This window comes from Sphingomonas arenae, from assembly GCF_016924655.1.
GTDB lineage: Bacteria > Pseudomonadota > Alphaproteobacteria > Sphingomonadales > Sphingomonadaceae > Sphingomicrobium > Sphingomicrobium arenae.
This window is the reverse complement of the sequence record NZ_JAFFJU010000001.1, coordinates 723,452-834,576: the sequence shown is the minus strand read 5'-3', so window position 1 is coordinate 834,576 and position 111,125 is coordinate 723,452. Positions and strand designations below refer to the sequence as shown.

Below are 111,125 nucleotides of genomic sequence, written 5' to 3'. Positions count from 1 at the left end.
GGCGGTGACCGGAATTGGGAGAAGCCCAACCGAACACCCCGGGGGATCGCCACCGTCCCGGTGCGGTTCGAAGCCCTGCCGATCCCTGAAGCTTCCGCCAGATCGCTCCCGCTCGCGGGTTTATGGGAGGTGCGCGCATCCGACCCTCGGCTCGGTGGCCTCTCGGGATTGGCATTAGACGGACATCGCCTGCTCGCCGTAACCGACGATGGTGCGGTCATCGGCCTGCCCAAGCCCGGTGGCGGACGGCTCGCCACTTTCCAGGACCTCCCCGCTGGCCCGGGTCCGCCCTTCTGGAAGAAGTACCGCGATTCCGAATCTCTGACCCGCGATCCCTCAGGCCGCGGCTGGTGGGTCGGGTTTGAGTTCCAGCATTCGCTCTATCTCTTCAGCCACGACTTCACGCGTGCCCTCCACCGAGTTCGCTTCCCGCAAGAGCGCTGGCCTCCGAACGAGAGCCTGGAAGCGGTGATCGGTGTGGGCAGGTGGCTCCTGCTGGTCCCGGAGACGGGACAAGAGGTTTGGTTCCGGGAAGCCGACGGAGCCGTGTCCGTTTACCCGCTCTCTGGCGCAGACGGGCAGCACCCTGCCGACGCGGTCCGGCTGCCCGACGGACGCATGCTGGTCCTGCTTCGAAGTGTGCGACCATGGGGCATCGCCAATCGGCTCGCCTGGCTGAAGGCCGGACGCGGAGCGTTCAGGCTCGAACCCTTCGCCGAGCTTCCGCTCGGAGCATTCGACAATGTCGAAGGGGTCGCGGCGGAGCGGGGTCAGGCTGGCGGAACGCGCCTGTGGCTGGTGACAGACAATGATTTCAGCGACCGGCGGCGGACGCTGCTGATCGCCCTCGACCTCCCCGAAGCTACCCCGGCTTCTTCGCGACGACCTTGATCTCGGTGATTCCCCGATCGGGTATGAGCCGGCTGACCTCCACCGCCGTCCAGGCGATCGCCGGAGGTTTCACGAACCGATTTTTGACCCGGATCATCACCGGCATTTGGGTCTGAAGATCGGTATGGTAGCTGGTCATCTCGACCGCATCGTCCCAGCTTGCGCCGGCCCGCTTCAGGATCTCGCCGATCCGCTCGAACGCGCGGATGAATGCGACCTCGGGATCACCACCCTCACGCACTCCGACGACCACGCCGGAGAGATAGATTGTGTCACCCGAGACGACCGCGTCGGCATAGCCCCACTCCTCTTGGTAGCGGAGCGTGCCCGGGTCCTGGGACATGAGAACGTTGGCCCGCTGCCGTTCACCGGCAAGGGCAGGGCCGGATAGCATGGCCACGACCAACGCCGCGGCGCATGCCTCAAGCGGCGGTCGTCTGCGCCTTCTTGGCAAGCTCACGCTTCAGCTTGCGGGCCGTCGGACCCAGCTTGTCCTCGCTGGTCTTCGCCAGCCAGTTGTCGAGGCCGCCGTTATGCTCGACCGAGCGCAGCCCGTGGGTCGAAACCCGCAGCTTCACGCTCTTGCCGAGCGAATCGCTGATCAGGGTCACGTTCTGCAGGTTCGGCAGAAACGTGCGCTTGGTCTTGTTGTTGGCGTGGGAAACGTTGTTGCCCACCTGCCGGCCCTTGCCGGTCAGTTCGCAAACGCGCGACATGATGTTAGGTCCTGATTACAAAGCGAGCGCCCGCGAAGGCGCCCGGAAAGCGCCGCCCGATACCTTCTGACCCTCCTCGCGTCAAGCAACCTCCGCCCAGTCCGGAGCGTTGAGGCCCCGTATCGATCTTCAGGGAGTGTCGAGAATGCGGGCGATCCTACGGTTGCTAATCCTGCTGGTGGTGGGAGTGATCGCCGCCGTAGCCACCGGGTTCCTCGACATCAACCAGACCCAGTCGGCGAAGGCGCCCGATATCGACGCGACTCGCAACGGCATCGCCGCCAGCGGAGGCCAGCCGCCGAAGTTCGACGTGGACACCGGCGCGGTGGCGATCGGCAAGGGGGAGGCTACCATTCCGGTTCCGCGGCTCGAAGTTCGGCCCGCGGACGGCGGCGCGGCTCAGCCAACCAATGGGGCCGCTCCGCAGCCGCAGCAGCAGCCGGGCGTCGCGACGACCGACTCGACCCAGAACTGACAAGCGCCGCGGCATCGGCTAGCCGCTGGCCGATGAGCTTTCCGCTGCCGCTGCCGATGCGCCGTGCGCTCGACCTTGCCGCCGAAGCAGCTGCAGCGGGGGAGGTGCCGGTTGGCGCGGTGGTGACCCGCGACGGCGCGATCATCGCCCAGGCGCGTAACGCGATGCGCGGTAGCCTCGATCCAACCGCCCACGCCGAGATCGTCGCGATCCGGCGCGCAGCCGAGGCGCTCGGTCAGCCGCGGCTGGACGGCTGCACGTTGTGGGTGACGCTCGAACCCTGCGCCATGTGCGCCGGGGCCATCGCGCTGGCCCGGCTCGAGGCGCTCCGCTTCGCCGCGGAGGATCCCAAGGGCGGCGGCGTCATCCACGGGGCGCGGGTCTTCAGCCAACCCACCTGCCACCATCGCCCGGACGTTCTCGGCGGCATCGGAGAGGAAGAGGCCGCCCGGCAGCTGCGCGCCTTCTTCGCGCACCGGCGGACATGAAAAAGGGCGCCGCTCGACGAAGCGGCGCCCTCCTCGTTCCGGGAAAGCCGGACGTCAGCCCTGGAAGGGCACGACCTTGATCTCGACCCGGCGGTTCTGAGAACGGCCGTACTCCGTAGCATTGTCCGCGATCGGCTGGGTTTCGCCGAAACCGCGCGTCGCCATGCGGGCGGGTGCCACGCCGCGTGATGACAGGTAGCTCGCCACCGACTGGGCCCGGCGCTCGGACAGCGACTGGTTGTAGGCGTCGCTGCCAGTCGAATCGGTATGGCCATAAATGTCGATGTACGTCTGCTGATACTGGGCCAGCGTGTTCGCCACCTCGTTCAGCGTCGACTGGAATTGCGGCTTCACGTCGTAGCGGTCGACGTCGAAGGTGATGCCGGACGGCATGCGCAGGATGATGTCGTCGCCCTGGCGAATGACGTCTACGCCCGTGCCCGCAGTCTCGCGGCGCAGCTCGGCTTCCTGCTGGTCCATGTAGCGCCCGACGGCGCCACCCGCGATCGCGCCGATGCCCGCGCCGACGATCTGCTCGGTGCGGCTGTTGCGGCCGCCGACGATGTCGCCCAGCAGATAGCCTGCGCCCGCGCCGATGATCGCGCCGAGGCCCGTGTTGCTCAGGCGCCGGTTGCCGGTTTCCGGATTGGTGGTGCACGCGGACGTGGTGACAAGCGCGGTGGAAAGCGCCACGGCAGTCATGGTGCGGCTGAACTTCATCCCCATATTCTCCATTCGTTGTTGATCGTTCTCCCGCGAAACCGGCTCTACAACGAGATGGTTCCGCTTACGAATCGATCTGTCCCTTGCTGCACACGCACACTGAAGGCTAATAGCTGACCCTCCGATGAGCGGCCCCTTGCTCCCGTTTCCCTGGTTCGACCTGGTCCTGATCCTCGCGCTGATCGCCGTGAACGGCGTGTTTGCGATGAGCGAGCTGGCGATCGTCTCCTCGCGTGAGGCGCGCCTCAAATCCATGGTCAAGGCCGGCAGCGGCGGAGCGCGCACCGCCCTCGCGCTCGCCGCCGATCCGAGCCGCTTCCTGTCCACGGTGCAGATCGGCATCACGCTCGTCGGCATCCTGGCCGGTGCTTATTCCGGAGCGAGCTTGGGAGAGCCCGTGGCGCAACGCCTGGCCCTGCTTGGCCTCGCCGCGGACACCGCCCGTTCACTCGGCTTCGCCCTGGTGATCGGCGGCGTGACCTATGCCAGCCTGGTCGTCGGCGAACTCGTGCCCAAGCAGTTCGCGCTGCGCTCACCGGAACCGATTGCCGCTGCCGTTGCGCGCCCGATGCTGTGGCTGTCCAAGGCCGCGGGACCCTTCGTGTGGTTGCTGGACCGGACCAGCGCGCTCGTCTTCCATGTGCTCGGCCTCAATCGCGAGAGCCAGACCCAGGTCACCGCCGAGGAACTGCACCTCGTCGTGGCCGAGGCGAAGACGGCCGGCGTTCTCGAGGAGAATGAGCGCGCCATCATCTCGGGCGTCGTCCGCCTGGCCGACCGTCCCGTCCGCGAGGTCATGACCCCCCGGACGGAGATCGACTGGATCGATATCGACGCCACTGGCGAGGACCTGCGGGCGGCGCTTGCCGAAACCCCGCACAGCCGCATCCCCGTCGCTGAGGGCAATGTCGAGAACATCGTCGGCGTGGTGCAGACGGGTGACCTGCTCACCGCTGCGCTCGACGGCAAGCCGCTCGACCTCCGCTCGCTGGCAAAGGACGCGCCTGTCATCCCAGACGTCATGGACGCCATGGATGCGCTCGCCGTTCTGCGGCATGCGGAAGTCCCGCTCGCCCTCGTGCACGATGAATACGGACACCTCGACGGGATCGTGACGCCGGGCTCAATCCTGGCCGCCCTCGCCGGGGCCTTCGCGCATGATGTGGAGGACGACGATCCCCCGCTGGTGGAGCGCGAGGACGGGAGCTGGCTGGTCAGCGGTGCGGCCAGCGCCGATCTCCTCGAGGACCGGCTCGGCATCGCCCTGCCGGACGACAGGGACTATTCCACTGTCGCCGGCTTCGCTTTGTCCGTCCTCAAGCACCTACCCGAAACGGGCGAAACCTTCGGCCACAACGGCTGGAAGTTCGAGGTCGTCGACATGGACGGGCGCAAGATCGACAAGCTCCTCGCGATCCGCACCCGCAAGAAGAAACGCGAAGAGGAAGCGGCCGCGCTCTGACGCGCGGCCGGCCTTGCTACAGCTTGCCGAACACCCGCTCGTAACCGACCTCGTCTCCGCGGGCGAGATAGGACGCCTGCTCCACGATCCGGTCGCGCTGCAGCCGTCCCCGGAAAGCGCCGAGCTGCGCGTCGATCCGCTCCACGTCGTCGCCACTGAGCGCCGCGATCTGCTCGAAGCGAGTGTAGCCGAGCCCCGCCAGCATGGCCGCGAGCTTCGGCCCGACGCCCTTCATCCGCTGCAGATTGTCCGGCACGCCGTGCGAGCCGGGCAAGTTCGAATGCACGTCCGTCCCGATGATCTCGCCGACCACGTCGCTTGCGGCCGCGGCCATCTCGTCGCCGACATCTTCCCCTTCGCCACCGCCATCATTGTCATCGGGGGCGGGCGCCTTGCGGAGCGGAACGGGATCGTGGGTCGGGGAGGCCGCGACCGGCGGAGCGGCGGCCGGCGCCTGCATGTGCGGCCGAACTGGCGTGTCGTCGCGGCTCAGCGTCACGCGCTGCTTGGGACGGAAGATGAAGAAGCCGACGACGATGCCGATCGCAACCGCGACCAGAATCATCGGCCAGTAGCTGTTCCACAATTCAATCATTCCAACCCCTCGACTGGCGCCGGCGATGCAGCTCGGCGATGTAAGCGATCAGCAGTCCGAAGCCGAACCCCGCAAGGCCCAGCAGCGCTGCTTCGATGAACAACGGGATCATCGCGGAAAATGCTCCACCGGGAGGCTGTTCGGGTCCCATTCGACGCGCGCGACCCCGGGCACCTGACCCAAAACGCGCACGAGCTCACTGCGCTGGAAATCGTCGGCGGGGCCTGACAGGATGACGGTTCGGCTGAGCGGCTTCTCCCGCAGTTCCGCTTTGATCTGGCCCATCTCGTTGCGCTCGAGTTCGGCCCGGACCGCGCGTTCGACGCGCTGCTCCAGCCGGTCCGATGCGCCCAGCGGTCCGTGGTAGATCTCCGCCACGCCCAGCGTCGCAACCACGCCGAGCAGCAGCAGGTGCGACGACTTCATTTGGCAAGCTCTCCTGCGGACCGCTCCAGCTCTCGCCAGCCGATGTCGCGGCGGTGGAAGCCGTCGGCAAAACGGATGGCGTCCACGGCTCGGTACGCCCGAGCCCGAGCGCGGGCAAGATTGGGGGCCTTGGCAGTCACGGCGAGCACGCGTCCGCCGACGGACAGCAGGGCACCCGACGCATGGCGCGCGGTCCCGGCATGGAACACTGTTACGCCTTCCACCTGTTCCGCTGGTTCGATCTCGTCGATGAGGCCACCCTTCTTGGGAGTGCCCGGATAACCTTCTGCGGCGATGATCACCGTCATGGTGGTTTCGTCCGACAGCACCGGTGGCTCGGTGGCGCCAAGCCGGCCGCTCGCCACGGCCATCAGCAGCTCGGCAAAGTCCCCTTCGATGCGTGGCATGATTGCCTCGCACTCGGGATCGCCGAAGCGGACATTATATTCGATGAGCTTCGGCCCTTCCGCCGTCAGCATCAGACCAGCATAGAGCACTCCGCTGAACGGCGTTCCACGCGAGGCCATCGCCCGGGCCGTCGGCAGCACGATCTCCTCCATCGCGCGCCGCTCCAGCTCCGGCGTCAGCACAGGGGCAGGGCTGTAGGCGCCCATGCCGCCGGTGTTGGGACCGGTGTCGCCTTCGCCAACCCTCTTGTGGTCCTGGGCGGAGGCGAGCGGCACCGCCACCTCGCCGTCGACCAGCGCGAACAGGCTGGCCTCCTCGCCTTCGAGGAACTCCTCGATCACCATGGGTCCGTCGCCGGCCGCCTGGATCGCCCGCTCCGCCTCGTCCCGGGTCAGGGCGACGGTGACGCCCTTGCCGGCCGCCAGACCGTCCGCCTTGATCACGACCGGGATGGTGAAGCGGTGCAGCGCGGCCAGCGCGTCCGAAGCCGTTTCCACGCGAACGTAATCGGCGGTCGGAATGCCATGCTCGGCGCACAGATCCTTGGTGAAGCCCTTGGAGCCCTCCAGCTGTGCCGGCGCCGCATTCGGGCCGAACACCGCAATCCTCGCTGCCCGGCAGGCGTCGGCGACACCGGCGACCAGCGGCGCCTCTGGCCCGACCACCACCAGGTCGACCCCACGCTCCTGCGCCAGCGCAACCACCGCCTCCGGGCTCGTCGGATCGATCGCCACGCACTCGGCCCAACGCGCGATCCCGGGGTTGCCCGGCGCGGCCAGCAGGCTATCGCAGCTCGGCGATTGCCTGAGCCGCCATGCCAGCGCATCCTCGCGCCCGCCCGACCCCAACAGCAGGATGTTCATGGACCTCCCCGAAAGCAGTGCAGGCCTCCTAGCCGAGCCGCGCGCGGGCGACAATTCGCCGCCGCAGACGGTGAGCGAACTCGCGGGCGCGCTCAAGCGCACGGTAGAGACCGCGTTCGGCCGCGTCCGGGTGCGCGGCGAGATCAGCGGCTGGAAGCGCCACTCGTCCGGCCACTGCTACTTCAGCCTCAAGGACGAGAACGCCTGCCTTGACGCGGTGATCTGGCGCACCGGCGCGTCGACGCTGGCCTTCCGCCCGGAGGACGGGGCCGAAGTCATCGCCACCGGCAAGCTCACCACCTATCCCGGCCGCTCCAAGTACCAGATCGTCATCGACCGGATGGAGCTGGCCGGCGAGGGCGCGCTCATGGCGCTGCTCGACAAGCGCCGCCGCGCGCTCGCGGCCGAGGGCCTGTTCGACGCGGGTCGCAAGCGCCGGCTCCCGTTCCTCCCCCGCATCATCGGAGTCGTCACTTCCCCGACCGGAGCCGTCATCCGCGACATCCTCCACCGACTCGAGGACCGCTGCCCGACCCATGTCATCGTGTGGCCGGTGCCGGTCCAAGGGGAGGGCGCGTCGGCCCGCATCGCCGCCGCCATTCGCGGCTTCGCGAACTTCGAGCCGCGCCCGGACCTGCTGATCGTCGCCCGCGGCGGCGGCTCGATCGAGGACCTGTGGGCCTTCAACGAGGAAGAGGTGGTCCGCGCTGCCGCCGAGTCGCCCATCCCGCTGATCAGCGCCGTCGGGCACGAGACCGACACGACCCTCATCGATCATGCTTCCGACCTGCGCGCGCCGACGCCCACCGCCGCCGCCGAACTGGCGGTGCCGGTCCGGGCGGAGCTGATGGCGCAACTGGACGAGCTCATGGCCCGCAAGCGCCGTTGCCTCACCCGCCGCGCGGAATTGGCGCGCGAGCGGCTGGCGCTGACGACCTGTCGCTGGCCTAGCAGCGAAACCCTGCTCGCCACTCGCGGCCAGCGACTCGACGAGGTCGGCGAGCGGCTACCGCGCGCACTCGCCGCCCGCACCGGCCACGCCCGCGCCGACATGAACCTGGTGGCATCGCGGCTCCGGCCCGAACTCATCCAGCACAAAGTCCACCGCCTGTCCGACAAGCTCGCCGCTGCCTGGAAGATGGCCGAGCTGGTGCACCCCGAACGCCCGCTGTCCCGCGGCTTCGTCCGCGTCACCGACCGCTCCGGCCGCACCCTCACTCACGCCGCCGACGCCCGCGCCGCCCGCGATCTCTCGCTGCACTTCGGCGACGGTCTCGTGGAAGCGACCGCCGGCGCCAGCCCGCAGCCACCACCGAAGGTTGAGCGCAAGCCCTCGCGACCCTATGTCGCTCCCCAACCCGGCCTGTTCGACAGCGAGGACTAGACGCATGCTCATGCACGGAAGCGGCCGCGAGGCGCGCGTGCACTATATGGCAGGAACCTTCCGCCTGCTGTCGGACGGCGACCACGTCCGCTGCGCAGTCACGGGCGCTAAGATCCCGCTCGACGTACTGCGCTACTGGAGCGTAGCGCGTCAGGAGGCCTATATCGACGCCGACGCGAGTCTCCAGGCGGAGGAGCGGGCCCGGCGCTAGCGATTGCCAGGTTCGAACGCGCCTTAATTGACGCGCTGGACCCGGACCCCCGGTTGCTTGCCGACGCTCAGCATGAAGCTGCCCAGCGCGGCGCGCTTCACCACCACCTTGTCCCCGCGCTCCGGCTCCAGCGCGATCGGCCGGCTGTCGGTCTGCGACCAGCGGCTGCCGTCCTGGAGCAGGAAAACGTAACCGCCGTCCCGGTTGCGTCCGACGCCGTCGATCACGCCATCGATCTGGCTGACCTCTTCGCCATCTCCGCCAAGCAGCGGGAATTTGGGAAGGGACAGTCCGAACAGCGTCCGCTTGGTCCGCCGGACCTCGTCCCGGTCCACCACCACCAGGTCCTGGCGCTGGACGGCCTCCGCGGTGGTCCCGATCTCGCGGTCGAAACAGGCGAGGCGCTCGGTGGGTTGGTCGATGTCACGGCACGCAAGCAAGCGCTGCATCTGCGCCGGGACAGCCTGCCCTGCCGTTGCTGCAGGCGGCGCGGAGCTCGCGGCGTGCACCGGAGCGGCGGCGCCTGCCATGGTGAACGCGGCGGCAAGGAAAAGCACCCGATCACGCATCTTGAAACCCCCTATGCTCATGACCTTTCTAGCTTTCCGCGGAACCGGCGGGCAAGTTCACACTGTTGCAAATCTGAAACAGAGTGACTGCTATCGTCAGCAGGTCGTTGCGCATGCGTTGCCAGTGTCTCTCCCTCTAAATTAGACGTGGGCTGGTTCGGCAATGTGACATTGCTGTGCGAAGCTGCCGTGCGTCTTCAGGGGACACGCGGCTACTTTAGGGGAAGAACGCATGACTGATTTCCGCCAGCGGCTGCTCGCCACGACCCTTTTGGTCAGTGCCGGCATGCTCGCTACGCCCGCCCTTGCGCAGGATGCGCAGACGGACACCGCCGCCGACACGACTCAGCCTACGGGTCCGGTCGAGGCGCAGCCGGTTTCGAACACTTCGTCCACGGGCGAGGCGGTCCAGGAAACCCAGGACATCGTTGTTACCGGCACCCGCATTCCGCAGCCGAACCTTGAGTCGGCCGCTCCGGTGACCGTCGTGTCCAGCCAGGACATCAAGCTCCAGGGCGTGACCCGCGTAGAGGACCTCCTGAACTCGCTGCCGTCCGTCGGCGCTTCGCAGAGCTCGGGCCTGGCGAACGGCGCCACCGGCACGGCCGAAGTCGACCTTCGCTATCTCGGTTCCAAGCGCAGCCTCGCGCTGGTGAACGGCCGCCGGCTCGTCCCGGGTGACCCGAACAGCACCACCCAGGCCGCCGACTTGAACTTCATCCCGTCCTCGCTGGTGAAGCGCGTCGAGGTGCTGACCGGCGGTGCATCGTCGGTGTACGGTGCCGACGCGGTCGCCGGCGTCGTCAACTTCATCATGGACACCAACTTCACCGGTGTCCGGTTCGACGGCCAGTACAGCTTCTACAACCACAAGAACGGCAACCCGTTTGTCGCCGACTGCGTTGGCGTGTCGGCAAGCCAGCTCAGCTGCGCCGGGCAGACGCCGGGTGATCCCCAGTACGTCAAGGACATCCTGGCGGGCCGCGGCTACTCGGCTCCGGGCGGAATGGTCACTGATGGCGGCACCTTCGACGGCACCATCACGATCGGCACCAAGTTCGACGACAACCGTGGTCACGCGGTTGCGTACTTCGGTTACCGCAAGGTCAACCCGATCCTGCAGTCGCGCCGTGACTTCAGCGCTTGCGTCATCCAGAACACCGGCAGCGGCAGCCCCCGTTGCGGCGGCTCGGCCACCGCGAACCCGGGCAACGCCTTCATCTTCACGACCTTCGGTGCTCCGTCGTCCACGACGGCGGCGCTCGGGCCGGGAACGATCACGGTCGGCAATGGCGCGAACCTCTATAACTTCGCTCCGCTGAACTACTTCCAGCGTCCGGACGAGCGCTACATCGGTGGCGTCTTCGCGGACTATGAGGTCAACAGCGCGATCAAGCCGTACCTCGAGTTCATGTTCATGGATGACCGCACGCTGGCGCAGATCGCGCCGTCGGGCGACTTCTTCAACACGAACACGATCAACTGCGACAACCCTCTGCTCAGCCAGCAGCAGCTGGATGTCATCTGTAACCCGGCCAACCTCATCAACGGCTTCATCGGCAACTTCCCGTTGGCCGCGGGTGCGCCGTACAATACCGGCAACGATGGCACGCCGGGACCGGGCGGTGCTCCGATCAACTTCATCGATCCGACCACCGGCCTCAGCTACCAGCGCGCGTTGTTCCAGCTGGGCCGCCGCAACACCGAGGGTGGTGCGCGCATCAGCGACCTGAAGCACACCAGCTTCCGTGGTGTGCTGGGAACCCGTGGGGACCTCAGCAACGCCTGGTCGTATGATGCGTATTATCAGTACGGCAAGACGAACTATACGCAGGTCTACAAGAACGAGTTCTCGGCCTCGCGTCTGGTCCGCGCTCTCGACGTGGTCGCCGACCCGGTCACCGGCAACCCGGTTTGCCGCTCGGCGCTGGCCGGAACCGACCCGAACTGCGTCCCCTACGACGTCTTCGGTCCTGACGGTCCTTCGGCGGCGTCGATCAACTACCTCAATGTCTTCGGTGTCATCACCGGCGAGACGTCCGAGCAGGTGGCTAACATCAACTTCACTGGCCAGCTCGGCGAGTCCGGCTTCCGCACTCCATGGGCGGAGGACGGCCTTGGCGTGAACGTCGGTTACGAGTTCCGCAAGGAGCGGCTGGAGCTGAATCCGGACCAGCTGTTCCAGACGGGCGACCTGACGGGCCAGGGAGCCCCGACGCTGCCGGTCAACGGCTCGTTCTCGGTGAACGAGGTCTTCGCCGAAGCGCAGTTGCCGATCGTGCAGAATGGCTTCGTCCAGGATCTGAGCCTGGGCGCCGGCTATCGTAAGTCGTGGTACAAGCTCAGCAGCGGCCGCAAGTACGACACCGATACGTACAAGCTCTCGCTCGAGTTTGCCCCGATCCGCGACGTGCGGTTCCGCGGTTCGTACAACCGGGCTGTTCGTGCTCCGAACATCCAGGAACTGTTCGCTCCGCAGTTCGTCGGTCTGGACGGAACCAAGGATCCGTGCGCCGATCGCATCATCACCGCGACGGATTACGGGTGCATCTACTCCGGTCTGGCCGTGGGTAGCGGTACGCCCTCCAACCCTGCTGGCCAGTACAACGGCCTGCTCGGCGGCGATCCCGACCTGAACCCAGAGAAGGCGACCACGAAGACGGTGGGTGTGGTGCTGCAGCCCAGCTTCCTGCCGCGCTTCGCCTTCACGGTCGACTACTGGAACATCAACCTGAAGAACGCGATCCAGGGCTACGGTTCGGACTCGATCATCACGGCGTGCGTCAATCAGTCCACCGCGACGTTTGAATCGCCGGCTTGCGCGCTGATCAACCGCAATGCGGCTGGCTCGCTCTGGCTCAGCTCGGACGGGTTCATCAACAACCTGCCGAACAACAATGGTGAGATCACCACCGACGGCTTCGACATCAACACGTCGTACAGCCATCGCCTGGGTGGCCTCGGCAACCTGTCAGCCAGCTTCATCGGAACCTACCTGAAGCGCTACAAGGTCGATAACGGGCTGACGGAAGAATATGATTGCGCCGGCCTGTACGGCCCGACCTGCAGCGGTGCCACCGTTGCAAGCTCGGCCCCGATGCCGAGGTGGCGTCATAAGCTCCGGACCTCGCTGCAGATGGCCAACGGTATTGGCGTGTCGCTGCAGTGGCGCATGGTCGGCAAGGTCAAGGCTGAAACGCTGGAAGACAACGAGACGCTGGGTGGCGCGACGGTCTTTGATCCGGGTCTACGGATCAAGGCGCAGCACTACTTCGATCTCGCCGGAACGGTCGCGATCGGCGACAACTACAACTTCCGGATTGGTGTGAACAACATCCTCGACAACGATCCGCCGCTGGTTACCTCCGGCAACGGTGGGCTCGAGGGCTCCAACCTTTGCCCGGCCGGTCCGTGCAACGGCAACACCTACCCGGGCACCTGGGACTCGCTGGGCCGCTACGTCTACGCAGGCGTGACGCTCGAGTTCTAAGTCTCGACGAATGCGCTGAAGAGGGGGTGGCGGATCATGTCCGCCGCCCCTTTTTCTTGGCCTTCGCGCCGGGACGCGAAGCCCACTGGCAAGCGGACGGCAACGCGCTACACACCAGAACAGATGAACCAGCCTGCTCAACTCGATCCGGACACGGTCGCAGCAATCCGCCAGGCGATGAGCGCCGCCGGGCGCGGGCAGCTGGCCGAGGCCTGCGCTATCGGCGAACGCGCCCTTGCGGCCGGCAACGACGGCGCCGCCCTTCATGCCATGCTCGGAATGCTCTGGTCCCGCTCGGGCGACCTTGCCGCCGGGATCGGTCACCTGCGCCATGCGCTCGACGAGCGACCTGACGACCTGCTCATCCGCACCAATCTCGCGACCGCGCTGACCGAGAACAAGGACTATGCGGCCGCCCTCGACGTCGCCACACAAGCCGCGGCCGCTGCTGATCCTTCGCTCCGTCTGCTACGGCTCCGAGCATTCTGTGCCCAACTTGCCGAGCGGTTCGACATCGCCGTTCAGGCCTACGACACCATCCTGGCGGCCGAGCCGGACGACTGGGAAGCGTGGAACAACCTCGGCAATGCGCGCCGCTGCGCCGGCGACTTCCCCGGCAGCGTCGCCGCACTTCGCCAGGCCGCGCAGATTGCGCCCGGCTCCGCCGCCGTTCGCCTGAATCTCGCTCAAGCTCTCGCCGAAACGGGTGAGGGAGCCGAGGCCGAACAGCTGCTCCAAGCGCTTGCAGACGAGTTTCCGGACGACACCACCGCGCTTCTGCAACTGCACGCGCTCCGCCGCGACCAGGGCCGCGACGAGGATGCGCTGGGGCCCATTCGTGAGGCGGTTGCGCGCGACCGCTCCAACATCGATCTTCTCGTGGGGCTCGCCAGCCATCACGTCCGCCTGCTCGATTATCCCGCGGCTGAGCGGGAGTATCGCCGCGCCATCGCGCTCGATCCGGCTCACCCGGTCGGCAATCTCGGCCTCGCATCCGTGTTCGAGCTCACCAACCGGACCGAGGAACTGGCCGCCCTCGCCCGGGAAGCGGAAGCCAAGGCCGTCCGAGCCGACGCGCTGAACTTCATCCGGGCCATGGACCACCGCCGGGCCAAGCGGTTCGATCAGGGCCTCGTCGCGCTGGAACAGGTTCCGGACGAGCTCGAGACCCCGCGTCGGACCCACCTGCTCGGCCAGCTGCTCGACGGGGCCGGGCGTTACGACGAGGCGTTCGGCGCCTTTGGCCGAATGAACGCGCTCGCCATCGCCGACCCTTCCGATCCGGTCAGCCGGGGCGCCTCCTACCGCGCGCAGGTTCGGGCACAGACCGCCAGCCTCACCCCCGCGTGGCAGGCTCGGTGGAGGCCGTTCCAGCCGACCGACGTCCGCTCCTCGCCCGCTTTCCTGCTCGGCTTCCCGCGCTCGGGCACGACCCTGCTCGACACCATGCTGATGGGCCATCCGGGGCTCGAGGTGCTGGAAGAGGAACCGGCCCTCCGCGACGCGCAGCAGCTCCTGCCGGACGTGACCGCCCTCCCGGACCTCGCCGATGCGCAGATCCAGGCCGCCCGCGACGCCTACTTCGCGCGCGCCGCCACGCTGGCGCCGCTCGCGCCGGGCAGCCTGCTGATCGACAAGAACCCGCTCGCGTCCAACATGCTGCCGTGGATCGCTCGCCTGTTCCCGGACGCGCGCATCATCCTGGCACTGCGGCACCCGTGCGACGTGGTGCTGAGCTGCGTCATCACCAACTTCCGGCTGAACGACGGCATGGCGAGCTTCCTCGACGTGGCGACCGCGGCCGAGCTCTACGATCTCACCTTCCGCAACCTCGAGCGCGCGCAGGAACTGCTCGGGCTCCCGCTCCACCAGGTTCGCTACGAGGCGGTAGTCACCGATCCCGAGCAGGAGCTCCGCGCCCTGTCCGCCTTCCTCGGTCTCGACTGGAGCGATCGCGTCCTCGACCACCAGGCGACCGCCAGGGATCGCGGCCGGATCAAGACCGCCAGCTACGCCCAGGTGACGGAGCCGCTCTACAAGCGCGCATCCGGCCGCTGGGAAAAGTACCGCACCCATCTCGAGCCGGTGCTCCCGGTGCTCCAGCCCTGGATCGACAAGTTCGGCTATTCGGTCTGATGCAGCCCGCCGAACGCTCCCTCATCGACCAGGCAGACCGGGCCGCAGGCGCAGGGGATCTGGCCGGCGCCCGTGAACTGCTCAAGCGGGCCGGGGAGGGAGGCGGCTCCGAGGCGGTGTGGCTGCGGCTCGCTGCTGTGGAACGCGCCGCCGGCCGGCCCCGGGCAGCCCTGGTCGCGGTCGACCGCGCCCTGGCCTTCACCCCGCGCGACTTCGCCGCATTGCTCCTGCGTGCAAGTCTTCTCCAGCGCCTCGACGACCCGCAGGCGGGCGAAGCCTGGGGGCACGCCTTGGCCCAGCAGCCGGCCGGAGAGCTTCCGCCGCAGTTCGCGCCCGTGCTGGCCGAGGCGCGGGAGCGTCATGCCGCGTGGCTGTCGGAACGTGAAATGCGGCTTGCAGCCTCCATGACAGCGGTCGAGCAGAGCGCCACGCCGGACGAGCGCGACCGCATCGCTCGCTTCCGCAGCAACGTCCTGCGCAAGACGCGGCCCTACCATAGCGAGCCGACTCACTATCACTTCCCTGCGCTGCCGGAGCGCGAGTTCCACCCCCGATCCCTCTTCCCCTGGCTCGACCGGCTCGAAGCCGCGACCGACGTGATCGCGGAGGAACTCAAGGCGGTCATGATGTCGGAGCGCGCCGAGCTGGTGCCCTACATTCAGTATGACGACCACCTGCCGATGGATCAGTGGAAGCCGCTCAACCGCAATCGCAATTGGACGGCCATCCACCTGCTCGACCGCGGCCGCCCGGTCAGCGCCAATGTCGAACATTGCCCCCGCTCGATGGCGCTGTTGTCCGGCCTGCCGCAGCCGCAGGTGCCCGGCGCCTCGCCAAACGCGATGTTCTCGCTCCTTGCGCCGAACACCGCCATCCCCCCGCACGTCGGGGTCAGCAACACGCGCCTCGTGTGCCACCTGCCACTGATCGTCCCCGAAGGCTGCTGGTTCCGGGTAGGAGCCGAGACGCGCTACTGGCAGCGCGGGCAAGCCTTCGTGTTCGACGACACGATCGAACATGAAGCGCTGAACCCGACCGACCAGCTGCGCGTGGTCTTCATCTTCGATGTGTGGGCGCCCGAGCTGACGGCCGCGGAGCGCGAGGCTGTGACGGCCCTGATGGCGGCGGATGGTCAGGGCCCGGGTGGGCTGTGAGCTTTCGCGCCGCCCTCGCCGCGGCAAGGACCGGCACCAACACGCCTGACGCGCTGGAGGACCTCGCCCGAGCCGCGCTGGCCGAGGCCGAGGAGGAGGCCGCGCTGGCTCTCGTCCAGCCCGCCGCGGAACGGCTGCGAAGCGCGCGTCTGTGGCAGTGGACCGGCCTCCTCCACCGCTCCCTCGGTCAACTCACCGAGGCCATGGCCGCCTTCGCCACGGCCGCGGACCTTGCCCCGGCCGACCCCCTGATCGCGCATGGTCGCGCCCGGGCCGCTCTGGAAGCGGGCGTGGATGCACGCGGGCTGTTCGAAGCGGCGCTGCGTCTCTCTCCTTCCGGTGAGGTCTGGCTCGGCTGGTGCGCCGCGCACTATGCGATGGGGGAGGGGGCGCTTGCCCTCGACCGGCTGTCCGGCCTCCTCGCGGGCAGCCCTCAATGGGCGGCGGGACACGTCCACTACGCGCAGCTCGCGGCGATGTGCGGGCGAGCGGCGGACGCGATGGCGACGATCCAGCCCGCGCTTGCCCGGGCTCCCACCGACCCGAGCCTGTGGGATGCCGCGCTCCAGATCCTAAACCGGGCCGAGCGCTTCGACGAGGCATGGCAGCTCGCCGACCAGGCGATCGCCGCGACCCGCGACGAATCCCGCTTCGCCCTTGCTCGCGCGGCTGCCCTCTCGGACAGCCGCCGCGACGATCAGGCGGGCCCTGCCTTCGCCCGGCTTGGTGAGCCACGCCACGTCCACCATGCGGTGCTCCTCGCCCGACATCTGGTCCGCGTCGGCAACCTGGGGGCGCTCGGCCAGCTTGCGGACAGGTGGCTGCACGGCGACGACGCCCACCTGTTCTGGTCCTATGCCGCTATCGCGTGGCGCCAGTCGGGCGACCCGCGCTGGGAGTGGCTCGAGGGGCAGGACGGCATGGTCCAGGTGCTCGAACTCAGCGGCACCGTGGACTTCGGCGCAGTGGCTGCCGACCTGCGCCGCATTCATGCGCGCTCAGGGCGCTTCCTCGATCAGTCCGTGCGCGGAGGCACGCAGACCGACGGACCCCTTTTCTCCCGCATCGAGCCTTCGATCCGCCAGCTGCGCGCGGCGATCGTCACCGCCGTGGAGGAGTACCGCGCGAAGCTGCCGCCGCCCGATCCCACCCACCCCATGCTTCTGCACGCTCGCGACCGCCCGATCCGCTTTGCGGGAAGCTGGTCGGTGTGCCTGACCGGGCAGGGCTTCCACAGCCAGCACGTCCATCCGCAGGGGTGGATCAGCTCCGCCCTTTACGTCGACCTCCCCGCGCGGCTCGACGGTTCGGAGGGCTGGCTGACCCTCGGTCAACCACAGGACTCGCTCGGCAGCGGACTCGAGCCATTCCGGACGGTCGAGCCGAAGGTTGGCCGGCTGGTCCTGTTCCCCTCCATGATGTGGCACGGCACCATCCCCTTCGCAGCGGGGGAGCGCCTGACAACGGCGTTCGATATCGCTCCGCCCCGCTGACGGGTGTCGTTCGTCGAATCCGGCTTGCTCGCAAACGGGCGGCGCGGATTCACTCGGGCACTCAGGTTGGCGTGATGGCCGATCGCAGTTTGAGGGCGTCGCAATGAACAGCAAGCTTGCAGCAGCAACCATCGCCGCCGCCATGACCCTGACCGGGATCTTGCCCGCTTCCGCTCAGTCGGCCGAGGCGCCCGCGGCGAAAGCTCCCAAGGCGCGCAACATGGATGAGGTCGTCTGCGAGAAGACGGAAGTGATCGGCAGCCGGCTCGCGACCAAGAAGGTCTGCATGACCCGCGCGCAGTGGGCTGAGCGGCGCCGCGCTGACCAGCAGGAGATTGAGCGCGCGCAGACGATGCGCGGGACCAAGGGTGAATGATCGCCGCGCCTGAGCGCTTCCGCCTGGACTAGCCCATTGACCTCCCGACCCCGTCCTGCACAGTCCGGGGCCGGCGCGCAGATGTCCTGCCACGCCGAGCGAAGGAAGACGCCCGAATGTACCGCATCCTGCCGCTGCTCACCGAGGCGGAAGTCGCGGAGTGCCGGCGCATCGCCGCCGCGAGCCACTTCGTCGACGGCCGGATCTCGAACCCGCACAACAAGGCCAAGAACAATCAGCAGTTGCACGAGCCGAACGCGGGGCAGGCTTCGGCGCAGCTGATCCTTCAGGCGTTCGGCCGCAGCGAGGAATTCCGCGAGTTCGCCTTTCCCCAGAAGATCACGCCGCCGCTGCTCACCAAGTACCAGCCGGGCATGTACTACGGCGCCCATGCCGATGCGGCCTTCCTGAACCTCGGCAACGCGGTCGTGCGCAGCGACTTGAGCTGCACCGTCTTCCTCAACGATCCGGGCAGCTACGAAGGCGGCGCGCTGCACATCCGCTTGGGCGATGCCAGCATCCGCTTCAAGCTTCAGCCTGGGGAGGCGATCATCTACCCGTCCGATACCTTCCACGAGGTCGAGCGGGTCACCAGCGGCGAGCGGCTGGTCGCGATCGCCTTCATCCAGAGCCGCATCCCCGATCCCTTCCGCCGCAACTTGCTGTTCGACCTGAACGAAGTCGCGGCGCTGGAGGGCCTCACCATGCAGCCGGAGAACTTCTCCCGCCTGCAGCTCGTCCAGTCCAACCTGCTCCGCTACTGGTCCGACAAGCCCTGACGTTCGCCCGTCGGTCGAAAACCGTTTCGGCGACGCCTCATCTTGAGCGATAACGCCTCGGCGAACCCAGGGCCCAGCCGAAAGGGATTCCCGATGAAGCAGCTCCTCATGCTCCTGTCCGCCGCCAGCTTCGCCCTCTCCGGCACTGCCCCGGCAACTCCGGCGCAAAAGGCCCCGAAGGCCAAGGACCCCAACGAAAAGGTGTGCGAGGACATCGTCCATACCGGCAGCCGGCTTGCGGTGAAACGGGTCTGCGGAACCCGCGCCGAGTGGGAGCAGCGCCGCCGCCTCGACAAGGAGGCGATCGACCGCGCGCAGATGAGTCCGAACGGCCCCTGCGCGACGATCAACACCCACACCGGCGCCCCCGCCTGCTGAATTCAGGACGACCTCAGGCGGGCTGGATCACCAGCCCACCGTCGCCTTCGTCCACCCGGACGGTCTGACCGTCCCGGACCTCGCCTGAGAGGATGCGATCCGCCAGTGGGTCCTGCAGATACTTCTGCACCGCCCGCTTGAGCGGCCGCGCGCCATAGACCGGATCGTAGCCGACCCGCCCCAGCCACGCCCGCGCCGCGTCGGTCAGATCGAGCCTGATCTTCCGGTCTTCCAGCAGCTTGCCGAGACGCTTCACCTGGATGTCCACGATCGGCCCCATGTGGCTCGCGCTCAGCCGGTGGAAGAGGATGATCTCGTCCAGGCGGTTGAGGAATTCCGGCCGGAAGTGCCCTCGAACCACCTCCATCACCTGGCTCTCGACCTTCTCGGCGGGTTCGTTCTCGCCGAGTGATGCAAGATACTGCGACCCCAGGTTGGACGTGAGGATGATCAGGGTGTTGGTGAAGTCCACCGTGCGCCCCTGGCCGTCCGTCAGCCGCCCGTCGTCGAGCACCTGCAGGAGCACATTGAACACGTCCGCGTGCGCTTTCTCGACCTCGTCGAACAGCACGACCTGATAAGGGCGGCGCCGCACCGCCTCGGTCAGCACGCCGCCTTCCTCATAGCCGACATAGCCCGGAGGAGCGCCGATCAGCCTCGCGACCGCATGCTTCTCCATGAACTCCGACATGTCGATCCGGACCATGGCCGTGGGGTCGTCGAACAGGAACTCAGCCAGCGCCTTCGTCAGCTCGGTCTTACCGACGCCCGTCGGCCCGAGGAACAGGAAGGAGCCCAGCGGCCGGTTCGGATCCTGCAGCCCCGCACGTGCCCGGCGCACCGCGGCGGACACGGCCTTCACCGCATCCTCCTGCCCGATGACCCGTGCGCCGATCGCCTGCTCCATGCCGAGCAGCTTGGCTCGCTCGCCCTCCAGCATCCGCTCGACCGGAACGCCGGTCCAGCGGCTGACCACGCCCGCGATATCCTGGTCGGTAACCTCCTCGCGAAGCATGGCATGCTGGGTCGCGGCGCGCGCCTCCTCCAGCTGCTTCTCAAGCTGCGGCAGGCGCCCGTACTGGAGCTCGCCCGCCTTGGCGAGGTCGCCCGAGCGCTGCGCCTGTTCCAGCTCCAGTCGAGCCTGGTCGATCTGCTCCTGCAGCTTGGTCGTAGTGGCGATCTGCTCCTTTTCCGCCTGCCAGCGCGTCGTCAGCTCGCTCGCCTGCTGTTCCAGGTTGGCAAGCTCCGCTTCCAGCTTGGTCAGCCGCTCCTTGGATGCCGCATCCGTCTCCTTCTTCAGCGCCTCGCGCTCGATCTTGAGCTGGATGATCCGGCGGTCGAGGTTCTCGATCTCCTCGGGCTTGGACTCGACCTCCATGCGGATTCGCGACGCCGCCTCGTCCATCAGGTCGATCGCCTTGTCCGGCAGGAAGCGGTCGGAAATGTAACGGTTGGACAGCGTCGCCGCCGCGACGATCGCCGCGTCCGTGATCCGCACGCCGTGGTGGAGCTCGTACTTCTCCTTCAGCCCGCGGAGGATCGAGATGGTGTCCTCCACCGTTGGCTCGCCCACGAACACCGGCTGGAAACGCCGCTCCAGCGCCGCATCCTTTTCAACATGCTTGCGATATTCGTCGAGCGTGGTCGCGCCGATGCAGTGCAGCTCGCCACGGGCCAGCGCGGGCTTCAGGAGGTTGGACGCGTCCATCGCGCCCTCGCTCTTCCCTGCACCGACGAGGGTGTGCATCTCGTCGATGAACAGGATGATGTCGCCCTCGGCCTGCTTGACCTCGTCGAGCACGCCCTTCAGCCGCTCCTCGAACTCCCCGCGGTACTTCGCGCCGGCGATCAGCGAGCCCATGTCGAGGCTCAGCAGCTTCTTGTCCTTGATCCCGTCCGGCACGTCACCGTTGGCGATGCGCAGGGCAAGCCCTTCCGCGATCGCCGTCTTGCCGACGCCCGGCTCCCCGATCAGCACCGGGTTGTTCTTGGTCCGGCGGGCCAGCACCTGAACGGTGCGGCGGATCTCCTCGTCGCGGCCAATGACCGGGTCCAGCTTGCCCGCGCGGGCCGCTTCCGTAAGGTCGCGCGCGAATTTCTTCAGCGCGTCGTAGCGATCCTCGGCGCCCTGCGTATCCGCCGTCCGTCCGCCGCGCAGCTTGTCGATCGCAGCGTTGAGGTTCTGCGGCGTTAGGCCGGCACGCTGCAGCGCGTTGCCCACGTCCGTGCCCTTGGCCAGCGCCATTGCCAGCAGGATGCGTTCGACGGTGACGTAGCTGTCACCGCTCTTCTTCGCGACCTGCTCGGCCTGGTCGAGGATGCGGATCGTGTCACCGTCCAGCGCCGGCGCACTGGCCGCACCCGAACCCGTCACCGCCGGAATCTTTGCCACCAGCGCGTCCGTCTCACGTTGGGCCGCCTTGCCGTCCCCGCCCGCCGCGTTGATCAGGCCCGCGGCCATGCCCTGCTCGTCGTCGAGCAGCGCCTTGAGCAGATGGGCCGGCGCGATCCGCTGATGATGCTCGCGCACGGCAATGGTCTGCGCCGCCTGCAGAAAGCCCTTGGCGCGATCGGTCAGTTTCTCGAAATCCATGAAGTCCTGTTCCCCTCTCGTGCCCTCAAGCTAGTGTTGCAATCGAGCAACACAAGGGGGTGCAGCCATTATTTGAGCGGGGCGAGGGGGTCCTGCGCGGCAGCCGCTGAAGCGGAGACGGACACGGACACCGGGGCTGCTGCCGTGCCCGTCGCGACGGACGGCGCCGCATTCCCCTGATGGGCCAGTTCGTAGGACCGCGCGCAGGCCAGCGAGCCTTCGTCCTTCCGCCCCCACGTACGGAACTTGGAACTGTCCACATGGAAGCGCAGCTTGGCGTAGAAGCCGAGGCCCACCGAATAGCGGCGCCCTTCCGCCGCGTGGATCGGGCACAGCCGGTCCATCAGCGCATCGCGGTTGGTCGGGGTCAGCGGCACCATGTCGATGGCCGACAGGTGCTGGTGGACGCTGTTCGCCGCGCCGCCCGCGCACCGGTTCAGCAGCGGGTTGCGATAGGCGGACACCGGTTCCACCGGCCCCACCGCCGGGACCACATAGTCGCGCACGTAGCGCAGCGTCTGGACCACGTTTGCCCACTCGCTGGCTGGAGGAACGTCGAACGGCTCCGCGCCGCAGCGCTGCCAGTCGCTGGCCGTCCGCAGCAGCTGCCAGGTGGGCACGACATAAGCCACGCCCGCGCTGTCCAGATAGCGGTGGAAAGCGGACACGCTGCCCGCGCGCCACGGCTGCCGCGCGATCCAGGCCCGGTAGCCAGGCTCGTCCTGGCCGGCCGTCACATACTCCGCCGCAGGGTTCCACCATGCGGCCGGCTGCAGCGGCTGCGTCCTCGCCATCACTGGCGAAGAGGACGCATCCGCGGCGACCAGCAGGAGGGCGGCCAGCATGCTCATGACGGCAGTATAACGTCCGAATGCTTGAAAAGACACCAACCAGGGCGCACCTCGGCGTTATGCAAGCGCAACCCATCCAGGTCGACCTCCCGCACAATCTTGGCCGCGAGGAGGCCCAGCGGCGCATCGCGGCCAACATCCACAAGCTCCAGGGCTTCATTCCGGGCGGCGCCCAGGTCACCTCCAACTGGCAGGGCAGCCAGCTCAACCTCGGCGTCGGCGCCATGGGCCAGAGCGTCGACGCCCGCATCGAAGTGGAAGAGCGGCACGTGCGCTGCCACATTCTCCTCCCGGGCCTTCTCGGCATGTTCGCCAGGCCGATCGAAGCCATGCTCCGCAGCAAGGGCGGGGAGCTGCTGCTGGAAGACCATACAAGGAGCTGAGCGCTTGGGCTGCGCTCACCCTGAGCCTGTCGAAGGGTCGAGAACGACGCTTCGACAAGCTCAGCGTGAGCGCCTCCCGAGTGTGCCCGCCCTGTCTGTCCTGAGCTCGAGAGAGCTTGTCGATCAAGCTGCGCTCACTCTGAGCCTGTCGAAGGGTGGAGAACAACGCTTCGCTTGACGTAAGCTCGCCGGGATTGCGCCTCGCCGAGAACCCACTACCCTCCTTGTCGAACATCGGGGGGCAGCATGCACCATTTCGCGGTGATCGGCTCGGGTCCGGCCGGCTTCTATACGGCCGAAGCCCTGTCGAAGACCTATGGCGAACGCGCATCCATCGACATTCTCGACCGCCTGCCCGTCCCGTACGGCCTGATCCGCTTCGGTGTCGCGCCCGACCACCAGTCGATCAAGGCTGTTGCCAAGCGCTACGAGAAAGTGGCGCTCAGCCCCGGAGTCCGCTTTCTCGGCAACGTCCACCTCGGCGGCGACGTGTCGATCGAGGAGCTGCTCCACTATTACGACGCCGTGATCCTCGCGACGGGCGCCCCGCACGACCGGCGGCTGGAGATCGAGGGCGACGACCTGCCGGGCGTGATCGGCTCCGCGGCCTTTGTCGGTTGGTACAACGGCCACCCGGACTTCGCCGACTTGAACCCGCCGCTGGATGTCGAGCATGCCGCGGTGATCGGCAACGGCAACGTCGCGCTCGACGTCGCCCGCATCCTGTCGAAGACCCCGGCGGAGTTCACGGGCTCGGACATCGTCGCCCATGCGCTCGAAGCGCTGGCGAACAGCGCCATCCGCACCATCACCGTGATCGGCCGCCGCGGGCCGCACCAGATCGCCATGACCCCCAAGGAACTCGGCGAGCTGGGCCACCTCGAAGCCGCCACCCCCGAGGTCGATGCCGCCGACCTCCCGCCGCCCGACACCGACTCGTCCCTCGACCCGGGCCAGCGCAAGTCCGTGCAGCACCTGCGCGACTTCGCCGCCGCGGGTCCCGACGGGTCCAAGCCGAAGCGCATCGTGTTCGATTTCTTTGCCAAGCCGCTCGCCATCGAAGGCAACGGCCGGGCGGAGCGGGTGGTGGTGGAACGCACCCGGCTTCGCCCCGATGGCAGCGCCCATGGCACGGGCGAGACCTACACCATCCCTGCCGGCCTCGTGGTCAGCTGCATCGGCTACATCACGCCGCCCATCCCGGGCGTTCCCTATGACCCCAACCTGGGCCGCTTTTCCAACCAGGGCGGGCGCATCGGCGAACGCCTCTACGGGGTCGGCTGGGCCCGCCGGGGTCCGACCGGCACAATCGGCACCAACCGGCCCGACGGCTATGAAGTCGCCGAGCAGGTCGCCGCGCTGTTTCCGCCCGACGGCGAGGCGAGCGAGCGCGCCGGACCTGCCGGCCTCGACCGCCTCCTCGCCAGCCGCGGCTGCGAGCCCATCCAGTTCCAGGACTGGCAGAAGATCGAGGCGGCCGAGGTCGCCGCGGCCCGGGCCGGCAACCCGCGCGAGAAAATGGTGAGGGTCGACGACCTCATCCGCGCCTCGCGCGACTAGGGTCTGGACCCTAAGCCGCCGGCTCGGTCTCCTCCACCAGCGCTTCCAGCAGGGCTTCGGCGGCCGGCTCGCTCGATGCCGGGTTCTGACCGGTGATCAGCAGCCCGTCTCGGACTACGTGCGGCGTGAACGCGTCCGCCCGCGAGAAATCCGCGCCCTGCTCGCGCAGCATGTCTTCCAGCAGGAACGGCACCACCTCCGTGAGCCCCACCGTTTCCTCTTCGGCATTGGTGAATCCGGTCACCCGCTTGCCGCTCACCAGCGACCGCCCATCGGACCCGAGCGTCCGCCGAAAGACCGCCGGCCCATGGCAGACCGCCGCCACCGGCTTGCCCGCGGAGGCCAGCGCCTCGATGATCCGCTTGACGTCCCGGTCCTCGGCCAGATCCCACATCGGTCCGTGCCCGCCGGGGAAGAACACCGCGTCGATCCGCGAGGGATCCACGTCTGCCAGCCGCTCCGTGTCGCCCAGTGCGGCAACGGCTTCCTCGTCCGCCTGGAACCGCCGCGTTGCGTCCGTCTGCGCGTCGGGCTCGTCGCTCTTGGGATCGAGCGGCGGCTGGCCGCCCGCGGGCGAGGCCAGCGTGATCCGGTGCCCCGCCTCCTTCAGCACGTAATAAGGCGCGGCGAACTCCTCCAGCCAGAAGCCGGTCTTCTTGCCGGTATCGCCAAGCTGCTCGTGGCTGGTCAGCACCATCAGAATATTCATGCGCATGTCGCCTTGCTGCGGGTCGGCTCCGGCATATGGGCGGGCTGCGGCGACATTCCAGCCCATTCACCGACAAGAGGTTGCGCTCCGCCGCCCGCCCGCCTAAAGGACGCCCCGCCTTGGCTCCCGCTGGTTCAGCGGGTTCCGGTCGGGGAGTAGCTCAGCCTGGTAGAGCACTGTCTTCGGGAGGCAGGGGCCGGAGGTTCGAATCCTCTCTCCCCGACCATTTTATCGCGAAAGCGACGGATTTCCGCCTTTTAGCATGTGTCCCCTGACGGTGCCGGTCACACGACCGGTACACATCAAGGTGACACATGCGGGAAGGTTCAGAACCCGTGTGCCGCATCCCCCATGTCCACCGTCGCAACGGCCGGTATGTCTTTCGCCGCCGCGTCCATTTCCGAAATATTATCTCCAAGCCGATAGCGCTGGCGCTGCAGACGGCCGATCCAAGCGTGGCGCGCGAGCGCGCGGCTCTTCTCTCGGCTCGATTTGCGGTTGTGAAGTCGAGCGTAAACAAGATGATCGAAGCTGGTGGCCCCCTCACTAGGGCCGAGATTGAAGCCCTGTTCAGGGACGAGCTGGAGTGCGAACTCCGCGGACATGTCCAGCGAGCCTTTGAAGACGGGGATTGGTCCTCCTCGGCCCTCGAGGTCGCTGCCCTTGATCGAGAAGTCTTTCGCCTGCTGAGGCTGCCAGACCGGCATGCCGAAGAGTTGCTCAGCTTCGCCCGCGATATGATCCCTGATAAGTCAGTGGAGCAGAGGCTCGTCGCTATCGGCGCTCCCGTCCATCCCGGAAGTGTCGCTGCGGCTAGGACGAACCTGATCCGTGCACGCGCAGTGGCCTGCAATCTAGTTCAGCGGCTGTTTGACGATGAGATCATGGACGCACCTGATCCGGTCCGCGCACTTATGGGGGATCTGGCCGAGCCCTCGGACGAGGCTGCAAAGCTTCTCCATGGAACGTCGCCCCCTTCGATCATGCCGGTCCCTCCTGCGCAGGTAACGAGCGGTCAGTTCCTCATCTATGACGCCCGCCGCTTCGGCGACGTGATCGAGGACGTGATCGCCGAGCTGAAGTCCGAGGGCACGTGGAAAGGTGAGCTCAAGCAGCAGCGCCGAATCATGCAGGCATTCGCCTGGATCACGGGCAACCGCGAACTCGGCTCGTACGACCATCGCGACGTCGCTGCTTTCAAGAATGGGCTGAAGCGCCTACCCACGACGTTCCGCTACGGCACGCCCGCGACGGGAGCGATGTCGCGGCCCTTCAGTGACGTCCTGGCCGAGCTCCCGCCGCTCGCCAGAGACCAGCAGCGCAACAACAAGACGATCAACCGTGACCTCAGCACCATGAGCACGGTCGCCAAGCACCTCGCCCAGACTGCGTGGAAGCCGCGCCTGCCCGGCGCGAAGGTCATCGACTTTGCCGAGGCTACGATCGCGATCAAGGAGAGCGACAGCACGGTTCTGCGACCGCCTTGGACGACCGCGCACCTCAAGTGCCTGTTCGAGTCTCCAATCTATACCGGTGGCGGCGGGGCGAAGCGCCGGCTCAAGGAGGGGGAGCCCCTACCGACAGTCTGGCACGACGCCGCGTACTACGCCCCGCTGCTCTGGTACTACCACCATACCTGCCGCGAGGAGATGTGCGGCCTCGAGGTCGCTGACATCGTGATCGACCATCCGGTTCCTCACTTCGAGGTCCGCGATAACCTTCACGCGCGGTCGCGACGGCGAGATGGCTGGCGAGAAGCGCGCCGCCCGCCGTCGGACACTGCCGATCCATCCGGAGATGATCCGGCTTGGCTTCCTCGAGTACGCGAAGGCGATCAAGGCGGAGGGCCATCGGGCCCTCTTCCCCGAGCTCTACCTCTTCGAAGAAAAGCGCGGAGGCGCCTGGTTCTACGATCGCGGCTGGCGGTTCATGGTTGAATGGATTGCGGACCGCATGCCGCTGCCCACCAATAATGGCGGCAAGATCCCCGACATCCACTCTATCCGCTCGCTGGGCTCTTCTTTCTACGAGGTCGACGGTGTCAACGAAATCATGCGCGCGGATGTGATGGGGCATGCGCGGCAGGGCACCAACGCCAAGCATTATTCGAAGCGCGAGAAGACGGAGGGGATGGACGTGGTCTTGCCCGAGCGACTCCAGTTCTTGCTGCGTTACGTGCCGATCATCACCGACCACCTCAAGCCAGCGCCCATCAGACTGCTTGCGATCGACCAGCGCTCTCGCGTCGGTTCGGGCCGACACCGCCGCATCCGAAGCGACGCGGGATCCCGCAAGTCAACCAGATCCCAAGCGCTCTGGCAATCACGCTAACTCGCACGATGCCGCACGTCGCAGCCCACCGACTCGAGAAGTCCTGCCACTCACCAAAGAGCAGCTTCTGACCGGAGTCGCAGAAGACTTCCTCGTCGTAAGCCCCGAACCCGCTTGCCGAGTGAGTTCGGGCGAGCGCCACGAGATGAACGTGCGGCAGCGACCGCGACACGGCCTCGCCGGGTACGTGAAGCACCACCATCGTCGACAGCCGGCGTGCGCGAGCGAGACGCTCAAGGGCGAATGCGTAGCCCATGTCGAACATGTCGTGGCGTGCATGGTCGAGCGAAAACCGCAGGGTCAGCACCAGCAGTGCTCCCGTTTGACCCGGCAGGAGCTCGTTCTCGTAGCGCGTAAACAGCAACGCCGGATCACTCCACACGTCGGCGACGCCCGGCGCGAGGGCGACCGCCGCGTCGGCCGCCGTCGACGGCCACAAGCCGCGTGTCGCGGGCTCGTTTTCGTTGGGCTGGCGCGGGTTGAGCTTCGCGAAGGCGAACCCGGCAACACTGTTCCGGAGGCCGCGCATGCTCGTCCGCAAGAGGCCAAACGAGAAACCGTCCATCGACCCGAGCGGGTCGGTGAACATCATGTTCATGGTTTGGGACGGACTGATCCAGTCGGGACGAAGGCTCACCGCAGGGCCTCCATCTGACGAGTGAGGAGCTTGGCCGCGAGGTCTAGGCCCAGCGTCGCCTCGGCAGTAGTCTTCCAGGGCTCAGCATTGAGCGCGAGACGCGTGCTGCCAAGGAGCGCTGCGATCCCCGCAGACCCAAGCTCGGCAGCGCCGACCAGCCACAACTCACCGAGCGGGGAGGCCCAGAAACGGCAGGGACCATGCCAGTCGACGGCGCCTGATTGCACGAGTGCGAGGTGACCCATGATGGGGGAACAAGGGTCATCGGCAGCGACAACCACAAGGGCGTCGCAGCGGACCTTCTGCAGCGTCCGGTTGATGGTCTGCACGGGGACCACTGTCGCGGGGATGATCAGGGCATCGATGCAGCTTTCCAGTCCGAGGCAGGGCAGCGACGGGGGCACGACATCGCATCGCGGCCAACAGGTCCAACCTGCCAGCCTCTCTACTGCGCGGGCGGCAAGGACTGCCCGCTCTGCGGGTCCAGGGACGTCAACTCGTCTTCTCATCAGCTTCACTCCGACCGGCACGGTCGCTGAAGCCGCGTGCGGCCCTTTCATCCAAATGCTTCAGCCGAACGGCTGCCCCTGACATCTTCATGCAGGACGACATCTCGGCGCCTTCCGGCGACACACACGCGTGTCGGTCGGGTTTCGCTGCCTAGACGTGGTTAATTCTGCACGGTTCGAGCAGTCAGTTGACGGGGCAGTAACTTCATTGGAGCAACGGGACAGCCCATGAGTGATGCCCCTGTCCCCGTCCAGGCTCATGAACCCAGCCCCAAGGAGCCTTCAGGGCGGCGGAACGCGATCGCGCGCGAAAATCAGCTTCTACCGGGTCACTGGACACAGCTCGGCGAGATCGACCTGGCACGCATTAGGACCGCCATCGCCCAAAGCCGGGCGAAGCAGGCGAGCAAGGCGACCCTTGAAGCGTGCCTCATGCTGCTCTCCGTGCTGTCCACCGGGCGCAGGATGGGCGAGCTCATTAGCCTAACGTTCCGGTTTCTGGCGCCGGAATATGCCATTAGCGCGGCCGAACCCGGTCTCATCTTTCACGACAAGCGATGGAGTTGGTGGCTGTCGTCTGGCGGACCGGCCCGCCAGATCGGTCCTCAAATGGCCGAAATGATGGTGCCGACCAGCAAGAACGTCTGGCTTTCCGTGTCCGACGAAACAGAACTTGTTTTGCGGGACTGCCTCAAAGCGCGGAAAATTTACGCTCATGCCGGAGCGCAGCGCCTCTTCGAAACCGATGCGGGGACGTTGCAGGCCCGCGTGCTGGCCTTGCTCAACCGCCGTATGCCGGGCGAACCCCGCGTGCGCCGGTCTGCCAGAACGATTGAGAGTGCCGAACGCTGGTTGATGCGAGTCATCGCACAGGACGCTGGGGGAGATATCGCCGCTGCGTCGCTGATCACGGCAAGGCATCACCCGCTGGCCAGACCGATGACCTACTATGGCGCTCTGCCCATGCCCCGAGCCTCCAACATCCATCGACAGGCGCTTCGCCGTCTGGGGCAGCCCAGCGCAGCCGAATTTCCGTCCGAGCTTGCCGGCTTGTGGGTCGGCGAGTCCTTCACGCCAAAGGATGAGGCAGTCCGCACCCTCGCTCGTCGGCTGGGACGAAACCTCAGATTTGGGGGCAACAGATTTTGGGAGGCCCATGCGGGCATGAGCGCCTACACAGTCGCTCTTGTCGCGTTTGGACTAGGTTTGCGAGGCAGGGGTGGGGTTCTGCCGTCGTTTGAAGCCATCGATCGACGAACAGGTTTTCTCCAGGTCCACGACAAGTACCGCGACGATCCGGCGGCAGCTCGTCTGGTCTGGGTCTGCGAATGCGCGCGAACTCAGCTGTCGCTCTATCACGACCACCTCTTGGCTATGGACCGCCATCTGCCTTCTGAAGCGAGAGCCTGGCTGCGCACTTCGCTCAACTCGCCGGCTGCACCATTATTCCAGGTGACCTCCAGTGGTGAGATGCAGGCTCGCTCGCTCAAGCAGGTTCTGCATTCCTTGCGCAGCAAGGGCTGGCCCGGACACGAAAACGCTGGTCGCCATTGGCTCAGGTCCAAACTGGTCGGCAAAGTCAGCGGCGAAACGCTTGGCGCGTTCTTCGGTCATTGGCATCATGGCGTGCAGCCGTGGGGGCTGACTTCAGCGCTCGACCCGATGTCCTATCAAGCCGACCTTAAGCCGGTGCTCGATCCCGCTCTTGCCTGGGTCGGCTGGACACCGATTGCCAGTCCTCTCGCGCAGTGACTGAATTGAGCGACGGACCTTGGGCGCCTTTGGCGCACGCCGGCTTCGCTAACTAGAACGAGGCTCGGCAGCCGCTTGATCTTCTGCAGACGGCGATTGCGCCAGCGAAGACCCTATCGCCTGAAGCGCGTGTCGGTCAGCTCCTTGCCTCGGCGATCTTCCATGGCGCCCTGCTCGACCGACGCATGTGGGACCGCTGGATCGAGGCAGCGCTTGGCAATGCTTATCTGCTCGAAGACCTGCTGTGGCTGGAGCTGGCGCCAGTTGAGCCGGAAGGGGGTGGGACCGCTCTCCCAAGGCCGCCGCTGGTTCGCGGACCCGATCACGCGTTTGCTAATCGCTCATTGGCGCCGAGACGAACTGACGCCAGTCTCTCTGCCTGCAGAGCATTATCTGCGCGCGTTCCTGAAGTGCGATGACGCCGGCGACCGCCTGCTGCAGCATGCCCGCATGCACTGGCAGCTTCGCATCCCGTCCGTGCTCGTCGCGCATGCGCTCGGGTTGCACAACAGCGTGCCGGTGCCCGAGCAGGAGTGGCGTCGGATCATGGGACTGGCATTGGGCCAGACCGTGTCATCCGCCCCGCCCGCCGGCAACAATGCCGTGACCTGGAAACGCCGAGGCGAAAGTGCCTTTGCCGATGTGAAGCACGCTCTGCTAAAGCCGTGGGAAGATCAAAAGAAGCATCTCTGTGCCAAGTTTCAGGCGAAACAGCGAGCAGCAGCCAACATCGAGATCCTGCTCGACAAGGAAAGTAGACAGTCCGGCCGTCAGGTGCTGCTTCGTTGGTGCCTGCACATGCTCAACGTCGATCTGGGACGGAAGGGCAGAGGTTATGCCCCCAGCACCATCGAACAGAACCTGCGACGCTTAATCGAGCACCTGTTCGACGCCGGAGACATGCCGACCAGCTGGGAGGGAGGCGCTCTGGTTGCCCGTTACGAGGAGAGGCTGGACCGCCTTCCGCCGGGAGGGCAGCGAAACGGGCTGGTCAGCGCCATTCGGCACTTCCATCGCTTCGCTTGCGGTATCGCTCCGGCGCTGCCGCCTCTTCCGAAGAACATTGGCGAGTACGCCACTCCGACGCGGGCGAGCGCCAACCTCGTAATCCCGGAAGAATGTCGGCGAGCCATCACGCTGTGCGGCAGGGGGCGAGACAGCGATGACCTTAAACTATGCCTTCTCCTCGCGTTTCGAGCTGGTCTGAGGCTGCCCGAGATACTTGGACTAACCGTCGACGACTATTTTGAGGATTCGGGCCGGACTGAGCTGGTCGTAGTCCGCAATCGCCATCGCGATCTCAAGACTCTAACGAGCCGGCGTATCCTGCCGCTGGACATGCTGCTGACGACCAACGAGCTGAAGCTGCTGCGAAAGCGGGTGGAGGAACGCCGCGCTGCGGTCGGTCATGCGAGCAGATTGCTGTTTGGGCCGCTTGGGCTGTCCCGACCGCTTGGCGAGCGGATGGTCAGTCGGAAGCTCGAAGCAATCCTGCTCAGTGCGACCGGTACGCGGACGACTGTTCATCACCTCCGCCATAGCTTCGCCAGCTATCTGCTAACAACATTGCTGCTGCCGCGCGAGGAGCACGGACACGTCCCCAGAACCCTGCGGGCTGTCATTTCTCCGGAGCGGCGAGACCGTCTAGCCGATCGGATCCTCGGCTCGCAGAAGCTGGGTCAGCATGCGGTGCACGTCGTCAGTCACCTGATGGGCCACATCATAAGCGGCACAACCTTGCGCTGGTACTCGCATCTTCTGGATCTCAGTCTCTGCCAGCATGTGTCGCGTGGAGCTGTCGCAGCGGGCTTGCCAAAGCATCAGATCAGGGCGCTTACCGGCCAGGCTCGACTCCGGGCGCCGCTCTCGATCCCAGACCGGACGGCCAAATCCGACATCAAGTCCTACCAGCGTCCGGTCCTGCGGCCGGACTGCCTCGACCAGGTCACTGCTGACAGACAACTGTGGCAGGTTCCCGCAAGTCGTGGCCGAGCGGCTGCCAGCCTCGAGCGAACGATCCGGTACAGCAGCGAGCTGCAGATTGCTCCCAAGCGGCGCCCGCTTCGAGCGAGAAGGAAGGGTTCAGGCGAGATCGACTGGCGACTTCTTCTGGACGTTGCTCACTGGCCCGATAGCGAGGTGGACAAGCGCGCCCGCGAGTTCAGGGTGCAGACGGCGGATGCGCTCCGCTGGCGAGGTGCGCACCAGAACATCCTCGCGCTCAAGACCAAGGCGGGCGTTCAGCGGCACAGGATCCTCGGCTCCGACGTAACAACCCGTTCCGCCAAATGGTTCGAGTTGGTGGATCGGCACTGGTGCAAACCTCGCTCTCTCCGTTCCGTGGAGAGGCGCGCGCTTACTTACGCGCTGAGCCGCTGGGACGAGGCCCGCTGCGGCGTCCGGTTCCGAAGCCGCAAGCTGGCACTTGCCTGGCGCGACCTGCTGCGAGCGCACGGGTTTGCCGAGGAGCAAATCAGTCTGTCCATCTCGGGAAGGTTTAGCAACCGCTCGAGCGAGGAGTTGCATGCAGAACTGGCCGGCGACCCAAACCTTCCAGGGACAGCGGTAACTCGTGGACGGCGGGGCACCATCTTCATCGGATTTTGCGGCGGCAGCGATCGAGGCGAAGCCCGCCACGTCCGATCGGCAGCCCAGTTTGTGTGTGCCATGATCGGAATCCGGGAAGGAATAAGCGCGTAGCGGGACGAAGGCCGACGCAGGACGGCATTTCGTCTCCTTTCCGCTGCACTCACGCGTATCGGGCGGAACCTGCCCAGCAAACGTGGTTAATTCTGCAACATCTGATCTCCGGCGGTGAGGGGGGCGGCCCCCTTCATCGGCGATGTCCTACATCTGCGACCAGAGGTATCTTTCCAGCCGTCCTAGAATCGCGGGGTCGTCGCGGGTCGCGGTCAAAGGCGAGCGGGCGCCGATGAGGCTGTCTTCTCTCCATCGGCGCGACCACCACTCGGCATAGTTTGGTGCGTCGTAGCTGATGATCCGCAGGGCGTCGTGAAACCGGGCGAGGCGGCGCACGCAAGCGAGATCGTCGACCGTTGGGGCGCGGTAGTGGTTGCGCCATTGCCAAAGCCACCGCTCAGGCAACCCCGCCACAGCTTCAAAAGTCTGGTCGTCCATGCCCCACGCGGCTTGCAGCAGGTCAAACAAGCGTTCGTCATCAACAATCTTGCCTCGTCGAACCGCGTTCGCCGCTCTCTGCACGATCTGACTCTGCTGCTCCCGATCCATGGGCAGACCGGAGAGAAGATAGCGAGTGTTGAGGGTCGAGATGACCTCTCCTTCCTGGCCTACTCCATCTATCACGGAGGAGGTTCTGATCATGTGACCGTCGGGCCAGCGTCCTTTGCTGTCCGAGAAAACACGTCCAACGGCAACCATCGCGGCGCCTACCCTGACCAACGCCCAATTCCTCAGCTCAGCGTCAAACCTTTCGGCCACGCGACATCCTCTTCAGAACATTTTATCTCTCAAGCTGGAGACGCTTGTTCTCCCTACTCCCTCATGCGCTAGATCATGAGCAGTGCCTGTAAGCATTAAGGGGGTCCCAGCGCTGAACTGGAACCCCCTTGTTGGTTCAGATTATGCCTCCGACGGTTCAAACCAATCCGTGCTTGCGCAGCAACTCATCCTTGTAGGCGGCAGCCACGAGGTCGCATGCAAGGTTGTATGCGCCCCCAGACTTCCCGACCTTCGCGGGATCAAAGCCCACACCAGCGATCATCGCGTAGAAGGACTTCATGATCGTCGGCATGTTCTGCTTGATGAATTCGTCGGGATTCGTGATCCATTCCAGACCCTCATCCGTCACCTTCATCAGCGAAGTCAGCCCGTAAACCAACGGATACATGTACCCATCCCCGTACGTATATCCGACTGGCTCGCGGTAGTAGTGCGAACGGAGCACCTTGCCATTGGGCGCCATACGAACACCGTCGATCTTGCCGAACTTGCCCCCAGCCTTGTTGTAGCCGTCGGGCATCAGCTTGTAGATCAGGTCAAAGAGGCGCGGCATATCCTTCATCATGGCCAGAGCGCTCTTCACCTTCGGGTCTACGATCTCGACGATGTTCCCCTTGGTCTCGCTTGCGACGCCCTCCTCGGACATCAGATCGTCGTAAAGCGCAACGCACTGCCCCTTGGATGAGAAGATCACGGTCGGCGACCGCTTCACCTGTTCGGTTTCCTTGTAGGGCAACCGCGACAAAGGGATGAGGGCGAGCGCGACAAGGTCACGAACCTTGATGCGGCCCCCGTCATTCGTCTTCCACTCGACCTGGTCAACAAGGGTCTCGTCGAGGGCTGCCTTGATCTCATCGTAGTAGCCAAGCTTGTTAGCCCGCGCCTCGGCAGTGAGCTCGGCGTTGTTGTTGCGAGCGGCGTTGATCGCGAGGACCTTCTCCTGGAAGTAGGCGAAGCCGTCTGCTTCTTCGGAGGGATAAATCACCTCGATCGGCATGCGGATCTCAGGAATGGCAGCCTTCTCTTCCTTCACGAGCTCCAAGTTCTCGGTCCAGACCTGCTTGAACTTCTCCCAAGTCTTGAGAGGCTTCAGCATGGCCTCCGACTTTTCCTCCCCATGGCGGGCGGCAAAGACGGTCCGCAAGATGAAGCGGCCAGCAGCGAGTGAGTTGTGACCGCCGTCGAGAATGCCCTCGAGGTCGGGATCATCGAATTCAAGGCGGAAGCGGCTGCGCTCCAGCTCCTCGACGCTGCTCGCCGCCACAAGGATGCCCTTACTCATGAAGTGGAAGATGTCCGGTTCCTTGGCCAGGCTCTCCTCGATGTCGTCCGTGACCCGGCTGACCTTGGAAAGGCGCGGGTTCGCCTCGAGATGAGAACTCGAGAGCAGGTCGATCATGCTGGTGAGAGAAACCGTGCCCAGCAGCTTGTTCAGCTTGCTGGTCTGACGCGCCGCGTCCTGGATCTTGAGAACAACTTGCATAAAAAAATCTCCGTGCTTTGCAGCAGGAGATCGGGCGCGTTCAGTTATCTGGCCTGACCGACTTCCCAATCCGGGTGCCTGCCTGGCTTTATTCTGTCTGCTCCCGACCGTCCGGCCTGGTTACCGCCGTCCCGTCCGGGATGGCTGAACGACCAAATGGGAGATCACCTTAGAATCGTCAAGCGAAAAATTTTGCTAGGCCGTTTTTAAGCAGGGCGTCATGCGGCAAACCGTCGGAGTTCGCCAACAGCTTCGATCAGACCGTCAGCAAACCTGAGCAAGTCACTCTTTGCCGTTGATCGCCCCGGCGAGATGCGGAACGCTCCCCGCGCGCGCTGAGTATCCCCGAACATTGCGAGTAGCACGTGACTCGTTCGAACCTTATCGGTCGCGCAGGCGCTCGACGCGGAAAAGCTGGCCACTCCATTGAGACGGTGCATCAGTGCTAGCGGCTCTACACCGGCAATGGAGAGCGAAACGTTGCCTGGGATCCGGTACTCGGGATGACCATTGTAGAAGACGCCCTCAAGTGCTCCGGTAACTCGTTCGACAAAGGCGTCGCAGAGGTCTCGGAGCCTCTGTCCTTCCCGATCTCCTTCGCGGCTCGCGATCTCCAGGGCTTCACCAAGGCCTACGATCAAGGGGACGGCCAGTGTTCCCGAGCGCAGTCCGCGCTCCTGCCCGCCTCCCCAGACAGTCTGTTCGATCCTGGCGCGGGGCATCCGTGAACGAGCATAAAGTGCGCCAATGCCCTTGGGCCCGTATGCCTTGTGTCCGGAGATGCTGGCCAGGTGAATATGCTCAGAAACAACGTCGACCTTGCGATGGGCGAGGAGCTGAGCCACGTCCGTATGGAATAGCGCGCCCCGGCGCTCAGCGATCTCCCCCAACTTCGCGATATCCTGAGTCGTGCCGACCTCATTGTTGGCGGCCATCACAGACACCAGACCAGTGTCGTCCCTCATCGCGCGCTCTAGTGTTGCCGGATTGACCCGGCCCGTATCATCGACAGGGAGGATGGTGAGTTCGTATCCTTCGCGCTCTAGCTGGCGAAATGGCTCGAGCACTGCCGGGTGCTCGATCGCCGTGGTGATCAGATGTCGTCGTTCGGGTCGTGCCCGGCTCGCGCCCAGGATCGCAATGTTGCTCGCCTCAGTGCAGCTGCCCGTGAAGATGATTTCGTTTTCCCGCGCTCCAAGGTGCTTCGCAACCTGGGCGCGCGCCGTGGCGACCGCCGCTTGGGCACGATGCCCATGGACATGCTCAACGCTCGACGGGTTCCCGAACACCTCCGTAAAGTAGGGCAGCATCGCAGCAAGCACGCGCGGGTCCGTCGGCGTTGTCGCGTTGTGATCGAGGTAGATTGGGTCCGCGCTGTAGGCCGTCATGCGGCAAGCGCCAGTCGAGCTACGTCCACGGGCCCTTTCGCGCGTACTGCGAGCGTTGCCACTCCCCGATGAATATGGGCCCTCAGGCGTACAACCTGCTCTTCCTCCGACAGCTTCGCGCGAGTGTCTCCTTCCTCCACCATCCTGAGCAAGACGCTGAACATGGAATGATAGTCGCCGGTCAGGGTGTATGCATTAAACTCCTGCCCGTTCTCGTCAGTGACCGTGCCTGCACCGACCGGTCCCTCTTCGAGGGACAGCATTATTGCCATCCGGCACAGAAGGTTCGGCGTCAGTCCGGTGCGCTGGCGGAGCGAGCGCAGGCGGCTCGTCGCGTCCGCCGAAATCTTAAGCTTGTTGAACCGCATGGGTCGGCTCCCCGTCTTCAAAGTAGCCCGGTGTTACCGTCGTAGCCCGGCGCTCCGGATCGTAGTCTAACCGGTACGTGTGGCTGATCGCCGGCTTCAGGCGATCGAGCAGTGCATCGTCGACCTCCGTGTCGGTCGATAGCACCACCACCTGATGGCTCGCTTCTGGAAAGTAGCGCTCTACCAACGCCGCACGGTGCTCCGAATCGAGTCGCGCCAACGGTGTGTCGATGATCATTGGCAACGCTCGGCCACTCGTGCGCGCCAGTGCCCAGAGCATTGCAATTGCGTAGACCTGCTTCTCGCCCGCCGAGAGCGAGGACTTCGGAATTTCACGCCCATCGCGGCCGACCAAGGTCGTCTCGAATGTGGAGCTGTCAATCCGAACATCAGCCACGAAGCCGTCCTTGCGCGCCAGATGGTTGAAGCGACGTACGAATTCGGACTGTAGGCGAGACAATTTCGTCTGAAGTAGGCGCTCCTCATATTGCTGGAGTGCGATGCCGATGCGGCCCGCCAGTGCGGCGCGACCTTCTGCCGCTTCCGCGTCCGCCTGCAACTTGAGCAGCCGCTCCCGCTCTCGCCGAACATTGGCCCGACGATATTCAAGGCTCTTCAATTCCTCGCTGCGGGCCCGCAGCTCAGCCTCGATCGCACCAACCTGCTGCTCTGCCAGCGTCAGCTCGTCCAGGATTACGCCAGCAGCCTCTCCCGACGCCCGGATCAGATTCGCTTCGACCTCTCGCAGTCTGCCGCCGAGCCGGTCCAGTTCCGATGCGATCAGGGCTGCCCTTGCTGTCGTGGTTTCTCGAACTTCCCTCAGCTGGGCGAGCAAGCCGGTGCGCTGCCCCGGCTCGATGTCGCTAAGCAGGTCAGGGGTTCGGTCGAGAGGGGAAACGGCATCAGCCGTGAGAAACGCGTCGAGATCGCGCCAATGTGCGTCCTTCCAAGACGCAGTTCGCGGAGGGTGCCCCGTTTCACGCCAAGCGAGCAGGCGCTCCCGTAATGCTGAAGCTACAGGCCCTGTTTCGCCACGCGAGCGCGACAGCTCCTCGACTGCACGTGCCGCAAGCGCCGGCGCCATGGCAAACGGCAGCAGGCCCCCAGCGAGTTCCCGCAGCTCTCCCTCTCGGCGCGAAAGCTGATGCCGAAGTTCACTCTGAGTGGCCTCGAGCGTAGCCCGCTGGTTGGCTGCGTCTCCGCCCTCAGCCGTGAATCGCTGGCGAATATTGGCGGCGAGCCGCGCAAGGCCCGATCGCCTTGACGTTAACTCGGCAACGAGTTCCTGCGCATCAGCTATCCGTTCGCTGAGCTCGTCTTCCTCCCGCACAAGCGTCTCGAGCCTTGAGCCCGTTTCGGCGTTCTCGCGCTGGCTTCGGCGAGCCATGAAGAGGCCCAGGTCGGTTCGCAGCCGTCCGACCAGCTCGATCCCGAGAAGGCCGCGCATCGCGTCCGCGAGCCCTTCGTCCACCGCATCGCTCGCGATCTCGGCGATCTTTTCGCCGTCGAAGAAGAACAGCTGTGAGACGCCGGGGGGAATAAGCTCCTGCAGGAAATGGTGCCATTCGTCTCTTGGGACGCTATCGACGGGCTTACCATCCTTCTCGAGGATCAGTGTCTCGGTTGCTTTCGCTCCCTTGGCGGTCCAGCGGCGGACCACGCGATAGCGCTGCACAACGCCACCTTCGGCGTAGTCGAATTCCAAGCCGACAGACGCCGAGCCCGTCACCTCGCCTCCGGTCGATGCGTGCATACGCGATCGAAGGTGGTTCTCGTACTCACTCTGGCCCACCCGGTGGCCGAGCGCTCGCCGGCCGTAGAGCGCGAGGCAAACAGCCTCGAGCAGAGTAGTTTTTCCGGCACCGTTTTGGCCGCCAAAGAGAATCACGGGCGTTTCGCGGTCTGGCTGCTTGCGCGGCACCAGGTCCAAGACTTGGCGGCCGGCGTAAAGCCCGAAGTTCTCGATTTCGATTGTACGGAGGATCATCGAGCGTCCTCCTCGTCGCCTTCGAACGGTAACTCCGCGTCCTCATTCCGTGGTTCGGCAGTATCTCCGGCGTTCAGCACGTCGAGGCTGGCCCGGCGCTCAGCAACCAGCACGTCGAGTTCGCGCCACTCGAGCTTGAAGGCGTCTTCGATACGCGTGTGAACTGCATGGCGACGCTTGAGTCCATGGGATGCCCGCTCGATGTCGAGAAGGCGCATAACTAGCTCCGTGGGAACGTCGTTGTCTTTGCAGACTGCGTTTAGCAGTTCTCCATCATCTGCGGTGAATGCAACTGAGTCTTCTGAAACCCAGTTTGGCTCAACGAAGTCAGGATCCTTACCTAACGTCTCCCTTACAATGCGGGGAACGGAATCAGCCCAGTCACCATCTTCCGTGCGCCACAGTCGCCGAATCTCGTGCAACTCCTTCGGATGGATCAAGATCGGCGCCTCGCCCTCCGGCGCCTCGTCGGCAACCTGGCGCTGAGTTTCAAGCAAGCCACGAAGGAGTTCGCGGCGGAATTCCATCGTGTACGGACCGGGCATCACACGGTCGGTCTCACCGATGAAAGAAACCTTGCCAGTCCGCCGCCGGTAGTCACGATATTGCAGCTTCTTCGCGGGATCCTGGGTCGCTGCCAACTTGTCGCGGTACTCGAGGAGGGGGGTCAACCACTCCTCGCCCGAGTCGATCATAGCCTCCATGGCCTTATCTCGCTCGACCACGGTGCAGACCCAACAACCGAACCGTGAATTGCCGCAGGAAGGCGTCGACGTATCGACGACCAGCGGGCATTCACCCGAAGCTGCGTTGCGATACATTGCGACCAAGTCCCGGTTATCGTTGCCCCACGGCGAGGGGTTCTGAAGCAGGTACGCCCAGACATCATCCGTCGAGAACTCAGAGATCGGCGCGTAGACGAAGGCGTTGAGCAGAGATGAATGTCGCGACAAACGCGAGCCTTCGATCTTGTGTAGCGACATGACCTGCGCGCGGGTCGCCGATTCCTGCCGGCGGACACCGAGGACCATGACCACCTCGCCGAACTCAGCGACGCGACTGCGAATAAAGTCGTTGGCCGGTTCAATCTTTAGCCGCTCGGTGCACCAGCGGAACCTACGTGACGGTGCTGGGTACCCTCGACCGATCAGGTTGACCCAAAAGCTCTTGTCGACGTCGGGAACAACCTTGTGGGTCTCGATCGGCATGTTTTGCTCAGCCGCCGCTTTCGCGATCCGCTCTAGCGACACGTCTATGTAGTGCGACACCACGGGCGTCTCCACGAGAGTGTCCGAGCTGATCACGTAGATTTTCTTGGTGCGCTGTTCCTCTGGTAGAGCTAAGATCGCAGCCCAGATCAGCTGAAGGGCCGTCGTGGAATCCTTCCCTCCGGAATAGCCAACCACCCACGGCCGGTTATCACCCAGGTAGATCTCACGAACGTCCTCATGGATGCGCTTTAAGCGCGCAACGCCCTCATCCTGTACGGCTTTTCCCATAATCCCCACCCGACTGAGTTGAAACCCTAGCGCGTCGCGGTAGCCACGTCACCGACTTCCGGCAGAACAAAACGAGAAATGAGCTCGGCCGTGAGTAGCACGCTCGCGCGTGACCGGTTGACCTTGCCTTTCAAGAGAGCTCGACCTTCCCACAGCCCTGTGTTGGCGCGCGACCAGTCGATGCACTGCAGTGCCTTGAGCGACTCGCGCCATCGTGACGGGCGTTCGTTCATCAGGCGCCCGCCTGCTAGGGCAATCGCCTCCAAGGCGATCCCATGTGCGTGAATGGTGTCTCGGCGTAGCTCAGCCGTCGAGATTTCCTGCCGCCCAGCCGCGCTCCAGTCAGGCATGTTTTCGATCACCGTGTTCCAAAACTCTATTACGCTCGTCGGTGCCTCCGCCGAAGCGGGAAGCCCGGCACTGCTGACAAGGGTTCCAACGGCAGTGTGGAGATTACTGAAGGCGAAGAGTTTCTTCGATCCAGGGCCCAAATTCGAACGGGTGAAATCGGTCATGTCCCGGAACAATGGAATTGCATCGATCACAGTTCGGCTCAGGCGTGTGGCTGCGTCCCGTCCATCGTAGAAGAGACGGAGAGATCGCGCCGGCTTGATTCCATGCTGATTCAGGTCGACGAACATCTGCTGGGAACGGGAGAGGCCCTCGTCGGGGAACAGCGTTACTGCGATAGCCTCCGCACCGAGACTTGGCCGCTGGCGAAGCGCCTCGATGATGCCCGCACGCCGATGTTGACCGTCGTTGATCAAGATCGTTGCGCCCATGTCGACACTTAGGGTGCCGACCGATCGGTGTCCTTCAACTGGTTCGAAGGCGAAAGCGCCGTCGATGGTCGCGGATAACGCCGACAGCACGTATTCTGTGGGATTCTCCGTGATGTAGCGAGCAATTCCGGGCACACGGCTCTTGTTCAGGTCTCGTTGCGCCCGCAGCTCCACTGCCAGTTCTTCATCGTCGTAGCGGAATAGTCGCTCTACGGTCTTGAGAGGTATCATCGCCACATAAAAGGCGCGGCCGGCTTGGATGCCCCGGATCGCTGCGAAGCTGTAGCTATTCTCCACCTGTTTCCTCTCTCTGACTGTGTCCCCCTTTCGAACCCAATCTGAGCAACGAGAAGCGCGAAGCGTCCACCTGTCAGTCGAGTACGATCCTGTCCTCTACAGTACTGGTTGACAGCCCAGTACTATCGATACTACACGGGTCCGGTGCGAGGAGGTCTCGCTCGTGGTTAAGAGAGGCACCGATCATGGCTGTTAAGGACTATGTGATCCTGCAAGGGAAGCAGGTATCGTACGAGATCGCTCGTATTCCGGTGGACGCGGTTACGCTCGACCCCAAGAACCCCCGCATCGAATATCTGCTCGGGCAGAAGTTCGGTTCAGGCGCCACCCAGGAGGAAATTGTTGATGAGCTCTGGGCGAAGGACCAGGTGAAAGCTCTTGGGCAATCAATCCTCTCAAATGGCGGCGTCCGCGAGCACATTATCGTTCAGCGAAAGAAGGATGGCGGGTACCTGGTACGTGAGGGCAACTGCCGTAGCGCCAGCTCGAAGAAGCTGAAGGAGAGCAACCCCGGAGACAATCGCTTCGACACCATTCCCGCTCACGTCTTCGACGAACAACTCTCGGAGGAAGACGTTGCCGTGCTTATCGCTGAGGTGCACGTCGCCAAGAAGATCAGCTGGGATGCATACACCCAAGCCAAGCAGATCCACGAGCTGCATCGCATTCACGGTAAGCCGTACGATTGGCTGACCAACAATCTTCGGATGGGCAAGTCGAAGATCAGCGAGTATCTGGCCGCCTACGACGCAATGACCAGCTTCCTCGCTGTCCACAGCGATCCGAAGAACATCAGCCGTTTTTCGCTTTTCCATGAAATGGTCCGGAAAAAGGGACTGAAGGCGCTCTGGGACAATGACACCGACGGCTTTCGGGCTCGGTTTTTTCAATGGGTCATCGATGGGAAGATCCACGATCCCCGACATGTTCGTGATTTGGAGCAGATCCTCAAGGACCCGGACGCGAGCGCGGCCATGGACAAGAGCGGTCATGACGCCGCCGCCCAAGTGTTGATCGGAAAGGATCCGACGCTTGGCAGCGACACCTTCTATTCGATCAAGAAGGCTACGGAAGCGGTGAAGAACACGCCTATGAGCGACGTTCAGGATCTCAAAGCCGGCGACGTTCAGAAGATCCTGCTTCTCAAGAATCTGCACCGGGCAATTGACGATCTTGCCACGATGGCAGGGGTCAAGCTTTGAGCCGGCGGCTGCATGTCACCCGTCGAACGGTTCGGTTGAGGAGCGGTGGCCAGGTGCCGGCCGCACCTCTTCGAGATGCGGTTGGTGGTCGCCAGACGTTCGGGCGGATCAGTGCCGCTACTCGCCGGATCGTCTGGGATCGGGACGGAGGGAAGTGCACACGCTGCGCCGCCACGGAGGATCTTCAGTATGACCACATCATTCCAGTAGCGCTTGGCGGCTCAGGGTCGCCGGCAAACATCGAACTGCTTTGCAGACCGTGCAACCTCAAGAAGAGCAAGAAGATCGCGACTTAAAGAGAACAGGCTTGCAGCGTATACGTGCCTCAACAGGTCTGCGTCGAACTATCAACCAAAGTTTGTCGGATCGTCAAAGAATTCTTCGCAGCGCTCCTTTGTCATGCGCGCAGATTTCTTCCCGAAGACGTAGTACTTCACAGCGGAGACCACAAACTTTCCCCCGGTCTTGTCGTAAGTCGCTATTTTTCTAGGCATCGAGAGATCGAAAAATGCCGAGTCTCGTGTGCCGCTAGATCCAACATGGGCGCCTTGGTCCGCGTCAATCACTTCCACGTTCGCGAGCTTGTTGAGAACACGGTCAATGTAATAGCGAACCTTCTTGGAGGACGCGCCATCCGCCGGGATCTTGATTCGTTTGCCCTTGCGCCCAACCTCGGTCAGCTCGGCGGCAATCGAACGGCCCTTGAAGATGTCTTCTTCGAGAGCCCAGTAGATGTAGTCAGGGTCGCCGAATGCCACCTGCGGTAGCGTCTTACCGGCGTGTTTCCCAAAGGGGATCTTAGTCCAGGTCACGGGTGCCTCGATTAAAGATTATCGAAAACAGAGCCCATTCGAGGGCTAAAGAGTCGCTCGTAAGTCCGGAGCAAAAATGTGTCCGTCATACCAGCGACGTGATCGCAGATCACCCTGACGTTCTCCCCGCTAGATCTGTACAGGGCGTAAGTGGTAGTTGGCAGGAAGGCCTCTGGTTCGGAGCGTAGCGCCTCGAATACTGCCACGACCATCTGCTGGCCCTTGAACTCAAGATGTTGCACAGACGGGCTACGGATGACGACCTTATAGACGAGAGACTTCAGCGCATCGATTAGGGCTCGTGCGTCCTTGCGAATAGTAACACGGTATCGGAGCAGCGGTTCCTCAAAATCCGGGAGGGTTTCTATCTCACAGTTCTCGACCATGTAACCAACAAGCCTACTGACGGCGTGCTTGCGGGCTGTTGCCGGTCCGAACAACATTGTTACGAAATCGCCATAAACGTCGTTGTGCAGCCCAGGCTTTCGACGGCTCATCCAATCAAAGTAACCATCAAAGGTACTTGGCTCCACGCGACTTTCAAAGTCCTCCCGACTAATCAGTGTCAGCGCAAGTGCGTCCTCCAGATCATGAACACCAAACGCGATGTCATCTGAAACGTCCATTATGCTGCAATCAAGAGACTTGTGTAACGCGGCACCATGCTTGCCGGTTGTTTGTTTCACGGCCCTGAATTTGTCCCGGTCCAGCGAAGATACGTCTTCCAGGATCCAATCCACAACTGCTTGCTCGGAGTCCATGTAGCATTTCGGGGGCTTGGAGCGCGTCCTGTCAATGAGGTTCAATACTGAAAGACCTGCGGCCAGTCGGGGCTTCATGCTGTCGTTGTGCGCTTCGCTGAACGAGACCGGGTACTTCAGGGTACCGAGCAGTGTTCGCCTCGTCAGGTCAGCACCGTGTTGGTCTGAGTACTTCTCGAGGCTTGCTAGAATGCGAAGCGTTTGGCCGTTGCCTTCGAACCCGCCAGCACCGGACATGCAGTAGTTCAGTGCAACCTCTCCGCCATGCCCGAAGGGTGGATGGCCAAGGTCGTGTGTCGATCCAATCGCCTGAATCAGTGCGAGGTCAGGCAGGTGAGGAATTGCGCTGTGGCCCTCGTAATCCTTGCGTAGCTGCCGAGTTATGCTGCCGGCAATCTGCGCCACCTCTAGCGAATGGGTGAGCCGGGTGCGGTAGAAGTCGGAGTCACCTAAGTTGAGGATCTGGGTTTTGCCTTGCAGCCTCCTGAACGACGCGGAATGAACAATGCGGCCATAGTCAATGTCGGCGTTGCTTCGTGCGTCTGAGACATGTTTTTCCCAACCGCTTCGCCTTGCTTCCCAAGTCACCGAATCGACCCCCGCCCCGCCTACGATTGAATGCAACTAGCGTCGCGGCAGGCTGGCCTCAACGCTCTTCGCTGATCTCACACTGATCAGCTGAGTCCTTGTGCCGCGTCGGCGGAAGAAATCCTAATGTTGGCTGATCCGCCCTTGGTTTGATCCCTAGGATGGCGACGTTCAGGAAGCTCCTAGCGACGTGGCATTTAGAGAGAGTTGCGATGTGGCGCCTGTAGCCGCACTTAGAGGCGCGCAGCGCTTGCTGCCTGCGCACCGCTGCGGAACGGAACTCCTAAGATTGGGCGGTGGCGGCGCATTGATCCGAGGGTAGCCCCACACGCAAAAGTCAACGACTTCAGCGCAGACGTCTGGCGCCCACGTGACTGACAGCCCATCTCGAAGGAAACACAGAGAGTAGTTGAACACCCGATGTCCCACGAGATCGTCCCAGCGAACGAAAGCACGATGGCTGAGATCGAAGCATGGCTCGACTTGGAGGAACTCGCCTACCAAGCGGCCAAGGCCGATTGGGAAGAAGCTGGTCATGACGGCGACCAGCCTCAGCGCGGGTTCCGCTGCAATTGGAACTCCGTCAAGCGGTCGTGGCAGGAAGGTTATGCGCGCGTCGACGTGTTGATTGTAGGTGGCCAAGCTGTCGGTTTCCTCGAAGGCACGAATATCGTCGAGGTTAGGCCCGACCTACGGGGGCGCGGGTACGGCCGGCTTCTCGCCCAGTTCATGATCGACCGGGCGAGGAATGAGGGGCTTTCCGTGCTCGAGATAGAGATCGCACCCGCCAGTGCGGAGCCCTTCTGGAAGCACATGGGCTTCATCGTCGTGCCGGACCGCCGAGGACCGGGCGGCGGCATATACGCCTACCAGGTGGTCTACCGAAGTTTCGATCTCGCCGGCTTTGAACGGGTGCCATTCACAGTCAGCTTCTACACCGCCGGGGAGCGGTATGGCGATGATCCAACTCCGCGCGGCAGCGCCCGCGGGAGGCCTTGCGGTGTCCGCTTTAGGAGTGGCGATTACCCAGCTCGGAGTGATGGAGGTGCCGCTCGGCTCCAACAGCGGACCGATGGTCGACCAGTATCTCGCTTCGACCGGCGTTCCTCCGGGCAATTTCTGGTGCATGGCCTTCGTCTACTGGTGCTTCCGCGAAGCGGCGGCGGCGACCGGTGCCGCCAATCCTTTCCCGAAGACGGCCGGGTGCCTCGATGCTTGGAGCCGGGTCCGGAGATCCAAGCCGGGGAAGCTGATCAGCCGCGCGGCGGCCCTTGCCGATCCGACTCTGGTGCGGCCCGGCCATGTTTTTATCTTGAGCCATGGCGGCGGGCTCGGCCATGCCGGGTTCGTCCGCCAGTCGTTCGGCGGGCCGTTCCGGACGGTCGAGGGCAACACCAATCCGACCGGGAGCAGCAACGGGCTCGGCGTGTACGAGCTCAACCGGCGCAAGATCGCGGACCCGTCGCTAAAGGGCTTCATAGACTTCAACTGACCCGCGTTTTGCCAGATCCAGCCGGAGGTGAGGATTTCCGAGCTCCTAGGTGTCAACAGCCGTTCGTGATGCCTCAGCACGGAGTTTCGACAGGAGCGCGGGGAGGTGAGTGCTCAAACTTTCTACCCGTAAATACAATTAGCGGCTGACACCCCTTGGGTCTGGACAGGGAAACACCGAGTAAACACGCAAAAGCGCAGACCGATAGCCTTGCCCGATGGCGCTTGCGGAGGACCACTGGACAGGTACACACAAGTGTCGCACAAGGTTGCCGCAATCCTGCAATAACTGCGGAAATCCGCCAACTCTGGTGAGAGCTATTCTGGTCTGGAGTCCTCTCTCCCCGACCATCATCGCCACTCGCCGCGTGAGCGCGTACGAGTGGCTGCTGACGCAAGTGCAAGCCGCAGCTTGCGCGCAGCCTATTCCAGGAAGCGCCTGACAAAGCCGTTCGTCGATGCTCGCAGTTGCTCCGGCGTGCCGACCTCCTCGATCACGCCACTGCCCAAGACGGTGACCCGCTCGGCCAGCCCGAAAGCCTCCTCGTGGTCGTGGGTCACGAACACCGACGTCAGCCCCACTTCCTCGTGGATCTTCCGCAGCGCGGTCCGCAGCTCTCGCCTGACCTTCGCGTCCAGCGCTCCGAACGGCTCGTCCAGCAGCAGGATCGAAGGCTTCCGCGCCAGCGCTCGCGCTAGGGCGATGCGCTGGCGCTGGCCACCGGAAAGCTGGCTGGGAAAGCGCTTCTCATATCCGTCCAGCTGCACCAGGGCGAGAAGCTCCGCCACCCGCTCCGCGATCCGGGGTCGGGAGGGCCGGTCGGACCGCTTCATCACCGTCAGCCCGAAGGCGATATTCTCGGCCACCGTCATATGGCCGAACAGGGCATAATGCTGGAAGACAAAGCCGACCCCGCGCTGTGCAACGGGAACGCGGGTCACGTCGCGCTTGCCGAACAGCACTTGCCCGGCATCGGGCACCTCGAGGCCCGCAATGACCCGGAGCAAGGTCGTCTTGCCCGACCCGGACGGCCCGAGCAGCGCCATGAACTCGCCAGGAGCGATCTCGAGCGACACATCGTTCAGCGCCGGGAAGCTGGAAAAGCGCTTGGATACGCTTTTCACGGTCACGGATGCGCTAGTGGCGGGCGGCTGCAAGTTCATCGCCGTGTCGCCACTCGAGGAAGCTCTTGAGAACAAGGGTGACGAGGGCGAGTCCGGCGAGGAGGGAGGCGACGGCGAAAGCAGCGACAAAGTTGTACTCATTGTAGAGCACCTCCACGTGCAGCGGCATGGTGTTGGTCTCGCCGCGAATGTGACCGGAAACGACGCTCACCGCCCCGAACTCGCCCATGGCCCGGGCGTTGCACAATAGCACCCCGTAGAGCAGTCCGAAGCGGATATTCGGGAGAGTGACCCGCCAGAAGGTCTGCCAGCCCGAGGCACCGAGCGACAGGGCGGCTTCCTCTTCCTCCCGGCCCTGCAGCGTCATCAAGGGGATGAGCTGACGGGCGACAAAGGGGAAAGTGACGAAGACGGTCGCGAGGACGAGTCCCGGCACCGCGAAGATGATCTCGATATTCCGTGCGGCGAGCCATTCCCCGAACCAGCCCTGGGCGCCGAACAGCAGGACGAACACCAGGCCCGACACGACCGGCGAGACGGAGAACGGCAGCTCGATGAGCGTCACGAGCAGGGTTTTTCCGCGAAAGTCATACTTGGAGATCGCCCAGGCCGCGGCCACCCCGAAGATCATGTTCAGCGGTACAGATATGCCCGCGACGAGCAGGGTCAGGCGGATGGCGGCCAGTGCGTCCGGCTCCCGCACGGCATCGAGCCAGGCGGTCCAGCCGTCCTGCAGCGCCTGCACCAGCACGGCGCCGAGCGGCAGGAACAGCATCAGCCCCATGTAGGCGAGCGCCACGAGGATCAGCAGCAGCTGCAACGGCCGCGGCTCGGACAGATGCCGTGGACGCGCCATCAGCCCAGCCTCCGCCGCTGCCAATGCTGCAGCAGGTTCAACACCAGCAGCATGGCGAGGGACACCAGCAGCATGACGACCGCAATCGAGGCTGCGCCAGCAAAGTCATATTCCTCCAGCTGCGTGACAATCAGCAGCGGCGCGATCTCGGACCGGAAGGGCATGTTGCCGGCAATGAAGATCACCGACCCATATTCCCCCGCGCCCCGGGCGAAGGCGAGCGCAAAGCCCGTCGCGAGGGCCGGCACCAGGGTCGGGAAGATCACGCGCGCCATGGTCTGGAGCCGCGTTGCACCGAGAGTCATCGCGGCCTCCTCCGCTTCCTGCGACACCTCGGCGAGAACCGGCTCGAGTGTCCGAACGACGAATGGCAGGCCGATGAACGTCAGTGCCATGACGACCCCCGCCGGCTGGTAAGCGACCGGCAGCCCCCAGGCGGCGAGCGGTGCGCCCAGCAGCCCGGTATCGGCATAGAGGGCGGTCAGGGCGATCCCCGCGACTGCAGTGGGCAACGCGAACGGCAGGTCCACCGCCGCCCCGAACAGTCGCTTGCCGGGAAAGTCGTAGCGCACGAGCACCCAGGCGACGATCAGCCCGAAGACGCAGTTGATGGCCGCGGCCAGCAGCGCTGCGCCGAAGCTCAGCCGGTATGCAGCCAGCGCCCGGTCCGACAGCGCGGCTGCGACGAATTCGTCCCATCCCCCGGTAACGCTCTTCGCGAACACGGCCGAAAGCGGCACCAGCACAATGGCGCTAAGCCAGAACAAGGTGATGCCAAAGGATAGGCCGAAGCCGGGAAGAACCGAGCGGCTGTTTCGCGCCATCAGCATGTCAGGCCCTCGCTTCCATTAGAAATCCAGGTGCAGGCGCGTGGCCAAGACGTCGCCTGCAGTCTCGTTCCCGATCGGGTCCAGCGGCGTATTGTCTCCGCGGAACCGGACCCAGTTGAACATCAGCTTGGAATAAGGATTGAAGTACCAGTTGAGGCCAAGGGTCCAGCTGCTCGCCTCATTGCCTGCCCGCGCAAGGACCGGCGTGTCCGACAGGTCCAGCTTGTCGTAGCGCAGCGCGACTTCGAATGCGCCCAGCCCATCCTTGCCCAGCTCCTTGAAGGGCCGAACCCGGTCGAAGTTGCCTGCCCGGAACGGCCGGCTTTCCCCGGTCAGGAAGTAGGATGCATAACCGTAGAAGCCATTGAAGTTGACGTTCGGCAGCCCCGGGCGGTCCAGCCACAGCCGGCCAGCTTCACCGGCCAGGGTCAGAGGCCCGAACACGGCAGCCGCCTCCGCACCACCGTAGCGCAGCGAGCGGACGCCCGTGATCACGCCCGAGTCCGCGATGTTGCCGTTGTCGACCCGGATATTGGGCCGGTCGCTCAGGCGGACCGCGTCCTCCACATCGCCTGACTTCAGCGACGTGCGATAATAGCCGGCGAGGCCCAGGTGCACGATCCGGTTGGGCTGAAGCAGCGGCTCCCACGCGACGCGGCCATTCACGCCCCAGCTTTCATCGGGCGTGTCCGTGACGGGCGATCCGCTCGAGCGCGAGATGCTTTCGTTGTCGCCGAACAGGCCAACCGCCAGGTTCAGGTTCTCGCGCGGGGCATAGGTTGCCGAGAAGCCGATGCGCCGCTCGGCCCCGGCATTGCCGAAGGCGTTGGTGAACATGCCACGCTCGAGGAAGGTGTTGTAATTGTCGCTGTTGTTGCTCTCCAGCCCGAACGGCGCCTTGTGCTGGCCCAGCGTCAGCACCGTCTTCGGGATTTTGGTATACTGAAGATACGCGTCCGTGATGTTCACGGCATTGCCGGCGAAATCCACCTCCAGCCTGTAATTGAACCACTTGAACGCGGTCCCTTCCACGCCCAGCCGCGCCCGGCGGAAGGCCGTCCCGTTGTTGTAATCGTAGCCGCCCTTTCGCTCGATGAAGGCGGCGACGTCCGCTTCCACCACGCCGCGCGGCTTGAAGGTGAACGCGCCGGTCGGATCGGACGTCGACGGCACCCAGCCGAACTGCGCGTTCTTCGCCGCCCGCGTTTCCACCGTCTCCAGCCGCTGCTGGTTCAGTTCGGCCTGCTGCTCCAGCTCCGCGTTGCGGGCTTCCAGCTGACGAACGCGAGTCTCCAGGGCATTCAGGCGATCCAGCACCGGGTCGCCGGTGGGCGCCGGCGCTGCGGCACTGGTCGGCTCCTCACCGGCGACGATACTGTCGATCGGACTGGAACTCGGGTCGACTTCCGTCGGCGTCTCGGCCTCCTCCGGAACAGTCTGCGGCACCTGTGTCGAAATGGCAGCCGTGCCGGCCAGCAGGAATGCGATCATCTCCCTGTCCCCCTGTTGATGCGGTCAGCGCTTGGCGGCTTCGAAGATCTGGTCGAACAGCCCGCCATCATTGAAGTGTGCCGACTGGGCGCGAGCCCAGCCACCGAAATGCCGATCGATGCTCAGCAACTGCATGCGCGGGAAGCGGGACGCATAGCGTGCCGCGACCTGCGGGTTGCGCGGCCGATAATAATGCTTGGCGATGATGTCCTGCGCCTCCGCCGTGTAGAGGTAGCGCAGGTACGCTTCCGCCACGCGGCGCGTGCCGCGGCGGTCGACGACCTTGTCGACCACCGCGACCGGCGGCTCCGCCAGGATGGAGAGGGACGGAGCAACGATCTCGAACTTGCCGCGGCCAAGCTCATTGGTGGCAAGGAACGCTTCGTTTTCCCAGGCGATCAGCACGTCGCCCTGCCCCCGCTGGGCAAAGGTGGTGGTCGAACCGCGCGCACCGGAGTCGAGCACCGGCACATTGCGGAACAGCCGAGTCATGAACTCGCGTGCCTTTGCCGGCGATCCGTACTTGCGCTGGGCGTAGCCCCACGCGGCCAGGTAGTTCCACCTCGCCCCGCCGCTCGTCTTTGGATTGGGCGTGATGACCTTCACGTCGGGCCGGATCAGGTCGTCCCAGTCACGGATCTTCTTCGGATTGCCCTTTCGGACCAGGAATACGATGGTCGAATAATATGGAGCGCTATTGTTGGGCAGCCGGCTCTGCCAGTTCGGCGGGAGCAGCTTCGCCCGGGTCCCAATCTCGTCGATGTCGTAGGCGAGGGCCAGCGTGACCACGTCAGCCGGCAGTCCGTCGATCACGGAGCGGGCCTGCTTGCCCGATCCGCCATGGCTCATCCGGACGGTGACCCGCTGCTTTGCCGCCGCCTGCCAGCGCTGCGCGAACCGTTGGTTGATCTCCTGGTACAGCTCCCGCGTCGGATCGTACGACACGTTCAGCATCTGGACCGCAGCTTGTGCCTGCGCCTGGGAGGGCAAGGCAGCGGATGTCAGAACCGCGGCGGCGAGTAAAAGGATCGAACGTCGGCGAACCATGTCCAGCTCCCGATTGAGGGAGGCTGGATGATGAACCCTAGTCCAGGACTAGACAATTAACCTTTTCTTCATCTCGGCGCTGATTCCCAACCTTCCGACGCGGCCAGCCGGCCCTCCCAGTCGGCCCCCGTGGCTAGGGAGATACCGTCCAGGATCCGAGTCGTTTCGTCTCGGACAATGGCGAACGCCCGCCGAATCGCGCAGCTCGCTTCATCGTGGCAGTCGCCGCACGGCGCATAGAAATTCTCGCTGGCACAGCTGATCAGCGCGATCGGGCCTTCCAAAGCCCGGACGATCATGCCGAACGAGATGTCTTCCGGCGGCCGCGTCAGGACGTACCCGCCGCGTGGCCCCCGCGTGCTGCGGATGACCCCCGCCTTCTTGAGGTCGAGCATGATGAGCTCGAGATACTTGGGCGGGATCTTCTGGGTCTCCGCGATCCGGGCGAGCTGGACCGGCGCTCCGTCACCTTCCTCGACAAGATACAGGAGCGAGCGGAGGGCATAACGCGATTTCTGTGTCAGCACCGGGGAAGGATGGCACAGTCGTGGCGCCAACGGCAAACGCGCCGGTCAACGCGCCCTGGAGGATCAGCGATCGCCGGGCCCGCTGAGCGCGGCGAGGCTTCGCGCGAGGTCGGCACTGCGGAAGGGCTTGGTCAGTCTCGGCAGATCCGCAGCGATCCCGGCCGTTTCCGCATACCCGGAAACCACGAGCACCTTCATGCCGGGCCGCTCGCCCTGTAACTTGCGCGCAAGGTCCGTGCCGGACATTCCGGCCATCAGATGATCGGTGACGACGAACTCAGGATACAGGCCGCGATCAAGCAGACGCAGGGCCTCTTCCGCCGACGCCGCCTCGACCACGTCATAACCGAGCTCGATCAGCATGTCGGCAGTGCTGAGGCGAACGAGATCCTCATCGTCGACCAGCAGGACCTTGCCTCGCCCCGGCGCTGCTGATGTCTCCTTCGCAGGCGCTTCGGCGCTCCGGGTCGGCTGGCCTTCGGGAAGCCATAGCTCCACGTTGGTGCCGACGCCTTGCGTGCTTCGGATGGTGACGGCTCCACCCAGCTGTGAGGCAAGGCCATGCACCATCGACAGCCCCAGGCCCGTTCCCTTGCCCACACCCTTGGTGGAAAAGAAGGGCTCGACCGCTCGGGCCAGCGTCGCTTCGTCCATGCCGATGCCCGTGTCCGCGACCGACAGCTGCAGGTAGCGCCCAGGCCGCAGACCCGACCGATGTTGCCGACCCACTGTCGCGCTCTCGGCCGAGATGCGAAGGCTGCCGCCCTCCGGCATGGCGTCGCGCGCATTCACCGCCAGGTTGAGCAGGGCCATTTCCAGTTGGTTCGGGTCCGCCTTGGCCGGCGGCAGGTCGGGCGCGACGTCGACCGTAACCCTGATCTGCGGCCCGGTCGTGCTGGCGATCAGATCTCCCATGCCCGCGACCAGCTCGCCGACATCCACGGCCACGGGCTGCAGCGGCTGCCGACGCGCGAATGCCAGGAGGCGCTGGACCAGGGTCTTCGCCCGCTCGGCCGACTGGGCGGCCCCTCCGATGAGGCGTTGTTCGCGCTCTCCGCCGAGGCCCTGGCGCTGCAACACGTCCAGCACGCCGACGATGGGGGTCAGCAGATTGTTGAAGTCGTGCGCGACACCGCCGGTCAGTTGACCCATCGCCTCCATCTTCTGGCTTTGCCGAAGGGCCTCCTCGCGCTCCCGGTCCCGCGTCACGTCGCGCCCCACGGCGTAGAAGCGGTCTCCCTCCGGCACGGCGGTCCACGACACCCAGACGACCTGTCCATCCTTGCGGACCAGCCGGTCTTCGAATTGCTGTAGCGCTTCTCCCTTCTTCAGCGCGAGCACGACCACCCCTGCGGCTTCGGCGTCATCGGGGTGGATGAACTCGCTGAACGGCCGTGCGAGGAGCTCTTGCTCCGAATAGCCAAGCAGCTTTTCCCAGGCCGGGTTGATCGTTTTGAGGTAGCCGTCGAACCCTGCGGCTGCGAACAGTTCGCTCGACAGCTCGAAGACCCGGTTCCGTTCGCGTGTCCGCTCCTCCACCGCCAGGGCAAGCGCGTCCGCCTTGCCCCGCAGCGCTTCCTCGACCCGGTGCTGGGCCGTCACGTTCACGTTGATGCCCGTCAGGCGGATGGGCCTCCCGGCCGTGTCGTGCACAGCGGTGGCTTGCGAACGGAGCCAGCACACCTCGCCGTTCCGACGCACGACGCGGAAGTCCATGGAGAAGGGCTCGCCCGTCTCCGCTCCTCGAAGCGCGGTGGCCATTGCCTCCTCGCGATCGTCGGGGTGCACCGCCTTGCTCCAGCTATCGAACAGGCGCTCCGGATCCGTAGCGGCGTCGATGTCCAGCAGCGCGTACATCTCGGGCGACCAGGTGATCGCATTCGACTGGAGGTTCCAGTCCCACACCCCGATGCCGGCTGCCAGCTGCGCAAGCCTCAGCCGCTGCTCGCTTTCCCTGAGCTCCGCCTCGGCCGCGCGCGCATCGCTGATGTCCTGCACCGAGACGACCACTCGGCCAGGCTCACCCGGCAACGGAGCCGATGCGAGCCTCACGGGAAAGCGGCTGCCGTCCCTGCGTCGATACTCCTTCTCGTAAGTATCCCAGCAGCCGCGCTCCCGAGCCTGGGCGATCGCTTTCTCGTCCAGGTGGAGTTGCTCCGGCAGCGTGAAATCGCGCCAGTCCCAGCGCCCCTCGTCGAAGTCGGCGCGACTGTGACCCGTCATCTCCAGGAAGGTGTCGTTGATCGCCAGCGTCTCGCCGCTATTCGCGTCGAAGATCGTGAGGCCAGTCAGCCTGGAGTTGAACACGCCCCGTAGCCGCGCCTCGCTCTCGGCCAGCGCGAGTTCGGCTTCCTTGCGCGCGTGAATGTCCGTGGACGTGCCGAACCAGGTGGTGATCTGCCCGTCGGGATCGCGGATCGGGACCGCTCGCGCCACATGCCAGCGGTAACTGCCGTCCCGAGTCCGGTACCGGCATTCATTCTCGTAACTCTGGCCCTCCCGCAGCGCTTCCGCCCACAGCCGGGCGGTCACGGGCGCATCTTCGGGGTGCAGTGTGTCAGCCCAGCCCGTGGGGAGCGCTTCAGCCGGACTTTGCCCCGTCAGTTCGTACCAGCGATCGTTGAAGAAGTGCAGTTCACCGGCGGGTGTCGCCAGCCAGACGATGGCCGGCAGCGCGTTGGTGATGCTGCGCTGCAGTTCCTCGCTGCGGCGAAGCTCGTCGTGTGCTGCCTCTCGCTCACGCTCCGCGGCCCGCGCGGCGGTCACGTCGCGCTGCACGCACAGCCAGTAGCGCCGTCCCTCGACCTCGACCGCCGTGATGCGGGACGAGCTGACGAAGGTCGAACCATCGCGGCGCCGGTTGAACCATTCCCCCTCCCAGAAACCCTGCGCCTTCAGCTCTTCGATGACCTCCGCGACCCGCTGCTGGTTCTCCGCGTCGGGATAGGCGTTCTGGACCGAGACGTGCTGCCCGAGGAGCTCGCCCCCATCGTAACCGAACAGCCTGTCCTCGGCCGGGTTGGTATAGCGGATGATCCCATCCTCATCCGACAGGCTCACTCCCTCGCTCATGCTGTCGAGCAGGGCGCGGTACAATTGGTTGGAGCCAAGGACGATTGCGTCTGTGCCGATGCGGTCGTCGCCCGACGCAGGCAGTTCAAGGGCAGGCGGCTCGACCATTCGAGCACTGTATTCGGTCGGCAAGACCAAGTGCAATCGGCGTATGCTCCACGTTGGCACCCTCTGACGCCGGTGACATCGGGTCCTTCTCCTTCGGGGGTATCCGGCGACATCCGTGGCCTTCCGTTGGCGGGCATGGTAAGGTTGCGGTCGCGCTGAATCGCGCCCCGGTATGCCGATCGAAGCTCGGTCACAGTGTTTCAGGGGGGACGGCGATGAAGAAGAGCCTTCGCATACTGCTGGCCAGCCCTCGCGGCTTCTGCGCTGGAGTGGCCCGCGCAATCGAGATCGTCGACAAGGCGCTCGAACGGTTCGGACCGCCCATCTACGTCCACCATGAGATCGTGCACAACCCGCACATCCTGGACGATTTCCGCGCGCGCGGCGTGATCTTCGTCGATCATCCCGACGAGGTTCCGACCGGCGGGCGGATGATCGTGTCCGCGCACGGCGCACCTCCCGCCACCTTTGAGCGCTCCCGCACGCGCGGCTTGCGACTAGTCGACGCTACCTGCCCCCTCGTGACCAAGGTCCACCGCGAAGTGTCGCACTATGTCCGGCGGGGCCGGCGCGTCATCCTGATCGGCCATCGCGGGCATGCGGAAGTGATCGGCACCAGCGGGCATGCCGGCGAGGAGTTCGACCTGGTTGAGACGGCCGAAGACGCGCGGACACTGCCGATCCGCCCGGGCGTGGATTATGCCTATGCTACCCAGACGACGTTGAGCGTCGAGGACACGGCGGACGTCGTGGGCGTCTTGCGCGAGCGGATCCCCGAGATCGCCGAACCGCTCCGGTCCGACATTTGCTACGCGACGACCAATCGGCAAGCGGCCGTGCGCACGATTGCGCCACGCTGCGATGGCATGGTGATCGTTGGCGGCAGCAACTCTTCCAACTCCCGCCGCCTCGTCGACGCGGCACGGGCAGCCGGCTGTCCGCGCACCTGGTTCGTTTCGCGCGGGGCGGACGCGCCGCTGGCGGAGTTCGACGCGCTGAAGACGCTCGGCATTTCCAGCGGCGCGTCCACCCCGGAGCGACTGGTGGACGAACTCGTCGATGCTCTCGAGCGCCGGTTCGCGGTGGACGTGGAGACCGTCTCGGTGACGACGGAGGAGGAGCAATACAAGCTGCCGTCGCTCAGCGCTCTTCATGGCTAGCGAAGTCGAAGCGGCCGACCCTTGGGTGCCGTCACCCGCGGACCGGGACGTCGAATACATCCGGCGCTGGATGCCGTTCGCGGAGCTCGCCAACCGGCTCTACTTCCGGGTCCGCTCGAGCGGGCTCGGCAACATCCCGCCAACCGGGCCGGTCCTGTTCGTCGGCAACCATAGCGGCGGGCTCATGACTCCGGACACGATCGTCGCCGCGGGCTGCTTCTGGAGCACCTGCGGTCCGGAGCGCCCCGCCTATGCGCTGGTTCACCCCAGCGTGTTCGCCTTTCCCGGCATGGGCCGGCACATCGCGCGGGTCGGCGGCCTGCCCGCGACGCCCCGGATGGCGCAGCAGGTACTCGAAGCGGGCGCATCGCTGCTGGTCTATCCGGGCGCGGGTGAGGAGGCTTATCGTCCCTACTCGGAACGACATCGCGTCAAGCTTGGCCGGCGTTCGTCCTACATCCGCCTGGCGATGCGCTACGGAACGCCCATCGTCCCTGTGGTCTGCCTCGGCGGTCACGACACGCTGATCGTGATCGACGACGGGGAAAGCCGGGCGCGGAGCCTGGGCCTCGACAAGGTCGGCGTTGAGCGGCTTCCGCTGACTTACTCGTGGCCGCACGGGCTGACCCTGGGCGCGAACTACAATCTGCCGTTCCCCGCCCGCATCGACATCTGCTTCGATGCACCGATCCACCTGACCGGCTTCGAGAAGGCCGCATCCCGCACTGCCGCCGCCGTCGACTGGTGTCACGCGACGGTCGAAGGGCGGATGCAGCAGGTGCTCGACGAGCTGGTCGCTGCCCGCCAGCGCGAGCGGGCCCGCAAGGCGCTGCGCGGCTGATGGCCTCCGTGCGCAACAAGGAGTCGGCGGCCAGGACCGACGATTCCGCGCACCTCTTCTTCGACACCCTCGATGCCTACCGCTCCGTGGTGCTCCGCCGCCTGCGTGAACTGGTGCCGCAGGGCGGGCGCTACCGCCATACGCTCTACGGGCCGATGCTCGATTACCCCTTGCGGGAAGGGAAGGGCTTCCGGCCCGCCCTTTGCCTCGCTCTGTGCCAGGCCTGCGGCGGATCGCTGGCCCATGCGCTCGACACGGCGGTCGCGCTGGAGATGTTCCACAACGCCTTCCTCATCCACGACGATATCGAGGATGCGTCGGAGACCCGGCGGGGCGAGCCGACGCTTCATGCCCGGCACGGCATCGCGGCCGCCACCAACATCGGCGACGCGCTTAATATGCTGGCCCTCCAGACCCTGCTCGCGAACACGGGCCTGATTGGCCTCGAGCGCGCGCTGGTGGTCATCCAGATCGTCAGCCGGATGGCGCGGGAATCGACCGAGGGGCAGTCGATGGAGCTCGACTGGGTCCGCAACGGCGACGGCGGCAACCTGGGCCTGCGCGACTATCTGCTGATGTGCTTCAAGAAGACCACCTGGTACACCTGCATCTCGCCCATGCAGCTGGGGGCCGTGATCGCCGACGTGCCCGACCATCGCCTGGCCTCGCTGGTCCCGTTCGGCTTCCGGGTCGGGGCCGCATTCCAGATCCAGGACGACATCCTCAACCTGGTGGGGGAGGAGCATCTCTATGGCAAGGAGACCAACGGCGACATCGCGGAGGGCAAGCGCACCCTGATGGTGCTCCATGCCATGGCCTGCTCGCCAGCGCCCGTCCGGGAGCGCCTGCGCGCGATCTATGCCAAGCCCCGCCACCACAAGAGCGTCCAGGACCTCCGCGACGTGCTCGACGCCATGCACGTGGCGGGCTCCATCGACTATTCCCGGGCGATTGCGCATCGGCTGAGCGCCTCCGCCCGCCGCCACTTCGACCGGCGGCTGCACTGGATCCCGCCCGGCCCGCACCGCCAGTTCATCGAAGCGATGATCGACTACATGTGCTCGCGGCACTTCTGACGATAGGCCTCCAGGATCGGCCGGACGCGCCGAGCCCGCGCCGTGCCCTCCGCAAAGGCCCGCGCCGCGCGCGCCAGCGGCACCATCAGCGACACGTCCGCGACCAGGTCGAGCCGGCGTCCCTCGACCGCTTCCAGCAGCTGGAGGTCCCCGTCGATCAGCGCGATCACCGTATCCCGGTCCGTCCGGACCTTGACCTCGATCGGCTGGGGCGCCTCGGGCAGCACCAGCACGTCCTTCCCGCCGCGGACCACGAAGCTCTCCTCGGGCAGGTCGAACCCGACCGTCATCCTGCCCAGCCAATCGGTCATCCGCGTGTAGGCCGCAAGCTCGTCGCGGCGCAGCACCGCCAGCGCAGCCGACAGCGCCTCCGCCGACGTCATCCGACGAACTCGAAACAGGCCCGCCGGGTCACGTTGAACGGCCAACCGGCCAGCGTTCCCGCCAGTGTCAGCCAGCCCATCGTCTCGTTCAGCTCCACCAGTCCGAACCCCGTCTCGCGCGGGATCGCAATCTGCAGCGCGGCGTCGGGGATGTAGGATGCCTCGATCAGGTCCTCGCCGAACCTGGCGGTCAGGTCGATCCGTGCCGGGATCGTCGCCACCCGGGCCGGGTCCATCAGGTCCGACACGCCCGGAATCCGCCGCACGTGGCCGCGATAGGTGCCCGAATGCCGGACGCGGATCATCTGCCGCGCAAAGAACCGCAACAGCTGCTCGCCGCGCCAGACGGCCAGGCTATGCTCCGCGACCCGCGCGCCCCGTCGGTCCACCGTCCGGTCGTAGACCAGGCTCAGCGGCTCGCCCCCAAGCTCGGTCGCAGCCGCGCAGAAGCCCCAGTCCCACCCAAAATTGTCGCCCCAGCGCCAGTGCCCCCAATTGTGATCATGGTAGGCGCGGGCGCCCTCCATTGAGACGCGCCGCTCGCCGATGCGCACCCAGCCGCTGGCCGACAGGTAGGGGACGATCATCCAGTTGATGTGCCCGCTGCCGATCGGCGTATCCTTCCACACCAGCATCGGCTCGGTCGCGGGAACCAGCCGGAGGTCCGCCGCCAGCTGGCCGTTCGCGGACCTCAGCCACAGGCGGTAGCAGCCATCCGAATAGCGGATGGAGGACTGCCCCACGGCAAGGTCGACGCCCCGCTCGTCCACAGTGGCGGAAAGCCCGTCGAACACGTCCAGCCCGCCGCGCCATCCCCGGTCGGCTTCCAGCGACAGGAAGATGAGGTTCGCCTGTCCTTCATCCCCGGTCCGGATGTCGCCCGTGAGGCTGAGGTTGACGATAACATCCAGCCCCGCGGCATCGTCGATGATGTTGAAGTGCCACCATTCCTTGTACGTCGAAAGCGCCGGATCGCCGGACGGCGGGACGTGCGGACGGTCGATCCCGCCGATGGCCTCCAGCGCCAGCGGCATGGGTCAGCGCAGCACCGGGCCGTCCGGCGGCGGGCTCCGTCCCGGGTGTCTGGGCGGCGGCGGCTCCGCGTCGGCCAGGTCGGCGACGGTGGAGACCGTCCGCTCGGCGATGCTGATCATGCCGAGCAGCAGGTCGAGCACGGCATTGCGTCGCTCGAACAGGGTATCGCCGGGCAGCGGCGGTGAAGCATCGCTCACGCGGGCTGCTCCTGCTCTTCCAGCGACAGGTTGCGCACGAGCTGCACGATCTCGTCCATGCGCAGGGCACTCAATTCCCGGACCACGTCCTCGATCATCGCGGCGGGCGTGTCGCCGCCCGGGTGCAGGTCCCGCTCGGTCGTGTAGCGATCCAGGTCCAGCATGTTCCACAGCAGCCAGCCGTTGCTGACCAGCGCCGACTCTGCCAGCACCGCCTGCCAGCGTCGGCCACTCGGCGTTTCCGCGAAGCGCTGCCCCTCCTGCACCAGGAACTGCACGACTCCACGAACGAGCTGGTCGGACTGCCCCTTGCGGGAAAGCATCATTCTGACGAGGCCTTCGAGGCTTCCCCCGCTCTCGTCGAGAGCGACCAGACGGAGTGGTGGCTCGATCGCGATCGTCGGGGTCACGGCCGTCATGGCGTGGGCCTGGGTTTCCTCGGTTTGCGCCCTTGGCTCGGCGTGCTCTTGGGCTCCGGTGGCGCAGGCGGCACCGTCTCCCGGGCATCGCCCTCGACGGCCAGGCGGATGACGATATCCACCGCCTCGAAGCCCTCGGTCGAGATGGTGGCGAGATAGGTATTGCCGGGCGCGAAGTCGTTGCCGACCGGCAGGATGATCTCGAACACCTCCTCGGAGCCTCCCGCGATCTCGGCGGACGGAGGCAGGAAGGCGATCTGGCTCGCGATCATCTGGCTCCCGTCCTCACGGATGAACGGCGAAGATCGGCAGGTGACCTGGATCGGCTCGGTCCGATTGTTGGCGATCTTGAACGGCGCTCGAACGGTCGCTCCCCGGGGCGCGCTCATCGCCAGCGTCAGGCCATTGATGGCGGGCTCGACCGCCTTGCCGCGCGACGTTTCGGCCAGCATGTCGAGCAGGCGCTGGTGGAAGCTGAGGCTGAGGTCGACCAGCGTCCCGTAATATTCGAGGTGGTCCTTCACGATCCGCTTCAGCGTCTCGGTCTCGCCATTGCCGTTCATCCGCCGGCTCGCCGACAGCCGCCGCGACAGCTCCGCGTGCGCCTGGATCGTCTTCAGGTCCGAGTTGATCTTGCGGGTGATGACGCTCCGCAACAGGCCGCGCAGGTCCGGATCGGCGATGACCGCACCAAGGTTCTCCAGCGCGCCCACGGCTCAGCCGTGATGATCGTCGGGGGTGTTCGGGTTTCGATCGGTTCTCGGCGGATCGCAATAATAATGATGATACCAGCGCAGCGGCCGGACGTGCGGATGGCAGCAGCAATGGAGGTCGACGATCGGGACCGTCTCAACCTCGCTCTCGACGGTTATCGCAACCGTCAGGAACATGTCCTCGCAATCCTTGGACGTGACCTTGATCGCGCCGACATAGTCCACCCCGCGGCGATGCTCGCTCGCGTCCACCAGTACCTGCACGACGCCGACTTCTGCCGGGTCGAGGTCCAGTGTGGGGACCGCCACCTCCATCGCTCCGCCGGGTTCTCCCGCTTCCGAGATCAATGCTCCGGGCTGGAGCTCGAAGGTGCGGCGTCGTTCGCTGATGTTGCGGAACCGCACGGCAAGGCTGACCCGCTCGGGCCGTTCGACGACCTTGCGCACCTCCCCGAGGTCAGGCGACGCGCAATGGCATTCCGGCAGGCCGCAGGCCCGAGCGCGGGCGAGCGAGGGCATTGGCAGGTTCCGCAGCCCCATGCTGTCCAGCGTATCGCGCAGCGACAGCACCGGCCCACCGCCAAGCTCGTTGACGATCGCGCCGGCCGCACGGCGAATGGTCTGAACCTGCTTCATCGTGGCGTCGAACCTGCCGCTCGCATTGGCTCGCAGCCGACGACTTGAGGAAGAACGCGAGAAGCTCGTAGTGCTCATGCTGCCGCCTCCTGCCGCCTTTTGTCCTTGGGCCTTGTCGAGACCCCACCGGCTTCCGCCGTGATCCGGACGAACAGCCGCGCCGTTCCCGCTTTCATCAGTGCCCGGTACTGCCGCCCCGCGATCATGTTGCCCGGGAGGTGGAAGGCGACCCGCGCCTGGATGGCGTCTCCCGGCGCGATCTGCTGCGGACCATCGGCCAGCCGCACGCGGGCCAGGTCCGTCTTGCGCGCGGCAAGGCTGCTCGCCAGCGCATCCAGAAACACCGTGTGCGCGCCCTCGTCGTCACGACATCCCTTGGTCCGGTCCAGGGCATGCTGAAGGCTGAGGCAGAGCTGCTCCTCCTCCTGCAGCACGAGCACCCCAAGCACATCCAGGTCCAGCGGCACGTTGCCGCCGTTGCGAAGGATCAATTCGTCGTGAACCACCCCGCCGGCAGGTCCGCTGATCGCGATGTCGCGCGGGCTGATCTCCAGCAATTCGTGCGGCAGCACCTCGATCTCGGCAACCTGGTCTACCCCGGCGACCGAAAACGTCGCCTCATAGCGTCCTGGCGGGGTGGTCGGCTCCACGGAGAAACGCACGGGGACCCGCCCGCACGCTCCCGGAGGCGGCGCCGCACCGAGGGACAGCACCCGCGGCATCGCATGGTCCAGCGGAAGCGAACTCGACGCGAGTGGTGCGAAAGCGAGTTGCTGGTGATAGCCGAACTCGGTCTCCGCGAGGTTGGTGGTCGCCACCTTGAACAGCTCACGCGAAGGCGCGGCTGCCCGGCGCACCGTCATCACTCCGACGAGTTCCGACGGCCGCCCGCGGAGCCGGATCCTGTCCTCGTCGACCGTGAACGGCCTGGGGATGCTGTCCTCGGCGGGACGACTGTCAGGGTCGACCGCCATCACGAGCCACACGGCTCGCATTCGACAGCGCAGCGCTCGTACGCATTGGGCTTGTAATCATCCAGGATCACCTGCGGCTCGCCGCAGATCGAGAATTGCACAACGTCGACGCCGAACAGGTTGAACGGGAACACCGTCATTCCGAAGTTCAGCGAGATCGGCATCCGCATCCGCATGCTCATCTTCTTGAGCGCGGCGACCAGATCGAAGATGTCCTGCAACTTGAACTCGGGCAGGTTCGTCATCGTCATCGAGACGTCCATCTTGGTCGCGACCGGCTTGGCCGGGTCGCCAAGCAGGGTCATCACCACGCCGCCGGCAAGCTCCGACCGCATCCCACCGGCCAACTCCGTCCGCATCCCGCCGGCAAGCTCGGTGCGCATGCCTCCTCCCAGAGTCGTGCCGATGTTGATCGGCGTGTCGAAGCGCTGAGTGATGGTGTAGCTGGAAGGAATATCCGGCGCCGACATAGCCACAATCCTTCGATTGTTGACGTCTTTCTCAGTCAGGCCGATGCTCGTCTCGTCGGCCGTGCAGACTCGATCAAGATGGAATCGAAACTACGCCTGCGCGGAAGTGCAGTCAACGCGAAGCCACTCGACTTGGCGGCAACTTCGCGTCACCTTGGCCGGTCGGAAACCGTCGCAGTTCTTATTCAAGCGGGACTTCTGGAACCCGCATTACTGGCCCGCAGCAGCCGGAAGGCGGCAAAGGCCAGCACCAGCGTTCCAATGAGCAGCGCCGCCCACAGAAACGGCTTTCGCATGTCCTCCATCCCGCCTGCCGCCTTACCCTGCAACGGGATGGCGGGCGGCGCGTCGCTGGCGCCGTCGACGGTCGCCCTCGGCAATGCTCCGACATTCAGGGGCGCACCGGATGGGTCGATCTCGGCCAGCGTCAGGAAGTTCGGCTTCGCCGCCGCCTGACCGACCGCGATCCGGTAGGGCGGCGTTCCGCTGAAGGCGACCAGCAGCTCGACCGGATCGAACAACAGCTCCACCTCCGGCGCGGTGGAGAAGCCAGCCGTTCGGCCGTCCGCCTCCAGCTTGTAGCTGGCCATCCGGACGTCCGGCAGCGCGATGATACCAGCTCCGCCTTCGCCGGACAGGGTCGCGGACCCAAGGGCCGTCCATGCATCGCGGCCCGGGCTCCGGCCATAGAGGCGCACCGGCACGATCCCGTCCGCCGCTGCCGGCGTCACCCGAATGGCCGCCAGCCGCCCGTTGGCGGGAAGCTCGAACTGCAGCTGATGCGCATCGGTCAGCGCCGGCGACTCCGCCCGCACCGCCACCCGTCTCGCCCCCGGAGGCGCCGCAAGGATCGCGCTGGCGCCCTTGACCGCGATGCTCCCCGGCTCCGTCCAGCTTACCCCCACGAACCGGCCGCGAAGGTCGGCGCCGTCCAGCGCCACCCGCGCCCCGCCCAGCAAGGGCGCGCGCTCGTTCGGGCGGAACAGCACCTTCTCGGTCAGCGGCTCCCAGTCCTTGAGGTTGCTGCTGGTCAGCAGGGTCAGCGGCACCGGCCGGCCCACTGGAACGTCCACCCGGAGCGCGATGGCGTCGACCGGCTCGCGCACCGCCCGGCTGTCGAGCAGCACGGCCGGCATCCGCTTGCCGCCCGCGGACCGCGCCGACTGGTCGACCGTGATCGCCTGCGCCGCGCCGCCGTCCTCGACCCGGATGGTCAGCCGTGAATTCTGCAGCGCTTCATTCCCACCCAGCACCGGATAGACCGGCAGGTCGACCCTCCTGGAGCCCTCTGCCCCCGCAGCAACGGGGAGCATCGCCAGCGCCACCAACCGTCCCCGCGCATCGAACACGCGGACGTCGCCGAGATCCCGCCGCTCCGCCGCCGCCAGCAAGGCGGGCGGCAGCGTCACCCGTTGCAGCTTGCCGCCGGGCGCAGGTTCGAGCGCGGCCTGGCGGGCGTAAGCCTCGGGCTTCGACACATCCACCGCAGGCGCCTGCCGGCAACCGGAGGCGACAACCACCAGCAGCAGCGTGAAAGCAGCGAGCGCCCTCATGCCGGTTGCTCCTGCGCCGTCCGCCTCGGCGGCAGCGGCACGAAGTAGCCGATCACCAGCATCAGCACGCCCACACCGATAAAGGTCACGATCCGCTCCCACCCTTGCGCGTTGGACATGTCGACCATCAGTAGCTTGATCACCACCAGCACCAGCAGCGACGCCCCCGTCAGCCACGGCAGGCGCAGCGCACGGCGATGCGCGAACAGCATCAGGGCCATGGCGATCAGCGTCCACAGAATCGACAGGCCCGCCTGAACCCCGGCGTCGGCGCTCAATGCCTCCGCTCTCCAAGGCACTCCCAACCCATGGTGCGCCGTGCGCAGCCAAGCCCCATTGACCGCCGCGAACGCCAGCAGTCCGCCGGCAACGAGGCCTGCTTTTCCGAGCGCATCGTCCGCGCCGCCGGTCCGCTCACCCGCCTGCCGCACCATCCGCCACCACAGCGCCAGCGTCACCAGCGCGAGGGCAACGGTCAGATCCACCGGGTTGATCAGCGGCACGAACGGCAGCGGGTCCGTGACGCCTTCCGCACCCAGCGCCATGGTGAAGGCGCCGCCGTACGCCAGCACCACCAGCGGAATGGCCGCCGTCCACCAGTAGCTCCGCGCGAATGGGCGGAGCGGCCAGCTGAGTCCGTCACTGGTACCGCGACCCGCCGCCCGGCCCGCCCAGCGCGTCAGGAGGCCGAGCACCGCCACAATGCTGACCAGGAAGACCACGCCCGCCCACGACGTCTCCCACAGTTCGCCCCGATCGATCCCCAGTTGCAGGCAGTCGGCCAGCATGGCGGTCAGCAGCCAGACGCCGCCCGCATGCACGAACCCGTTCCAGCTGACGAGGCTCGCGCTGCCACCATGCGGCAGGGCGGCATCGCTGCGGCGGAGCAGGGCGTAATGGATGCCCAGCGCCACCAGCCAGGCGAGCGCATCCGGCCAGAACAGCACGTGCCGCGACATCGCCAGCGACAGCAGGAACGACAGCGCGATCAGCGGCAGGCTCGCACGCCCAGGCCACGTCGCGACGGCCCATGCCTTACGACGCCCGGCCACGTCCGAGACCGCGGCCGCGCCCAGCAGCGCGAGCATTGCAACCAGCAGTTGCTCATGGGGCCGGAACACCGCTCGGCCGGTCTCGCCTGGAAGCCCCGGCGGCAAGGTCCGCGTGACCTCCGCCATGATCGCGGTCGCCACCATGACGAAGCCGCCCAGGAACACCGCCTGGCGTGCGCCATACTCGAACCCGCCGTAGGCACGGGCCCAGCGCGACCCGCTGTGCGGCAGCCGCTCGCGCATCCACCAGGCGGTGATCAGCAGCGGCAATGCCACGAGCGCCGCACTGACGAAGCCGGTGTTGCCGAGAGGAAGTGCGGACACGTTGCCGGAAAGTGTCGCGAGCAGAACAAAGGCCGCGGCGACCTGCAGCAGGAGCCCGAACAGCCGCGGCATCCAGCGGGCCTGGCGCACGCCGACCCAGAAGGCGCCGGCACCCTCCAGGGCCCACACCGACGAGGTCCACCGTGCGTCGAGCGCCAGCGGCACTGCAAGCGTTACGAAGCCGACGCCGATCGCCAGGAGGCTGTCCCTGACCACCTGCATGTCTTGGCCTCGGCGGCGGAGCATGACGGCCGCCACCCCGATGTAGCCCGCCCCGAACACCAGTGCGGCGAAGGCGCTACCGAACGCCCGGTCGTGGACCAGCCCGACTTCCAGCCCGAACCCGGCCAGCGCCGGGCCGAACAGCAGGGTCGTGTCGGCGGCATTGCCGAACCGGCCGGGCGTGTTCCCCGCATACAGCGTCGCCACGAAGACGTAGATGGTCATCGTGATGGCCAGGAACAGCTGGCACAGCAGGTAATGCTGCGGCGCATAGCTGCTCGCGCCCCACAACGTCGCCATGCCGAAGGTCGCGACGAAGCCGAGCAGGTTGAGCTCGCGCCACGAGCGCCGCCAGGCGATGCCGAGCAGCGCGACATTCAGGATCGTCACATAGGTGAACAGCCCCAGCGGGCTTTTCGCCTCGCCGCCGAGCAGCAGCGGCACCGCAAAGCCGCCCAGGAACGAGGCAAAGGCGAGCCCCCGCGCATCCTGGCTCACCGCCAGTACGCAGCCGAGCGCGGCGAACAGGATCATCAGCCCGAATGCGACCGGTTGCGGCAACAGGCCGTAGCCCCTCGCCGCCGCGAACACGGTGAGGTACAGCACCGCGACACCGGTTCCTTGCAGTGCCAGGCCGAAGGCCGGCCGATCGTTCCGCTTCAGGAAGCCGAACGCGAGCAGCGCGGCCCCGGCCAGCGCCACCAGCGCGAGCCGCACCTCGATCGGGAACAGCCCGGCATTGGCCACCAGCCGCACCAGGAAGGTCAGCCCGACGAACAGGATGACGAGGCCGACCCGAACGATGGTGTTGCCGCCCAGCAGCCAGTCTTTCGCCCGGCCCGTGGCCTCTTCGATCCACGACGGTTCGGGCGGCGGCTCGGGCGCTGCCTCGTCCCGCGCACCGACGAACTCACGAGCGAAAGGAGCCGTGACGACGTCGTCGATCGGGGAGGCGGCGGCCGCGTCTCTTTCGACCGGAACAGCTGCAGCGGCCGGCTCCACGGCCGGAGCGCTTACGGCCGCCGATTCCGCCCGGTAGGAGGGCGCCGTCGAAGCGGACGCGAGCGCTCGGGAAATCTCGTCCCGAACGATCGACCGCAGCCAGCGCCCCATCAGCGCGCCGACGATGCCGCCGGCGATCAGGCCGAACCCGTCGAAATCGCTCAGCACCCAACCGGCAAGCGCCCCCGCCACCGCCGCCCACAGTATCATCGCTTCCGTCCCCCGAGCCGCCCCCGCGCCACGCCACTGCTTGGAACCTTACGGGCCCAAATGGAAGCCCACGGACCGGGTGGACGCTCCGCCATGCACGGCCGGCATGAACTCCATGCGGTCTCTCGATTTCACGCGGGACCTCCGGTTTGCAATTGCACAGGGGTCAACAGGAGACCCTTTCCATGAACTCGCTTGCACCTCATCTCCGGCGCGCCTTCGCCATCACCGCGCTGATCGCCGCGCCCATGCTTCCCACTGCGGCGAGCGCCGCCACGCCCTCCGCCGCGACACAGGCGCGGGGCGTCCTGCGCACATCCAGCGCCCACAGCGTCGACGAAACCGTCAGCCGCATCAAGACCGCGGTGGAGGCCAAGGGCATCCGCTTCTTCACCGCCATCGACCACCAGCAGCTTGGCGCGTCCGCCAACCTGCCGATCCGCAAGTCCGTGCTGGTGATGTTCGGCAACCCGCCGCTCGGCGTGCAATTCATCCAGGCCAATCCCTATGCCGGGCTCGACTGGCCGGTCCGCATGCTGGTCCGGGAGGGCGCCGACGGCCGGACGGAAATCGCCTGGACCGACTTCGCCGCCATCGGCCAGCGCTACGGCATCACCGGCAAGGACGCCCAGCTGAAGATGGCCAGCGAAGTCGCCGCCACCGTCGCGGACGAAGCAGGCCGCTGATGCCGTCCACGGAGCCCCTCACTCGGCCAGCAGCGGTGAAGTTCAAGATGGTCGTGCTCGACGTGCCGGCCGTTCGCGATTTCTACACTGGTGTATTCGGCTTGTATGTCGTCGAGGAATGGAACGCCCCCGACGATACGGGCTGCATCCTGGCGCTGACGGACCCTCCCGGCGATGCCCTGATCGAGATCTACCAGGGGCAACAGGCACACGACTTCTCGGGCTCGTGCCTGCAGTTCAAGGTTGCCGATCTGGATGCCTTCCTCCGCTCCCTGCCAGAAGGCATCTGCTTCGAGGGCCCGACAGAGCGGCCGTGGGGCAGCACCTATCTCAAGATGAGCGACCCGGCGGGCATGCCGGTCGTGGTCTTCGCGGGTTCGTCCTGGTGAGCTGGCTACTGCTCCTTCTGAGCGCGGTGTCCGCGGGCACAATGGGCTATGCCATCCAGCGCGGTGCGACCTGCATGGTCGCGGCCCTGGAAGAGGTGGTCCAGAAGCGCCGCTTCGGCCGCGTCATCGCGCTCCTTGAGGCGGCGGCGATCGTCGCCGGCGGCGTGGCCCTCGCCGCCGCGCTCCACCGCTTGCCCATGCAGCCGGTCAACTGGACACCCGCCGTCACCACGGTGGCGGGCGGGGTGCTGCTCGGGCTTGGCGCGTTCATCGCGCGCGCCTGTGTATTCGGCGCGATCGCCAAGCTCGGGTGCGGTCACTGGGCCTACCTCGCCGTACCTCCCGGCTTCCTGGCGGGCTGCTTCGTACAACGGCTGCTCGGGACCGAGCGGCCGACCGGCACCCTCGATTTCGCCTCGCCGACCCTGGTGTGGGCGACGGCGTTGCTCCTTCCCTTCGGCCTGCTCGCCTGCTGGCGGCTGGCGCGGGTTGTCGCCGCCGCGCGCTCGGGAATGCTGGCGGACCATGTCTGGTCGCCTCACGTCGCAACGTCGATCATCGGTTTGACCTTCGTCATCCTGCTCTTCAGCGCCGGCGGCTGGAGCTACACCGAAGCGCTGTCGGAGGCGGCACGCGGCATGACCAGCATGACCGCGCTGCGCCTGCTGCTGTTCTTCTGCCTGCTCGGGGGCGCCCTGCTCGGCGGCTGGACGGCGAGACGGCTGCGCGCCATCCGGCCCACGCTACCGGCGGTCGCGCGCTGCTTCATAGGCGGGGCCCTGATGGGACTCGGCAGCGTGCTGATCCCGGGCAGCAACGATGGGCTCATCCTCCTGGGCCTGCCGCTGCTTCAGCCGCACGCGCTCGTGGCGCTAGCCAGCATGGCGGTGACGATCACCCTGGCGCTGCGCTGGCAGGTGGAACGTCCACTGGTTGCCCAGGGGAAAATGGCGTAAGGAAGAACTCAGCGCACGGGGGCGTGCACGATGGAGATGCAGCAGGTCCGATACTTCCTGGCCGTCGCGAGGACGCTCAATTTCACGCGCGCCGCCGAGGAGTGCAACGTCACCCAGCCCGCGCTGACCCGCGCCATCAAGCAGCTCGAAGAGGAACTGGGCGGCGAACTGATCCGCCGCGAAGGCCGCAACAGCCACCTCACCGACCTCGGCAACCGCATGCAGCCGCTGCTCGCGCAATGCTACGAAAGCGCGCTGACGGCCAAGGCCCTCGCGGCCAAGGTCAGCAAGGGGGAGGTCTCCAGCCTCTCGTTGGCCGTATCCCGCACCCTCGACCTCGACCTGCTGATGGGTCCTCTCGCCGAGATGCAACGCACTTTCCCGCAGCTGCAGCTGAAGCTCCGCCGCGGCACCGGCGCGGAGATCGCGGAGATGCTCAAGAACGGCGACGTCGAGCTGGCAATCGGCGGCCCGCTGGGCGAGCGCTGGGACCGGATCGATGCCTGGCCGATGTTCACCGAAGCCTTCGACCTCGTGGTCGGCGCCGACGACAGCCTGGCCCAGCGCAACTGCCTCGACCTCGACGTCGAGTTGGTGCGCGAAGCCCGCTTCCTCCACTACGCGGGCTGCGACCCCGCCGAACTGCACCCGGACGACGTGACGGCGCGCGGCATTCCCTACGACAGCGTCCACGAGATCGACGAGCTGCGGGACCTGGAGGCGCTGGTCGTCGCCCGGTTCGGCCTCGCCATCATGCCGGCCAGCGCGATGAAGTCGCCGCGCGTGCGGCATCTCGCCTGCTCCGCGCTCGACCTCAAGCGTACCGTCGCCATCTACAGCGTCGCCGGTCGTGCCCGCTCACGCGAGGCGGGCGCGCTCCTCAACCTGCTGCGCTCGGCCGACTGGAGCCGCAGCGTCGCGGAACCGGTCGAGGCTGCCTAGCAGGTCCTCCAGTTCCATCCGGCGGCGATAGTCGGGGTCGACGTGCCGGGCGACGATCGTGCCTTCGGGGTCCAGCACGAACACGGCCGGGATCGGCAGCACCCAGTCGCTCCCGCCCTGGTAGAGCGGCACGTCCCAGCCCGCGCCCCCGATCATCGACGACATCCGGTCATCCACGATGATCGCGAGGTTCAGCGACAGGGCATAGCCCGCGGCCACGTCCGTCAGCAGCGGAAAGCGCGCGCCGGACTCGGCACGGGTCTCGCGCGTGAAGCGCTGCACTTCGGCGGAGATGCCGACGATCCGGCACGGCGCGACCTGGTCCTGGATCTCGGCGAGCCCCACGATGTTCAGCCGGCAATAGGGGCACCAGTGGCCTCGATAGAAGGCCAGCACGACCGGTCCGTCTGCAAGCAGGGCGTCGAGGCTCACCAGCCGCCCGTCCTGGTCCGGCATGGTGAAGCCCGGCATCCGCTCGCCGACCTGCGGCGCGCTCGCGCCGGCGCGGGCCGCTTCGAGCCGTGCCACGAACCGCTCCACCTCCGCCATGAAGCCTGGCCCCTTGGTTCGGACCGTGTCGGCGATGAAGTTCAGCCGCTCGCCCAGCGTCCAGTCCTTGTCGCGGACCTCCTGGAACGCCTCCTCCAGCGAAAGAACGAGAGGGTGGGGCATGGCGGCCCGTTCTAGCAGCTTTCCGCCTCTCAGGCGACGTCCCGCGCCGCGCGGGCCGCAGCCAGCAGCGCGTCCATCTCCATCCTCCGTCGGTAATCGGGATCGATGTGGCGCGCGGCGACGATCCCGTCCTTGTCGACCACGAACACGGAGGGGATCGGCAGGATCCAGCCGGTGCCGCCCTGGAACAGGGGCACGTCCCAGCCCGCCGACTTCACCAGCCGGGCGATCGGCTCGTCCAGCCACACCGCCAGCCCCAGTGACAGGATGTACCCCGCGCCCACGTCGGTCAGCACCGGGAAGCGGGCGCCGGACTCCTCCCGCAACCGCCGCGTATAGTGCTGGACCTCGGGCGAGATCACGACCAGCGATCCATCGCCGAGCTCCCGGTGCGCGTGCGCCAGCCCGATCATGTTGAGCCGGCAATAGGGGCACCAGTGCCCCCGAAGGATCGCCACCACCAGCGGCCCCCGGCCGAGCAGCCCCTCCAGCGTGAGGAGCCGGCCATCCTGGTCCGGCAGCATGAACCCGGGCATCGGCTCCCCGACGGCGGGCGCGGAAGAGCCGGCCCGCGCCTCCTCCAGACGCGCGACGAACCCATCGACCAGCCGCATATACTCCGGTCGGTTCTCCCGCGCGGCAGCGGCGACCAGCTGCAGGTGCTCGGCCAGGCTGGCACCGCTGGGCGCGGCGGAGCGGAACGCCTCTTCGATCGAACTCACGCGACCTCGACTTTCCTTTCGGCTCAGGCCCGGCCCGCCGCCGTGTCCACCATCTCGCCCCCGCACGCTTCATGCAGCACGAAGCCCTCCAGCGGGTCCGTCGCCTCGCGCCAAGGGGCCTTGTCCAGCGTGATGCACGTGTCCCGGTACCCCGCTTCCCAGCGGCAGCGGATACCGTCGGGCGAGAAGTCGATGTCCTTGCTATGGTCCTCATATTCGAGCGCCGGCGCAAGCAGCCGCACGACGTGCATGGTCGTGGTGCAGCCATAGGCCTTCATCTCGGCGAAGCGGTTCTGGCCGACCCGGTCGGGCGGCACCATCGCCGACAGCTCCGCGATGATGTGCCGCATCCGGTGCAGCTGCCGTTGGCGCTTGATATGGGCCGCCGCGCGGCTCGAATATTGCAGGTCCTTCTGCCGGTTCATCACCTCCCAGATGGAGCGCGGCTCGGGCCCGTGCGGGTTCCAGATGTGGACGGCGAACACCATGGAGTTGCGCCGCGGATTGTCGTCGAACACCACCTCCACCGGCGTGTTGGAGAGGATCCCGCCGTCCCAGTAGAGCTCGTCCCCGATCCGCACCGCCGGAAAGGCGGGGGGCAGGGCGCCCGACGCCATCACATGGTCCAGCGACAGCGGCATGTCGCGGCTGTCGAAATAGGTCATCTCGCTGGTCCGGACGTTGGACGCGCCGACCGTCAGCCGAACGCCGCCGGTGTTCACCTGGTCGAAATCGATCAATTCCGTCAGCGTCTGGCGGAGCTGAAAGGTCGAATAATAGCCCGCCCGGTCGGGCCCTAGCGGAACGTGCGGGCTGAGGAACGCCTTGGGATTGGGCTCGAAGAACCCTGGCACGCCCGCTGTCACGGCAACCGCGTTGCGCGCCGAGGCGGCCAGCCAGGCGGGCAGGAAGTCGGCCACGGGATGGCGCTGCGCGACCCGCTTCCAGAACGCCCGCAGCCGGTCGATCCGCTCGCCCGGCGGAGAGCCGGCGATCAGTGCGGAGTTGATGGCCCCAATGGACGTGCCGACCACCCAGTCGGGCTCGATCCCGGCCTCGCACAGCGCCTGGTAGACGCCCGCCTGGTAGGCCCCCAGCGCTCCGCCGCCCTGGAGCACCAGGACGACCTGTCCATAGGTGCCGATTTCATCACGCAGGTCCTGCATGGCTTGAACTCCTATTCGGCCGCCGCGGGTCGCGCGGCTGGCAGTGTTTCACCCGTGATCAGCCGGGCATGGCGGGCGAAGGTCAGGTAATTCCACGCCCAGCTCAGCCCGACGGACAGGCGGTTGCGGAATCCCACCAGGAAGTAGAGGTGAGCGGTGCCCCACAACAACCAGGCGAGAAAGCCGCTGAGGTGCAGCCGGCCGATCTCCAGCACCGCGCGGCTTCGGCCGATGGTCGCCAGGTTGCCCCAGTGGCGATAGCGGAACGGTGACTGCGTCCGCCCCATGATGCGGCGTGCGACATAGCGGCCCTGCTGCTTGGCGACCGGAGCGATGCCCGGCAGCGGCATCCCGATTCCATCGATGAAGCAGGCCGTGTCGCCGATCGCATAGACGCCGCGGCAGCCCGGCACGCTGCAATCTTCCGCGACCCGGACCCGCCCTTGCCGGTCCCGGTCCGCCTGCAGCCAGTCGGCCGCTGGCGACGCGCGCACGCCCGCCGCCCAGATGATGGTCGCGGCCTCGATCCGGTCGCCGCCGATGCTCAGCCCCTGTTCGTCGAGCGCCATCACGGGCCGCCCGGTGATCACCTCCACGCCAAGCTGCTCCAGGCTGCGCCTCGCCTTTTCGGACAGGTCCCGCGGGAAGGCGGTCAGCAGCCGCGCACTCGCCTCCACCAGCAGGACCCTGGAGCAATGCGGCGTGATGTGGCGGAAGTCGCGGGACACGGACCGACGGGCCAGCTCGGCAATCGCCCCGGCCATCTCGATTCCCGTGGGGCCGCCGCCGACCACCACGAAGGTCAGCAGCGCCTCGCGCCGCGACGGCCGCTCCTCCGTTTCCGCCCGCTCGAGCGCCAGCAGCACCCGTCGGCGGACCGCCGTCGCATCCTCCAGCGACTTGAGCCCGGGCGCGTGCTCGGCCCACTCGTCCCGTCCGAAGTAGCTGTGGCGTGCGCCGGTCGCGATGATCAGCCGGTCGTAGGACAGCGGTCCCGCGTCACGCAGCCGCACCTGTCGTCCATGGCAGTCCACGCCCTCCACTTCGTCCAGCAGCACGCGGACGTTGGCGTAGCGGGACAGGATGGACCGGATCGGTCCCGCGATGTCGGCGGGCGACAGCGCGGCGGTGGCGACCTGGTACAGCAGGGGCTGGAAGACATGGTGATTGCGCCGGTCGATCAGCGTCACGCGGACGCCCGGCCGGTTGCCGAGCTCCCGGGCCGCGGCGAGCCCGCCGAAGCCGCCACCGACGATCACCACGTGAAGGTCTTCAGCCATGGACGGCTCGCGGAGGGAGTTGCTGCAGCACTCCGCCGGTCTGGCGAAGCAGGCCGAGGCTGGCCGGCAGGCTGTCCCAGCTCTTGCGCGATCGATGCTCTGGCGTGCGCGGAAGCAGGGCGGCGGCAAGGTGCGGGCAAAGGGTTGCGGGTGCGGTGCTCATTGCGCGGTCCATCCTCCATCGACGCTGATCGCGGTGCCGGTGATCGACGACGCGCCCTCGCCAGCCAGGAAGACGGTCAGCGCACCGATCTCCTCGACGGTGGCGAAGCGCTTGGTCGGCTGGGCGGCGAGCAGCACGTCGCTGATCACCTGTTCGTGACTGATCCCGCGCGCTGCGGCGGTGTCGGCGATCTGCTTCTCGACCAGCTCGGTCCAGACGTAGCCGGGGCAGATGGCGTTGCAGGTGACGCCCTGCCGGGCGACCTCCAGCGCGACGGTCTTGGTCAGGCCCAGCACGCCGTGCTTGGCCGCGACATAGGCGCTCTTGAACGGCGAGGCGACGAGCCCATGGGCGGAAGCGACGTTGATGATCCTGCCCGACCGTTGCTCGCGCATGGCGGGCACGGCGGTCCGGATCGTGTGAAATGCGGCCGACAGGTTCAGCGCGATGATCGCGTCCCAGCGGGCCGGCGGGAACTCGTCCACGGGCGCCACATGCTGGATTCCGGCATTGTTCACCAGGATGTCGATCCGGCCGCTGCGGGCAATGGTCCGCGTGACCAGGCCCGCCGCTTCGCCCGGATCGAGCAGGTTCGCGCCATCGTAGACGGCCTGGGCGCCCAGCCCGGAGCACTCGCTGCAGAGCGCGTCGATCGTGCGCTGGTCCGCGATTCCGTTGATGACGACCTCGGCGCCGGCCCCGGCAAATGCGCGGGCGATGCCGAGGCCGATCCCGCTGGTGGAACCGGTGACAACCGCCACCTGGCCGGAAAGCGGCCTGGCCGTGCGGTCGAGCGGGGCGGAAGCGGGCATGTCCATCGGGGGGTTCTCCAATTGCGTGACCCGAAGGATCGCTGATCGCGCGGCTGATCTGAAATGCCGTTTGAGCATCGACTCCATGCCGCCTTCCGATTGGGCGGGTCGTCAGCGCTCCCGTATTTTCCAGTCATGTCACGAGGTCGGTTCGGCGATCTCGCGGTCTGGGACAGACTGGATCCCGCGCCCAGCGCCGACCGCCTCGTGACAGCTGAATTGTCGACCACAACCAAGGATCGCACCGCCATGATCAAGTCCACCGTCTTCGCCGCGCCGCTGGCCGCACTCGCCGCCCTCGGCTTCGCCAGCCCGGCCGCCGCCGGCACCTGCGCCCAGCCGGGCACGAACCCGCTGGCCGATGCCCCGACCATGCCCAAGGGCGTCACGGATACCGTTCTCGCCAGCATCGACCTCGGGCCGGAGATCAACGTCGCCGGCCGCCAGCTGCGCACGCGGCGCCTGGTGGTTCAGCCCGGCGGAGTGGTCCCCTTGCACAGCCACACCGATCGCCCGGCTTTGATCGTCACCGTCAGCGGTGCGATCACCGAGCACAGCTCCACCTGCGCCGTTCCGATCGAGCACAAGGCCGGCGACATCAGCCGCGAGGCCGAAGGGCTCAGCCACTACTGGATCAACCACGGCAAGGTCCCCGCCGTGCTGCTGAGCTCGGACGTGTTCAACGGCAAGTAAGCTCCCCGCCGGCCGCTCGCTCTCCCCTGGCCGGCATCCCGTGGCGCCTCGCGCATCGCCCCCTGCCGGGGCGCCACCTTCCTCATGCTTCGGGGCACGGAGTAACAATGCCATGAAGACCCTCGGAAAGGTCGCAGCCGCGGCCGTGTTCGCCTCGCTCACCGCTGCCGCCGCTCACGCCGGCCCGGTCAAGCCGCAGCCGAACAAGGACAAGTGCTACGGCATCAGCCTCGCCGGCAAGAACGACTGCGCCGCCGGTGCGGGCACCAGCTGTGCCGGCACCTCCAAGCGCAACTACCAGGGCAACGCCTGGAAGTATGTCGCCAAGGGCACCTGCACGTCGATCAAGACGCCCAAGGGCAACGGTTCCCTCACCCCCATCAAGGGACGCTGAGTCATGACTCCCGCCGCCGGATTGAGCTTCAAGGCCGAGCATTACGCCGACGCCATGGACTGTTCGGCGGCGGGCCTTTGGTTCGAGGTTCACGCCGAGAACTACATGGTTGCCGGCGGTCCCCGCCTGGCCATGCTCGACGATCTTTGCAGCCGCTTCCCGCTCTCGCTCCACGGCGTCGGCATGTCGCTGGCCGGCGCGGCGCCTCCCGACGAGGACCACCTCGCCGCGCTGAAGCGCCTCGTCGACCGAACCGAGCCGGCGCTCGTGTCCGAGCACCTCGCATGGTCCCGGCTCGACGGTCGCTGCTTCCCGGACCTCCTGCCGGTGCCCCGCACCAACGAAGTGCTGGCTCGGGTCGCCGCCAACATCGGCCGCGTCCAGGACGTGCTCGGGCGCTCCATCCTGATCGAGAACCCGACCCATTACCTCGCCCTGCGCGACCACCAGTGGAGCCAGACCGCCTTCCTCGCCGAACTCGCCCGCCGCAGCGGGTGCGGGCTGCTGATCGACGTCAACAACGTCATGGTCGGCGCCCACAACCTCGGCACGGACGCGGGCACCTGGCTCGACGAAATCCCTGCCAAGCTGGTCGGCGAGATCCACTTGGCCGGACATTCGGTCGATCCCGAGGGATCGCTGCTGATCGACAGCCACGACGAGCCCGTCAGCGAGCCGGTCTGGACCCTCTATGAGCGCCTGGTCGAGCGGATCGGCCCACGGCCCACGCTGATCGAGCGCGACGGCAACGTGCCCGCCTTCGCCGAACTCCTGCGCGAGCGCAGCCGTGCGCAAACCGTGCTCGACCGCGAGCCGGTCTATGTCTGACCACCTCGCCTTCCAGAAGGAATTCGCGGCGGCCATCGGCGAGCCGGTCCGCGGCGCCCTCGCGGTCTACCGCAACACGGTGATCGCCGGCTGCGTGGAGGCGCTTCGGGCCAATTATCCCTATTGCGCCGCCCTGCTCGGCGAAGACGCCTTCCTCGCGCTCGCGGTGGACTATGCCGAGCAGCGACCCCCGCGCACGCCGGTGCTGGCGCTCTACGGCGCGCGCTTCGCGGACTGGCTCGAGGATCAGCCCGTCGCCGCACAGCTCCCCTACCTGTCCGACGTTGCCCGCTTCGAGCGGCTGCACCTCGAATGCCTGTTCGCGCCCGATGCGGAGCCTTTGGCGATGACGGACCTCGCCAACGTCACCGACTGGGACGCGCTCAAGCTCCGGCTCCATCCCGCCACCCGGTTCGACTGGGCCACCCGTCCCGCCATGACCATCTGGCTCGCGCATGAGGACGGGCCCTCCGGCGAGGACATCGCCCTCGAATGGCGCGCGGAAGGAGCCTTGTTTACCCGTCCCCGGCTGCGCGTCAGCGGTCTGCTGATCGACCGCGCCATGCACCGGATGCTGTTCGGCATCCGCCTGGGCGAGAGCGTCGGCGCCGCCGCTCTCGCGACCGCTGCCCTTTACCCCGACGCCGACCCCGGCGCCTGCCTCGCCACGCTCGTCGACGCGGGCGCCTTCGCTGCCCTCGCCTGAACAGGAGGAACTGACCATGGACGTTGCCAATCTCACCCTCGAGCCCCGCCGCCCGCTGCTCGCCCCCGTCGCCGACCTCGCCGCGCGAGTGCTTCCGCTGGACCTGCTGCTGCTGGTCCAGCGCTTCGGCATCGCCGCAATCTTCTTCCTCTCGGGCCGAACCAAGGTCGATGGCCTGCTCACTGTCAACGAGAATGCGTTCGAGCTCTTCCGCTCCGAATACGCCCTCCCGCTCGTCAGCCCCGAAGTCGCCGCCTACGCCGCCACCTACAGCGAGCATTTCTTCCCGCTGCTGCTGGTGCTGGGCCTCTTCACCCGCTTCGGCGCGCTGGCACTGCTCGGCATGACCGCCGTCATCCAGATCTTCGTCTACCCGGACGCCTGGCCGACGCACCTCAGCTGGGCGGGCCTGCTGCTCCCCTTGATCGCATTCGGCGGCGGTAAGCTCAGCCTCGACCGCTTCCTCCGCATCCCCTGACCCTCACCAGGAGCCCTCGCCAATGCGTTTCCTCGCCCTCATTTTCGCCCTGCTGATCGGCAGCGGCACCGCGCATGCCAGCCCCGCGCCGCCGGTTTCGACCGACAAGGCGGGCGTGGCGATCGGCGGCTACGATCCGACGGCCTACTTTACGGACGGCCGGCCCGTGCGCGGCAAGGCGTCTCACAGCTACCGCTGGAACGGGGCCACGTGGCGCTTCGCCTCTGCGAGGGCCCGCGCGACCTTCGCCGCCGCGCCCGTCCGATACGCGCCGCAGTTCGGAGGCTATTGCGCTTGGGCGGTCAGCCAGAACTACATCGCGCCCGGCGATGGGACCCAGTGGAAGATCGTGGACGACAAGCTCTACCTCAACTTCAACGCCCGCGCGAAGGAGCTGTGGGAAGCCGACCAGGCCAACGCCATCGTCCGCGGCCACGCCAACTGGCCGGCCGTGCTGACCCGCAACCAGAACACGCCCTGAAGTCTCACAAGCCCTCCGTCTTGCGGCAAGGCGGAGGGCATTGCATCGTCCGGCCCATGCCCGCCGACCACCTCCTCGCGATCGACCAGGGCACCACCTCCACCCGGGCGATGATCTTCGATTCCCAAGCCCGGGCCATCGTCACCGCCCAACGCGAGTTCCCGCAGCATTACCCCGCCCTCGGCTGGGTCGAGCACGATCCTGAGGACATCTGGCGCGACACGCTGGCGGTCTGCCGCGAAGCCCTCGATCGTTCCGGCGTCCCGCTCAACCGGATCGCCGGCATCGGCATTACCAACCAGCGCGAGACCGCCATCCTGTGGGATCGCGCCACGGGTGAGCCCGTCCACCCCGCCATCGTCTGGCAGGACCGCCGCACCGCCGACACCTGCGCCGCGCTCAAGGCTGACGGGGCGGAGGAACTGGTGCGCGCCCGGACCGGCCTGCTGCTCGACCCCTATTTCTCCGCGACCAAGCTTGCCTGGATGCTGGACCACATCCCCGGCGCCAGGGAACGGGCGGAACGCGGCGAGCTCGCCTTCGGCACGGTGGACAGCTTTCTCCTCTGGCGACTGACCGGCGGACGCGTCCACGCCACCGACGCGACCAACGCCGCCCGCACCCTGCTGTTCGACATCCACCGGCAGCAATGGGACGAGGAGCTGTGCCACCTGTTCCGCGTACCCGTGAGCCTCCTCCCGGACGTCCGCGACAACAGCGGCATCTTCGGCATGGCGGCCGCAGGGCATTTCGGCCGTGAGCTGCCCATCGCCGGGATGGCAGGGGACCAGCAGGCCGCGCTGATCGGCCAGGCCTGCTTCGCCCCGGGCATGGCCAAGGCGACCTACGGCACCGGCTGCTTCCTGCTGCTCAACACGGGCGAGACGGCGGTCACGTCGGCGAACCGCCTGCTGACCACGCCCGCCTACCGGCTGGACGGCAAGGTCACTTATGCGGTGGAAGGCTCGATCTTCGTCGCCGGCGCCGCGATCAAGTGGCTCCGCGATGGTCTTGGAGTCATCGTCCGGGCGTCCGACACCGACAGCCTCGCGACTCAAGTGCCCGACAGCCATGGCGTGACCCTGGTCCCCGCTTTCGTCGGCCTCGGCGCACCTTACTGGGACCCGGACGCGCGCGCCGCGATCCACGGCCTCACCCTCGACGCCACCGCCGCGCACCTCGCGCGCGCCGCGCTGGAGTCGGTCGCCTTCCAGACCCACGACCTGTTCACCGCCATGATCGCCGACGGCAGCGCTCGCCCGGCCGCCTTGCGCGTGGACGGAGGAATGGCCGCCAACGGGTGGCTCTGCCAGTTCCTCGCCGACCTCCTCGACTGCCCCGTCGAGCGCCCCGGCAACCTCGAGACCACCGCCCTCGGAGCCGCCTTCCTCGCCGGCATGGCAACCGGCGTCTGGAGCGGCATCGACGATGTCGCGCGCACCTGGGCGGCAAGGGACCGGTTCGTACCCGCGATGGGGGAAGACAGGCGCGCTGCGTTGCTCAGCCGGTGGCAGGACGCCGTGCGACGGACGATCGGCCGAGCCAGCCTCTGAGCCACAGGGCTAAACTCATCTTTTCACGGTCGCTTAGGAGATTGATGGGAAAGTGTCGGCCGATGAACGATGCTGCTCAACCGACCGCCTTTGCGCCTCCGCCCAACCCACCGAATGGCGAGTGGGCCAAGAGATGGCGGAGCGACTGTATCGATCAGTTCAGTGCGATTGAGCACCGTCTACAAAGCTTGCTGCACTGCATGGCTGCTGCAAATCGCCGTGGAGCCAAGGTCAAAACTGGGTTGCCGATCCGGCAGGCGTTCGACGAGGTGAGGCGCCTGACTGCTGCGAAAGGCAGCTTTGCCAAAGAAGGTCGTGCTATCCAGAAAACGCTCGCGTGCCTCGATACTCATCTGGAGTGGCGTGCGCACCTGACACATGGTCAGCTTGAGGAATGGAAATGCAGGAAGGGGAACCCTTCTCTCCTGACCTTGAAGTTGTTCGACCACGATGCGAGCGGCTGCACCCGCTATCATGCTTATCCAAAGGTCGAGTGCGACGAACGGCTCGCCGCGTTGGAGAAGATCGCCAAAGACCTGCAGTCTCAGTCCGGCTTAGTTCGCAATCAGATCGCACCTAACTCGCAAACCCCGGGTCCAGCCGATAAGCCTTCCGCAGCAGCGCCGGCCACGCCAGCAGCTGCGCCGCAACCTTCAGTCCCGCCGCGCCCTGCTGGGCCGCCACTTCCGGCGTGCCCTGGGGCGGGTTGTTGACCTTGTCGCCGGCCGACAGCGCATAGATCTGCGCCTCGCAGGCGCGCTCCAGGAAATACATGCGGATGAACGCCTCGCCGACCGTGGTACCCACGGTCAGCGTGCCATGGTTGCGCAGCAGCATGGCATTCTTGGTGCCAAGGTCCGCGACGATCCGCTCGCGCTCCTCCAGGTCCGTCGCGACGCCCTCATAATCGTGGAACGACAGGTCGCCGCGGATCAGCATCGCGGTTTGCGTCAGCGGCAGCAGGCCCTCCTCATGCGCGGCGACCGCCTGCCCATGGGGCGTGTGCAGGTGGATGACGGCATGGGCATCCTCGCGCGCCATGTGCACCGCGCTATGGATGGTGAAGCCGGCCGGGTTGGTGATGAACGGCGTCGGCTCGACGGGATTGCCGTGGATGTCGACCTTGATCAGGCTCGACGCGGTCACTTCCTCGAACATCAGATTGTAGGGGTTCAAGAGGAAGTGGTGCTCCGGCCCCGGGATGCGCACCGACATGTGCGTGAAGATGAGGTCGTCCCAGCCATGGTGCGCCACCAGGCGATAGGCCGCCGCGAGGTCGATCCGCAGCTTCCACTCCTCGTCGCTGACCTTGCCCTCCAGGCTCGGGATTTCGACGGACTGAAGGGCACGGACCTTCTCCATGCCGGCGGTGATCGTGTCGACGCGGTTCATAGACCAAGCTCCTCGGCAATGCGGTCGGGATGGGCGGCGGCGAAGGCCGGCAGTTTCTGCGCGGCCTCGTCGGCGCGGACGAGAGTGGGGTAGGGCTCCAGCGGCACGTGGAAGCGCCGCGCGTTGAACATCTGCGGCACCAGGCAGACGTCCGCGAGGCTGGGCTCGTCCCCGAACAGGAACCGGCTGGCGCGGGGTGAAGCCATTGCCTCCAGCGCGGTCAGTCCCTCGATCACCCAGTGGCGGTACCAGCTGTCCCGGGCTTCCTGCGACTGGTCCATCTCGTGCCGCAGGTAGCTCAGCACCCTGAGGTTGTTCAGCGGGTGGATGTCGCAGGCGATCGCCAGGGCCAGGCTGCGGACATGCGCGCCATCGGCGGGATCGCGCGGCACCAGCGGCGGCTCGGGAAAGCGCTGGTCCAGGTAGACGATGATGCTCAGCGACTGGGTCAGCCGGTGCCCGTCGATCTCCAGCATCGGCACCAGCCCTTGCGGGTTCAGCGCGTGATATTCCGGGGACCGCTGCGCGCCCTCCAGCAGGTTCACCGGGCGGCGTTCATGCTCCACGCCTTTCAGGTTGAGCGCGATCCGCACGCGGTAGGCGGCGGAGGAGCGGAAATAGTCGTGGAGGACCGGCCTGCTCATGCCCGGACCTTACTCCCGTGCCAGGAACGGCGCCACCACCTCCGGCGGCACGCGGATCGGCCGGCCGCTCGCCTTGTCGATGATCGCCCACTGGGTCCTGGCCCGCACGCAGATCTTGCCGTCCCGGCCGAGGAACTCCATGTGCCTGTCGAAACGGGCGCCCTTCGGCGCTTCGCCGACCCAGGTCCGGCCGGTCACCACGTCCCCTTCGAACGCGGGCCGCAGGTAATCGATCTCGTGCCGGACGATGACCCAGAAATAGGCCTCCTGGTGCGCCGGGTCGGCCAGGCTGTACCAGTGCGCCAGCGCCACCTGCTGGATCCACTGGACCCAGACGGCATTGTTGACGTGGCCGAGCTCGTCGATGTGCTCGGGCCTGGCGGTCAGCTCAAGTTCGAAGACGGGGTTCATAGCAGCTCCGGCGTGCCGTCGGTCCGCAGCCGAAAGCGGATGCCTCCGGCCTCCAGCAGCGCGACCCACGGCTGGGCATTGAGGACGGGATTGTCGAGCAGGAAGCCGATATGCTGGGGCAGGCGCTTGCCCGGCGCCCGGCTGTCGAGCAGGTCGAGCCACTCGGTCCGGCTCACCGTCCGGTCGGCGCGGTTGCGGGCAATCAGTTCCCGTACGAAAGCCGCGAAGTCGCCGCCCCAGGCCTTTTCCGCCACCAGTCCGAAGACTGCGCCGCAATTGTAATAGGCCTTGGGATCCTGCCGCTCGATCGCCGTCGCCACCGGTCCCTTTCGCGACGACGCGATGCAATCGTCCAGGCTCTTCTGCTGCGCTGCCCGAACGTCGAACTTGGGGTCCAGCGCCGCGACCGTCCGATAGCCCAGCAGGTCCGCTCCGCCTTCGGTGATCCACGTCTCCTTGACGTCGGAGTAGATCACCTGTTGCCCCAACCAGAAATGCGCGCCCTCGTGCGCCACGAACCAGCGCGCCATGTCGCGCAGCTTCGGGTTGTCGGAAACCACGCCCTCACCCTCCAGGGTCATCACCATCTGTCCAGGCAGCACGCTCCCGCTGAAGCTCGCGCGGCCCTTGGTCGGACCGTTCCAGCTGACCATCAGCGTCGGCTTGCCGTCCGGCTTCGGGCCCAGCAGCTTGGTGTAGCGATCCAAAATGGGGGGCAGCTGGGCCAGCGCGTAGTTCTTGAACCAGCCGGGCAGCTGCGGATCGAGGATCGTTTCCAGCGCCGGCGTCTCCACCGGCGTTGCCGGGCCAAATAGGACGTAAGTTTCGCGATCTCCGGTCAGTTTCGCGGCGCGAACGCGCTTTCCATCGAACAAAACAGGCCGGTTTTTGTCACTCAACGTGACGCTGGTGGGGGCTCCCGACTCCGGCACGAAGGCCACGTCGAGGGGGTAGGCCTTCACCTGCTCGATGGACCGCGCAGGCAGCACTTTCCACTGCACGCTGTACAGCGCCACCGACCCGTCGGTGAACCCCAGCGCCGGGTCGGCGGCAGTCTCGATATCCTCGGTAAATGGCCGAAAACTCACGCGAACTCTGCTCGGCATCGCGCCTTTGTCGGCCACCAGCACGTCGTACCAGCCATGCCGTTCCAGGCGCACCCCTGGGGTCTCGACGACCCAGCTTTCCGGCCGGAAACTCCGCGGTTTGACCCGCGTCAGCGGCGACACTGCCAGCACCCAGACAGGCGCTTGTCGGTGGAACCGGTAATCCGCCGTCCACCGCTCCCCATCCCGCACCACATGGACCGAAGCGACGGGATCCACCGCTTTCGCCGGACAGGCCCCGAGGGCCACTCCAGCGACCAGCGCCGCCGCCCACTTCATTGCTCGACCCCCAGCTGGGTCAGCACGAAAGCGTAGCTTTCCGCGATTTCTCGCAGCGATTCCCACCGTCCGGACTTGCCGCCATGCCCTGCGCCCATGTTGATCTTGAGCAGCAGCAGGTTGCCGTCCGTCTTGGTGTCCCGCAGCTTCGCGGCCCACTTCGCCGGCTCCCAATACGTCACCCGCGGGTCCGTGAGACCGCCCGTGATCAGCATCGGCGGATAGTCTTGCGCCCGGACATTGTCATAGGGCGAGTAGGAGCGGATGAGCTCGAACGCCGCCTTGTCGCTGATCGGATTCCCCCACTCCGGCCACTCGCCGGGGGTGAGCGGCAGCGTCTCGTCGAGCATGGTGTTGAGCACATCCACGAAGGGCACATCCGCGATCACGGCGCCCCACAGCTCCGGATCGGTGTTGGCAACCACACCCATCAGCTCGCCACCGGCCGAGCCGCCCTGAATGGCGATCCGGCCGGGCCTGGCGAAGCCCTCTTCCACAAGGCCCTTCGCGGCGTCCACGAAGTCGTTGAACGTGTTGGTGCGCTTGGTCAGCTTGCCATCCAGGAACCACTGGTAGCCAAGGTCATCCCCACCGCGGATGTGGGCGATCGCATAGGCGAAGCCGCGGTCGAGGAGGCTGAGCCGCGACGTCGAGAAGCCCGGTGGTATGGCATAACCGTAGGCCCCGTAGGCATAGAGGAAGAGCGGGCCATCGCCGTTCTTCTCGAAGCCCTTCTTGTACACCACCGAGACGGGGATGCGCTGGCCGTCACGAGCGGGCAGCATGAGGCGCTCGGTCGTATAGAGTGACAGGTCGTAGCCGGACGGTATCTCCTGGACCTTGCGCACCTCGAGTTCATCACGCCCCGGATGGTAGTCGTAGACGGTCGCGGGCGTGACCATCGAGCTGTAGCCGACGCGGTAGGCCCCTGGCGCGAACTCCGGGTTGCTGCCGAAGCCCGCCGAGTAGCTCGCCTCCGCGAAGGGAATGCGGCGTTCCTCGCCGGTGGCGTAGTCGCGCAGGATCAGCTGATCGAGGCCATCCACCCGGGTGGTCAGCGCCAAATGGTCCCGAAAAGCCGTGACCCCGCGCAGGTAGATTCGGTCGGAACCGGGAATGACCGTGGTCCACTCGGCCGGCGCGTCAGGGCTGGCAGACGCAAGCCGAAAGTTGACGTGCTCGTCGTTTGTGAGGATCCACAGCTTTCCGTGCGCGGCATCGACCTCGTATTGGCGACCCTTGCGGCGCGGAGACATGAGGACAGGTTCGGCATCCGGGCGATCGGCCGGGACGAACCGCACCTCGCTCGTCGTGTTGTCGCCAGTCGCGATGAAAATGAGGCTCCGGTCCTGGCTGCGGCCGATGCCCACGGAGAAGCCGAGGTCCTTCGTTTCCTCGTAAAGGGTGACCGTCTCGTCGGCCGGGGCGCCGATGCGGTGCAGCCGGGCGCGGTAGCTGCGCCAATGTTCGTTGACCTCGTTGAAGACGACCGCGGCAGAGTCGCTGCTCCAGACCGGGTGGCCGATGCCCACCTCAGTGACCGTTTCGAGGTCCTCGCCGGTCGCGAGGTCGCGGATGCGGAGCTTGAAGCGCTCGGAGCCATCGTCGTCGACCATGGTGGCGGCGAGGCGGCCGTCAGGGCTGATGGCGAGCGCGCCAAGCTTGAAGTAGTCGCGCCCCGCAGCTTCCGCCGGTTCATCGAAAATCAGCTCATCGGGCCCGCCCATGAACTTGCGGCGAAACCACTGACGGTACTGGGCACCGGGTTGGAATGCCCACCAGGTGAGCCAGTCGCCGTCCTTCACCGGGACTGAGCAATCGTCCTCCTTCATTCGGCCCTTCATCTCCTGGAACAGGGTTTCGATGAGGTCCGCGTGCGGCGCCTTCCACGCCTCGAAATAGGCATTCTCGGCCTTGAGGTAGGCGAGCACCTCCTCGTTCTTCACCTCGGGATAGCCGGGATCGCGCAGCCAGGAGTAGGGATCCTCGATCGTGACCCCGTGACGTTCGAAGCTGTGCGGGCGCTGCTCGGCGCGTGGCGGCGGGGGGAGGCTGCTCATACGCACGGTCCAAGCAAAGCGGGGGCCGTGCGTCCAGCCGAAAAGCGGGTTAAGGGGCGGCCATGTCCACCTACGCCGACCGCCTCGCCGCCCTCCGTGAACAGCTCAAAGCCGATCAGCTGGACGGTTTCGTCGTGCCGCTCACCGACGAGCATATGAGCGAATATGTCGGCAGCTATGCCCAGCGGCTGGCCTGGCTGACCGGGTTCGAGGGCTCGGCAGGATCGGCCGTGGTGCTGCCGGAGGAAGCGGCGATCTTCACCGACGGGCGCTACACCTTGCAGGTGAGGAGCCAAGTCGACGGGGAGCACTGGAGCTACCAGTCGGTGCCGGAAACGAGCATCGCATCGTGGCTGAAGGAACATGCACCGGAGGGGGCGCGGATCGGGTATGATCCGTGGCTGCATCGGCGCGACTGGGTGAAGCAGGCCACCGAGACGCTGGCTGCGAGGGGCGCGACCCTGGTGCCGGTGCGCGACAATCCGATCGACCGGGTGTGGAGCGATCGCCCTGAGGCGTCCAAGGCGGCACTGGTGGTTCAGCCGGAGCGGCTGGCGGGCAGGAGCAGCGCGGACAAGCGGCAGACGATCGCCGACTGGCTATCCGAACAGAAGGCCGACGCGGCGGTACTGGCGGCGCTGGATTCGATTGCCTGGACGTTCAACGTGCGCGGCACGGACGTCAGCCACACGCCCGTCGCGCTGGCCTATGCGCTGGTGCATGCGGACGGGACTGCGGACCTGTTCGTCGCGGGCGAGAAGGTGACGCCCGAGCTTCGCCAGCACCTCGGCAACGGCGTGCGGCTGCACGAGCGGGCGGCGTTCGAGCACGCGCTCTCGGAGCTCGGCGGCAAGACGGTCGCGGTCGATCCGGAGCGGTCGGTCGCGGCGATCTTCGAGGCGCTGGAGAATGCCGGGGCGAAGGTAGTGGCGGTGCGCGATCCCACCGTGCTGCCGCGCGCCATCAAGAACGAGGCGGAGCTCGGCGGCCAGCGTGCCGCCCAGACCCGCGACGGGGCGGTGATGGCGCGCTTCCTCAAGTGGGTGGAGGAGGAGGCTCCGTCCGGCGAGCTCGACGAGCTGACCGCATCCGACCGGCTGGAGGCGCTTCGGCGGGAGAATCCGGAGCTACGCGACCTGAGCTTCGACAGCATTTCCGGCGCTGGCCCGAACGGGGCCATCGTCCACTATCGCTCGAGCGAGAAGACCAACCGCAAGCTTGAGCCCGGTTCGCTCTACCTCATCGATTCGGGTGGCCAGTATCAGGACGGCACCACCGACATCACTCGCACGGTAGCAGTGGGCGAGCCGACGGCGGAAATGCGTGACCGGTTCACGCGGGTGCTGCAGGGCCATATCGCCATCGCCACGGCCGTGTTTCCCAAGGGAACGCGGGGCGGTCAGCTGGACAGCTTCGCGCGGCGACCGTTGTGGGACGCGGGACTGGATTACGCCCACGGCACCGGACACGGGGTCGGCAGCTTCCTGTCGGTGCACGAGGGGCCGCAGCGGATCTCGCCGATGGGCGGCGCCTATGCCGGGGCCGACGAGCCGCTGCAGCCGGGCATGATCCTGTCGAACGAGCCGGGCTACTACAAGACGGGCGAGTATGGCATCCGGATCGAGAACCTGGTGCTGGTGGTGCCGGTCGAGATCGCGGGCGCGGAGAAGGAGATGCTGGGCTTCGAGACGCTGACCTTCGCGCCAATCGACCGGCGTCTCGTTGCGGTGGAGATGTTGTCTGACTGCGAGCTCGATTGGCTGAACGCCTATCACTCGCTGGTGCTGGAAAAGATCGGACCGACCTTGGGAGGGGAAGAGAGACAATGGCTCGAAAAGCAGTGCGCTCCGCTAAGCCGCTGATGTGGATGGCGGCGGGGTCGATGCTGACGCTGCTGGTGGTGTGGGGACCGCACAGGCTATTCCATGCCGGCTATGATGCGGGCACGTCGGCAGTGGCGTCGATCAGTCACTACTTGCCGTAACCTTCACTCCCGCGAAGGCGGGAGTCCATCTCCTGAGCCTTCATGGCAAGGTGCTGCTACAGGAGTTGGAGTCCCGCCTGCGCGGGGATGACGGAGATCTCGCGCCTGCTCCTTCCGCTTGCGCAGGTTCTCGCGCAGCTTGGCGGCGAGCCGCTCGGCTTTCTCCTTGTCTGTCATTCTCTTGCCTTGACACAGCGGGAGGCGGACGGCCATAGGCGCGCGTCCTTCGAGACAGTGCTGCCGTAGCTCAGTGGTAGAGCGCATCCTTGGTAAGGCTGAGGTCGCGAGTTCAATCCTCGCCGGCAGCACCATTTCTTCCCGAATCCTCGTGGACAGCGGCGTGCCGCCCATGGTGCATCGCGATTGACACTCCTATTGTTCGCTTCGGCTGAACTTGCTTCCGTTTAACAAAACCTTGCAGTTCGAAGCTGCGATGCCCTGTCCGCAAACCGGTTCTCGCGGCATCCGGTGAACCGACCCGAAACACGGACCAGCTGAATCTTATCAGGCATTTAGCCGTGGCGTCATGACGGCCAAATGGTTAACGCCAGCTGCAGGGCTCGGGTGGGGATTCGGCCTTTGCAACGGATTATGGACATCGGACGGTTTGTACCGGCGCGGCTGCATTTGCCGCGCGATGCATATTTCTGGCTGAAGGCCGTTCTGCTCGCCCTGATCGGCGTGCAGGTCGCGCGCGTCCTGCTGGCCCTAGTCACGCCCGTTGGGCCGATCGGCCAGTGGATGCCGCCCAAGCCGCAGGTGCTGCCAGCGGCTGCGCAGTCGGCGCTGCTGTCGAGCTTCGACCCGTTCGGCGGCACCGGGTCCGCCGTGGCGGGTGCCGTACCGCAGGAGGCCAGCGGGTTCACCCTGTTCGGCACGCGCATTGCGAGTGGCGGCCTTCCCGGTTCGGCGATCATCGCGGGCCCGGATGGTGAGCAGGTCAGCGTCGCGGTCGGGGAGCAGGTCGCGCCGGGGATCAAGCTGGTGAACGTGGGCTTCGACCGAGTGGTGCTGGAGCGCAGCGGACAGCGGCTGCAGCTCGCGATGGAGGACAGCGCGGCTGAGGGAACGGCAGCCGCGCCGGGCGTCGCGACGGCCGCCGTCGGAGCGCCGGGCGCCCTTGATGCCGACCGGCTCAAGGAGGCGATCGCGCTCGCTCCGCGGCAGCGGCAAGGGCGCGTGACGGGGCTGCTGGTCAGCGCGGTGGGGGATGAATCAGTGATGCAGGCCGCCGGCCTGCGCAGTGGGGATGTGATCGTGGCCGTGAACGGACGCCGAGTGGCGTCGGTGGCCGACGCGAGCATGCTCCAGGCGCAGGTCACCCCGGGGGCCCGCCTGTCGCTTACGGTGGAAAGGGGCGCTGCGACCGTGCCGGTCGCTTTCAATCTTGCAGGAACCTGATGAAGTTTACGCGTACCCTCCTTGCCTGTGCTGCCCTGGCTGTGGCCGCGCCGCTGCCTGCCCAATATTCGATCAACATGCGCGACGTGGACGTGCGCGCGTTCGTCAGCGACGCGGCGCGCGTCACGGGCATGAACCTGGTGGTCGACAGCCGCGTGAACCAGAAAGTCTCGGTCAGCAGCCGCCGGTCGCTGAGCCGAAGCGAATATTTCGAGGTGTTTCTGTCGACGCTCCGAGCGAACGGCCTGGTCGCCATCCCGATCAGCGGCGGCTATCGCATTCAGCCGGTCGAGGGAGCAGCGAGCCAGCCCACGCGCGTATCGAGCCGTGGCGCGGGCCGAAACCAGTTCGTCACCGAGATCTTCCGCCTTCGCAACATCGACGCCGCCGGGGTCGTGGAGACATTGCGCCCCTTGGTGAGCTCGCAGGGATCCCTCACCGCGAACAAGGGCTCGAACAGCATCGTGGTCGCGGACTTCGCCGACAACATCGCCCGCGTGCGCCAGCTGCTCGGCCGGATCGACACCGCCAATGCCTCCGAGCAGCTCGTCTACCTGAAGAATGCCGGTGCTCGCGAGATCGCCACCTCGTTGCAGGCGCTCGGCGGCCGTGAGGGTGGGATCACCGTCGCGGCGGTGGACTCGTCCAACGCGCTGGCGTTGAGCGGCGATCCGGGCGCGGTCTCGCGAATGGCAGCGGTCGCCCGCGACCTCGATGCACGCGCGGCGGGCGGCACCGACATCCGCGTCTACTGGCTCGAACATGCCGATGCGGAGCAGTTGCTGCCGGTCCTGCAAACGTTGCTGGGCCAGCCGGTATCGCAAGGGAACGGCACGCCGAGTTTCATCCGCAGCCAGTCGGGCGAGGGCACCGGCGCCGGGCCGAGCGAGGGGCAGGCCACGCCCGCGATCTTCACGGGTGGTGGCAACGGCATCGCCCGTGGCGGGCCCGCGGTGGTGTCGCGCTATCCCGGCACCAACGCCATCATCGTGGCGGCGAACTCGAGTCTCCAGCGCCAGCTCGGCGAGCTGATCCGCCAGCTCGACACGCGCCGGGAACAGGTGCTCGTGGAAGCGATCATCGTGGAGATCGGCGACGAGGCCGCCAAGCGGCTTGGCGTGCAGTTCCTGTTCGGCGGCAAGAATGCGCCGTTCGTTGCGACGAACTACTCGAACGCCGTTCCCAACATCCTGACGGTGGGCGGTGCGATCGCCAACTACAAGCTCGGCCGGACTACGACGACGACGCAGGACGGCACCACCACCACGACCACGGACGGACCGCTCGGGCAAGCCATTACCGACGCGGCCGTCGGCTCCGTGCTCGGCGCGACCGGCGGCTTCGCGGGAGCGGTCGCGGACGTCGGCAAGGACCTGGTGTTCGGGACGATCATCAACGCCGTGAAGTCGGACAATTCGTCCAACATCCTGTCGACCCCGTCGATCATGACGCTCGACAACCAGGAAGCGAAGCTGCTGGTCGGCCAGGAAGTGCCGGTGACGACCGGCGAGAAGCTGTCAACGGACTTCGAGAACGCCTTCCGCACGGTGCAGCGGCAGAATGTCGGCATCCAGCTGGACGTAAAGCCGCAGGTCAACAGCTCGGGCTCGATCAAGCTGTTCATTCGGCAGGAGGTGTCGAGCGTGGCCGGTCCCGTCAGCGCGCGGTCGAACGACCTCGTCATCAACAAGCGCGAGTTCAAGACGGTGCTGACCGTCGATGACGGCGAGATCCTGGCGATTGGCGGACTGCTCGACGAGAACGAGCGGCGGACAATCGAGAAGATCCCGCTGCTCGGCGACGTGCCAGTGCTGGGCGAGCTGTTCAAGTCGCGCTCGAAGTCCAAGGGCAAGACCAATCTGATGGTCTTCATCCGCCCGACCATCGTCCGGACGGCGGCCGAGGCGCGCGAGGTGACGGCGCAGAAATATGGTTACATCCGCGGCGAGCAGATGCGCCGCTATCCGGACCGGGAGCCCTCGCTCGACGCCCTGGTGCGCGACTATATGGGCGCCGTTCCACCGACATCCGGCACGGGGGCTGGCATTGCCCCCGCGGCGGCGGCGGCCTTGCCCGTGGCCGCTTCGTCGGCGTTGAGTGTCGCGAGGTCCAGCAGTGCCGGGAGCAGCGGCGGCGGCGTGGTGCAACTGGGCGCCTACGCCAGCGAAAGGCAGGCGGAGACCGCGTGGCGCTCGATCACGGCGCGGTTCCCGACGGTCGCGGGCATGCAGAAGATGGTCACGGCCTACCGCAGCGGAGGCAAGAGCGGCGTACGCCTGCGGGCGGGCACGAGTTCGCCGGCCGCCGCGGAGCAGGTGTGCCGCCAGCTGCAGGCCGCGGACCAGAACTGCTTCGTGGTGCGCTGATGGACTATATCGAGCAGGGGCCCAGCTCAGCCAGCGATGAAGCGGATGCCTCCGCGGTCGAGCCGCAGCGCCGCATGGATACACCTCTCCCCGACCTGCCGTATGGCTTCGCTCGTACCCATGGGGTTGCGATCGCCAATACCGACGGCGGGGTGGAGGTGGCGCTTCGTGCGGGAGCCGACCCGACCGTTCTGATCGAGGTGCGCAGGCATCTTGGCTGTTCGTTCACGCTTCGCCGCCTCGACCCGACTGACTTCGACCGGCTGCTGCACGAGCGCTATGCCATGGACGAAAGCGCGGCAGGGCTGGCGGGTTCGATCGAAGGCGCGGACCTGGACTCGCTTGCCGGTATGCCGAGCGCCGAAGACCTGCTCGACAGCGCCGACGACGCACCGGTCATTCGCCTCATCAACAGCGTGCTGGCCGAGGCGGTGCGGCTTGGCGTCAGCGACGTGCACATCGAGCCATACGAGAGCGGGCTGGTGGTGCGGATGCGGGTCGACGGCCTGCTCCGGGAAACGCTGCGCATGCCGCCGCATGTCGCCCCGGTGGTGGTCAGCCGGATCAAGGTCATGGCGCGCCTCGACATCGCCGAGCGGCGAGTGCCGCAGGATGGAAGGATCGGGATCACACTGGGCGGGCGGCTGCTCGACGTGCGCGTATCGACCTTGCCGAGCCGGGCGGGCGAGCGGGTTGTGCTGCGCCTGCTCGACAAGCAGCAGGCCGGGCTGAAGCTGGAGCGCACGGGGCTGAGCGGTGCGGCCGAGGACATCCTTAAGGAAGCGCTCGCCGAGCCGAACGGCATCATCCTCGTGACCGGCCCGACCGGAAGCGGCAAGACCACGACCCTGTATGCCTGCCTCAGCCAGCTGAACGACGGCAGCCGCAACATCCTGACTGTCGAGGACCCGGTCGAATATGCGATCGACGGAGTTGGCCAAACCCAGGTCAACGCCAAGGTCGGGATGACCTTCGCCACCGGCCTGCGCGCGATCCTGCGGCAGGACCCGGACGTGGTGATGGTCGGCGAAATCCGCGACCGCGAGACGGCCGAGATCGCGGTCCAGGCGTCGCTGACGGGTCACCTGGTCCTGTCGACCGTGCACACCAACGATGCGGTGGGCGCCATCACCCGGATGCGCGACATGAAGGTCGAGCCGTTCCTGCTCGCCTCGACCCTGCGGGCGGTGGTGGCGCAGCGGCTGGTGCGGCGGCTGTGCCCGGACTGCCGGGAGGCGGTGCCGGCCGAGATGGGAGCGGCGGCGCTGCTGGGCGTGCGGACCGGTTCGATCGTCTACCGCGCGGTCGGCTGCGGCGCTTGCAAGGGCACGGGCTTCGCGGGTCGCATCGGCGTGTTCGAGGCGGTGCGGGTGGATGCCACGATCCGACGTTTGATCAACGAGGGCGCTGACGAGGCGGCGATCGCGCGCCATGCCTTCGCCACTGCGCCCACCCTGTCGAGCGCCGCGCTGGCCCTGGTCCAGGCGGGGGAGACCACGCCTGAAGAGGCCATCCGCGTGTCGCGGCGCGAGGCGGACAATGCCTAGTTTCGCCTATGTCGCGGTCGACACGCGGGGCAAGGAGCGCCGGGGGCAGCTCGCCGCCGACAGCCGGGAACGGGCGCGGGCGCAGCTCGAGGCGAAGAAGCTGCACGTGCTGCGTCTGGCCGATGGTCCGGACGTGCCAACGGCTCCGGCCAAAGGGCAGGCCTTGTTCTCCCGGCAGCGGCGCAAGCTCAGTCCCAAGCAGCTCACCGTCTTCACGCGCCAGCTGGCGACCATCTCCGAGGTCAGTCCGCTGGAAGAGGCGCTGCGACTCATCGCCCGGCAGAGCGAGGCGGACCATGTCCGGGCGATCGTCGGCCGGGTCGCGGACGGCGTGGTCGAAGGCCGGCGTCTCGCCGATGCCCTGGCGCGAGAACCCAGGAGCTTCCCGCCGCTCTATCGCGCCATGGTCGCGGCGGGCGAGAGCTCGGGCACGCTGGGCGAGATCCTGGAGCGCGTGGCGAAGCTGCTCGAGCGGCAGGCCGAGATGCGCGGCAAGCTGGTCTCAGCGCTGGCCTATCCGGTGGTTCTGGCGATCGTCGCCGTGCTGGTCGTCGCCGCCCTGATGATCGCGGTGGTGCCGCGCGTCGTCGAGCAGTTCGACAATGTCGGGCAGCAGCTGCCGCTACTCACCCGCGCGATCATGGCGATCAGCGCCTTCCTGGCGAGCTGGTGGTGGGTGATGCTGCTCGTGGCCGGTCTTGGCGCGGTCGGCGGCTGGTACCTGCTCAAGCGGCCCGAGGTGCGGCTGTGGGCCGACGGCCTGCTGCTGCGGCTGCCGTTCCTCGGTCGCCTGCTGCGCGACCTCCACGCCGCGCGGATGGCGCGGACGCTCGCCACCATGATCGAGAGCCGGCTGCCGGTGGTCGAAGGCCTGCGCCTGACCGCCGGCACCGTCCACAACCGGGTGCTGCGCCGCGCCACCGAACAGCTGGTCGAGGCGATCCGCGGTGGCGGCAGCCTTTCGGGCGCGCTCGGCCGCGCCGGGGTGTTCCCGCCGTTGCTGGTGTACCTGGCGGCGACCGGCGAGAGCTCGGGCCAACTCGACGCCATGCTGGCACGCGCCGCCGATACGCTCGAGCGCGACTTCGACACCTTCACCGCAACGGTGCTTTCGCTGCTCGAACCCCTGATCATCATCGTCATGGGTGCGGTGGTCGCCACCATCGTGCTCGCCATCCTGCTGCCGATCCTGCAGCTGCAATCGCTTGTTGGAGCCTGATCCGTGCCTCGCCCATCATCCTGCCGCCGCCCTGAAGAAGACGGCTTCACCCTGGTCGAGCTGATGGTGGTCATCGTGATCATCGGCCTGCTGGCGACCGTGGTGCTGATCAACGTCCTGCCGAGCCAGGATCGGGCGATGGTGACTAAGGCCAAGGCGGACATCGCGACGCTGAGCCAGGCCATGGAAATGTACCGGCTCGACAATCTCTCCTACCCCAGCGGCGGCGATGGTCTTCAGGCGCTCGTCAGCGCACCGGCGGGTGCGCCGGCGGCCAACTATCGCCCCGGAGGCTATGTGAAGAACCTCCCCGACGATCCCTGGGGCCGGCCTTACCAGCTGGCGGTGCCAGGCAAGTCTGGCGCGTTCGACATCTACTCGCTCGGCGCGGACGGCGCAGCAGGCGGCGAAGGCGAGAATGCCGACATCTACGCAGGACAGGACTGACGGGGTCGGATGCGGCAGCAGGGCTTCACCCTCGTCGAGCTGCTGGTGGTGATCACCGTCATGGCGCTGCTCGCGACCGGCGTCGTCATGACCCTGCCCGCCAGCGGCGCCGGCACTCGCGACGCGGCTGGCCGGTTCGCCGCGAGAGTGGCTGCGGCGCGCGACACGGCCGTGCTGACCGGCCGGCCGACCGGCCTGTGGGTGAGCCCCTCCGGCTACGGCTTCGAGCAATTGCGCGGGACCGAGTGGCAGCCCGTCGATGCGCCGCCGCTGGCGCAAGCGGATTGGGGCCGCGATGTGGAGGCGGCCGTCCAGCGCCAGGCGAGGCTGCGCTTCGACAGCATCGGCCTGCCGGACCGCGCACTGGAAGTGCGGCTCGTCAGCGGCACGCGGCTTGCGACGGTGCGCATCGGCTCCAACGGCGACGTGGAGGTGCAATGAGCCCCCGCGAGAACGGCTTCACGCTGCTGGAGATGCTTGTCGCGCTCGCGGTGTTCGGGCTCGCGGCGCTGGCCCTGCTGCGGCTTGATGCGGTGGCGGTGGGCACCACGGCGGACCTCGCCGCCCGGACCGCGGCGGAGCTGGTGGCGCAGAACGAAGCGGCACTGGTCCAGACCGACCCGGCCCCGCCGCCGCTGGGCCGAGTCACCCGGCTGGTCGACAATGGCGGCCGGCGCTTTTCCGTCCAGCAGCAGGCCAGTCCCACCGCCGACCGCCGCTTGGTCCGTGTCGATCTCCTCGTTACCGAACTCGGTGCCGCCGGTCGCGCGCGCCTAACCCTGATCAAGCGCGTGGCATGAACCAGCGGGGCTTCACCTTGGTCGAGATGTTGGTGGCGCTGGTCATCTTCGCGCTGCTGGCGAGCGCGGGCGTGGGCCTGTTGCGCAGCAGCGTCGATACGCAGGAGGTGGTCGGAGCCAAGCTCGCCGATCTCGCCGCCAGCGAACGGCTCCGCCTGCTCCTCGCCAGCGACCTCGCCCAGGCGCTCGATCGGCCCAGCCGGGACGCGGGCGGCTCGGTCCGGCCGGCGTTTTCGGGCGATGAGCGCGCGTTGCGGCTGGTTCGGGGTGGGTGGACGGCTCCTGACGGGGCCTCCGCCTTGCAGGCCGTCACCTGGCAGGTCTCCGGCGGTGCGCTGCAGCGCGCTGGGAGCGAGGCAATCGATGGCGAGTGGGACGGTGCTGCGACGCCGCTGCTCACGGGCGTGGAACGGGCGAGCTTCCGCTACCGCGCTGCATCGGGCGAATGGCACGGCAGCTGGGCACCAGGTCCGTCCGAACCCCCGCTTCCAGCCGCCGTCGAGTTGGTCGTGAAGCGGCAAGGTGAACCGGCGTATCGGGTGGTCGCGGCGCTCCCGCGCGTGCCTGCTGCGCCCAGGCAGGCCGAGCCGGACCGAACGGGCCAGCCGTCCGAGCCCGACGACGGTTCGGCAGCCGAGCGCCAGGCGACCGGAGCCCGGTGGTGATCCCGCGCCCGCTCGGCCCATCGCGGGAACGCGGCGCCGCGCTCCTGACCGTCTTCCTGCTGGTCGCCGTGATGGCGACCGTCTCAGCCACGGCCCTCGATCGCCTGGCGCTCGCCACCCGGCTGAGCGGCAACGTCATGGAAGCGGGGCAGGCTCGACGCTGGCTCGGCATGGCCGAGGAGCTTGCGGTGGTGCGGATGGAGGACATGCTGGCCAGCAGTCCGGAACGGACGACCCTTGCCGGCAACTGGCAGGACACGCCCCGGACGATCGAACTGCCGGACGGCGCACGGATCACCGCGCGCGTGCGGGACGGCGGCAATTGCTTCAACCTCAATAGCCTGGCGGCGCGTACGTCGGAGGGACAGCTGATCGTCAGGCCGGCTGCAGTGGATCAGTTCCGCGCCCTGATGACCACCCTTGGCATCGACCCGACGGCTGCGACCCGCATCTCCGCGGCGGCCGCGGACTGGATCGATCATGACAGCCTGCCGCTTCCGGCCGGAGCCGAGGACAGGGAAGGGCACCTCGTGGCGAACCGCGCCATGGCCCATGAAAGCGAGCTCGGGAAAGTCCCCGGCATGACCCCGGCCATCGCTATCATGCTCCGACCCTGGATCTGTGCGCTGCCCACCCACGACGCATCGCCGCTCAACGTGAATACCCTGACCGCGGAGCAGGCCCCGCTGCTCGCCATGCTGATCCCCGAGCGGCTGACCGTCGAGCAGGCGCGCGCGGCGCTCCGATCGCGGCCCGCATCGGGCTTCCCAAACGTGGAAGCCTTCTGGAACTCGCCAGCGCTCAAGTCGGCCGAGGCCAGCGGCGAAGCCGCTTCGCAGGTGCAGGTCCGCACCTCCTTCTTCCGGTTAGAGGCCTGGGTCAGCGACGGCGACGACGCGGTCGGGGAGACCGCGCTCCTGCAGTTCCGCGACGAACGCGTGCATGTGCTTCGCCGCGACTGGAGCGTGGTCGGTTGACCCAGCTGGTCCTGCTCCTTCCCGAACATCCGCAACCGGACGCGTCCGACACATGGTGGTGGCGGATCGCGGACGGCGAGATCACCGAATGCGGCGATGACAGCCGCTGGGTGCAGTGGGCAGCGGAGCCGGGCGCCGAGCTGATCGGCCTGGCCTCTGCAGGCGCGGTGAGCTTAGTCAGCTCGGAGCCGGTCGGCGCGACCGATCGACAGGCATCGGCCGTCGCTGCCGCCTCTGCGCGGGAGGCCAGTGCCAGCGACGCGGCGGACGTCCACGTCGTGGCGTGCGTGGAAGGAGAAGGGGAACGCCGCCACGCGCTCGCCGCGATCGTGTCGGCGGAGGTGATCGACGCCTGGCTCTTATGGTGCCGTTCCTGCGGTCACGACCTACACGCCATCGTGCCCTCCCTGTTGCTCCTGCCAGCGTCGGACGAGGACTGGATCGACGCGCGGCTCGGCACGGAGCATCTGGTCGGCCGCGGCCACCTGCGCTTTCCCTATGAGGAGGGCTTGTCCGAGGCGCTGATCGGGGACGATCGCGTGCGGCGCGTGCCGGCGGACGAAGTCGAGGCCGCGCTGGTCCGGCTTGCCCGACGCAAGCCGCTCAACCTCCGCTCCGGTCGTTTCGCAGCGCGGCGCGGCTGGGGCCTGGATCGCGGGCGCGCAAGGGAGTTGCTGCTGCTCGCGGCCTGCATTCCCTTGCTGGCGCTGCTGGCCGCGATCATCTCGCTGGTCCGGCTGAACCGGAACAGCGACCGGCTCGACCGCGAAACAGTGGAAGTCGCCAGTGCCGCGCTCGGCCGACCGGTGACAGCGGAGGCCGCCCTTGCCGAGCTGGACTTGGTGGCCGCACGCTCGGGCGGAGCAGCGGGAGCCCTGTCCGCCCCGCTCGCCTCGCTTTATCAGCAGATGCAAGCCGACCCGGCGGTAACCGCCACGGTGCTCGGCTGGCAGGGCGACGGAACGCTGAGCGCCACGCTCGCCGCGAGCCGCCCCGAGGAAATCAACCGGGTCCTGCTCGGTCTGCAGCGCAGCGGCTACCGGGTCACTGCCGTTCCAAGAACCGGAGCCGACGGCCGCCAACTCGCCGAGATCACGGTGAAGAGCGCCGCATGAGCCAGATTCTGTCATGGTATCAGGGGCGCAGCAGCCGCGAACAGCGCTTGATCCTGGCGATGCTCGCCATTGCCCTGTCCATCTTCCTCTGGCTCGCCATCTGGCGTCCGGTCAGCTCCGCGCTCGACGACGCTCGTGAACGGCACGAGGCCGCCGTGGAGCGCCATGCCCGTGCCCTGGCGGCGGTGGAGGGGCTCAAGGGCGCAGCGCGGCCCGTGGCTACGCCGGCTGGGGACATGTCCGCTTACGTCGGGGAAGCTGCGGCGAATGCGGGACTGACTCTGGGGTCCGCGACCCCTCAGGGCCGCGACCGCGTTGCGGTGACGATCCCGAACGGGGACCCGCGCGTGATCATCGGCTGGCTGCGCGTGCTGGAACAGCAGGGCTTCGTCGTCCAGGACTTGAGGATGACGCCCGTCGCTCAAGGGACCGCCTCGCTCTCCGCCGTGCTCGCGCGGCCCAGGCGGTAGCCATGTTCCGCTGGATTCTCTGGACGGCCGCGGCCGGCATCGCGCTGCTGGTGCTGTTCTTCCCGCTGCGCCTTGCCCTCGACGCCGCCGACTTGCCGAAGCTCGGCCTCACCGCGCGGGCGGTCAGCGGATCGATCTGGGATGGCCGCATCGGCGATTTGTCGCTCGGTCGGCAAGCGCTCGGCACCTTCGACGTCCAGTTGCGCCCCGGTCCGCTCCTGCTCGGTCGCACCGCCTTGCGCTTCCAGCGCCGTGACGATCTGCAGGGGCCGTTGGAGGGAACGCTGAGAAGCGGCGGCGGTTCGCATGGGGTGGAGCAGTTGACCGGCCGACTGGCGACCGCCAGCCTGCTGGCTCCCGTTCCGGTGGATGCGCTGGAGTTCCGGCAGGTCACGATTCTGTTCCACGACGGAGCCTGCATGAAAGCGGAGGGCGAGGTCAGCGCAGCGGCAGGTGCCCGGCTCGGCGGCCTCAACCTGACAAAGGCCCTGACCGGACCCGTCAGCTGCGAGGGCCAGCGCGTCCGCGCGCGACTGGCGAGCGAGACGGGCCGCGAGACACTGGAGGTCCTGCTGTCCGAGAACGGACGCTACCGCGCCTTTATGACCCTGCGTGGACTGCCGCCGACCGTTGCCGCGGGGCTCGGCCTGATTGGTTTCCAGAATGGTCCGGAGGGCACCTCCCTCAGCATGTCCGGCGCGCTTTGAGCAGCGTTCTTGCCGTGCTGCTGGGCGGCGCGGGTGGAGCGATCGTCGGCAGCTATCTCGCCACCCTGGTGCAGCGCTGGGGCCGCCAGGAGAGCGCCAGCGTCGGCCGCTCCCGCTGCGACGCTTGCGGCCGCACCCTGAGCCCAACCGAACTCGTCCCGTTGCTGAGCGCACTCGCCAGTGCCGGACGCTGCCGGACCTGCGGTACGCGCATCGACCCACTCCATTGGCGGGTCGAGGCGGCAGCGGCCGCCATCGGGATGGGCAGCCTCATCCTTGCTCCGACATGGCTGCAGGGCGGGATCCTCTCCCTGTTCGGATGGCTCCTCCTGCCCCTGGCGCTGCTTGACTGGCGGCACTTCTGGCTGCCGGATCGATTGACGCTGGTGCTGGCCGCAGCGGGGCTGCTGCTTGGCGGAACCCTGGGCATTGCCGACCTTACAGACCGACTTCTCGGCGGGATCAGCGGTCTGGCAAGTCTCTGGGCTTTGGCCTGGCTCTACCGGCGCGTGCGCGGCCGGGAAGGGCTGGGCGGGGGGGATCCGAAGCTCCTCGGCGCCATCGGCCTCTGGCTGGGCTGGGCCGCCCTGCCTCCAGTGCTGCTGGTTGCGGCGCTCACCGGCCTGGCCATCGCGATCCCTGGTGGGCTCCGGGCCACGCGGAGACTGCCGTTCGGAACCATGCTGGCGGTCAGCGCCTGGTTGGTGGCCGCGGTTTCGCTCGCACGCGCCGGAAGTGCGTTGACCGGCTAGCCGAGCAGGGCCAAGGGGCCGCAATCATGCGCTTCTTCTCCGACAATGCAGCGGCCGCGCACCCGGCGGTCCTCGAGGCGATGATCGCCGCCAACACGCTGGACACCGCCTACGACAGTGACGCCTTGAGCCGGAAGCTGGACGGCGCCTTCTCCGACCTGTTCGAGACGGAGGTGACCGCCCTGTGGGTGACCACCGGAACGGCCGCCAACTGCCTCGCCCTCGCGGCGATGGTTCCATCCTACGGCGGCGTGCTGTGTCACCGGGAGGCACACATCAATGTCGACGAGGCGGGGGCGCCGGAGTTCTTCAGCGGCGGGGCGAAGCTGCTGCTGGTCGATGGCCCGGGTGCCAAGCTGACGGTGGATGCCGTCGCCGAAGCACGCGGACGCATCCGGGCCGACGTCCACCAGACCCAGCCCAATGCGCTGAGCATCACGAACGCCAGCGAATATGGATTGGTCTATACTCCCGAGGAGACCGCTGCCCTCGGCGAGTTCGCGCACACTCATAAGCTCGCTTTCCACCTGGACGGCGCACGCTTCGCCAATGCGGTGGTCTCCACCGGCGCGTCGCCCGCCGATCTCACCTGGCGCGCCGGGGTCGATGCGCTCAGCTTCGGCTTCGTCAAGAACGGGGGGCTTTCGACCGAGGCGCTGATCCTGTTCGACCGGGACCTTGCCGACAGCGTTCTTCGCCGCCGCAAGCGCGCCGGCCACCTGCTGAGCAAGGGTCGCTACATGGCCGCCCAGCTGCTGGCCATGCTGGACGAGGAGATCTGGCTGACCAATGCCCGCGCGGCAAACGAAGCGGCGACCCGCCTGGCCGACGCGGCCGGCGATCGCCTCGTCCATCCGGTCCAGGCCAACGAGGTATTCCTGCGGCTCACCGCGGAGGAGGCGGCGAGCCTCCGCCAGCAGGGCTATGACTTCTACGACTGGGGCGTCGGCGAAGCCCGCCTGGTGACGAGCTGGGACCAGGATCTCGCGGCGGTCGACCGCCTCGCCACCGCGATCCGCGCACTTTGACCGGCAAGTGAAAGGCGTCGACGGCAGGCCGGTTCACGGCGTAATCCTGCCCTTCATCATCTTCACCCTGATCTGGGGATCGACCTGGATCGTCATTCGCGACCAGCTCGGCACGGTCGCCCCGCAATGGTCCGTAACCTACCGCTTCGTCATCGCGGCTGCGGCCATGTTCGCGATCGCGGCCTGGAAGGGTGAGCCCTTGACCCTGGGCCGGCAGGACTGGCTGGCCGTCGGGACCATTGGCGTCTTTCAGTTCTGCGTGAACTTCAATGCTGTCTATGTGGCGGAGCATTTCATCACCTCCGGCCTCGTCGCCACGGTCTTCGCGCTCCTGCTCATCCCCAACTCCTTGCTGGCGTGGGTCATGCTCGGCCAGCGGCCTGGCGGACGCTTTCTCGCCTGCTCGGCCATCGCAATCGCGGGCATAGGCCTGCTCTTCTACCAGGAGTTGCTGCGCGATCAGGCCAGCGGGACGGCGGTGCTGGCGGGCATCGGGTTCACGCTGATCGGCATCATGGGCGCATCCGTGTCGAACGTGCTGCAGGCGACCGAGAAGGTCCGTCACATCCCCATCCTGACGATGCTCGCCTGGGCGATGACCGTTGGGGCCGTCGCCGACGGAGCATTGGCGCTGACCATCGCCGGCCAGCCCACCTTCGAGTGGACCTGGTCCTACTTGGCGGGGCTGGTGTACCTGGCGGTGCTGGCTTCGGCGCTGTGCTTCAGCCTCTACTTTCCGGTGGTCCGCAAGATCGGGCCCGGCCGTGCAGCCTATTCCTCGGCACTGGTGCCGATCGTCGCCATGGCCCTCTCGACCCTGTTCGAGGGCTATGACTGGACTCTCCTGTCGGCCAGCGGAGCCGCGCTCGCGATCGGCGGCATGGTGCTCGCGCTGATGAGCCGGCGTCAGGTTGCCGCTCCGCCGCCGGCTGACTAAGTCCGGCGGCATGTTGGATGCCCGCCTCGCCCTCGCCGCTCCTCCCGCCATCCAGCGTCGGGACTATCGCCCGCCCGACTGGCTGGTCCCCACGATCGAACTCGACTTCGAACTCGATCCAGCACGCACGATCGTTCGGGCGCGGCTTTCGGTCGAGCGCAATGGGACGCACGATCGACCGCTGCGGCTGGACGGCGACGAGCTGACTCCATTGGCGGTGCGTGTGGATGGCGCCGAGGCGGCGTTCAGCATGGACGGACCTGCACTGATCGTACCGCTTTCGGCCGACCGTGCGGTCGTCGAGACCGAGGTTGCGATCTGTCCGGAGAAGAACAGCCAGCTGATGGGGCTCTACGCGTCCGGCGGACTGCTGTGCACGCAGTGCGAGGCCGAGGGCTTCCGCCGAATCACCTTCTTCCCCGACCGGCCCGACGTCCTCTCGCGCTACCGCGTGCGGGTGAGCGCGGACAAGAGCCGCTTTCCCGTCCTGCTGGCCAACGGCAATCCGGTGGACAGCGGGGAGGCCGAGAACGGCACCCACTGGACCGTGTTGGAGGACCCGTTCCCCAAGCCCTGCTATCTGTTCGCGCTGGTCGCGGGCGACCTCGTTGCCAATCGCGACACCTTCACCACCATGTCGGGACGCGAGGTCGAGCTCGGGATCTGGGTTCGGGAAGGCGACCTTCCCAGGACCGGCCACGCGATGCAGGCGCTGAAGGATGCCATGGCCTGGGACGAGCGCACCTACGGCCGGGAATATGACCTCGACCGGTTCAACATCGTCGCGGTCGCCGACTTCAACTTCGGCGCGATGGAGAACAAGGGCCTCAACATCTTCAACTCGCGGTACATCCTAGCCGACCAGGAAACCGCCAGCGACGCCGACTTCGACGCCATCGCCGCAGTGGTCGCGCACGAATACTTCCACAACTGGTCGGGCAACCGTGTCACCTGCCGCGACTGGTTCCAGCTCAGCCTCAAGGAAGGGCTGACGGTCTTCCGTGACCAGAGCTTCAGCGAGGACATGGGCTCGCCGGCGGTGGAGCGGATCGACCAGGTCCGCACGCTGCGCGCGGCGCAGTTCCCGGAGGATGCCGGCCCGCTGGCGCATCCGATCCGCCCCGACAGCTATATCGAGATCGCCAACTTCTACACGGCCACGGTCTACAACAAGGGCGCGGAGGTCATCCGCATGCTGCGGACCATCCTCGGGCCGGACCTCTACCGCAAGGGAGCGGACCTCTACTTCGAACGGCATGACGGGCAGGCGGTCACCTGCGAAGACTTCGTCAAGGCGATGGAGGACGCGAGCGGCATCGACCTCACCCAGTTCCGCCTGTGGTACTCGCAGGCAGGCACGCCGACGGTGAAGGCGCGGCTGGAACAGCATCATGGCAAGGCCGCCCTCCACCTGCAGCAGCTGGTCCCGCCGACACCCGGCCAGCCCACCAAGCAGCCCGCCGTGATCCCGCTCAAGGTTGCGCTGATCGGTGCCCGGAGTGGCCGGGAGGTTGCGCCCGAGCGGCTGGTCCTGCTGACCGAAGGCGAGCAATGCGAGCCTTTCGCGGCCGTTCACGAGCCCGCCTACCTCTCCATCAATCGAGGCTTCTCCGCGCCGGTGATCATCCAGGCCGAGCGCCGCGCGGGTGAGATCGAGGCATTGGCGATTGCCGACACCGACAGCTTCGCCCGATATGAGGCCGTGCAGGAACTGATGCTGCGCGACCTGCTGGCAGCGGTTGCCGGTGGCGAGCCATCTCCACAAGCGGTGATCGCAGCGGTCCGCTCGACCCTGGCGAGCAACGAACTCGATCCTGCCTTCAAGGCGGATGCAGTGCTGCTCCCGTCCGAGACGTTCATTGCCGAGCGGCTCGAAGGTTCGGACCCGGACCGGATCCACGCGGTGCGGGACCAGTTCCGCGAAGCGGTCGGCAAGGCGCTGCTGGGCGAGCTGACCGACCATTATACGGCTAGCACCGCCGATCCGACGAGCTTGTCCGGTGAGGCCAAGGGGCGGCGGCGACTGCGGGCCGCGACCCTCGGCTACATCGCGGCTGGCGATCCCTCTCGCGCCGCGGAAATTGCCAGCCGACAGTTCGAAGAGGCGCAGACCATGACCGAGCGCCAGTCGGCCCTCGCGGTCCTCGCCATGTTGGGCGGGCCCGAGGCGCAGGCGGCGCTCGACGCCTTCTACGCAAGGTTCAAGCATCACCCGCTGGTCATCGACAAATGGTTCGGCGTGCAGGCCTCCGCGCCTCGCGCGGACACGATCGACACGGTCGAGCGGCTTGGCGGCCACCCCGATTTTACGCTCACCAATCCCAACCGACTGCGGGCGCTGGCGGGAAGCTTCGCGGCCACGCCCTTCGCCTTCCACCGGCCGGACGGCCGCGGCTATGACTTCCTTGCCGACATCATCGTCCGCGCCGATGCCATCAATCCGCAGACGGCCGCGCGCTTCGTGGCACCCTTGGGTCGGTGGCGGAAACTGGAGCCGGTCCGCGCGGCGAAGATGCGGGAAGCGCTGGAGCGGATCCTGGCTGCCCCGGGCCTCAGCAAGGACGTGTTTGAGCAGGCGAGCAAGAGCCTCGGCTGATCAGCCGCCGATCCAGCTTGCCACCTGCACCGCGACCTGGTTGGCCGCCTGGTTGATCGCGGGGCCCACGGTCGCTGCGGTGCCTGCCGCCGGGGCAGTGGCCTGGAAGCGGCGGGTCTCAACCCTCGCTCCCCCTGCCGTGGACAGCGCCGCATCGTAGATCACCACCACCTGTCCGGTGGTCGCGTCATAGCCCATCCGCTGAAGCGTGCCGGTCACGCGCAGGCCGGGGTCGAGTGCCGACTGCTTGGGGTCCAGCACAACGCGATTCGTGGTCCGCTTCAGCGTCTCGGTCAGCAGCTGCTGGAACATGCGGCTGGGCCGGTCGACCCATTGCAGGTCCTGGATATAGGTCACCGAGCTCGGCCCCTCCAGCGCCGGAACACGCACCTGATTGAGCTCCTGCGGGGTCACTGGAACCTCGATGGTCACTGCCTCCCCGGCGGCGGCGGAACGCGTCAACTCGGCCGGCGCGGCTGCCGTCGGCGTGAGGGTCAGCAGCGCGTCTGGGACCTTGGCTCCACCGAAGCAGCCGGCCAGCGCCGTGACCAGTGCAAGCGGCAGAAGAAGGCGTGGGGCACGCATCAGCGGGTCTTTCCTGGCTTGTGGTCGGGCAGCTTGGGCGAACCCAGCACCCCGCTGACGCCGCCCTGGTCCAGCCGCTGGCTGAAGCCCTCGAGGTTCGCCGTCAGCTCGCGCAGGTCGCGAACCAGGCGGTTGGCCTCGGGCAGCGTCGTCTTGGTGAGGTTTTGAACGCCCGGCCGCGCATCGGCGAGCAGGGCGTCGAGGTTGGCGGTCGTCCGCTCCACCGACGCCATGGTCCGGCGCAGGTCCGCGGCCGCCGGACGGACATCCTCGTTGACCAGCTGGTTGCTGCTGTCGATCAGCCGCCCCGCCTTTTCGGCCGCGATGCCCGCGTTGCGAGCCGCGATGCGCACGTCACCCATGGTGTCCGCGATCTCCGGCGCGCGCTGCGCCAGCACTTCCGACGTGCGCTGCACGTTCTCGAGGATGTCCGAGATGGCGTTCTGGTTGCGGTCGCTCAGCAGCTCCGTCAGCCGCTCGGTAAGCCGCTGGATGCGATCCAGCAGTTCCGGCGCGCTGTTCAGCAGCGCTCCGAGCCCACCGGCAGACGCCGGAATGACTGGACAGCCCTGGGGACCCGGCCGGCTGAGCGGCTGCGCTCCGGAGGCCGCGCCCTCCAGCTGGATTTCGCTGACCCCGGTGAAGCCCACGCCCCGGATCTGGGCGGTCGTCCCCTGGAGAACCGGGGTCTGCTCATCGACCTCGATCCGCACCCAGACGAATTCGGGCCGCTTCGGCAGCAGCGAGATCTGCGTAATCTGGCCGACCGGCACGCCATTGTAGCTGACGTTCGATCCCCGGTTGAGACCGCCCACACCCTGGCTGAAATACACGTCGAAACAGCGCCGCCGCTCGGTGTTGAAGCCGACCAGCCAGACCGAGAAGAGCAACAGCCCGATGAGCAGGGCCAGCACCACGGTGCCGACCAGCACATGGTTGGAACGGGTTTCCATCTACGCTCCGAGCTCCCGCACTACGCTGCCGCCGCAGCGCGTCCGCGCGGCCCGTTGAAATATTCTTGAATCCAAGGATGATCCAACTGGAGTAAACGATCAATGGTGTCCACCGCGATGACCCGCTTGTCGGCAAGGACCGCGACCCGGTCGCAGATGGCGTACAGGCTGTCGAGATCGTGGGTGATGAGGAAAACGGTCAGGTCCAGGCGCTCGCGCAGGTTGAGGATCAACTGGTCAAACGCCTGAGCGCCGATCGGGTCCAGGCCCGCGGTCGGCTCGTCCAGGAACAGCAGTTCCGGATCGAGCGCCAGCGCCCGCGCCAGGCCCGCCCGCTTGCGCATGCCCCCGGACAGTTCGGACGGATACTTGTTGCCCGCCTCGGCCGGCAGCCCGGACATGGCGATCTTGTAGCTGGCGATCTCGTTCAACAGGTCGCCCTTGATGAATGGAAAATACTCGCGGATCGGCACCTGCACGTTCTCGGCTACGGTCAGGGTCGAGAAGAGCGCTCCGTTCTGGAACAGGATGCCCCAGCGCCGCCGGATGTTCTTGGCCTCGTCCTCCGACCGGCCCACCATGTTCTCGCCCAGCACCTCGATCTCGCCCGCCGTCGGGGTCTGCAGCCCGATGATGGACCGCATGAGCACCGACTTGCCGGTGCCGGACCCGCCGACGACGCCGATGATCTCGCCGCGGCGCACGTCCAGGTCGAGGTTGTCGTGGATGATCTGCTCGCCAAACTGGTTGCGCAGGCCGCGCACCTGAATGATCGGCATTTCGCCTTCGGGAAGGATCGCAGTCATCAGATCCAGCCGATCGAGCTGAAGAAGACGGCGAAGATCGCATCGAGCACGATGACCAGGAAGATCGACTGCACCACGGCCGCCGTGGTCTTGAGGCCCACCTCCTCCGCATTGCCCTGGACGAGCATGCCCTGGAAGCAGCCTGCCAGCGCGATGATGAACCCGAACACCGGCGCCTTGATCAGGCCAACCCACAGGTCGGTGGCGGGCACCACCTCCGAGATCAGCTGGATGTAGGTCAGCGGCGGGATTTCGAGGTCGATCCAGCACAGGAGGCCGCCGCCGATGATCGCCGTCAGCATCGACCAGAAGGCGAGGAGGGGCATCATGACGGTCGAGGCGATCATTCGCGGGATCACCAGCGCTTCCACCGGCGACACACCGATGGTCCGCATCGCATCCACCTCTTCGGTGATCTTCATGGTCCCGATCTGCGCGGCGAAGGCGGACCCGGAGCGGCCGGCGACCATGATCGCCGTCATCAAGGGTCCCAGTTCCCGCACGGTGATGCGGCCGATGAGGTTGACCGTGTAGATCTCGGCCCCGAACTGGGCGAGCTGCACCGCGCCTTGCTGCGCGACCACGATGCCGATGAGGAAGCTCATCAGCCCGATGATCCCGAGCGCGCGGACCCCGACGACGTCGAACCGCTGAACGACCGCGTTGACCCGGAACCGCTTGGGCCGGCGAATGATGTTCGCAAAGGCCACCAGGGTCGCACCGAAGAAGCCGAGCAGGCCGACGAAGGTGCGACCGGCCTCCACGGTCCACGCGCCCAGTTCGGCGACGGGCCCACCTTCGTTCTCGGGTGCGACCTTCGCTGGGTGATCGGCCTCCGCAACCTGCCGCAACAGGCTCTGCGTCTCGGCGCTTGCCCCGATCACGCGAGCCCCGCGATTGCGGGCGGTCCGGTGCACGAGCCAGGCTCCGACCGTGTCCATCCGCTCGATGCGGCTGAGGTCGATGGTCAGCGGGTCGGGGATGGTCTCCAGCTCGCGCTCGGTCGAGCCGGCCCGGCCGATCGTGAGGGCGCCGGCCGGCTGGAACACATGGCCGTCGTCGGCTGGTGGGAGATCGTCGGTTTCGGCCATTCGGCGCGAGACTTGCTCGAAAAGGGTCGGAACGGCAAGGCCGCGGACCGGGGCTGCCACTTTCCTGCCAATCTTCTCTGCCCTACGCCCCGACGATGGCAAACGGCACCAGCTCTCAGACCGGCCCTCTTTTTGTCGCCGTGGGCGAGAATGACGCGCGCATGTTCGGCCTGGACGCACGCACCCGGGCGGAGCGCCTGGCGAGCAACGCAAAGCTGCAGGTTGGCCGTGAGCCCGAGCCTTCGCGTTCCGTGCTGCTGGCCAACCTCTCCTATGCCTTCGACCCGGCGTGGCTGGGTGTCATGAAGGCGCGCCCGGGAGCCGTCCTTGCGCTTGGCGGCGTGCCGGTCCTGGCCCACCTCGATGCGGACACCGACCCTGCGTCTACGCAAGCGACCATGCGGGACACCGCTCCGCTCGTGGATAGCGGACTGCAGCTGCTCGACGCGGAAACGGCGGACATCTCCTACCATGAGTTGCGCAAGCGCGATCGGCCGTTCGCGCTCAGGCTCACGGCGGAAAGCGCCGACGCAGCCGAGCGCGCCGCCTACAATGCGGCCTACAAGGGCGTCACCGACCTGCTGACCCTTTACCTGTGGCGCCGACCGGCATTCTATCTCACACGCTGGGCCGCGTCGGCCGGCCTGACCCCGAACATGGTCACGCTGGTGGGTTTTGCCTTCTGTGTGCTGGCCTTCTGGCTCTTCTGGAACGGTCATTATTGGGCCGGCTTCGCGAGCGGCTTCGTCTTCATGGTGCTCGACACGGTGGACGGGAAGCTCGCGCGATGCACGGGCACCTCGTCCAAGTGGGGCAACATCTTCGATCACGGTACGGACCTTATCCATCCGCCGTTCTGGTGGTGGGCCTGGCTCCACGGACTTGGCGCGGTCGGTCTCGCTCTTGAACCGGTCTACGCGGCCATGGTGCTTGGGGCGATCGTGGCGGGCTACGTCGTGCAGCGCCTCATCGAAGGCATCTTCATGCGCCGCTTCGGCATGCACATCCACGTGTGGCAGCCAATCGACAGTCGTTTCCGGCTGATCACCGCGCGCCGCAACCCCAACATGGTGATCCTGTTCGTCGCCCTCCTGCTCGGCCGGCCCGACCTCGGCATCGAACTGGTCGCACTCTGGACGCTGGTCTCGCTGATCTTCCACGCGGTCAGGCTCGCCCAGGCCAATGCCCGACGGGAGCGTGGCGAGCCGGTGAAGTCCTGGCTGGCATGACGGAGGCGACCCGCTGGACGGCCGTGGTTCTCGCGGGCGAGCGGCCGACCGGCGATCCCATGGCTCGGGCGGCGGGCGTCGCGTCCAAGGCGCTGTTGCCGGTCGGGGGTGAACCCATGCTTGCTCGGCCGGTCAGGGCTCTCCTGGGGTCGGGCGTGATCGGCGAGGTCCGGGTATTGGCGCAGCAGCCTGAACCGCTCGCGGACGTCCTCCCGCAAGGCATCAAGCTGGAACGCTCGCGCCGCACGATCGCAGAGACGCTGGATGGGATCTGCACCGATCCGACGACACGCTGGCCGATTCTGGTGACCACCGCCGACCACGCGTTGCTTGACGAGGAGATGATCCGTGAGTTCGTGGCCTCGAGCCGCAACGTCGACGTCGCCGTCGGCTTCGTCGAACGAGGACCCCTGCTCGCACGGTTCCCGGATGCGCAGCGGACCTGGCTCAAGTTCAGGGGCGGGGCCTATAGCGGCGCAAACCTGTTCGCCCTGACCTCGCCGAAGGCCGCCGCCGCGATCCACCGCTGGCGTGCGGTGGAGGAAGATCGCAAGAAGGGCTGGCGGGTCGTGGCGCAGCTCGGACTTCTGCTGATGGTCGGCGCCGTTCTTCGCTTGCGCACGATCCACCAGTCGGCCCAGGCCCTCGGCCGCAAGCTTGGCCTCCGCATGCGGGTCGTGGAACTCAGCAATCCGCTGGCTGCCGTCGACGTGGACAAGCCCGCCGACCTTGCGCTTGTCGAGGCAATCCTTGCGGGTCGAGCATGAGTGATCTCGCCATCTACGACATGGACCGGACGGTCACCCGGCGGGCGACCTACACCCCGTTCCTGCT

The 111,125-nt window shown here is 66.6% G+C and carries 110 protein-coding genes, 2 tRNA genes and 2 pseudogenes (2 of these 114 running past the window's edge); 60 read left to right on the top strand and 54 right to left on the bottom strand.

Annotated features, from left to right (window positions below; genetic code table 11):
• On the top strand, positions 1-891 hold the 3' portion of the coding sequence (locus tag JT720_RS04215) for an esterase-like activity of phytase family protein (RefSeq protein ID WP_205479566.1). It extends 6 nt beyond the left edge of the window; only the last 891 of its 897 coding nucleotides appear in the window; its start codon lies off the left edge, out of view; it ends in the stop codon at positions 889-891.
• Here the strand turns inward: JT720_RS04215 and JT720_RS04210 are convergent.
• Both JT720_RS04210 and rpmB read right to left on the bottom strand, forming a co-directional pair.
• Positions 863-1,285 (bottom strand): Rid family hydrolase, encoded by a 423-nt coding sequence (locus tag JT720_RS04210; RefSeq protein ID WP_205479565.1) that lies wholly within the window; start codon positions 1,283-1,285, stop codon positions 863-865. The two genes, JT720_RS04215 and JT720_RS04210, sit on opposite strands and share 29 nt — an antisense overlap.
• 28 nt (positions 1,286-1,313) lie before the next feature.
• The gene (rpmB, locus tag JT720_RS04205; protein WP_205479563.1) at positions 1,314-1,607 is read right to left on the bottom strand and encodes a 50S ribosomal protein L28; all 294 of its coding nucleotides are present in this window, start codon (positions 1,605-1,607) and stop codon (positions 1,314-1,316) included.
• A 145-nt stretch (positions 1,608-1,752) separates the two neighbouring features.
• On the opposite strand from rpmB, the gene JT720_RS04200 reads away from it, so the two are divergent.
• Together JT720_RS04200 and JT720_RS04195 are read left to right on the top strand one after the other, a co-directional pair.
• Positions 1,753-2,082 (top strand): hypothetical protein, encoded by a 330-nt coding sequence (locus JT720_RS04200; RefSeq protein WP_205479562.1) that lies wholly within the window; start codon positions 1,753-1,755, stop codon positions 2,080-2,082.
• Positions 2,083-2,114: 32 nt separating this feature from the next.
• Positions 2,115-2,570, top strand: coding sequence for a nucleoside deaminase (locus JT720_RS04195; RefSeq protein ID WP_237219640.1), 456 nt, complete (start codon positions 2,115-2,117; stop codon positions 2,568-2,570).
• A gap of 54 nt (positions 2,571-2,624) precedes the next feature.
• Here the strand turns inward: JT720_RS04195 and JT720_RS04190 are convergent, their stop codons facing one another.
• Positions 2,625-3,290, bottom strand: coding sequence for a YiaD family glycine zipper/OmpA-like lipoprotein (locus JT720_RS04190; RefSeq protein ID WP_237219639.1), 666 nt, complete (start codon positions 3,288-3,290; stop codon positions 2,625-2,627).
• A 127-nt stretch (positions 3,291-3,417) separates the two neighbouring features.
• Between JT720_RS04190 and JT720_RS04185 the strand changes: the two genes are divergently transcribed.
• Positions 3,418-4,755 (top strand): hemolysin family protein, encoded by a 1,338-nt coding sequence (locus JT720_RS04185; protein ID WP_205479561.1) that lies wholly within the window; start codon positions 3,418-3,420, stop codon positions 4,753-4,755.
• A 16-nt stretch (positions 4,756-4,771) separates the two neighbouring features.
• Here JT720_RS04185 and JT720_RS04180 read toward each other — a convergent pair whose 3' ends face one another.
• The 3 genes from JT720_RS04180 to purD form a co-directional block, all read right to left on the bottom strand.
• The gene (locus JT720_RS04180; RefSeq protein ID WP_237219638.1) at positions 4,772-5,350 is read right to left on the bottom strand and encodes a hypothetical protein; all 579 of its coding nucleotides are present in this window, start codon (positions 5,348-5,350) and stop codon (positions 4,772-4,774) included.
• A gap of 108 nt (positions 5,351-5,458) precedes the next feature.
• Entirely contained in the window at positions 5,459-5,776 is a 318-nt protein-coding gene (locus tag JT720_RS04175; RefSeq protein WP_205479560.1) for a hypothetical protein, read from the bottom strand.
• Positions 5,773-7,047, bottom strand: coding sequence for a phosphoribosylamine--glycine ligase (gene purD / locus JT720_RS04170; RefSeq protein ID WP_205479559.1), 1,275 nt, complete (start codon positions 7,045-7,047; stop codon positions 5,773-5,775). The genes JT720_RS04175 and purD overlap by 4 nt, the downstream gene beginning before the upstream one ends.
• On the opposite strand from purD, the gene xseA reads away from it, so the two are divergent.
• Both xseA and JT720_RS04160 read left to right on the top strand, forming a co-directional pair.
• Entirely contained in the window at positions 7,040-8,431 is a 1,392-nt protein-coding gene (xseA, locus tag JT720_RS04165) for an exodeoxyribonuclease VII large subunit (RefSeq protein ID WP_419555383.1), read from the top strand. The genes purD and xseA overlap by 8 nt on opposite strands.
• A 4-nt stretch (positions 8,432-8,435) precedes the next feature.
• Entirely contained in the window at positions 8,436-8,642 is a 207-nt protein-coding gene (locus tag JT720_RS04160) for a DUF2093 domain-containing protein (protein WP_205479557.1), read from the top strand.
• 23 nt (positions 8,643-8,665) lie between these two features.
• Here the strand turns inward: JT720_RS04160 and JT720_RS04155 are convergent, their stop codons facing one another.
• A complete protein-coding gene (locus tag JT720_RS04155; protein WP_205479556.1) occupies positions 8,666-9,232 on the bottom strand; it encodes a hypothetical protein in 567 nt (188 codons plus the stop codon).
• A 211-nt stretch (positions 9,233-9,443) separates the two neighbouring features.
• Between JT720_RS04155 and JT720_RS04150 the strand changes: the two genes are divergently transcribed.
• From JT720_RS04150 to JT720_RS04120, 7 genes are all read left to right on the top strand, one after another.
• The gene (locus JT720_RS04150; protein ID WP_237219637.1) at positions 9,444-12,701 is read left to right on the top strand and encodes a TonB-dependent receptor domain-containing protein; all 3,258 of its coding nucleotides are present in this window, start codon (positions 9,444-9,446) and stop codon (positions 12,699-12,701) included.
• A gap of 123 nt (positions 12,702-12,824) precedes the next feature.
• Positions 12,825-14,837, top strand: a complete 2,013-nt coding sequence (locus JT720_RS04145; RefSeq protein WP_205479555.1) for a tetratricopeptide repeat-containing sulfotransferase family protein — start codon at positions 12,825-12,827, stop codon at positions 14,835-14,837.
• On the top strand, positions 14,837-15,991 hold the full coding sequence (locus tag JT720_RS04140; protein WP_237219636.1) for an aspartyl/asparaginyl beta-hydroxylase domain-containing protein: 1,155 nt from the start codon (positions 14,837-14,839) through the stop codon (positions 15,989-15,991). The genes JT720_RS04145 and JT720_RS04140 overlap by 1 nt, the downstream gene beginning before the upstream one ends.
• On the top strand, positions 15,988-17,484 hold the full coding sequence (locus JT720_RS14110; protein ID WP_205479554.1) for a putative 2OG-Fe(II) oxygenase: 1,497 nt from the start codon (positions 15,988-15,990) through the stop codon (positions 17,482-17,484). The genes JT720_RS04140 and JT720_RS14110 overlap by 4 nt, the downstream gene beginning before the upstream one ends.
• Positions 17,485-17,587: 103 nt before the next feature.
• The gene (locus JT720_RS04130; RefSeq protein ID WP_237219635.1) at positions 17,588-17,860 is read left to right on the top strand and encodes a hypothetical protein; all 273 of its coding nucleotides are present in this window, start codon (positions 17,588-17,590) and stop codon (positions 17,858-17,860) included.
• A gap of 116 nt (positions 17,861-17,976) precedes the next feature.
• Positions 17,977-18,639, top strand: a complete 663-nt coding sequence (locus JT720_RS04125) for a Fe2+-dependent dioxygenase (RefSeq protein WP_205479552.1) — start codon at positions 17,977-17,979, stop codon at positions 18,637-18,639.
• Positions 18,640-18,732: 93 nt separating this feature from the next.
• Complete coding sequence (locus JT720_RS04120; protein ID WP_205479551.1) at positions 18,733-19,017, top strand: hypothetical protein; 285 nt, start codon at positions 18,733-18,735, stop codon at positions 19,015-19,017.
• Between the two features lie 13 nt (positions 19,018-19,030).
• Here the strand turns inward: JT720_RS04120 and clpB are convergent, their stop codons facing one another.
• Both clpB and JT720_RS04110 read right to left on the bottom strand, forming a co-directional pair.
• Positions 19,031-21,610: an ATP-dependent chaperone ClpB gene (gene clpB / locus JT720_RS04115; protein ID WP_205479550.1), complete on the bottom strand. Its 2,580-nt coding sequence runs from the start codon at positions 21,608-21,610 to the stop codon at positions 19,031-19,033.
• A gap of 68 nt (positions 21,611-21,678) precedes the next feature.
• Positions 21,679-22,497 (bottom strand): D-Ala-D-Ala carboxypeptidase family metallohydrolase, encoded by an 819-nt coding sequence (locus tag JT720_RS04110; RefSeq protein WP_205479549.1) that lies wholly within the window; start codon positions 22,495-22,497, stop codon positions 21,679-21,681.
• 23 nt (positions 22,498-22,520) lie between these two features.
• On the opposite strand from JT720_RS04110, the gene JT720_RS04105 reads away from it, so the two are divergent.
• Together JT720_RS04105 and JT720_RS04100 are read left to right on the top strand one after the other, a co-directional pair.
• Positions 22,521-22,844, top strand: a complete 324-nt coding sequence (locus tag JT720_RS04105; RefSeq protein WP_205479548.1) for a polyhydroxyalkanoic acid system family protein — start codon at positions 22,521-22,523, stop codon at positions 22,842-22,844.
• Between the two features lie 246 nt (positions 22,845-23,090).
• Positions 23,091-24,404 carry an FAD-dependent oxidoreductase gene (locus JT720_RS04100; RefSeq protein WP_205479547.1) on the top strand — a complete coding sequence of 438 codons (1,314 nt, stop codon included), beginning with the start codon at positions 23,091-23,093 and terminating at the stop codon, positions 24,402-24,404.
• Positions 24,405-24,414: 10 nt separating this feature from the next.
• Here the strand turns inward: JT720_RS04100 and JT720_RS04095 are convergent, their stop codons facing one another.
• Positions 24,415-25,113 carry a type 1 glutamine amidotransferase domain-containing protein gene (locus tag JT720_RS04095; RefSeq protein WP_205479546.1) on the bottom strand — a complete coding sequence of 233 codons (699 nt, stop codon included), beginning with the start codon at positions 25,111-25,113 and terminating at the stop codon, positions 24,415-24,417.
• Between the two features lie 149 nt (positions 25,114-25,262).
• Between JT720_RS04095 and JT720_RS04090 the strand changes: the two genes are divergently transcribed.
• The 3 genes and pseudogenes from JT720_RS04090 (at position 25,263) to JT720_RS04080 (ending at position 27,050) form a co-directional block, all read left to right on the top strand.
• Positions 25,263-25,339, top strand: a tRNA-Pro gene (locus JT720_RS04090).
• A gap of 88 nt (positions 25,340-25,427) precedes the next feature.
• A pseudogene (locus JT720_RS14220) lies at positions 25,428-25,550 on the top strand (hypothetical protein); the annotation flags it as partial.
• A 546-nt stretch (positions 25,551-26,096) separates the two neighbouring features.
• Positions 26,097-27,050, top strand: a complete 954-nt coding sequence (locus tag JT720_RS04080) for a hypothetical protein (protein WP_205479542.1) — start codon at positions 26,097-26,099, stop codon at positions 27,048-27,050.
• 275 nt (positions 27,051-27,325) lie between these two features.
• On the opposite strand, the gene JT720_RS04075 is transcribed toward JT720_RS04080, so the two are convergent.
• Together JT720_RS04075 and JT720_RS04070 are read right to left on the bottom strand one after the other, a co-directional pair.
• On the bottom strand, positions 27,326-28,081 hold the full coding sequence (locus JT720_RS04075; protein WP_205479540.1) for a hypothetical protein: 756 nt from the start codon (positions 28,079-28,081) through the stop codon (positions 27,326-27,328).
• Positions 28,078-28,485 carry a hypothetical protein gene (locus JT720_RS04070; protein ID WP_205479538.1) on the bottom strand — a complete coding sequence of 136 codons (408 nt, stop codon included), beginning with the start codon at positions 28,483-28,485 and terminating at the stop codon, positions 28,078-28,080. The genes JT720_RS04075 and JT720_RS04070 overlap by 4 nt, the downstream gene beginning before the upstream one ends.
• A 333-nt stretch (positions 28,486-28,818) precedes the next feature.
• On the opposite strand from JT720_RS04070, the gene JT720_RS04065 reads away from it, so the two are divergent.
• Complete coding sequence (locus JT720_RS04065) at positions 28,819-30,342, top strand: hypothetical protein (protein ID WP_205479537.1); 1,524 nt, start codon at positions 28,819-28,821, stop codon at positions 30,340-30,342.
• 264 nt (positions 30,343-30,606) lie between these two features.
• On the top strand, positions 30,607-33,042 hold the full coding sequence (locus tag JT720_RS04060) for a site-specific integrase (RefSeq protein ID WP_205479535.1): 2,436 nt from the start codon (positions 30,607-30,609) through the stop codon (positions 33,040-33,042).
• Positions 33,043-33,189: 147 nt separating this feature from the next.
• Here JT720_RS04060 and JT720_RS04055 read toward each other — a convergent pair whose 3' ends face one another.
• The 7 genes from JT720_RS04055 to dndB form a co-directional block, all read right to left on the bottom strand.
• Positions 33,190-33,801 carry a hypothetical protein gene (locus tag JT720_RS04055; protein WP_205479534.1) on the bottom strand — a complete coding sequence of 204 codons (612 nt, stop codon included), beginning with the start codon at positions 33,799-33,801 and terminating at the stop codon, positions 33,190-33,192.
• 157 nt (positions 33,802-33,958) lie between these two features.
• Positions 33,959-35,305 carry a hypothetical protein gene (locus JT720_RS04050; RefSeq protein ID WP_205479533.1) on the bottom strand — a complete coding sequence of 449 codons (1,347 nt, stop codon included), beginning with the start codon at positions 35,303-35,305 and terminating at the stop codon, positions 33,959-33,961.
• 218 nt (positions 35,306-35,523) lie between these two features.
• Positions 35,524-36,693, bottom strand: a complete 1,170-nt coding sequence (locus tag JT720_RS04045) for a cysteine desulfurase family protein (protein WP_205479532.1) — start codon at positions 36,691-36,693, stop codon at positions 35,524-35,526.
• Positions 36,690-37,061 (bottom strand): DNA sulfur modification protein DndE, encoded by a 372-nt coding sequence (gene dndE / locus JT720_RS04040; RefSeq protein WP_205479531.1) that lies wholly within the window; start codon positions 37,059-37,061, stop codon positions 36,690-36,692. Before dndE ends, JT720_RS04045 begins: the two co-directional genes overlap by 4 nt.
• On the bottom strand, positions 37,042-39,048 hold the full coding sequence (gene dndD, locus JT720_RS04035; RefSeq protein WP_205479530.1) for a DNA sulfur modification protein DndD: 2,007 nt from the start codon (positions 39,046-39,048) through the stop codon (positions 37,042-37,044). Before dndD ends, dndE begins: the two co-directional genes overlap by 20 nt.
• Positions 39,045-40,547, bottom strand: coding sequence for a DNA phosphorothioation system sulfurtransferase DndC (gene dndC / locus JT720_RS04030; RefSeq protein ID WP_205479529.1), 1,503 nt, complete (start codon positions 40,545-40,547; stop codon positions 39,045-39,047). The genes dndD and dndC overlap by 4 nt, the downstream gene beginning before the upstream one ends.
• Positions 40,548-40,573: 26 nt before the next feature.
• Positions 40,574-41,626 (bottom strand): DNA sulfur modification protein DndB, encoded by a 1,053-nt coding sequence (gene dndB / locus JT720_RS04025; RefSeq protein ID WP_205479527.1) that lies wholly within the window; start codon positions 41,624-41,626, stop codon positions 40,574-40,576.
• A 185-nt stretch (positions 41,627-41,811) separates the two neighbouring features.
• Here dndB and JT720_RS04020 point away from each other — a divergent pair, with 185 nt between their 5' ends.
• Together JT720_RS04020 and JT720_RS04015 are read left to right on the top strand one after the other, a co-directional pair.
• Positions 41,812-42,828, top strand: coding sequence for a ParB N-terminal domain-containing protein (locus JT720_RS04020; protein ID WP_205479526.1), 1,017 nt, complete (start codon positions 41,812-41,814; stop codon positions 42,826-42,828).
• A gap of 53 nt (positions 42,829-42,881) precedes the next feature.
• Complete coding sequence (locus JT720_RS04015) at positions 42,882-43,124, top strand: HNH endonuclease (protein ID WP_205479524.1); 243 nt, start codon at positions 42,882-42,884, stop codon at positions 43,122-43,124.
• A 51-nt stretch (positions 43,125-43,175) separates the two neighbouring features.
• On the opposite strand, the gene JT720_RS04010 is transcribed toward JT720_RS04015, so the two are convergent.
• Together JT720_RS04010 and JT720_RS04005 are read right to left on the bottom strand one after the other, a co-directional pair.
• The gene (locus tag JT720_RS04010) at positions 43,176-43,640 is read right to left on the bottom strand and encodes an exodeoxyribonuclease X C-terminal domain-containing protein (protein WP_205479523.1); all 465 of its coding nucleotides are present in this window, start codon (positions 43,638-43,640) and stop codon (positions 43,176-43,178) included.
• Between the two features lie 11 nt (positions 43,641-43,651).
• A complete protein-coding gene (locus JT720_RS04005) occupies positions 43,652-44,989 on the bottom strand; it encodes an anti-phage deoxyguanosine triphosphatase (protein WP_205479521.1) in 1,338 nt (445 codons plus the stop codon).
• A 420-nt stretch (positions 44,990-45,409) separates the two neighbouring features.
• Between JT720_RS04005 and JT720_RS14215 the strand changes: the two are divergent.
• Positions 45,410-45,820: pseudogene (locus tag JT720_RS14215) on the top strand (GNAT family N-acetyltransferase); the annotation flags it as partial.
• Positions 45,821-45,947: 127 nt separating this feature from the next.
• Positions 45,948-46,481: a CHAP domain-containing protein gene (locus JT720_RS03995; RefSeq protein WP_205479519.1), complete on the top strand. Its 534-nt coding sequence runs from the start codon at positions 45,948-45,950 to the stop codon at positions 46,479-46,481.
• A 422-nt stretch (positions 46,482-46,903) separates the two neighbouring features.
• Here the strand turns inward: JT720_RS03995 and JT720_RS03990 are convergent, their stop codons facing one another.
• The 7 genes from JT720_RS03990 to JT720_RS03960 all read right to left on the bottom strand — a co-directional run bounded on the left by JT720_RS03990 (position 46,904) and on the right by JT720_RS03960 (position 55,536).
• The gene (locus JT720_RS03990) at positions 46,904-47,644 is read right to left on the bottom strand and encodes a sulfate/molybdate ABC transporter ATP-binding protein (RefSeq protein ID WP_205479517.1); all 741 of its coding nucleotides are present in this window, start codon (positions 47,642-47,644) and stop codon (positions 46,904-46,906) included.
• Complete coding sequence (gene cysW, locus JT720_RS03985; protein WP_205479515.1) at positions 47,619-48,461, bottom strand: sulfate ABC transporter permease subunit CysW; 843 nt, start codon at positions 48,459-48,461, stop codon at positions 47,619-47,621. The genes JT720_RS03990 and cysW overlap by 26 nt, the downstream gene beginning before the upstream one ends.
• Positions 48,461-49,291 carry a sulfate ABC transporter permease subunit CysT gene (cysT, locus tag JT720_RS03980; protein ID WP_205479514.1) on the bottom strand — a complete coding sequence of 277 codons (831 nt, stop codon included), beginning with the start codon at positions 49,289-49,291 and terminating at the stop codon, positions 48,461-48,463. Before cysT ends, cysW begins: the two co-directional genes overlap by 1 nt.
• 18 nt (positions 49,292-49,309) lie before the next feature.
• Positions 49,310-50,782 carry a porin gene (locus JT720_RS03975; RefSeq protein ID WP_205479513.1) on the bottom strand — a complete coding sequence of 491 codons (1,473 nt, stop codon included), beginning with the start codon at positions 50,780-50,782 and terminating at the stop codon, positions 49,310-49,312.
• Between the two features lie 24 nt (positions 50,783-50,806).
• On the bottom strand, positions 50,807-51,829 hold the full coding sequence (locus JT720_RS03970; RefSeq protein ID WP_205479512.1) for a sulfate ABC transporter substrate-binding protein: 1,023 nt from the start codon (positions 51,827-51,829) through the stop codon (positions 50,807-50,809).
• Between the two features lie 68 nt (positions 51,830-51,897).
• A complete protein-coding gene (locus tag JT720_RS03965; RefSeq protein ID WP_205479511.1) occupies positions 51,898-52,356 on the bottom strand; it encodes an Rrf2 family transcriptional regulator in 459 nt (152 codons plus the stop codon).
• A 63-nt stretch (positions 52,357-52,419) separates the two neighbouring features.
• The gene (locus tag JT720_RS03960; RefSeq protein WP_205479510.1) at positions 52,420-55,536 is read right to left on the bottom strand and encodes a PAS domain S-box protein; all 3,117 of its coding nucleotides are present in this window, start codon (positions 55,534-55,536) and stop codon (positions 52,420-52,422) included.
• Positions 55,537-55,751: 215 nt separating this feature from the next.
• On the opposite strand from JT720_RS03960, the gene ispH reads away from it, so the two are divergent.
• From ispH to JT720_RS03945, 3 genes are read left to right on the top strand one after another with little or no spacing between them, the layout of a single operon-like run.
• Positions 55,752-56,696, top strand: coding sequence for a 4-hydroxy-3-methylbut-2-enyl diphosphate reductase (gene ispH, locus JT720_RS03955; protein ID WP_205479509.1), 945 nt, complete (start codon positions 55,752-55,754; stop codon positions 56,694-56,696).
• The gene (locus JT720_RS03950; protein WP_205479508.1) at positions 56,689-57,537 is read left to right on the top strand and encodes a lysophospholipid acyltransferase family protein; all 849 of its coding nucleotides are present in this window, start codon (positions 56,689-56,691) and stop codon (positions 57,535-57,537) included. The genes ispH and JT720_RS03950 overlap by 8 nt, the downstream gene beginning before the upstream one ends.
• Entirely contained in the window at positions 57,537-58,613 is a 1,077-nt protein-coding gene (locus JT720_RS03945) for a polyprenyl synthetase family protein (RefSeq protein WP_205479506.1), read from the top strand. Before JT720_RS03950 ends, JT720_RS03945 begins: the two co-directional genes overlap by 1 nt.
• On the opposite strand, the gene JT720_RS03940 is transcribed toward JT720_RS03945, so the two are convergent.
• The 10 genes from JT720_RS03940 to JT720_RS03895 all read right to left on the bottom strand — a co-directional run bounded on the left by JT720_RS03940 (position 58,589) and on the right by JT720_RS03895 (position 67,803).
• Complete coding sequence (locus tag JT720_RS03940) at positions 58,589-58,996, bottom strand: hypothetical protein (RefSeq protein ID WP_205479504.1); 408 nt, start codon at positions 58,994-58,996, stop codon at positions 58,589-58,591. The genes JT720_RS03945 and JT720_RS03940 overlap by 25 nt on opposite strands.
• A complete protein-coding gene (locus JT720_RS03935) occupies positions 58,993-60,030 on the bottom strand; it encodes a hypothetical protein (RefSeq protein ID WP_205479502.1) in 1,038 nt (345 codons plus the stop codon). Before JT720_RS03935 ends, JT720_RS03940 begins: the two co-directional genes overlap by 4 nt.
• A gap of 3 nt (positions 60,031-60,033) precedes the next feature.
• Complete coding sequence (locus JT720_RS03930) at positions 60,034-60,228, bottom strand: hypothetical protein (RefSeq protein ID WP_205479501.1); 195 nt, start codon at positions 60,226-60,228, stop codon at positions 60,034-60,036.
• On the bottom strand, positions 60,225-60,647 hold the full coding sequence (locus JT720_RS03925; RefSeq protein WP_205479499.1) for a hypothetical protein: 423 nt from the start codon (positions 60,645-60,647) through the stop codon (positions 60,225-60,227). Before JT720_RS03925 ends, JT720_RS03930 begins: the two co-directional genes overlap by 4 nt.
• Positions 60,644-61,360 (bottom strand): hypothetical protein, encoded by a 717-nt coding sequence (locus JT720_RS03920; protein WP_205479498.1) that lies wholly within the window; start codon positions 61,358-61,360, stop codon positions 60,644-60,646. The genes JT720_RS03925 and JT720_RS03920 overlap by 4 nt, the downstream gene beginning before the upstream one ends.
• A gap of 3 nt (positions 61,361-61,363) precedes the next feature.
• Entirely contained in the window at positions 61,364-61,996 is a 633-nt protein-coding gene (locus JT720_RS03915; RefSeq protein WP_205479496.1) for a hypothetical protein, read from the bottom strand.
• Between the two features lie 74 nt (positions 61,997-62,070).
• The gene (locus JT720_RS03910) at positions 62,071-62,970 is read right to left on the bottom strand and encodes a hypothetical protein (RefSeq protein ID WP_205479494.1); all 900 of its coding nucleotides are present in this window, start codon (positions 62,968-62,970) and stop codon (positions 62,071-62,073) included.
• Entirely contained in the window at positions 62,970-63,440 is a 471-nt protein-coding gene (locus JT720_RS03905) for a hypothetical protein (protein ID WP_205479492.1), read from the bottom strand. The genes JT720_RS03910 and JT720_RS03905 overlap by 1 nt, the downstream gene beginning before the upstream one ends.
• 185 nt (positions 63,441-63,625) lie before the next feature.
• A complete protein-coding gene (locus JT720_RS03900) occupies positions 63,626-64,993 on the bottom strand; it encodes a DUF3999 family protein (RefSeq protein ID WP_205479490.1) in 1,368 nt (455 codons plus the stop codon).
• A complete protein-coding gene (locus JT720_RS03895; protein WP_205479488.1) occupies positions 64,990-67,803 on the bottom strand; it encodes a DUF2339 domain-containing protein in 2,814 nt (937 codons plus the stop codon). The genes JT720_RS03900 and JT720_RS03895 overlap by 4 nt, the downstream gene beginning before the upstream one ends.
• A 185-nt stretch (positions 67,804-67,988) precedes the next feature.
• Here JT720_RS03895 and JT720_RS03890 point away from each other — a divergent pair, with 185 nt between their 5' ends.
• Genes JT720_RS03890 through JT720_RS03875 form a run of 4 tightly spaced genes read left to right on the top strand, consistent with a single transcriptional unit; the run spans position 67,989 to position 70,776 of the window.
• Entirely contained in the window at positions 67,989-68,489 is a 501-nt protein-coding gene (locus JT720_RS03890; RefSeq protein ID WP_205479486.1) for a DUF302 domain-containing protein, read from the top strand.
• The gene (locus tag JT720_RS03885; RefSeq protein WP_205479485.1) at positions 68,489-68,878 is read left to right on the top strand and encodes a VOC family protein; all 390 of its coding nucleotides are present in this window, start codon (positions 68,489-68,491) and stop codon (positions 68,876-68,878) included. The genes JT720_RS03890 and JT720_RS03885 overlap by 1 nt, the downstream gene beginning before the upstream one ends.
• Positions 68,875-69,834: a YeeE/YedE thiosulfate transporter family protein gene (locus JT720_RS03880; protein WP_205479483.1), complete on the top strand. Its 960-nt coding sequence runs from the start codon at positions 68,875-68,877 to the stop codon at positions 69,832-69,834. Before JT720_RS03885 ends, JT720_RS03880 begins: the two co-directional genes overlap by 4 nt.
• Before the next feature lie 36 nt (positions 69,835-69,870).
• Positions 69,871-70,776, top strand: coding sequence for a LysR family transcriptional regulator (locus JT720_RS03875; protein WP_205479481.1), 906 nt, complete (start codon positions 69,871-69,873; stop codon positions 70,774-70,776).
• Here the strand turns inward: JT720_RS03875 and JT720_RS03870 are convergent.
• The 6 genes from JT720_RS03870 to JT720_RS03845 are packed head-to-tail and all read right to left on the bottom strand — an operon-like array spanning position 70,693 to position 75,597.
• Positions 70,693-71,448, bottom strand: coding sequence for a peroxiredoxin-like family protein (locus JT720_RS03870; RefSeq protein ID WP_205479480.1), 756 nt, complete (start codon positions 71,446-71,448; stop codon positions 70,693-70,695). The two genes, JT720_RS03875 and JT720_RS03870, sit on opposite strands and share 84 nt — an antisense overlap.
• A 29-nt stretch (positions 71,449-71,477) precedes the next feature.
• Positions 71,478-72,170, bottom strand: coding sequence for a redoxin family protein (locus JT720_RS03865; RefSeq protein ID WP_205479479.1), 693 nt, complete (start codon positions 72,168-72,170; stop codon positions 71,478-71,480).
• 23 nt (positions 72,171-72,193) lie between these two features.
• Positions 72,194-73,336: a patatin-like phospholipase family protein gene (locus JT720_RS03860; protein ID WP_205479478.1), complete on the bottom strand. Its 1,143-nt coding sequence runs from the start codon at positions 73,334-73,336 to the stop codon at positions 72,194-72,196.
• An 11-nt stretch (positions 73,337-73,347) separates the two neighbouring features.
• Positions 73,348-74,616 (bottom strand): NAD(P)/FAD-dependent oxidoreductase, encoded by a 1,269-nt coding sequence (locus tag JT720_RS03855; protein WP_205479477.1) that lies wholly within the window; start codon positions 74,614-74,616, stop codon positions 73,348-73,350.
• Positions 74,609-74,779, bottom strand: coding sequence for a hypothetical protein (locus JT720_RS03850; protein WP_205479476.1), 171 nt, complete (start codon positions 74,777-74,779; stop codon positions 74,609-74,611). The genes JT720_RS03855 and JT720_RS03850 overlap by 8 nt, the downstream gene beginning before the upstream one ends.
• Positions 74,776-75,597, bottom strand: coding sequence for a 3-hydroxybutyrate dehydrogenase (locus tag JT720_RS03845; RefSeq protein ID WP_272873155.1), 822 nt, complete (start codon positions 75,595-75,597; stop codon positions 74,776-74,778). Before JT720_RS03845 ends, JT720_RS03850 begins: the two co-directional genes overlap by 4 nt.
• 243 nt (positions 75,598-75,840) lie before the next feature.
• On the opposite strand from JT720_RS03845, the gene JT720_RS03840 reads away from it, so the two are divergent.
• From JT720_RS03840 to glpK, 7 genes are all read left to right on the top strand, one after another.
• A complete protein-coding gene (locus JT720_RS03840) occupies positions 75,841-76,284 on the top strand; it encodes a cupin domain-containing protein (protein ID WP_205479475.1) in 444 nt (147 codons plus the stop codon).
• 112 nt (positions 76,285-76,396) lie between these two features.
• Positions 76,397-76,678, top strand: a complete 282-nt coding sequence (locus JT720_RS03835) for a BufA1 family periplasmic bufferin-type metallophore (RefSeq protein WP_205479474.1) — start codon at positions 76,397-76,399, stop codon at positions 76,676-76,678.
• Positions 76,679-76,681: 3 nt separating this feature from the next.
• Positions 76,682-77,506, top strand: a complete 825-nt coding sequence (gene bufB / locus JT720_RS03830) for an MNIO family bufferin maturase (protein WP_205479472.1) — start codon at positions 76,682-76,684, stop codon at positions 77,504-77,506.
• Complete coding sequence (locus JT720_RS03825) at positions 77,499-78,212, top strand: HvfC/BufC N-terminal domain-containing protein (RefSeq protein ID WP_205479470.1); 714 nt, start codon at positions 77,499-77,501, stop codon at positions 78,210-78,212. The genes bufB and JT720_RS03825 overlap by 8 nt, the downstream gene beginning before the upstream one ends.
• Before the next feature lie 16 nt (positions 78,213-78,228).
• Positions 78,229-78,690, top strand: coding sequence for a DoxX family protein (locus JT720_RS03820; RefSeq protein ID WP_205479468.1), 462 nt, complete (start codon positions 78,229-78,231; stop codon positions 78,688-78,690).
• Between the two features lie 22 nt (positions 78,691-78,712).
• A complete protein-coding gene (locus JT720_RS03815; protein WP_205479466.1) occupies positions 78,713-79,171 on the top strand; it encodes a YHS domain-containing (seleno)protein in 459 nt (152 codons plus the stop codon).
• A 56-nt stretch (positions 79,172-79,227) separates the two neighbouring features.
• Positions 79,228-80,724: a glycerol kinase GlpK gene (gene glpK / locus JT720_RS03810; RefSeq protein WP_205479464.1), complete on the top strand. Its 1,497-nt coding sequence runs from the start codon at positions 79,228-79,230 to the stop codon at positions 80,722-80,724.
• A gap of 179 nt (positions 80,725-80,903) precedes the next feature.
• Here glpK and JT720_RS03805 read toward each other — a convergent pair whose 3' ends face one another.
• From JT720_RS03805 to JT720_RS03780, 6 genes are all read right to left on the bottom strand, one after another.
• The gene (locus JT720_RS03805; RefSeq protein ID WP_205479462.1) at positions 80,904-81,200 is read right to left on the bottom strand and encodes a hypothetical protein; all 297 of its coding nucleotides are present in this window, start codon (positions 81,198-81,200) and stop codon (positions 80,904-80,906) included.
• A gap of 100 nt (positions 81,201-81,300) precedes the next feature.
• On the bottom strand, positions 81,301-82,086 hold the full coding sequence (locus tag JT720_RS03800) for a class II aldolase/adducin family protein (protein ID WP_205480154.1): 786 nt from the start codon (positions 82,084-82,086) through the stop codon (positions 81,301-81,303).
• Positions 82,087-82,112: 26 nt separating this feature from the next.
• A complete protein-coding gene (maiA, locus tag JT720_RS03795; protein WP_205479460.1) occupies positions 82,113-82,760 on the bottom strand; it encodes a maleylacetoacetate isomerase in 648 nt (215 codons plus the stop codon).
• A gap of 9 nt (positions 82,761-82,769) precedes the next feature.
• Complete coding sequence (locus JT720_RS03790) at positions 82,770-83,171, bottom strand: acyl-CoA thioesterase (protein ID WP_205479459.1); 402 nt, start codon at positions 83,169-83,171, stop codon at positions 82,770-82,772.
• Entirely contained in the window at positions 83,168-84,556 is a 1,389-nt protein-coding gene (locus tag JT720_RS03785; protein ID WP_205479458.1) for a hypothetical protein, read from the bottom strand. The genes JT720_RS03790 and JT720_RS03785 overlap by 4 nt, the downstream gene beginning before the upstream one ends.
• Positions 84,553-86,616 (bottom strand): S9 family peptidase, encoded by a 2,064-nt coding sequence (locus JT720_RS03780; RefSeq protein ID WP_205479457.1) that lies wholly within the window; start codon positions 86,614-86,616, stop codon positions 84,553-84,555. Before JT720_RS03780 ends, JT720_RS03785 begins: the two co-directional genes overlap by 4 nt.
• 62 nt (positions 86,617-86,678) lie before the next feature.
• Here JT720_RS03780 and JT720_RS03775 point away from each other — a divergent pair, with 62 nt between their 5' ends.
• The 19 genes from JT720_RS03775 to pepN all read left to right on the top strand — a co-directional run bounded on the left by JT720_RS03775 (position 86,679) and on the right by pepN (position 105,627).
• Complete coding sequence (locus tag JT720_RS03775; protein WP_205479456.1) at positions 86,679-88,478, top strand: aminopeptidase P family protein; 1,800 nt, start codon at positions 86,679-86,681, stop codon at positions 88,476-88,478.
• Positions 88,478-88,600, top strand: coding sequence for a hypothetical protein (locus JT720_RS14000; protein ID WP_272873154.1), 123 nt, complete (start codon positions 88,478-88,480; stop codon positions 88,598-88,600). The genes JT720_RS03775 and JT720_RS14000 overlap by 1 nt, the downstream gene beginning before the upstream one ends.
• A 236-nt stretch (positions 88,601-88,836) precedes the next feature.
• Positions 88,837-88,911, top strand: a tRNA-Thr gene (locus tag JT720_RS03770).
• A gap of 316 nt (positions 88,912-89,227) precedes the next feature.
• A complete protein-coding gene (locus JT720_RS03765; RefSeq protein ID WP_205479455.1) occupies positions 89,228-90,001 on the top strand; it encodes a type II secretion system protein N in 774 nt (257 codons plus the stop codon).
• Positions 90,001-92,367: a type II secretion system secretin GspD gene (gene gspD, locus JT720_RS03760; RefSeq protein ID WP_205479454.1), complete on the top strand. Its 2,367-nt coding sequence runs from the start codon at positions 90,001-90,003 to the stop codon at positions 92,365-92,367. The genes JT720_RS03765 and gspD overlap by 1 nt, the downstream gene beginning before the upstream one ends.
• A 74-nt stretch (positions 92,368-92,441) precedes the next feature.
• A complete protein-coding gene (gene gspE, locus JT720_RS03755) occupies positions 92,442-93,914 on the top strand; it encodes a type II secretion system ATPase GspE (RefSeq protein WP_205480153.1) in 1,473 nt (490 codons plus the stop codon).
• Positions 93,907-95,133: a type II secretion system inner membrane protein GspF gene (gene gspF / locus JT720_RS03750; protein ID WP_205479453.1), complete on the top strand. Its 1,227-nt coding sequence runs from the start codon at positions 93,907-93,909 to the stop codon at positions 95,131-95,133. The genes gspE and gspF overlap by 8 nt, the downstream gene beginning before the upstream one ends.
• 3 nt (positions 95,134-95,136) lie before the next feature.
• On the top strand, positions 95,137-95,580 hold the full coding sequence (gene gspG / locus JT720_RS03745; RefSeq protein ID WP_336511933.1) for a type II secretion system major pseudopilin GspG: 444 nt from the start codon (positions 95,137-95,139) through the stop codon (positions 95,578-95,580).
• 9 nt (positions 95,581-95,589) lie between these two features.
• Positions 95,590-96,021, top strand: a complete 432-nt coding sequence (locus tag JT720_RS03740) for a GspH/FimT family pseudopilin (RefSeq protein WP_205480151.1) — start codon at positions 95,590-95,592, stop codon at positions 96,019-96,021.
• Complete coding sequence (gene gspI / locus JT720_RS03735; RefSeq protein ID WP_205479451.1) at positions 96,018-96,380, top strand: type II secretion system minor pseudopilin GspI; 363 nt, start codon at positions 96,018-96,020, stop codon at positions 96,378-96,380. Before JT720_RS03740 ends, gspI begins: the two co-directional genes overlap by 4 nt.
• Entirely contained in the window at positions 96,377-97,045 is a 669-nt protein-coding gene (gene gspJ / locus JT720_RS03730; RefSeq protein ID WP_205479449.1) for a type II secretion system minor pseudopilin GspJ, read from the top strand. The genes gspI and gspJ overlap by 4 nt, the downstream gene beginning before the upstream one ends.
• Positions 97,042-98,022: a type II secretion system minor pseudopilin GspK gene (gspK, locus tag JT720_RS03725; protein WP_336511932.1), complete on the top strand. Its 981-nt coding sequence runs from the start codon at positions 97,042-97,044 to the stop codon at positions 98,020-98,022. Before gspJ ends, gspK begins: the two co-directional genes overlap by 4 nt.
• Positions 98,019-99,137, top strand: coding sequence for a type II secretion system protein GspL (gene gspL, locus JT720_RS03720; RefSeq protein WP_205479447.1), 1,119 nt, complete (start codon positions 98,019-98,021; stop codon positions 99,135-99,137). The genes gspK and gspL overlap by 4 nt, the downstream gene beginning before the upstream one ends.
• Complete coding sequence (gspM, locus tag JT720_RS03715; protein ID WP_205479445.1) at positions 99,134-99,607, top strand: type II secretion system protein GspM; 474 nt, start codon at positions 99,134-99,136, stop codon at positions 99,605-99,607. The genes gspL and gspM overlap by 4 nt, the downstream gene beginning before the upstream one ends.
• Before the next feature lie 2 nt (positions 99,608-99,609).
• On the top strand, positions 99,610-100,314 hold the full coding sequence (gspN, locus tag JT720_RS03710; RefSeq protein ID WP_205479444.1) for a type II secretion system protein N: 705 nt from the start codon (positions 99,610-99,612) through the stop codon (positions 100,312-100,314).
• The gene (locus JT720_RS03705; RefSeq protein ID WP_205479443.1) at positions 100,311-101,066 is read left to right on the top strand and encodes a prepilin peptidase; all 756 of its coding nucleotides are present in this window, start codon (positions 100,311-100,313) and stop codon (positions 101,064-101,066) included. The genes gspN and JT720_RS03705 overlap by 4 nt, the downstream gene beginning before the upstream one ends.
• Before the next feature lie 26 nt (positions 101,067-101,092).
• Positions 101,093-102,094: a threonine aldolase family protein gene (locus JT720_RS03700; protein WP_205479442.1), complete on the top strand. Its 1,002-nt coding sequence runs from the start codon at positions 101,093-101,095 to the stop codon at positions 102,092-102,094.
• Positions 102,095-102,101: 7 nt separating this feature from the next.
• Positions 102,102-103,031 carry an EamA family transporter gene (locus tag JT720_RS03695; protein WP_205479441.1) on the top strand — a complete coding sequence of 310 codons (930 nt, stop codon included), beginning with the start codon at positions 102,102-102,104 and terminating at the stop codon, positions 103,029-103,031.
• Positions 103,032-103,041: 10 nt separating this feature from the next.
• Positions 103,042-105,627 (top strand): aminopeptidase N, encoded by a 2,586-nt coding sequence (gene pepN / locus JT720_RS03690; RefSeq protein WP_205479440.1) that lies wholly within the window; start codon positions 103,042-103,044, stop codon positions 105,625-105,627.
• Here pepN and JT720_RS03685 read toward each other — a convergent pair whose 3' ends face one another.
• The 4 genes from JT720_RS03685 to JT720_RS03670 are packed head-to-tail and all read right to left on the bottom strand — an operon-like array spanning position 105,628 to position 109,062.
• A complete protein-coding gene (locus JT720_RS03685; protein ID WP_205479438.1) occupies positions 105,628-106,212 on the bottom strand; it encodes an ABC-type transport auxiliary lipoprotein family protein in 585 nt (194 codons plus the stop codon).
• Entirely contained in the window at positions 106,212-107,165 is a 954-nt protein-coding gene (locus JT720_RS03680) for an MlaD family protein (RefSeq protein ID WP_205479435.1), read from the bottom strand. Before JT720_RS03680 ends, JT720_RS03685 begins: the two co-directional genes overlap by 1 nt.
• A 20-nt stretch (positions 107,166-107,185) precedes the next feature.
• Positions 107,186-107,971, bottom strand: a complete 786-nt coding sequence (locus JT720_RS03675) for an ABC transporter ATP-binding protein (protein WP_205479434.1) — start codon at positions 107,969-107,971, stop codon at positions 107,186-107,188.
• Positions 107,971-109,062 carry an ABC transporter permease gene (locus JT720_RS03670; RefSeq protein ID WP_205479433.1) on the bottom strand — a complete coding sequence of 364 codons (1,092 nt, stop codon included), beginning with the start codon at positions 109,060-109,062 and terminating at the stop codon, positions 107,971-107,973. Before JT720_RS03670 ends, JT720_RS03675 begins: the two co-directional genes overlap by 1 nt.
• 95 nt (positions 109,063-109,157) lie before the next feature.
• Here JT720_RS03670 and JT720_RS03665 point away from each other — a divergent pair, with 95 nt between their 5' ends.
• The 3 genes in view from JT720_RS03665 to JT720_RS03655 are tightly spaced (each overlapping or abutting the next) and all read left to right on the top strand, a layout consistent with a single transcriptional unit that may run on beyond the window.
• Positions 109,158-110,291: a CDP-alcohol phosphatidyltransferase family protein gene (locus tag JT720_RS03665; RefSeq protein WP_205479432.1), complete on the top strand. Its 1,134-nt coding sequence runs from the start codon at positions 109,158-109,160 to the stop codon at positions 110,289-110,291.
• Positions 110,288-111,058 (top strand): nucleotidyltransferase family protein, encoded by a 771-nt coding sequence (locus JT720_RS03660; RefSeq protein WP_205479431.1) that lies wholly within the window; start codon positions 110,288-110,290, stop codon positions 111,056-111,058. The genes JT720_RS03665 and JT720_RS03660 overlap by 4 nt, the downstream gene beginning before the upstream one ends.
• On the top strand, positions 111,055-111,125 hold the 5' end (the start) of the coding sequence (locus tag JT720_RS03655; RefSeq protein ID WP_205479430.1) for an HAD family hydrolase. Its footprint extends 601 nt past the window's final position; 71 of the gene's 672 nt are visible here — the first part of the coding sequence; the start codon lies at positions 111,055-111,057; its stop codon lies off the right edge, out of view. The genes JT720_RS03660 and JT720_RS03655 overlap by 4 nt, the downstream gene beginning before the upstream one ends.

What these genes read in the sequence shown, in the direction of transcription:
- JT720_RS04210 (WP_205479565.1), bottom strand. Translation starts at nt 1,285, where the DNA reads ATGCTATCCGGCCCTGCCCTTGCCGGTGAACGGCAGCGGGCCAACGTT.
- rpmB (WP_205479563.1), bottom strand. Translation starts at nt 1,607, where the DNA reads ATGTCGCGCGTTTGCGAACTGACCGGCAAGGGCCGGCAGGTGGGCAAC.
- JT720_RS04200 (WP_205479562.1), top strand. Translation starts at nt 1,753, where the DNA reads ATGCGGGCGATCCTACGGTTGCTAATCCTGCTGGTGGTGGGAGTGATC.
- JT720_RS04195 (WP_237219640.1), top strand. Translation starts at nt 2,115, where the DNA reads ATGAGCTTTCCGCTGCCGCTGCCGATGCGCCGTGCGCTCGACCTTGCC.
- JT720_RS04190 (WP_237219639.1), bottom strand. Translation starts at nt 3,290, where the DNA reads ATGAAGTTCAGCCGCACCATGACTGCCGTGGCGCTTTCCACCGCGCTT.
- JT720_RS04185 (WP_205479561.1), top strand. Translation starts at nt 3,418, where the DNA reads ATGAGCGGCCCCTTGCTCCCGTTTCCCTGGTTCGACCTGGTCCTGATC.
- JT720_RS04180 (WP_237219638.1), bottom strand. Translation starts at nt 5,350, where the DNA reads ATGATTGAATTGTGGAACAGCTACTGGCCGATGATTCTGGTCGCGGTT.
- JT720_RS04175 (WP_205479560.1), bottom strand. Translation starts at nt 5,776, where the DNA reads ATGAAGTCGTCGCACCTGCTGCTGCTCGGCGTGGTTGCGACGCTGGGC.
- xseA (WP_419555383.1), top strand. Translation starts at nt 7,040, where the DNA reads ATGTTCATGGACCTCCCCGAAAGCAGTGCAGGCCTCCTAGCCGAGCCG.
- purD (WP_205479559.1), bottom strand. Translation starts at nt 7,047, where the DNA reads ATGAACATCCTGCTGTTGGGGTCGGGCGGGCGCGAGGATGCGCTGGCA.
- JT720_RS04160 (WP_205479557.1), top strand. Translation starts at nt 8,436, where the DNA reads ATGCTCATGCACGGAAGCGGCCGCGAGGCGCGCGTGCACTATATGGCA.
- JT720_RS04155 (WP_205479556.1), bottom strand. Translation starts at nt 9,232, where the DNA reads ATGAGCATAGGGGGTTTCAAGATGCGTGATCGGGTGCTTTTCCTTGCC.
- JT720_RS04150 (WP_237219637.1), top strand. Translation starts at nt 9,444, where the DNA reads ATGACTGATTTCCGCCAGCGGCTGCTCGCCACGACCCTTTTGGTCAGT.
- JT720_RS04145 (WP_205479555.1), top strand. Translation starts at nt 12,825, where the DNA reads ATGAACCAGCCTGCTCAACTCGATCCGGACACGGTCGCAGCAATCCGC.
- JT720_RS04140 (WP_237219636.1), top strand. Translation starts at nt 14,837, where the DNA reads ATGCAGCCCGCCGAACGCTCCCTCATCGACCAGGCAGACCGGGCCGCA.
- JT720_RS04130 (WP_237219635.1), top strand. Translation starts at nt 17,588, where the DNA reads ATGAACAGCAAGCTTGCAGCAGCAACCATCGCCGCCGCCATGACCCTG.
- JT720_RS04125 (WP_205479552.1), top strand. Translation starts at nt 17,977, where the DNA reads ATGTACCGCATCCTGCCGCTGCTCACCGAGGCGGAAGTCGCGGAGTGC.
- JT720_RS04120 (WP_205479551.1), top strand. Translation starts at nt 18,733, where the DNA reads ATGAAGCAGCTCCTCATGCTCCTGTCCGCCGCCAGCTTCGCCCTCTCC.
- clpB (WP_205479550.1), bottom strand. Translation starts at nt 21,610, where the DNA reads ATGGATTTCGAGAAACTGACCGATCGCGCCAAGGGCTTTCTGCAGGCG.
- JT720_RS04105 (WP_205479548.1), top strand. Translation starts at nt 22,521, where the DNA reads ATGCAAGCGCAACCCATCCAGGTCGACCTCCCGCACAATCTTGGCCGC.
- JT720_RS04100 (WP_205479547.1), top strand. Translation starts at nt 23,091, where the DNA reads ATGCACCATTTCGCGGTGATCGGCTCGGGTCCGGCCGGCTTCTATACG.
- JT720_RS04095 (WP_205479546.1), bottom strand. Translation starts at nt 25,113, where the DNA reads ATGAATATTCTGATGGTGCTGACCAGCCACGAGCAGCTTGGCGATACC.
- JT720_RS04080 (WP_205479542.1), top strand. Translation starts at nt 26,097, where the DNA reads ATGCCGGTCCCTCCTGCGCAGGTAACGAGCGGTCAGTTCCTCATCTAT.
- JT720_RS04065 (WP_205479537.1), top strand. Translation starts at nt 28,819, where the DNA reads ATGAGTGATGCCCCTGTCCCCGTCCAGGCTCATGAACCCAGCCCCAAG.
- JT720_RS04050 (WP_205479533.1), bottom strand. Translation starts at nt 35,305, where the DNA reads ATGCAAGTTGTTCTCAAGATCCAGGACGCGGCGCGTCAGACCAGCAAG.
- JT720_RS04045 (WP_205479532.1), bottom strand. Translation starts at nt 36,693, where the DNA reads ATGACGGCCTACAGCGCGGACCCAATCTACCTCGATCACAACGCGACA.
- dndE (WP_205479531.1), bottom strand. Translation starts at nt 37,061, where the DNA reads ATGCGGTTCAACAAGCTTAAGATTTCGGCGGACGCGACGAGCCGCCTG.
- dndD (WP_205479530.1), bottom strand. Translation starts at nt 39,048, where the DNA reads ATGATCCTCCGTACAATCGAAATCGAGAACTTCGGGCTTTACGCCGGC.
- dndC (WP_205479529.1), bottom strand. Translation starts at nt 40,547, where the DNA reads ATGGGAAAAGCCGTACAGGATGAGGGCGTTGCGCGCTTAAAGCGCATC.
- JT720_RS04020 (WP_205479526.1), top strand. Translation starts at nt 41,812, where the DNA reads ATGGCTGTTAAGGACTATGTGATCCTGCAAGGGAAGCAGGTATCGTAC.
- JT720_RS03995 (WP_205479519.1), top strand. Translation starts at nt 45,948, where the DNA reads ATGATCCAACTCCGCGCGGCAGCGCCCGCGGGAGGCCTTGCGGTGTCC.
- JT720_RS03990 (WP_205479517.1), bottom strand. Translation starts at nt 47,644, where the DNA reads ATGAACTTGCAGCCGCCCGCCACTAGCGCATCCGTGACCGTGAAAAGC.
- cysW (WP_205479515.1), bottom strand. Translation starts at nt 48,461, where the DNA reads ATGGCGCGTCCACGGCATCTGTCCGAGCCGCGGCCGTTGCAGCTGCTG.
- cysT (WP_205479514.1), bottom strand. Translation starts at nt 49,291, where the DNA reads ATGCTGATGGCGCGAAACAGCCGCTCGGTTCTTCCCGGCTTCGGCCTA.
- JT720_RS03975 (WP_205479513.1), bottom strand. Translation starts at nt 50,782, where the DNA reads ATGATCGCATTCCTGCTGGCCGGCACGGCTGCCATTTCGACACAGGTG.
- JT720_RS03970 (WP_205479512.1), bottom strand. Translation starts at nt 51,829, where the DNA reads ATGGTTCGCCGACGTTCGATCCTTTTACTCGCCGCCGCGGTTCTGACA.
- JT720_RS03960 (WP_205479510.1), bottom strand. Translation starts at nt 55,536, where the DNA reads ATGGTCGAGCCGCCTGCCCTTGAACTGCCTGCGTCGGGCGACGACCGC.
- ispH (WP_205479509.1), top strand. Translation starts at nt 55,752, where the DNA reads ATGAAGAAGAGCCTTCGCATACTGCTGGCCAGCCCTCGCGGCTTCTGC.
- JT720_RS03950 (WP_205479508.1), top strand. Translation starts at nt 56,689, where the DNA reads ATGGCTAGCGAAGTCGAAGCGGCCGACCCTTGGGTGCCGTCACCCGCG.
- JT720_RS03945 (WP_205479506.1), top strand. Translation starts at nt 57,537, where the DNA reads ATGGCCTCCGTGCGCAACAAGGAGTCGGCGGCCAGGACCGACGATTCC.
- JT720_RS03940 (WP_205479504.1), bottom strand. Translation starts at nt 58,996, where the DNA reads ATGACGTCGGCGGAGGCGCTGTCGGCTGCGCTGGCGGTGCTGCGCCGC.
- JT720_RS03935 (WP_205479502.1), bottom strand. Translation starts at nt 60,030, where the DNA reads ATGCCGCTGGCGCTGGAGGCCATCGGCGGGATCGACCGTCCGCACGTC.
- JT720_RS03925 (WP_205479499.1), bottom strand. Translation starts at nt 60,647, where the DNA reads ATGACGGCCGTGACCCCGACGATCGCGATCGAGCCACCACTCCGTCTG.
- JT720_RS03915 (WP_205479496.1), bottom strand. Translation starts at nt 61,996, where the DNA reads ATGAAGCAGGTTCAGACCATTCGCCGTGCGGCCGGCGCGATCGTCAAC.
- JT720_RS03910 (WP_205479494.1), bottom strand. Translation starts at nt 62,970, where the DNA reads ATGGCGGTCGACCCTGACAGTCGTCCCGCCGAGGACAGCATCCCCAGG.
- JT720_RS03905 (WP_205479492.1), bottom strand. Translation starts at nt 63,440, where the DNA reads ATGTCGGCGCCGGATATTCCTTCCAGCTACACCATCACTCAGCGCTTC.
- JT720_RS03900 (WP_205479490.1), bottom strand. Translation starts at nt 64,993, where the DNA reads ATGAGGGCGCTCGCTGCTTTCACGCTGCTGCTGGTGGTTGTCGCCTCC.
- JT720_RS03895 (WP_205479488.1), bottom strand. Translation starts at nt 67,803, where the DNA reads ATGATACTGTGGGCGGCGGTGGCGGGGGCGCTTGCCGGTTGGGTGCTG.
- JT720_RS03890 (WP_205479486.1), top strand. Translation starts at nt 67,989, where the DNA reads ATGAACTCGCTTGCACCTCATCTCCGGCGCGCCTTCGCCATCACCGCG.
- JT720_RS03885 (WP_205479485.1), top strand. Translation starts at nt 68,489, where the DNA reads ATGCCGTCCACGGAGCCCCTCACTCGGCCAGCAGCGGTGAAGTTCAAG.
- JT720_RS03875 (WP_205479481.1), top strand. Translation starts at nt 69,871, where the DNA reads ATGCAGCAGGTCCGATACTTCCTGGCCGTCGCGAGGACGCTCAATTTC.
- JT720_RS03870 (WP_205479480.1), bottom strand. Translation starts at nt 71,448, where the DNA reads ATGCCCCACCCTCTCGTTCTTTCGCTGGAGGAGGCGTTCCAGGAGGTC.
- JT720_RS03860 (WP_205479478.1), bottom strand. Translation starts at nt 73,336, where the DNA reads ATGCAGGACCTGCGTGATGAAATCGGCACCTATGGACAGGTCGTCCTG.
- JT720_RS03855 (WP_205479477.1), bottom strand. Translation starts at nt 74,616, where the DNA reads ATGGCTGAAGACCTTCACGTGGTGATCGTCGGTGGCGGCTTCGGCGGG.
- JT720_RS03850 (WP_205479476.1), bottom strand. Translation starts at nt 74,779, where the DNA reads ATGAGCACCGCACCCGCAACCCTTTGCCCGCACCTTGCCGCCGCCCTG.
- JT720_RS03845 (WP_272873155.1), bottom strand. Translation starts at nt 75,597, where the DNA reads ATGGACATGCCCGCTTCCGCCCCGCTCGACCGCACGGCCAGGCCGCTT.
- JT720_RS03840 (WP_205479475.1), top strand. Translation starts at nt 75,841, where the DNA reads ATGATCAAGTCCACCGTCTTCGCCGCGCCGCTGGCCGCACTCGCCGCC.
- JT720_RS03835 (WP_205479474.1), top strand. Translation starts at nt 76,397, where the DNA reads ATGAAGACCCTCGGAAAGGTCGCAGCCGCGGCCGTGTTCGCCTCGCTC.
- bufB (WP_205479472.1), top strand. Translation starts at nt 76,682, where the DNA reads ATGACTCCCGCCGCCGGATTGAGCTTCAAGGCCGAGCATTACGCCGAC.
- JT720_RS03825 (WP_205479470.1), top strand. Translation starts at nt 77,499, where the DNA reads ATGTCTGACCACCTCGCCTTCCAGAAGGAATTCGCGGCGGCCATCGGC.
- JT720_RS03820 (WP_205479468.1), top strand. Translation starts at nt 78,229, where the DNA reads ATGGACGTTGCCAATCTCACCCTCGAGCCCCGCCGCCCGCTGCTCGCC.
- JT720_RS03815 (WP_205479466.1), top strand. Translation starts at nt 78,713, where the DNA reads ATGCGTTTCCTCGCCCTCATTTTCGCCCTGCTGATCGGCAGCGGCACC.
- glpK (WP_205479464.1), top strand. Translation starts at nt 79,228, where the DNA reads ATGCCCGCCGACCACCTCCTCGCGATCGACCAGGGCACCACCTCCACC.
- JT720_RS03805 (WP_205479462.1), bottom strand. Translation starts at nt 81,200, where the DNA reads ATGATAGCGGGTGCAGCCGCTCGCATCGTGGTCGAACAACTTCAAGGT.
- JT720_RS03800 (WP_205480154.1), bottom strand. Translation starts at nt 82,086, where the DNA reads ATGGAGAAGGTCCGTGCCCTTCAGTCCGTCGAAATCCCGAGCCTGGAG.
- maiA (WP_205479460.1), bottom strand. Translation starts at nt 82,760, where the DNA reads ATGAGCAGGCCGGTCCTCCACGACTATTTCCGCTCCTCCGCCGCCTAC.
- JT720_RS03790 (WP_205479459.1), bottom strand. Translation starts at nt 83,171, where the DNA reads ATGAACCCCGTCTTCGAACTTGAGCTGACCGCCAGGCCCGAGCACATC.
- JT720_RS03785 (WP_205479458.1), bottom strand. Translation starts at nt 84,556, where the DNA reads ATGAAGTGGGCGGCGGCGCTGGTCGCTGGAGTGGCCCTCGGGGCCTGT.
- JT720_RS03780 (WP_205479457.1), bottom strand. Translation starts at nt 86,616, where the DNA reads ATGAGCAGCCTCCCCCCGCCGCCACGCGCCGAGCAGCGCCCGCACAGC.
- JT720_RS03775 (WP_205479456.1), top strand. Translation starts at nt 86,679, where the DNA reads ATGTCCACCTACGCCGACCGCCTCGCCGCCCTCCGTGAACAGCTCAAA.
- JT720_RS14000 (WP_272873154.1), top strand. Translation starts at nt 88,478, where the DNA reads ATGTGGATGGCGGCGGGGTCGATGCTGACGCTGCTGGTGGTGTGGGGA.
- gspD (WP_205479454.1), top strand. Translation starts at nt 90,001, where the DNA reads ATGAAGTTTACGCGTACCCTCCTTGCCTGTGCTGCCCTGGCTGTGGCC.
- gspE (WP_205480153.1), top strand. Translation starts at nt 92,442, where the DNA reads ATGGATACACCTCTCCCCGACCTGCCGTATGGCTTCGCTCGTACCCAT.
- gspF (WP_205479453.1), top strand. Translation starts at nt 93,907, where the DNA reads ATGCCTAGTTTCGCCTATGTCGCGGTCGACACGCGGGGCAAGGAGCGC.
- JT720_RS03740 (WP_205480151.1), top strand. Translation starts at nt 95,590, where the DNA reads ATGCGGCAGCAGGGCTTCACCCTCGTCGAGCTGCTGGTGGTGATCACC.
- gspI (WP_205479451.1), top strand. Translation starts at nt 96,018, where the DNA reads ATGAGCCCCCGCGAGAACGGCTTCACGCTGCTGGAGATGCTTGTCGCG.
- gspJ (WP_205479449.1), top strand. Translation starts at nt 96,377, where the DNA reads ATGAACCAGCGGGGCTTCACCTTGGTCGAGATGTTGGTGGCGCTGGTC.
- gspM (WP_205479445.1), top strand. Translation starts at nt 99,134, where the DNA reads ATGAGCCAGATTCTGTCATGGTATCAGGGGCGCAGCAGCCGCGAACAG.
- gspN (WP_205479444.1), top strand. Translation starts at nt 99,610, where the DNA reads ATGTTCCGCTGGATTCTCTGGACGGCCGCGGCCGGCATCGCGCTGCTG.
- JT720_RS03700 (WP_205479442.1), top strand. Translation starts at nt 101,093, where the DNA reads ATGCGCTTCTTCTCCGACAATGCAGCGGCCGCGCACCCGGCGGTCCTC.
- pepN (WP_205479440.1), top strand. Translation starts at nt 103,042, where the DNA reads ATGTTGGATGCCCGCCTCGCCCTCGCCGCTCCTCCCGCCATCCAGCGT.
- JT720_RS03685 (WP_205479438.1), bottom strand. Translation starts at nt 106,212, where the DNA reads ATGCGTGCCCCACGCCTTCTTCTGCCGCTTGCACTGGTCACGGCGCTG.
- JT720_RS03680 (WP_205479435.1), bottom strand. Translation starts at nt 107,165, where the DNA reads ATGGAAACCCGTTCCAACCATGTGCTGGTCGGCACCGTGGTGCTGGCC.
- JT720_RS03675 (WP_205479434.1), bottom strand. Translation starts at nt 107,971, where the DNA reads ATGACTGCGATCCTTCCCGAAGGCGAAATGCCGATCATTCAGGTGCGC.
- JT720_RS03670 (WP_205479433.1), bottom strand. Translation starts at nt 109,062, where the DNA reads ATGGCCGAAACCGACGATCTCCCACCAGCCGACGACGGCCATGTGTTC.
- JT720_RS03665 (WP_205479432.1), top strand. Translation starts at nt 109,158, where the DNA reads ATGGCAAACGGCACCAGCTCTCAGACCGGCCCTCTTTTTGTCGCCGTG.
- JT720_RS03660 (WP_205479431.1), top strand. Translation starts at nt 110,288, where the DNA reads ATGACGGAGGCGACCCGCTGGACGGCCGTGGTTCTCGCGGGCGAGCGG.